Annotated in this window: 91 protein-coding genes, 1 tRNA gene and 1 pseudogene (1 of these 93 running past the window's edge); 45 read left to right on the forward strand and 48 right to left on the reverse strand. The window is 53.2% G+C overall.

All coding sequences use genetic code 11. The features are described 5' to 3' along the window. Positions 1 to 101: pseudogene (locus H6G13_RS09475) on the forward strand (IS1 family transposase); the annotation flags it as partial. Beyond that, complete coding sequence (locus tag H6G13_RS09480; protein WP_190482971.1) at positions 82 to 783, forward strand: SDR family oxidoreductase; 702 nt, start codon at positions 82 to 84, stop codon at positions 781 to 783. The pseudogene H6G13_RS09475 and the gene H6G13_RS09480, both read left to right, overlap by 20 nt. Position 784: 1 nt before the next feature. On the opposite strand, the gene H6G13_RS09485 is transcribed toward H6G13_RS09480, so the two are convergent. From H6G13_RS09485 to H6G13_RS09500, 4 genes are all read right to left on the reverse strand, one after another. Then, on the reverse strand, positions 785 to 1420 hold the full coding sequence (locus H6G13_RS09485) for a LysE family translocator (protein WP_190482972.1): 636 nt from the start codon (positions 1418 to 1420) through the stop codon (positions 785 to 787). A gap of 138 nt (positions 1421 to 1558) precedes the next feature. Beyond that, complete coding sequence (locus tag H6G13_RS09490; protein ID WP_190482973.1) at positions 1559 to 2065, reverse strand: AAA family ATPase; 507 nt, start codon at positions 2063 to 2065, stop codon at positions 1559 to 1561. Between the two features lie 194 nt (positions 2066 to 2259). Then, the gene (locus tag H6G13_RS09495) at positions 2260 to 2688 is read right to left on the reverse strand and encodes a DUF6220 domain-containing protein (protein ID WP_190482974.1); all 429 of its coding nucleotides are present in this window, start codon (positions 2686 to 2688) and stop codon (positions 2260 to 2262) included. Between the two features lies 1 nt (position 2689). Beyond that, the gene (locus tag H6G13_RS09500) at positions 2690 to 3364 is read right to left on the reverse strand and encodes a DJ-1/PfpI family protein (protein WP_190482975.1); all 675 of its coding nucleotides are present in this window, start codon (positions 3362 to 3364) and stop codon (positions 2690 to 2692) included. Positions 3365 to 3463: 99 nt separating this feature from the next. Here H6G13_RS09500 and H6G13_RS09505 point away from each other — a divergent pair, with 99 nt between their 5' ends. Both H6G13_RS09505 and H6G13_RS09510 read left to right on the forward strand, forming a co-directional pair. Further along, on the forward strand, positions 3464 to 4168 hold the full coding sequence (locus H6G13_RS09505; RefSeq protein WP_190482976.1) for a LuxR C-terminal-related transcriptional regulator: 705 nt from the start codon (positions 3464 to 3466) through the stop codon (positions 4166 to 4168). Between the two features lie 300 nt (positions 4169 to 4468). Beyond that, the gene (locus H6G13_RS09510; RefSeq protein ID WP_190483247.1) at positions 4469 to 4714 is read left to right on the forward strand and encodes a hypothetical protein; all 246 of its coding nucleotides are present in this window, start codon (positions 4469 to 4471) and stop codon (positions 4712 to 4714) included. Between the two features lie 74 nt (positions 4715 to 4788). On the opposite strand, the gene H6G13_RS09515 is transcribed toward H6G13_RS09510, so the two are convergent. From H6G13_RS09515 to H6G13_RS09525, 3 genes are all read right to left on the reverse strand, one after another. Beyond that, entirely contained in the window at positions 4789 to 5802 is a 1014-nt protein-coding gene (locus H6G13_RS09515; RefSeq protein ID WP_190482977.1) for a DnaJ C-terminal domain-containing protein, read from the reverse strand. Positions 5803 to 6092: 290 nt separating this feature from the next. Further along, on the reverse strand, positions 6093 to 6518 hold the full coding sequence (locus H6G13_RS09520; protein WP_190482978.1) for a metal-sensitive transcriptional regulator: 426 nt from the start codon (positions 6516 to 6518) through the stop codon (positions 6093 to 6095). 24 nt (positions 6519 to 6542) lie between these two features. Next, positions 6543 to 6986 carry a hypothetical protein gene (locus H6G13_RS09525; protein WP_190482979.1) on the reverse strand — a complete coding sequence of 148 codons (444 nt, stop codon included), beginning with the start codon at positions 6984 to 6986 and terminating at the stop codon, positions 6543 to 6545. Between the two features lie 356 nt (positions 6987 to 7342). Between H6G13_RS09525 and H6G13_RS09530 the strand changes: the two genes are divergently transcribed. The 5 genes from H6G13_RS09530 (at position 7343) to H6G13_RS09550 (ending at position 15800) form a co-directional block, all read left to right on the forward strand. After that, entirely contained in the window at positions 7343 to 8440 is a 1098-nt protein-coding gene (locus H6G13_RS09530; RefSeq protein ID WP_190483222.1) for an HhoA/HhoB/HtrA family serine endopeptidase, read from the forward strand. A gap of 57 nt (positions 8441 to 8497) precedes the next feature. Then, complete coding sequence (locus tag H6G13_RS09535) at positions 8498 to 8842, forward strand: DUF4870 domain-containing protein (RefSeq protein ID WP_190482980.1); 345 nt, start codon at positions 8498 to 8500, stop codon at positions 8840 to 8842. Positions 8843 to 9142: 300 nt separating this feature from the next. Continuing rightward, positions 9143 to 11947 (forward strand): ATP-binding protein, encoded by a 2805-nt coding sequence (locus tag H6G13_RS09540; RefSeq protein WP_190482981.1) that lies wholly within the window; start codon positions 9143 to 9145, stop codon positions 11945 to 11947. Between the two features lie 308 nt (positions 11948 to 12255). Next, positions 12256 to 14124: an NAD(P)H-quinone oxidoreductase subunit F gene (locus H6G13_RS09545; RefSeq protein ID WP_190482982.1), complete on the forward strand. Its 1869-nt coding sequence runs from the start codon at positions 12256 to 12258 to the stop codon at positions 14122 to 14124. 95 nt (positions 14125 to 14219) lie between these two features. Beyond that, positions 14220 to 15800 (forward strand): NADH-quinone oxidoreductase subunit M, encoded by a 1581-nt coding sequence (locus tag H6G13_RS09550; RefSeq protein ID WP_190482983.1) that lies wholly within the window; start codon positions 14220 to 14222, stop codon positions 15798 to 15800. Here H6G13_RS09550 and H6G13_RS09555 read toward each other — a convergent pair. Continuing rightward, complete coding sequence (locus H6G13_RS09555; protein ID WP_190482984.1) at positions 15724 to 16149, reverse strand: NUDIX domain-containing protein; 426 nt, start codon at positions 16147 to 16149, stop codon at positions 15724 to 15726. The genes H6G13_RS09550 and H6G13_RS09555 overlap by 77 nt on opposite strands. Positions 16150 to 16271: 122 nt before the next feature. Here H6G13_RS09555 and H6G13_RS09560 point away from each other — a divergent pair, with 122 nt between their 5' ends. Then, on the forward strand, positions 16272 to 17573 hold the full coding sequence (locus H6G13_RS09560; RefSeq protein WP_190482985.1) for a CO2 hydration protein: 1302 nt from the start codon (positions 16272 to 16274) through the stop codon (positions 17571 to 17573). 117 nt (positions 17574 to 17690) lie between these two features. After that, positions 17691 to 18092 carry a fasciclin domain-containing protein gene (locus H6G13_RS09565; protein ID WP_190482986.1) on the forward strand — a complete coding sequence of 134 codons (402 nt, stop codon included), beginning with the start codon at positions 17691 to 17693 and terminating at the stop codon, positions 18090 to 18092. Between the two features lie 252 nt (positions 18093 to 18344). Here H6G13_RS09565 and H6G13_RS09570 read toward each other — a convergent pair whose 3' ends face one another. Together H6G13_RS09570 and H6G13_RS09575 are read right to left on the reverse strand one after the other, a co-directional pair. Next, positions 18345 to 18587: a nucleotidyltransferase domain-containing protein gene (locus H6G13_RS09570; protein ID WP_190482987.1), complete on the reverse strand. Its 243-nt coding sequence runs from the start codon at positions 18585 to 18587 to the stop codon at positions 18345 to 18347. A 109-nt stretch (positions 18588 to 18696) separates the two neighbouring features. Beyond that, positions 18697 to 18984: a hypothetical protein gene (locus H6G13_RS09575; protein WP_190482988.1), complete on the reverse strand. Its 288-nt coding sequence runs from the start codon at positions 18982 to 18984 to the stop codon at positions 18697 to 18699. 106 nt (positions 18985 to 19090) lie between these two features. Here H6G13_RS09575 and H6G13_RS09580 point away from each other — a divergent pair, with 106 nt between their 5' ends. Further along, complete coding sequence (locus tag H6G13_RS09580; RefSeq protein ID WP_190482989.1) at positions 19091 to 19327, forward strand: helix-turn-helix transcriptional regulator; 237 nt, start codon at positions 19091 to 19093, stop codon at positions 19325 to 19327. Between the two features lie 263 nt (positions 19328 to 19590). Here H6G13_RS09580 and H6G13_RS09585 read toward each other — a convergent pair whose 3' ends face one another. The 3 genes from H6G13_RS09585 to H6G13_RS09595 all read right to left on the reverse strand — a co-directional run bounded on the left by H6G13_RS09585 (position 19591) and on the right by H6G13_RS09595 (position 22055). After that, entirely contained in the window at positions 19591 to 20553 is a 963-nt protein-coding gene (locus tag H6G13_RS09585; protein ID WP_199305832.1) for a DUF3644 domain-containing protein, read from the reverse strand. A 28-nt stretch (positions 20554 to 20581) separates the two neighbouring features. Then, positions 20582 to 21541 (reverse strand): HNH endonuclease, encoded by a 960-nt coding sequence (locus H6G13_RS09590; protein WP_190482990.1) that lies wholly within the window; start codon positions 21539 to 21541, stop codon positions 20582 to 20584. Between the two features lie 214 nt (positions 21542 to 21755). Next, positions 21756 to 22055, reverse strand: a complete 300-nt coding sequence (locus H6G13_RS09595) for a hypothetical protein (RefSeq protein WP_190482991.1) — start codon at positions 22053 to 22055, stop codon at positions 21756 to 21758. Positions 22056 to 22548: 493 nt separating this feature from the next. Here H6G13_RS09595 and H6G13_RS09600 point away from each other — a divergent pair, with 493 nt between their 5' ends. Together H6G13_RS09600 and H6G13_RS09605 are read left to right on the forward strand one after the other, a co-directional pair. After that, positions 22549 to 22962, forward strand: coding sequence for a hypothetical protein (locus H6G13_RS09600; protein ID WP_190482992.1), 414 nt, complete (start codon positions 22549 to 22551; stop codon positions 22960 to 22962). A 571-nt stretch (positions 22963 to 23533) separates the two neighbouring features. Then, positions 23534 to 24232, forward strand: a complete 699-nt coding sequence (locus H6G13_RS09605) for a hypothetical protein (protein ID WP_190482993.1) — start codon at positions 23534 to 23536, stop codon at positions 24230 to 24232. A 597-nt stretch (positions 24233 to 24829) separates the two neighbouring features. Here H6G13_RS09605 and H6G13_RS09610 read toward each other — a convergent pair. The 4 genes from H6G13_RS09610 to H6G13_RS09625 form a co-directional block, all read right to left on the reverse strand. Next, positions 24830 to 25453 carry an acetoacetate decarboxylase family protein gene (locus tag H6G13_RS09610; protein ID WP_190482994.1) on the reverse strand — a complete coding sequence of 208 codons (624 nt, stop codon included), beginning with the start codon at positions 25451 to 25453 and terminating at the stop codon, positions 24830 to 24832. An 86-nt stretch (positions 25454 to 25539) separates the two neighbouring features. After that, the gene (locus H6G13_RS09615; protein ID WP_190482995.1) at positions 25540 to 26415 is read right to left on the reverse strand and encodes an MBL fold metallo-hydrolase; all 876 of its coding nucleotides are present in this window, start codon (positions 26413 to 26415) and stop codon (positions 25540 to 25542) included. Between the two features lie 115 nt (positions 26416 to 26530). Continuing rightward, positions 26531 to 28000 (reverse strand): glycosyltransferase, encoded by a 1470-nt coding sequence (locus H6G13_RS09620; RefSeq protein WP_190483223.1) that lies wholly within the window; start codon positions 27998 to 28000, stop codon positions 26531 to 26533. A gap of 123 nt (positions 28001 to 28123) precedes the next feature. Beyond that, the gene (locus tag H6G13_RS09625) at positions 28124 to 28285 is read right to left on the reverse strand and encodes a hypothetical protein (protein ID WP_190482996.1); all 162 of its coding nucleotides are present in this window, start codon (positions 28283 to 28285) and stop codon (positions 28124 to 28126) included. Positions 28286 to 28579: 294 nt separating this feature from the next. Here H6G13_RS09625 and H6G13_RS09630 point away from each other — a divergent pair, with 294 nt between their 5' ends. After that, complete coding sequence (locus H6G13_RS09630; protein ID WP_190482997.1) at positions 28580 to 28852, forward strand: hypothetical protein; 273 nt, start codon at positions 28580 to 28582, stop codon at positions 28850 to 28852. Positions 28853 to 28856: 4 nt separating this feature from the next. Here the strand turns inward: H6G13_RS09630 and H6G13_RS09635 are convergent, their stop codons facing one another. From H6G13_RS09635 to H6G13_RS09645, 3 genes are all read right to left on the reverse strand, one after another. Further along, entirely contained in the window at positions 28857 to 29483 is a 627-nt protein-coding gene (locus H6G13_RS09635) for a ribonuclease D (protein WP_190482998.1), read from the reverse strand. Between the two features lie 82 nt (positions 29484 to 29565). Then, the gene (gene trpB / locus H6G13_RS09640) at positions 29566 to 30825 is read right to left on the reverse strand and encodes a tryptophan synthase subunit beta (RefSeq protein WP_190482999.1); all 1260 of its coding nucleotides are present in this window, start codon (positions 30823 to 30825) and stop codon (positions 29566 to 29568) included. Positions 30826 to 30921: 96 nt separating this feature from the next. After that, complete coding sequence (locus H6G13_RS09645) at positions 30922 to 32175, reverse strand: adenylate/guanylate cyclase domain-containing protein (protein ID WP_190483000.1); 1254 nt, start codon at positions 32173 to 32175, stop codon at positions 30922 to 30924. 120 nt (positions 32176 to 32295) lie between these two features. On the opposite strand from H6G13_RS09645, the gene H6G13_RS09650 reads away from it, so the two are divergent. After that, a complete protein-coding gene (locus tag H6G13_RS09650) occupies positions 32296 to 32907 on the forward strand; it encodes a GNAT family N-acetyltransferase (RefSeq protein ID WP_190483001.1) in 612 nt (203 codons plus the stop codon). 199 nt (positions 32908 to 33106) lie between these two features. On the opposite strand, the gene H6G13_RS09655 is transcribed toward H6G13_RS09650, so the two are convergent. Then, positions 33107 to 33343, reverse strand: coding sequence for a hypothetical protein (locus H6G13_RS09655; protein ID WP_190483002.1), 237 nt, complete (start codon positions 33341 to 33343; stop codon positions 33107 to 33109). Between the two features lie 1022 nt (positions 33344 to 34365). Between H6G13_RS09655 and H6G13_RS09665 the strand changes: the two genes are divergently transcribed. Both H6G13_RS09665 and H6G13_RS09670 read left to right on the forward strand, forming a co-directional pair. Then, on the forward strand, positions 34366 to 34587 hold the full coding sequence (locus tag H6G13_RS09665) for a DUF2945 domain-containing protein (RefSeq protein ID WP_190483003.1): 222 nt from the start codon (positions 34366 to 34368) through the stop codon (positions 34585 to 34587). Between the two features lie 191 nt (positions 34588 to 34778). Then, entirely contained in the window at positions 34779 to 34961 is a 183-nt protein-coding gene (locus H6G13_RS09670; protein WP_190483224.1) for a CsbD family protein, read from the forward strand. 336 nt (positions 34962 to 35297) lie between these two features. Here H6G13_RS09670 and H6G13_RS09675 read toward each other — a convergent pair whose 3' ends face one another. Next, positions 35298 to 36194, reverse strand: a complete 897-nt coding sequence (locus tag H6G13_RS09675) for a YhjD/YihY/BrkB family envelope integrity protein (RefSeq protein ID WP_190483004.1) — start codon at positions 36192 to 36194, stop codon at positions 35298 to 35300. Positions 36195 to 36445: 251 nt separating this feature from the next. Here H6G13_RS09675 and H6G13_RS09680 point away from each other — a divergent pair, with 251 nt between their 5' ends. The 5 genes from H6G13_RS09680 (at position 36446) to H6G13_RS09700 (ending at position 41104) form a co-directional block, all read left to right on the forward strand. Beyond that, the gene (locus H6G13_RS09680; protein ID WP_190483005.1) at positions 36446 to 37957 is read left to right on the forward strand and encodes a UbiD family decarboxylase; all 1512 of its coding nucleotides are present in this window, start codon (positions 36446 to 36448) and stop codon (positions 37955 to 37957) included. A 189-nt stretch (positions 37958 to 38146) separates the two neighbouring features. Next, the gene (locus H6G13_RS09685; RefSeq protein WP_190483006.1) at positions 38147 to 38419 is read left to right on the forward strand and encodes a GlsB/YeaQ/YmgE family stress response membrane protein; all 273 of its coding nucleotides are present in this window, start codon (positions 38147 to 38149) and stop codon (positions 38417 to 38419) included. Positions 38420 to 38647: 228 nt separating this feature from the next. After that, entirely contained in the window at positions 38648 to 39283 is a 636-nt protein-coding gene (locus H6G13_RS09690; RefSeq protein ID WP_190483007.1) for a hypothetical protein, read from the forward strand. A 76-nt stretch (positions 39284 to 39359) separates the two neighbouring features. Continuing rightward, positions 39360 to 40976 carry a glycosyltransferase family 39 protein gene (locus tag H6G13_RS09695; RefSeq protein ID WP_190483008.1) on the forward strand — a complete coding sequence of 539 codons (1617 nt, stop codon included), beginning with the start codon at positions 39360 to 39362 and terminating at the stop codon, positions 40974 to 40976. Positions 40977 to 41030: 54 nt separating this feature from the next. Next, positions 41031 to 41104, forward strand: a tRNA-Arg gene (locus H6G13_RS09700). Positions 41105 to 41569: 465 nt separating this feature from the next. Here the strand turns inward: H6G13_RS09700 and H6G13_RS09705 are convergent. From H6G13_RS09705 to H6G13_RS09715, 3 genes are all read right to left on the reverse strand, one after another. Continuing rightward, on the reverse strand, positions 41570 to 41761 hold the full coding sequence (locus H6G13_RS09705) for a hypothetical protein (protein ID WP_190483009.1): 192 nt from the start codon (positions 41759 to 41761) through the stop codon (positions 41570 to 41572). A gap of 568 nt (positions 41762 to 42329) precedes the next feature. After that, on the reverse strand, positions 42330 to 44936 hold the full coding sequence (locus H6G13_RS09710) for a right-handed parallel beta-helix repeat-containing protein (protein ID WP_190483010.1): 2607 nt from the start codon (positions 44934 to 44936) through the stop codon (positions 42330 to 42332). A gap of 69 nt (positions 44937 to 45005) precedes the next feature. Next, positions 45006 to 59531 (reverse strand): Ig-like domain-containing protein, encoded by a 14526-nt coding sequence (locus tag H6G13_RS09715; protein WP_190483011.1) that lies wholly within the window; start codon positions 59529 to 59531, stop codon positions 45006 to 45008. A 644-nt stretch (positions 59532 to 60175) separates the two neighbouring features. Between H6G13_RS09715 and H6G13_RS09720 the strand changes: the two genes are divergently transcribed. Next, positions 60176 to 62005, forward strand: a complete 1830-nt coding sequence (locus H6G13_RS09720) for an SLC13 family permease (protein ID WP_347277456.1) — start codon at positions 60176 to 60178, stop codon at positions 62003 to 62005. A gap of 118 nt (positions 62006 to 62123) precedes the next feature. On the opposite strand, the gene H6G13_RS09725 is transcribed toward H6G13_RS09720, so the two are convergent. From H6G13_RS09725 to gvpA, 5 genes are all read right to left on the reverse strand, one after another. Further along, positions 62124 to 63341, reverse strand: coding sequence for a metallophosphoesterase (locus H6G13_RS09725; protein ID WP_190483013.1), 1218 nt, complete (start codon positions 63339 to 63341; stop codon positions 62124 to 62126). Between the two features lie 241 nt (positions 63342 to 63582). Next, a complete protein-coding gene (locus H6G13_RS09730) occupies positions 63583 to 63924 on the reverse strand; it encodes a gas vesicle protein (protein ID WP_190483014.1) in 342 nt (113 codons plus the stop codon). Then, the gene (gvpN, locus tag H6G13_RS09735) at positions 63921 to 65246 is read right to left on the reverse strand and encodes a gas vesicle protein GvpN (protein WP_190483015.1); all 1326 of its coding nucleotides are present in this window, start codon (positions 65244 to 65246) and stop codon (positions 63921 to 63923) included. The genes H6G13_RS09730 and gvpN overlap by 4 nt, the downstream gene beginning before the upstream one ends. Next, positions 65243 to 66277 (reverse strand): hypothetical protein, encoded by a 1035-nt coding sequence (locus H6G13_RS09740; protein WP_190483016.1) that lies wholly within the window; start codon positions 66275 to 66277, stop codon positions 65243 to 65245. Before H6G13_RS09740 ends, gvpN begins: the two co-directional genes overlap by 4 nt. A 243-nt stretch (positions 66278 to 66520) precedes the next feature. Continuing rightward, the gene (gene gvpA / locus H6G13_RS09745) at positions 66521 to 66739 is read right to left on the reverse strand and encodes a gas vesicle structural protein GvpA (RefSeq protein ID WP_190483017.1); all 219 of its coding nucleotides are present in this window, start codon (positions 66737 to 66739) and stop codon (positions 66521 to 66523) included. A gap of 435 nt (positions 66740 to 67174) precedes the next feature. On the opposite strand from gvpA, the gene H6G13_RS09750 reads away from it, so the two are divergent. From H6G13_RS09750 to ctpC, 3 genes are all read left to right on the forward strand, one after another. Beyond that, positions 67175 to 67645 (forward strand): tetratricopeptide repeat protein, encoded by a 471-nt coding sequence (locus H6G13_RS09750; protein WP_190483018.1) that lies wholly within the window; start codon positions 67175 to 67177, stop codon positions 67643 to 67645. A gap of 120 nt (positions 67646 to 67765) precedes the next feature. Beyond that, a complete protein-coding gene (gene ispG / locus H6G13_RS09755) occupies positions 67766 to 68995 on the forward strand; it encodes a (E)-4-hydroxy-3-methylbut-2-enyl-diphosphate synthase (RefSeq protein ID WP_190483019.1) in 1230 nt (409 codons plus the stop codon). 163 nt (positions 68996 to 69158) lie between these two features. Beyond that, positions 69159 to 70466 carry a carboxyl-terminal processing protease CtpC gene (gene ctpC, locus H6G13_RS09760; RefSeq protein ID WP_190483020.1) on the forward strand — a complete coding sequence of 436 codons (1308 nt, stop codon included), beginning with the start codon at positions 69159 to 69161 and terminating at the stop codon, positions 70464 to 70466. A 140-nt stretch (positions 70467 to 70606) separates the two neighbouring features. On the opposite strand, the gene H6G13_RS09765 is transcribed toward ctpC, so the two are convergent. Together H6G13_RS09765 and H6G13_RS09770 are read right to left on the reverse strand one after the other, a co-directional pair. Then, positions 70607 to 70795, reverse strand: a complete 189-nt coding sequence (locus H6G13_RS09765; protein WP_190483021.1) for a DDE transposase family protein — start codon at positions 70793 to 70795, stop codon at positions 70607 to 70609. A 77-nt stretch (positions 70796 to 70872) separates the two neighbouring features. Further along, the gene (locus H6G13_RS09770; protein ID WP_190483022.1) at positions 70873 to 71433 is read right to left on the reverse strand and encodes a GspH/FimT family pseudopilin; all 561 of its coding nucleotides are present in this window, start codon (positions 71431 to 71433) and stop codon (positions 70873 to 70875) included. A gap of 311 nt (positions 71434 to 71744) precedes the next feature. Here H6G13_RS09770 and H6G13_RS09775 point away from each other — a divergent pair, with 311 nt between their 5' ends. Both H6G13_RS09775 and fghA read left to right on the forward strand, forming a co-directional pair. Next, positions 71745 to 72854: an S-(hydroxymethyl)glutathione dehydrogenase/class III alcohol dehydrogenase gene (locus H6G13_RS09775; protein ID WP_190483023.1), complete on the forward strand. Its 1110-nt coding sequence runs from the start codon at positions 71745 to 71747 to the stop codon at positions 72852 to 72854. A 50-nt stretch (positions 72855 to 72904) separates the two neighbouring features. Then, positions 72905 to 73753: an S-formylglutathione hydrolase gene (gene fghA, locus H6G13_RS09780; protein ID WP_190483024.1), complete on the forward strand. Its 849-nt coding sequence runs from the start codon at positions 72905 to 72907 to the stop codon at positions 73751 to 73753. Positions 73754 to 74175: 422 nt separating this feature from the next. Here the strand turns inward: fghA and H6G13_RS09785 are convergent, their stop codons facing one another. Together H6G13_RS09785 and H6G13_RS09790 are read right to left on the reverse strand one after the other, a co-directional pair. Then, positions 74176 to 74766: a TIGR04376 family protein gene (locus H6G13_RS09785; RefSeq protein ID WP_190483025.1), complete on the reverse strand. Its 591-nt coding sequence runs from the start codon at positions 74764 to 74766 to the stop codon at positions 74176 to 74178. Positions 74767 to 74818: 52 nt separating this feature from the next. Next, positions 74819 to 75799, reverse strand: a complete 981-nt coding sequence (locus H6G13_RS09790) for a hypothetical protein (protein ID WP_190483026.1) — start codon at positions 75797 to 75799, stop codon at positions 74819 to 74821. A gap of 413 nt (positions 75800 to 76212) precedes the next feature. Between H6G13_RS09790 and H6G13_RS09795 the strand changes: the two genes are divergently transcribed. Continuing rightward, complete coding sequence (locus H6G13_RS09795; RefSeq protein ID WP_347277457.1) at positions 76213 to 77202, forward strand: YihY/virulence factor BrkB family protein; 990 nt, start codon at positions 76213 to 76215, stop codon at positions 77200 to 77202. A 15-nt stretch (positions 77203 to 77217) separates the two neighbouring features. Here H6G13_RS09795 and H6G13_RS09800 read toward each other — a convergent pair whose 3' ends face one another. Then, entirely contained in the window at positions 77218 to 81525 is a 4308-nt protein-coding gene (locus H6G13_RS09800; RefSeq protein WP_190483027.1) for a PAS domain S-box protein, read from the reverse strand. Between the two features lie 334 nt (positions 81526 to 81859). Between H6G13_RS09800 and pap the strand changes: the two genes are divergently transcribed. Beyond that, positions 81860 to 83329 (forward strand): polyphosphate:AMP phosphotransferase, encoded by a 1470-nt coding sequence (gene pap / locus H6G13_RS09805; protein WP_190483028.1) that lies wholly within the window; start codon positions 81860 to 81862, stop codon positions 83327 to 83329. 51 nt (positions 83330 to 83380) lie between these two features. Here pap and H6G13_RS09810 read toward each other — a convergent pair whose 3' ends face one another. The 6 genes from H6G13_RS09810 to holA all read right to left on the reverse strand — a co-directional run bounded on the left by H6G13_RS09810 (position 83381) and on the right by holA (position 90015). Then, on the reverse strand, positions 83381 to 84136 hold the full coding sequence (locus tag H6G13_RS09810; RefSeq protein ID WP_190483029.1) for a response regulator transcription factor: 756 nt from the start codon (positions 84134 to 84136) through the stop codon (positions 83381 to 83383). Between the two features lie 206 nt (positions 84137 to 84342). Further along, positions 84343 to 85839 (reverse strand): GAF domain-containing sensor histidine kinase, encoded by a 1497-nt coding sequence (locus H6G13_RS09815; protein WP_190483030.1) that lies wholly within the window; start codon positions 85837 to 85839, stop codon positions 84343 to 84345. 360 nt (positions 85840 to 86199) lie between these two features. Beyond that, complete coding sequence (locus tag H6G13_RS09820; protein ID WP_190483031.1) at positions 86200 to 87309, reverse strand: metallophosphoesterase; 1110 nt, start codon at positions 87307 to 87309, stop codon at positions 86200 to 86202. A 30-nt stretch (positions 87310 to 87339) separates the two neighbouring features. Then, on the reverse strand, positions 87340 to 88365 hold the full coding sequence (gene obgE / locus H6G13_RS09825; protein ID WP_190483032.1) for a GTPase ObgE: 1026 nt from the start codon (positions 88363 to 88365) through the stop codon (positions 87340 to 87342). 9 nt (positions 88366 to 88374) lie between these two features. Next, positions 88375 to 88923 carry a DUF4168 domain-containing protein gene (locus H6G13_RS09830; RefSeq protein WP_190483033.1) on the reverse strand — a complete coding sequence of 183 codons (549 nt, stop codon included), beginning with the start codon at positions 88921 to 88923 and terminating at the stop codon, positions 88375 to 88377. A 111-nt stretch (positions 88924 to 89034) separates the two neighbouring features. Further along, entirely contained in the window at positions 89035 to 90015 is a 981-nt protein-coding gene (gene holA / locus H6G13_RS09835; RefSeq protein ID WP_190483034.1) for a DNA polymerase III subunit delta, read from the reverse strand. 56 nt (positions 90016 to 90071) lie between these two features. Here holA and H6G13_RS09840 point away from each other — a divergent pair, with 56 nt between their 5' ends. Continuing rightward, a complete protein-coding gene (locus H6G13_RS09840) occupies positions 90072 to 90686 on the forward strand; it encodes a precorrin-8X methylmutase (protein ID WP_190483035.1) in 615 nt (204 codons plus the stop codon). Between the two features lie 5 nt (positions 90687 to 90691). Beyond that, positions 90692 to 91969 carry a precorrin-6y C5,15-methyltransferase (decarboxylating) subunit CbiE gene (gene cbiE / locus H6G13_RS09845; protein WP_190483036.1) on the forward strand — a complete coding sequence of 426 codons (1278 nt, stop codon included), beginning with the start codon at positions 90692 to 90694 and terminating at the stop codon, positions 91967 to 91969. On the opposite strand, the gene H6G13_RS09850 is transcribed toward cbiE, so the two are convergent. From H6G13_RS09850 to acs, 3 genes are all read right to left on the reverse strand, one after another. Beyond that, positions 91966 to 92775, reverse strand: a complete 810-nt coding sequence (locus H6G13_RS09850) for a CPBP family intramembrane glutamic endopeptidase (protein WP_190483037.1) — start codon at positions 92773 to 92775, stop codon at positions 91966 to 91968. The genes cbiE and H6G13_RS09850 overlap by 4 nt on opposite strands. A gap of 181 nt (positions 92776 to 92956) precedes the next feature. After that, positions 92957 to 93346 carry an AbrB family transcriptional regulator gene (locus tag H6G13_RS09855; protein ID WP_190483038.1) on the reverse strand — a complete coding sequence of 130 codons (390 nt, stop codon included), beginning with the start codon at positions 93344 to 93346 and terminating at the stop codon, positions 92957 to 92959. 716 nt (positions 93347 to 94062) lie between these two features. Next, positions 94063 to 96033: an acetate--CoA ligase gene (gene acs / locus H6G13_RS09860; protein WP_190483039.1), complete on the reverse strand. Its 1971-nt coding sequence runs from the start codon at positions 96031 to 96033 to the stop codon at positions 94063 to 94065. 223 nt (positions 96034 to 96256) lie between these two features. Between acs and H6G13_RS09865 the strand changes: the two genes are divergently transcribed. The 7 genes from H6G13_RS09865 (at position 96257) to H6G13_RS09895 (ending at position 104914) form a co-directional block, all read left to right on the forward strand. Continuing rightward, a complete protein-coding gene (locus H6G13_RS09865) occupies positions 96257 to 97861 on the forward strand; it encodes an adenylate/guanylate cyclase domain-containing protein (RefSeq protein ID WP_242028245.1) in 1605 nt (534 codons plus the stop codon). A 50-nt stretch (positions 97862 to 97911) separates the two neighbouring features. Further along, positions 97912 to 98460, forward strand: a complete 549-nt coding sequence (locus H6G13_RS09870; protein ID WP_190483040.1) for a PadR family transcriptional regulator — start codon at positions 97912 to 97914, stop codon at positions 98458 to 98460. Positions 98461 to 98629: 169 nt separating this feature from the next. Then, on the forward strand, positions 98630 to 99421 hold the full coding sequence (locus H6G13_RS09875; RefSeq protein ID WP_190483041.1) for an E3 ubiquitin ligase family protein: 792 nt from the start codon (positions 98630 to 98632) through the stop codon (positions 99419 to 99421). Positions 99422 to 99493: 72 nt separating this feature from the next. After that, complete coding sequence (locus tag H6G13_RS09880; protein WP_199305834.1) at positions 99494 to 99895, forward strand: hypothetical protein; 402 nt, start codon at positions 99494 to 99496, stop codon at positions 99893 to 99895. Positions 99896 to 100037: 142 nt separating this feature from the next. Continuing rightward, a complete protein-coding gene (locus H6G13_RS09885) occupies positions 100038 to 101510 on the forward strand; it encodes a glutamine synthetase family protein (protein WP_190483228.1) in 1473 nt (490 codons plus the stop codon). 88 nt (positions 101511 to 101598) lie between these two features. Beyond that, positions 101599 to 103797 (forward strand): histidine kinase dimerization/phosphoacceptor domain -containing protein, encoded by a 2199-nt coding sequence (locus H6G13_RS09890; protein ID WP_190483042.1) that lies wholly within the window; start codon positions 101599 to 101601, stop codon positions 103795 to 103797. 1 nt (position 103798) lies between these two features. Then, positions 103799 to 104914: an ATP-binding protein gene (locus tag H6G13_RS09895; protein ID WP_190483043.1), complete on the forward strand. Its 1116-nt coding sequence runs from the start codon at positions 103799 to 103801 to the stop codon at positions 104912 to 104914. Between the two features lie 45 nt (positions 104915 to 104959). Here the strand turns inward: H6G13_RS09895 and H6G13_RS09900 are convergent, their stop codons facing one another. Continuing rightward, positions 104960 to 105724, reverse strand: a complete 765-nt coding sequence (locus H6G13_RS09900) for a LemA family protein (RefSeq protein WP_190483044.1) — start codon at positions 105722 to 105724, stop codon at positions 104960 to 104962. Positions 105725 to 105833: 109 nt separating this feature from the next. Between H6G13_RS09900 and H6G13_RS09905 the strand changes: the two genes are divergently transcribed. Continuing rightward, positions 105834 to 107237 carry a TPM domain-containing protein gene (locus tag H6G13_RS09905; protein WP_190483045.1) on the forward strand — a complete coding sequence of 468 codons (1404 nt, stop codon included), beginning with the start codon at positions 105834 to 105836 and terminating at the stop codon, positions 107235 to 107237. 59 nt (positions 107238 to 107296) lie between these two features. Here the strand turns inward: H6G13_RS09905 and H6G13_RS09910 are convergent, their stop codons facing one another. The 3 genes from H6G13_RS09910 to H6G13_RS09920 form a co-directional block, all read right to left on the reverse strand. Next, a complete protein-coding gene (locus H6G13_RS09910) occupies positions 107297 to 108601 on the reverse strand; it encodes an FAD-binding oxidoreductase (protein ID WP_190483046.1) in 1305 nt (434 codons plus the stop codon). A 166-nt stretch (positions 108602 to 108767) separates the two neighbouring features. Beyond that, on the reverse strand, positions 108768 to 109571 hold the full coding sequence (locus H6G13_RS09915; protein ID WP_190483047.1) for a glutathione S-transferase family protein: 804 nt from the start codon (positions 109569 to 109571) through the stop codon (positions 108768 to 108770). A 19-nt stretch (positions 109572 to 109590) separates the two neighbouring features. Next, the gene (locus H6G13_RS09920; RefSeq protein WP_190483048.1) at positions 109591 to 110400 is read right to left on the reverse strand and encodes a DUF4230 domain-containing protein; all 810 of its coding nucleotides are present in this window, start codon (positions 110398 to 110400) and stop codon (positions 109591 to 109593) included. Between the two features lie 692 nt (positions 110401 to 111092). Here H6G13_RS09920 and H6G13_RS09925 point away from each other — a divergent pair. From H6G13_RS09925 to H6G13_RS09940, 4 genes are all read left to right on the forward strand, one after another. After that, positions 111093 to 112163, forward strand: coding sequence for an amino acid ABC transporter substrate-binding protein (locus H6G13_RS09925; RefSeq protein WP_190483049.1), 1071 nt, complete (start codon positions 111093 to 111095; stop codon positions 112161 to 112163). Between the two features lie 153 nt (positions 112164 to 112316). Then, positions 112317 to 113486, forward strand: coding sequence for an ABC transporter permease subunit (locus tag H6G13_RS09930; protein ID WP_190483050.1), 1170 nt, complete (start codon positions 112317 to 112319; stop codon positions 113484 to 113486). 47 nt (positions 113487 to 113533) lie between these two features. Then, positions 113534 to 114742, forward strand: coding sequence for an amino acid ABC transporter permease (locus H6G13_RS09935; protein WP_190483051.1), 1209 nt, complete (start codon positions 113534 to 113536; stop codon positions 114740 to 114742). A gap of 157 nt (positions 114743 to 114899) precedes the next feature. Further along, positions 114900 to 115343, forward strand: the 5' portion of a protein-coding gene (locus H6G13_RS09940; protein WP_190483052.1) for an amino acid ABC transporter ATP-binding protein. The gene runs 336 nt beyond the window's last position; the window shows 444 of its 780 coding nt (coding positions 1–444); it begins with the start codon at positions 114900 to 114902; its stop codon lies off the right edge, out of view.

A 115343-nucleotide genomic window follows, 5' to 3' on the forward strand; every position in this document is an offset into this window, starting at 1 on the left:
GCTTAGTTCGTAAGACCTTGTCGTTCTCCAAAAAGTTGAGTAACCACGTTGGTGCAATTTGGTATTTTGTGCATCATTACAATGCCTCTTTGCGTTCTTAACCATTACTATTCCTTACTACCAAATTCTGAAAAACTCGAGGCGACAGCATCCTATTTAAAGCAGTTTGGTGATGTGCAAACGTGGCAGGCAGATGTTTGCGATCGCAAAGATACAGCCCGATTGGTTGAACGCATCGCTTCTGAGTTGCCTGATATACATTACCTTGTCAATTCTGCTGGCGTTTTTCTACCGAAGACATTTCTTGATCACTCTGAGACGGACTACGCTCGCTACCTCGATATCAACTACGGAACCTTCTTTGCTACCCAGCGGGCTGTCCGTAATATGGTTGAGCATGGGCAAGGCGGCGCAATAGTTAACATTGGCTCAATGTGGGCACATCAAGCTATTCTAGCTACACCTTCGTCTGCTTACTCAATGGCAAAAGCAGGTTTGCACTCTTTCACGCAGCATTTAGCGATGGAACTTGCTCAGCATCAAATTCGCGTTAATGCCGTCGCCCCCGCAGTGGTAGAAGCTCCTATCTATGGAGCTTTTATCGAACCAGAAGAAATTCACACAACGCTACAGGGTTTTAACAACTTTCACCCAATCGGGCGCATTGGACAACCAATGAATATTGCAGAAGCGATAACTTTTCTACTCTCTGAACGAGCATCTTGGGTAACTAGAGCCATCTGGAACATAGATGGCGGAGTAATGGCTGGGCGTAATGCTTAGATTACGGGTTTTCAGCAGATGCAACGAGCTTAAACCCTAAAGCAATCATGACTCCTCCCGCTGCTCGATCAAGCCAAGCCTTATAGCGCAAGTAAGCTTGACGAGGGATATTTGAGGAAAGAACAAGAGCAACCCAGGTATACCATACCGTCTCGATTGCAAAAATAAGACCTGCAACACTGAGATTGAATACAGGTGACGACTCAGTAGGTAGAAAAGCCGCAAAAACACTCGCATACACGACAGCAGTTTTAGGATTACTAAGTTGAGTCGTCAACCCCAAAATAAAAGCTCGAATAGTTGTTGTAGCAGCTGAAATTGGTTCGATTTCACTGCTAATTAATGGCTTCTTTGCGTTCAGCCAAATCTGTAGACCTAAATATGCAAGATATAGACCTCCGACCACCTTAAGTACCCAGTAAAGTGACGGAATCGCTAAGAGAAGCCCATGCAACCCGAGCAAAGCAGCCGTTGCAAAAACCAGCCCACCGACACCCATTCCAAGAGCAGCACAGATGCCCTCAACTCTCGACGCAGCAATAGCTGTGCGAGCCACCATGACAAAGCTTGGACCCGGACTTGCAGCGCCAACAGCGAGCGCTGTACCAATGCTAAGTAATGCTGTCATTTCTTGCATCGCACAAAATCCTCATAAATTGAAAGACTCAGTGTATTTTACAAACAAAGCTTCTACTCACACACCACCAGAGCTTTTCACACCAATGGTTGCCCTTATACGGGCGGCATGCAACAGAGTGGTTAGGTTTTTGCCATCTCAACGAACCCTTTGATCGGGATCGTATTTGATGATGTTAAAACCTTCGTCTGCCGTCGGTGGCTTGAAGTATGAGGTGATGTAGTCAAATTCTGCCTCAGACATAACCATCGAACCTTCAGGCTGTTCAGCGTTTCGTTTCCGCAATTGCTCTTTGCATAAGGGATCGGACGCAACAATGTAATGAAGCGCATGATTCACTCCCGCTGCTTCAAATATTGAACGAAACCATTGTCGCTGAGAAGGAACATTCCCTGGAAAATCCAAAACAACAGATATTCCCTGTGCAAAAATATCTTGTACGTGCTGAAAGACTATAGATTTTAAGCGTGACGAATATTTCAAATAATCATCGAAGGTACTAATTTCTTCTGGGTACAACTTCGACAACCAGATATCTTCACTGATAAGAATGGCGTTATGCTCTGAGGCTAGCTTCTTTGATAACGTTGTCTTTCCTGATGCCATTTTTCCGCAGAAAAAGTGCAGAACGGGATCGGTTTTCACTATTCACCACCGTTGCATTTCTCAAGTTAACTGAATCAAGACTACCAAGCAGGCTCTTCAATCTCAAATGCTCCAAAACATCCTCTTACAGGTAGCCACAAATAAGGGATGCTGTGAGCGAGGTAGAAATTAGGAGCATCGCTGCTGCGGACGCCCAAATTCTAGAGATAATTGTGATGCGAAACAAGTTTCTCCTAAGATTTGGCTACAGCATCTGACTTATTAAACACCTCACGCGATACACGATGCACAAGGCTTGAAGAAACATAGAATAGCGTGAATCCAATCAAAGGATGAAGCACCTCTAGGTGAAGAGGCGTCTTAAGGTGAATGCTGCAAAACTGGAGCCCAAGCAACACGGGCAAACTAATAGTAAGCGCTCGAATTGCGCCCGAGAATGGAGCAAGCAACGCCCCTGCCAGCAATATTAGCGATACTCCACTAAACCCTCGCACGAGCCACACATGAACATTCCACCAGGCAGGATCTGTGAAGTAGGCAATGCCAACTGTTAATACTTGAGCAATTAAGCAAACATTAAAAACGACTGAAGTCGCGTAAAAACCACGTTTTATCCAGCTTATGGCGGCAATATTGAGATCTGCTTCCAAATTTGTAGTCATGTCAGCTTACTTGTTGTGCGAGTTCTAAACTTGATATCCTCTGCATAAATAACATTGCTTTATCGACCAATTCAGTTCCCGCTTTTTCGGGTGAACCGGCATCAAAGGGTGGGGCGGGATTGTACTCTATCAATAGTTGAATAATTTTTGCGATCTCTTCACCACACAAGATGCTGGCGATCGTCAGACCAAAATCAATTCCTGCTGTCACACCTCCACCCGTAATGCGATTGCGATCGACGACTACGCGCTCGATTCCAACCTTAACACCTAGCTTTACAAGGTGGTCGCGCATCGCCCAATGCGTCGCGGCTCGGTAGCCCTGTAATAAATCAGCTTTCGCCAAAAACTCTGATCCGCCGCACACAGAAGTAATAAACTTTGCCGTGCTACCTTGCTTCCGCAAAAATTCAAGCACCTCTAGATCATCTACGACTGCCATTTGTTCTAAGCCGCCACCGATACAGATAACGTCCAAGAGCGGGCAATCTTTGAAGGTGGTGTCAGGCAAAAGCACCATTCCATCATCGGTTTTGATCGGGTCTAGCGTTTTCCAAATACGATGAAGTTCGACACCGGGAAGCGCACTAAAAACCTGCTGTGGTCCTACTATATCAAGTGCCGTCATGCCAGGATAAAAAACCAAACCAATGATGTGCTTTTGTGAGTCAGTCATGGATTCATCTCCTTGTGGCGGTTGCGATTAAATCTATCCCTATACTAGGAATGGCAACCCACCGCGCATAGTCCTCGATCGAGTACTCTTTTTGCCACCATGCCAACTTCCTTGAAGCTTTTATTTGAAGAAATTCATCAGGCACAGGATGAAGACGGCTTGCGATCGCACCTCGCTCCAAAAATTGGTGAGCACTTTGCCGCCAAGCGATCAGGGGTCTTTTTCTTTGACCAGCTTTTAACCGACCAAAAGCTTCAAAACGTTCTGACTATTGCCCTCTCCCTTGAACACAATCCTGTAGCGCGCTACCTTGCAGAACACCATACCCCCATCCATGAGGGCTTGGTGACAACGCCCAAAGCCTGGAAATTAATCTGTCCACGTCCCGATCACTGGCATGTGATGGCAGGGCCGATCGTCGATCGCGGTCAACTAGTTGGCGCAGTGGGCTGTACCCGCGAAAAATCAATGCCTGCCTTTGACACCCAAGATTTAGCGGATCTGAGTGCCATCTGTTTGCACCTATCTGTTTGGACTGCAACTGTGCGATTCGCGCAAATCGCAACTCCAAAGCCTCAGCATCAACTGTCTAGCACTAAGCAATTAACTCCACGTGAGCTGCAGATTGCCAACTTAGTTGCCCTAGGACGAACCAATGCAGAAATCGGCAATGAACTCTGGATTACCGAAAATTCTGTCAAGCAGGCTTTAAAGCGAATGTTTCGTAAGCTTGGGGTTTCGTCACGGACGGAGATGGTGGCACAACTCTCCACGACACAACTTCACTTTTCCAGTCCCAAGTAAACCCCGACTCCAGCACAAAACAAAATTCTCCAATACGGTTGACTCATGCTTAGGGCACACCGTATTCTCAGTCATTAAGCTGTCGTGCGCGGCAGCCTAGACACAGAACTCATCGACTTAGCGCCGCCTGCAAGTGTTAGCTGCACAAGCAGGCGACTGTTCCCCCGAAGCTGATCAGAGCAGTTCGGAGGCTTGGAGGTCAGTTTACCTCCCCTGCCGCCCCGATTGCACACAACCACGGGGCTGCTAGGAAAGTGAGTTCTGGTTTCCTAGTTCACACTACATAGGGACCAGAACCACATGTTTCAATCAAACGATTTGGGTGCTCAGCCGCCCACAGTTCCACCTGCCCAATCAACCAAGCGCAAGCCCAAACGCGAGAAGATTACCAACGTGCTTTACGGCAGTTTGGAGGTGCTTGACCGCACCATCAAGCACCTGCACACCCTCCACTACGCAGACCCCGACGACTGGAGCGACCCCATTCCCAGCGGCAAAGACAGCCAGTGGATGGCAGTTCTCATTAAGCACCTGCTGATTGAGTAAATTCTCCCAAAAAAGTTGCGCCCAGGATTTAATCGCCTGAGCGCAACTTGATTAGAAGAACTATTGCACAACGCCTACAGGCGAATGCTAGTAAGACCGCCACGGGGATTTTCGCTGCGCTGGGCCTGGATCTGCTCGTAGAGCTGCTTTTCCTCGGCCGTGAGCTGCTTGGGCGGCGTAATCACCACCCGCACCAACTGATCGCCACGCTCGCCTTTGGGGCTAGGCCAGCCTTTGCCTCGCAGCCGTAGTGTTTGGCCCGACTTAATACCCGCAGGCAGATTCATCGTCACCCCACCATCAGGCGTAGGCACCTCTAGCTTGCCGCCCAGCACCGCTTCATCCGGTGCGATCGGGACTTCACAAACCAGATTGTCCCCCTCAAACTTAAAGAAGTTGTGGGTCTGGAGATTGACCACTAAGTACACATCTCCCCGCTGCTGGTTGTAAGGATTTAGCTGCCCCTTACCCTTAAGCCGCACCTTGCTGCCCTGCTTAGCCCCCGGCGGAATTCGCACCTCCACCTCTTCAGAGCCAATCCGCAGCCGCTTAGTCACCCCATGAAAAGCCTCACTAAGGCTCAGATTCAGGCTGGCCTCCTGATCAAAAGAAGTCGAGGCTGCAGTTCCAGCGTTGCCGCCAAAGCCTGTGCCAAACCCCGGCGATCCCGGCGAGGTGCGATAGGAGTAAGACCGTCCTGCCGTACCCGCTCCAGGGCTACCAAAGCCCCCATTGCCAAAGCGCCCTAGCAGCTCATTAATAAATTCATCAAAACTGCCGTAGGAGCTAAAGTCAAACCCGCCATAGTCCCCCGGAGTACCCGCATAGCCGCCACCACCGCCAGCCCGACTAGCCTGCTGCCAATAGCGGCCAAACTGGTCATACTTCTGACGCTTATCCGTATCAGAGAGAACTTCGTAGGCCTCGTTGATTTCCTTAAATCGAGCCTCGGCGGTCTTGTCCCCAGGGTTCACATCGGGGTGATACTGACGGGCCAGCTTACGAAAAGCTTTCTTAATTTCGTCAGCACTGGCAGACCGACTGACCCCTAGTAATGCGTAATAGTCTTTGAAGTCAGTGGCAGCCATTCCATTCCCTCCTGCTACGTGCTAACTAAACATGACTCAGACAAGAAGCTGAGAAAATCAAAGGCTTTAGCCCCTGTATAAGCTGCCTATTAAACAGCTCAGCCAGCCCGGCGACCTCCTGACTCAGCACCCTTCGAAATAATTAATTCCAGACTATCAGAGGAAACTGGTCGGGCGGGTTCGGTTCTTTCACCGCAGCTAGTGAAATTGGCGAACCTTTTACCGATTCCCCACATAGGCTCTGGCACTGCTCCCTAGGTCACTGTTAACCCAGGCGATCAATACCGGGCCTAGGGCAAAAACCGATCCAGTGCAGCTTTGAGTTGTTTGATCTCATCCTCAATATTGCCTTCTTCTGCGGCTCGACTAATGCACTCCGTCAGATGCTCGTCCAAAATAATGCGGGCCACCCGATCAAGCGCCCCACGAACAGCAGCAATTTGCACCAGCACATCCGGGCAAGGACGACTCTCCTGCACCATTGTTTTAATACCGCGAATGTGACCTTCAATCCGGGCTAGCCGGTTGATAATTCGGCGCAACGACTCGGGATCGTGCACATGGGGATGAACCCCGTGGGCATATCCGACCGTACCCGGCAGGCTTTCCAAAAGGCCGTGCTCATTGCCAGTACGAGGATAAGGCTCCGTCTCAGCTGCATGTTTGGAGTTGGGCACAGTATCTTCTGGGAGAGAGGGGCGTTTGGATAGGGTCATAGGAAAGGAGGTTTACGATGAGCCCTAGGGGGACTGGGTTGATTGAAAATCTGAAAGCTCAGCCAGCTCTTCTAAAGAACGGGTGCCAGAATAAAGCTCTCCGTCGATTTCCCAAGTAGGGTAGCCCGGAATTCCTTTTTCCTGGCAAAGCTGGGGTTGTGGATCTTGGCCGCTGGGATCGCACTCCACATAGGGAACTTGCTCAACTGCTCCGGCAAACATCTCCTTTTGTTCAGCGCAGTGGGGGCACCAGTAAGCTCCATACATAGTAGCGCCAGTTTCTTTGAGGTGATTGGCGAGCTGAGCTTCGTAAGATTGCTGGTTAGCCTCTCGGGTAGCTTGGGGAGCACAGCCGAAGACCACTGCAGCCGTGAGCAAAGCAGCCCCCATACTCAGATGGCGGCCTGTCTGAGCCCAACGGTTAGCCGGGTTTGATTGCAAAAGAGAACGAATGAAAGACTGACTCATCGCCTTGAGTATGACAATAATCGGTACGACAAATGGCGGTATAACAAGCGGGTACGACGGAAATTAGTTTCTAATCCGGTAACTACTGTACGGGAAATACACCACTTTCCCTTAGGAGATTTCACCCCCTGTCACCAGTTCAATCGTGACACAATTCCCTATAGTTGGCAGTTTTCACCCCAGCTCTTGGGTTTGGATAGCTAAATTTACGCCTGACGTAGGCTTGGATCCTGAAACTCTACGAGCTGCTAGCTGCCTTTGAACCTGTTGTGAGTTAGATGTAAGGGGCTTGCAAGGTGTTAAACCGTGTCTGGAAGCAAGTAGGTCGTCTGTTGGCCTTTGGCCTGGCCTGTCTGATGGTTGTCTCTACGGCCTTTTCTCTCCCTGCGGCTGCCCAGTCAGCGGCCGAGGCGGCCATTGCCAATGAGAGCTTTGTCGCTGCCGCAGTTCGCAAAGTTGGTGCTGCAGTGGTGCGGATCGATACCGAAAAGACTGTAGTCCGAAACGTGCCGGATATGTTCTATGACGATCCGTTTTTTCGGGGCTTTTTTGGCTCTGAGGGATTTCAGCGTATTCCCCAGGAGGAGCGGCTGCGGGGACAAGGCTCAGGCTTTATCATTGACGGCGTTGGAGATATCTTGACCAATGCCCACGTGGTAAACGGGGCTGATCGGGTCGTAGTTACCTTAAAAGATGGCCGCAGCTTTGAAGGAACAGTTGAAGGGGTCGATGAAGTCACTGACCTAGCTGTGGTCAAAATTGAGTCTAATGACGAAGACCTACCTATTGCGAGTCTAGGGAACTCCGACAGCGTAGAAGTGGGCGACTGGGCTATTGCTGTAGGCAACCCTCTCGGCCTAGACAACACTGTTACCTTGGGCATCATCAGCACCTTGAAGCGGTCTAGTGCCTCGGTCGGCATTCCCGGCAAGCGGCTGGAGTTCATTCAAACCGATGCTGCAATTAATCCCGGCAACTCTGGCGGCCCCTTGGTCAACCAGTATGGAGAAGTAATCGGCATCAACACAGCGATTCGAGCTGATGCAATGGGGATTGGCTTTGCTATTCCCATCAATAAGGCCAAAGATCTCAAAGACCGGCTGGTGCGGGGCGAATCGATTGCTCACCCCTACCTGGGTGTACAGATTGCCACACTGAACGCCGAAATTGCCAAGCGCAATAATGAAGATATCAATTCGGGAATGGTGCTGCCCGAGGTTGAAGGAGTACTCATTGTGCGAGTGATGCCAGATACTCCTGCGGCAGATGCAGGGCTGCGTCGAGGAGATGTAATTTTGGAGATTGACGGGGAAGCTATCAAGAGCGCCGATCAGCTTCAAAACAAAGTGGATAACAGCCGGATTGGTGAAGCTTTGCGCGTCAAGGTGCAGCGCGGCAGACAAACTCAAATAATTTCGGTGCGCACTGCTGAGCTACAGCCTCAAGGCGGTTAATAGCCTGCTTTTGAACAGGGGGCACCACTGTTGCCCCGTACTTTATGGGAGGTCAAAATGAACTCTATCTATGACAACGACAAGCGCAAGCTCTTATCTGCGCTCAGCCACGGCTCTATCTTTTTCTCGGCTCTGATATTGTCAGCAGGACTGCCCCTGGCTATCTTTCTGGTATCAGAGGATCCTATCGTTAAGGATAATGCTCGGGAAGCGTTGAACTTCCACTTTAATGTCTGGCTCTACGGCATTATTTTTGGGGTCCTCACCTTTTTTCTAATTGGCATACCGCTGCTAGCAATCCTGTTTGTGGTGCAGATTATTCTGCCGATTTGGGCTATTTGGCAGTCTCTGCAAGTCCCTAGCAAGGTCTTTCAGTACCCGTTTATTTTCCGGATTCTATAAGCGGTTTTTTGACCGACAAGACCAGCGGAGGCAAGACTGCCTCCGCTTTTTTGTGGCAATTGGAGCAGGGGAGTGGATCAGGGTGGAGAGCTAGGGAGATGAGGGGCTAGGGAGATGGGGTAATAGGGATGATGGAGAAGGTGGGGGAGATGGGAAAGTAGTATGCTCCCCTGCCCCTCCGCTCCTCACTCTTAACAACACCAAAATTTCACATTGCAGCTTTGTGTAATAACCAATGGTGGAGCGGGTGGTAGGGTTTATGATTAGCGTTCATCTATAAGACCATTGTCCAGACAAGCCATGCCGGGAAAAGGGCTGCAGTCCAGAGTTGGCGAATTGCCGGGAAAAGTTTCGCTGCGTTCGGTGCTGGTTATTCCGTTTGTGCTGCAGATTTTTGTAGCTGTGGGGCTGACGGGCTACGTTTCTTTGCTCAATGGGCAGCGGGCAGTGAACGAGGTGGCTTCCCAACTGCGACGGGAGGTGTCTGAGCGGATTCGAGAGCGGTTGGCTGACCACTCAAACATTCCCCACCTGATCAACCAGATTAATGCTGATGCGGTGCGGCGCGGCGATCTAAGGACGCAGGACGCGGCTAGCGAACAGTATCTCTGGCAGCAGATCCAGTACTTAGACGACTTCACCTGGATCTACTTTGGGGATGCGACAAGTGGCTCTTTTATTGGCATCACACAAACCCCAGAAGACCACTCGCAGGTGGTGGTCAATGATCCGTCTACCGACTTTTTGGGTTATTACTATAGCCTCAATACTCAGGGCAAACGGCTCAATCTAGATCGGGTTAGTAAAACCATCTACGATGCGCGATCGCGACCTTGGTATCGGGGCGCTGCCAGCAAAAAAGGGGCGATGTGGAGCGATATCTATCCGGCCATTGGGGTGCCGCAGCTGATTTTGAGTGCGGTTTTGCCGGTATATGACCAGGCGGGCAACCTGCTAGGGGTGACGGGCGTAGATTTTTCTCTCGATGACATCGGCCAGTTTTTAGAGAGCCTTGAAATCGGCAAGTCGGGCCAAGCTTTTATTATGGACACGTCCGGTCGGCTGGTGGCAACTTCGACTGGAGAAAAGCCCTACCGGGTGATGGGCAATGAACGTCTAGAGCGAATCACGGCAACAGAAAGTGCCCACCCACTGACTCAGGGGACAGCAGAGTTTATTGCCCAGTCGGTTAGCTTGAGGGATCTAACGGATCACACTCAACTGGATTTTAAGTTTGAGGGTCGGCGGCAGTTTGTGCAGGTGGCTAACTTTGCCGATCAGCGGGGCATTGAGTGGCTGATTGTGGTGGTGGTGCCCGAGGCTGACTTTATGGAGCAGATCGCGGCCAATACTCGAACTACGATTTTGCTTTGTGGGGGGGCGCTTGCGATCGCAACCCTTGTCGGCATTTTCACCTCCCAGCGCATCACCCGGCCCATTTTGCAGCTCAGTGAGGTGAGCCAGACCATGGTCGAGCGCGCCCGTAATCGTCAGGGCAGCACTGACCTAGATCTGCGGGTGCAGACGCGCGGCATTCAAGAAATTGAGGCTCTGGTGCAGTCTTTTACCCAGATGGGCAACCAGCTGCGCCAATCCTTCAGGGCGCTAGAAAAGAGTAATGAGGACTTGGAGCACCGGGTACAGCAGCGCACCGCCGCCCTGCAGGAGGCCAAAGAAACCGCTGACGCCGCCAACCGGGCCAAGAGCGAATTTTTGGCCAATATGAGCCATGAACTGCGCACGCCGCTCAACGCCATTATTGGCTTTGCCCAACTGCTGCTGCGCGATACCGGACTCAACCACGAGCACCGTACTAACCTCAAAATCGTCAACCGCAGCGGCGAACATCTGCTGGCGCTGATCAACGACGTGCTGGAGATGTCAAAGATCGAAGCCGGTCGGGTCATGCTCAACGAGCAAACGCTGGATCTGTACGGGTTTTTGTCGGCTTTGGAAGATATGTTTAAGCTGCGGGCCGAGTCGAAGGGCCTGCAGTTGGTGTTTGAGCGCGCCCCTGAGGTGCCCCAGTATGTGCGAGCAGACGAGGGCAAGCTGCGTCAGGTCTTGATTAACCTGCTAGGCAATGCGCTCAAATTTACCCAGCAGGGCCGTGTTTCTTTGCGAGTCAGCCCTGGAGCAGTGCCAGCAGACGCCCACGATACCGCTGCCGATCCGGCCCGGTTTCCCCTCCAGTTTGAGGTTGAAGACACCGGCAGCGGCATCCCCTCAACAGATCTAGAAACGATTTTTGATGCCTTTATCCAATCTAGAAACATTGACCACAGCAAAGGCGGCACCGGCTTGGGGCTAGCTATCAGCCGTCAGTTTATCCAGCTCATGGGCGGCAATATTGAGGTCAAGAGCCTGCTAGGAGAGGGCACCTGCTTTCAGTTTTGCATTCAGGTAGGGTTGGCCCGGCAGCCTGAACAGCAGATCACGCCTGTTCGCAAAGTGGTGGCGCTGCTGCCTCATCAGCCCAGCTACCGGATCTTGGTAGTAGACGACCACCCCGACAACCGCCGGGTAATCAGCTCTCTACTGCTGCAGGTAGGCTTCGAGGTCAGAGAAGCGGTGGACGGCGAAGATGCGATCGCACTCACCGCTGCCTGGTCTCCCCACTTCATCTGGATGGATATGCGTATGCCCGTGATGGACGGCTACGAGGCCACTCGCCGGATCAAGGCCATGCCCCATCCTCCGGTGATTGTTGCCCTAACCGCCAGCGTTTTCGAGGACAAGCGAGAGGCGGTGCTGGCCGCAGGCTGTGATGCCTTTGTCCACAAGCCCTTCTACGAGCACGACATTTTTGATAAACTAGCCGAATACCTGGGTGTTGAATATTGCTACGAAAACTCGCCCAGCCTTGCCACACCCACCCTTAGCGACAGCCAGAAAGCGCAGATCACCCCTGCCCTTTTAGCACAGCTCGATTCAGACTGGCTGACCCGCCTATACCAGGCCGCGATTCAAGCCGATGCCGATGTCTTGAACCAGCAGATTCAGCAGATTCCAGAAGACTATGCCGCCTTAGCTGAAGACCTGAAAAAGCGAGTAGCAGCCTTTGACTACGACAGCATTATCGAGATGGCCGAAACTCAGGCCTAAGCACAGCCGCTCATTTTCATAATTGATTATTGGCCCTAATCAATCATAAGCAGAATTCTTATTGTATTTAGTCAATCAATACCCTAGATCTCTGGTTAATATCCCGCTATACTCCTACAAAGATAGACCTAAATCTATCTCAAAGAGTTTTAGATATACCTAGCTAAATCTTATAAATCTTGGCCGTTGCTGGAGAGGCAGGCTGAGCGGTAGCGTTTGCGATCGCGCTGGCGCTGACTAGCTAGTTCGCACTAGTTGCCCGAGTTTACCTATTTCCACTGTGTTGTTCGAGCTGAGAGAAGCCGCCCATGACACCATCACTAGCTCAGTCGAGTTGGCTAATACCGCTCTACCCTCTAGTTGGCACACTGCTGACTATCCCCTGGTCGCCTGCCTTCATCCGTCGCACTGGCCCCCGGCCTTCGGGCTACGTCAACATCCTGGCCACCTTTGTGGCCTTTGTTCACAGCGTCTTAGCCCTTAGAGAAGTGTGGGGGCAGCTACCGCAGTACCTGGAGATTCCCTGGCTGAGCGTGGCCGGTTTAGAGCTGACAATTCCCCTAGAGTTTTCGGCTATGACCTTGGGGGCGCTGGTGCTAGTGACCGGGCTAAACCTGCTGGCGCAAATCTATGCTGTGGCCTACCTGGAAATGGACTGGGGCTGGGCCAGATTTTATGCGCTGATGGCCTTGTTTGAGGGAGGGTTGTGTGCGCTGGTGCTGTGCGACTCGCTCTTCTTCGCCTACATGATTCTAGAGATTTTGACGCTGGGCACTTACCTGCTGGTGGGCTTTTGGTACAACCAATCCCTGGTAGTCACGGGTGCTAGAGATGCCTTTCTGACCAAGCGGGTAGGCGACTTGGTGCTGTTGATGGGTGTGCTGGCGCTTTACCCGCTGGCGGGCACCTGGAACTTTAAAGAACTGGCTCAGTGGGCTCAAACAGCTCAGATCGATCCCACCCTGGCTACCCTACTGGGCATTGGCCTAGTGGCTGGCCCTATGAGTAAGTGCGCCCAGTTTCCTTTACACCTGTGGCTAGATGAAGCGATGGAAGGGGCGCTGCCCAGCACCATCCTGCGAAACTCAGTCGTAGTTGCGACTGGGGCCTGGGTGCTGGTCAAGCTGGAGCCAGTGCTGGCCCTTTCACCGACCGCCTGTGCCTTCACCATTGCTATTGGAGCCATCACTGCGCTGGGCGGCAGCCTGATTTCCATCGCTCAGATTGATATTAAGCGGGTGCTCTCTTATCTCAGTAGCGCCTACATGGGCCTGGTCTTTGTTGCTGTGGGAGCCCACCAAACCCATGCGGCCCTGCTGCTAGTGCTGGTCTATGCCCTGGCAATGGCCGCTCTGCTGATGGGAGCTGGCTCGATCATCTCTAATATCATTACGCAAGATTTAACCCAAATGGGCGGCCTCTGGAGCCGTCGTCCGGTTACTGGGCTCTCTTTCTTAGCGGGGGCTGCAGGTATGGTTGCTCTGCCGCCGCTGGGCGGATTTTGGGCTTTGCTGCAGCTAACTGATGGGCTTTGGAGCAACAATCAGGCAGTCCTGGTGGGCATTGTTTTGACCGTTAACTGGCTGAGCGCCTTCAGTTTGGCTAGGGTCTTTGGTCTGATATTTGCCGGCTCCAAGCAGCAAATGACGGTGCGCGCGCCTGAGCCCCTGTGGCTGCTGGTGCTACCGATGACGCTCTGCGCAGGCTTTACCCTGCACCTGCCAATGGTGCTTCAGGCCCTTGATATGCTGCCTGCCTGGGATTTGCTCAACAAAGACATGGCCCTGCTATTGACCTGGTCTAGTGTGTTGGGGGCTGCCCTCGGATCGGTGCTTTATGTCGGTCGTATGGTAAAAGACCCGACCAAGCTGGTGCAGAGCCGAGTGCAAAATCTGCTGGCCTACGACTTCTATACGCCCAGAATTTACCGCAACACAATTGTCTTGGGAGTTGCTACGCTCTCTCGCCTGACCGACTGGCTTGATCGCTATCTGGTGGATGGTTTGGTGAATTTTGTAGGGCTGGCCTCTCTGTTTGGCGGCGAAACCCTTAAGTACGGTAACTCTGGCCGCTTCTCGTTCTACGGGCTGACAATCTTGAGTGGAGTGGTGCTGATTGGACTATTCATGAGCTGGCACTACCTGCCCCTGATCATGCGGACCTTTGTCACCTTTTAATTGCGCTTGAGGCTATGAAAGCTCCCTGCCCTACCTCGACCTCAACCTACCTGTCTCCCCTCCCTGACCTAACTGTTGCTTCGCGGTAAGAACCCATGCTAAGTACGCTTTTTTGCCTACCGCTACTAGGCGCTTTAATCCTTGGTCTGGCCCCAATTAAGATGACGGGGCAGCAGGCTCGCTCAGGGGCCTTGACCGTAGCGGGTGTTGCTCTGCTCTGGACAATCTGGCTGTTTACTCAGTTTGAGCTAGGGGCGCTGGGCTTTCAGTTTCATGAGTTTATACCTTGGCTGCCGGTGCTGGGCCTCAACTACGAACTCAGTTTGGATGGTCTATCGCTGCTGATGGTGGGGCTAAATAGCTTCATTACGTTTATTGCCCTCTGGAGCAGCCACCCCAACATTGAGCGGCCTCGCCTGTTTTATGCGCTGATGCTGGTGGTCAGTGGTGGGGTAGCCGGAGCTTTTATGGCCCAGAACCTGCTGCTGTTCTTCCTGCTATATGAGATTGAGCTGGTGCCGCTCTATCTGCTGATTGCAATTTGGGGCGGCGGCAACAAGATCTATGCGGCCACCAAGTTTTTGCTCTATACCGCACTGTCGGGGGCGCTGATGCTGGCGGCTTTCTTAGGCACAATCTGGCTGAGCGGCAGCAGCGACTTTACCTATGCCCCGTTGATGGGCGCTGGCCTGTCGATGACGGCTCAACTGGTGCTGCTGGGCTTTTTGCTGGTGGCCTTTGGCATTAAGATTCCGCTGGTGCCCTTTCATACCTGGCTGCCTGATACCTACGTGGCAGCTTCGGCTCCGGTGGCGATGATGCTGGGCGGAGTGTTGGCTAAGCTGGGCACTTACGGCATCTTTCGCTTTGGTCTGGGCATGTTTCCCGATGCGTGGGCGACGCTGGCTCCCTACCTGGCGGTTTGGGCAGCGATCAGCGTGCTCTATGGGGCGGTAACTGCGATCGCACAAAAAGACATCAAGCGCATGGTGGCCTACAGCTCCATCGGCCACATGGGCTACGTGCTGCTGGGCGGCGCGGCCCTGACCGACCTAGCTCTGACCGGCGCAGTGTCCCAGATGGTTTCCCACGGCATTATCCTGGCGATTTTGTTTCATCTAGTCGGCGTAGTCGAAACCAAGGTGGGCACCCGCGAACTAGACGTGCTCAATGGTTTGATGAACCCGGTTCGGGGCTTGCCAATGACCAGCGCCCTGCTTGTGCTGGGCGGCATGGCCAGCGCCGGAATTCCCGGTTTGGTAGGCTTTATCACTGAGTTTCTGGTATTCCAGGGCAGCTACGCAGTGTATCCGGTGCAAACGCTGCTGTGCGTCATCGGCACTGGCCTCACTGCCGTTTACTTCGTGATTTTGCTCAACCGCACCTGTTTTGGCCGCCTCGACAACGACATTGCCTACTTTCCTAAAGTCGAGTTTTCCGAGCGCTTCCCTGCCTTAGTGCTGGCTGCTTTGATTCTCTTCTTAGGCGTTCAGCCCAACTGGCTGGTGCAGTGGAGTGAAGGCACTGCCTCAGCCATGGTCACTGCCGTCTCGCGCGCGGTACCAGCGACTCTGGCCGAGAGCTTTAACCAAGTTGACCTCAAAGCAATGCTGCAAGGCCCTCAGGCACCAGCTGCCGCCCTGGCCCTGTCATCTCCGCTAGAGATTTCCAAGTAGCAGTGAAGCGCCGATCGCCTTCCTGCACCGCCAGCTGTTCTTGGTCGTACAGGGAGGCATCGACAAAGCGAGCATCGTAAACAAAAACGATTTCGTGCCCCGGCTCACCCAGGTAGAGAAAAATCGACTCCAGCACTCCCAAAAGCTGAACCTCGCTAATCTCTGCCCCCAGCTCCTCCCGGACCTCTCGCACAATCGCATCCCGACTCGTTTCGCAAAAGTCTATTCCCCCACCCAGAGGCCGAAAAAACGTTTCCTGCTTGACTGAGTCAAAACCCTCATTCACCAAAATTCGTCCCTGGTGCCGGAACAGACAAATTGCGATCGCACGCATCCGCTTCTTCTTCACCAAATATCCTCCTAAAACACGCTTCCAACCCCTACAAATCCCAACCCCCGCATTCCGCCCCAACACCCAATCAAAGGCAAGACACACCCTCCCACCCATCCACCCCGTCACCCAACAGAACCATGACCTCAACCCTTCTCTCCCCTCCCCCCTCCCTCATCCCCCCCTCCAACCATCCCCACGCCGACATCATCCATCGCCTCGAAGCTGGCGGCTCCATGCTGCCCGACACCCCCGAAAACCTGATGCAGATCATCGGCATCTACAAAGCCTATGCCGTGCCGATGGACTTTTACTGGCGCGATCTGCTCTACATTGCCGAGCGGGTATTTCTCAACCCCATCCCAGCCTTTAAGTACTTCCTGCCCCAAGAGTATCTAGACCTGCCCAACCACTACGCAGGCGACACCGCCGACCTAAAAATCTGGCGAGGCGAGGCCAGCGCTCACCCAGAACTGCTGGAATTCATGGCCAAAGGCGAGGTCAAGCAGAACTGGCCCAAACTGTTCCACCACCTGTGGCACGATCGGGTCAACATGGAGTTTGCCGAAGAGTGCATGCGGGCCATGCTGTGGCACCAAGACATGGGCGGCCGCTTCAATGATTTTCTCTACACAGACGAATATAAGACGAATTGCGATCGCGCCATCGCCGCCTACTTCAAAGGCAATCCGGCCATGCTGGGACTGCACAAGCTGTTCCCCGAAATGTTCTACGAAAAGTGCCGTGAACTCTCCTACTACGCCAACCTCGGCCTGTTTTGGGAAGTCATGGCCCCCGTCTTCTTCGAGATGTCAGACATTTACGACGAAGGCGGCTTCAAAGGCGTCCCCGACGCCATGAATTTCCTAGTCAACGGCATCTTCGCTGTAGCAGGTCGCCCCATCTACCACCATGTCTATATCGGCGATGAGTGCTACGAGCTAGTTCCCAAGTCCAAAGCCTTCACCTGGCTCTACGAAGCCGCCCTACCCTACGTCGAAGCCGTCTTTTACCGCACCTCCCCCTTCCGAGGCACCAAATCTTACAACGCCCAGGCCAAGCAGGTGCCCGATGATCAAAACGACTTCCACTACGGCATTCTCTACGCCGATGTGTTCCCTGTCGGCAGTGCTGGCATCCCCCCCACCCTGCTGATGCAGGACATGCTCCACTTCCTGCCCCAGTATCTGCTCGACTACTACCAAGACTACTGCCGAGGCGAAGACGACATGCTGATTCAGCTCGGCATCACCTTCCAGCGCTCCATGTACAACGTCACCTCAGCCGTTATCCAAGCCCTGCGCGCCGCCCTACTCTACCCCCTAGACGATCCCAACCCTCGCCATCTTCAGGCCAACCGCCAATTCTTCGAAGCCCAAATGGATCGTTTCCTTCGCCCTGAAGCTCGCCTGCGGGCCATTCAGCAGCAGGAATATCGGTAGAGGGGTAGATGAGTGGATGGGTAGATGGGTATCTAAGGAAAAACTCCCTATTTCTCTCACCCTTCCACTCATTCACCCTCCCACTCATCCACTCACCCACCCATCCACCCAAACCCCATGCCTACCATCGTCGACATCGCAGTCAACACCGAAGGCTTCTCTACCCTAGTTGCCGCTGTTCAGGCCGCTAATCTGGTCGAAGCTCTGCAAAGCCCTGGTCCTTTCACGGTATTTGCGCCTAACGATGCGGCTTTTGCTAAGCTGCCGCCGGGAACGGTGCAAACCCTGGTGCAAAATCCGCCCCAGCTAGCCCGAATTTTGACCTTTCATGTTGCAGCTGGAAAATACACTCAAGCAGATCTAATCCGCATGGGCAAGGTAGATTCCCTAGAGGGCGCACCCATTCCCATTGACGGCACCGAAGGCTTTGAGGTGAAAAACGCCGCCGTTATCGCCGCTGACATCGAAGCAGATAACGGCATTATTCACGTTTTAGACAACGTCATTCTGATGGGATAGGGAACTGACTGATAGGTCTGCTGGCTTCTTCTAAAAATGTCGTGAGTATCGTGGGTTAACAGGAGCGCAGTGTTTTAGCCTAGACATACTCGATGTGGATCGGGGTAGAGATAAGCACTGAGCGTTACAAACCTCCTACCAGCCGACTGTTGACCTACAGCGATTTGACCTCAATTTCCATAAACAGTAATTCGGGTGGAGATGATTGCTTCTAAGAAGTAGGGATTTTTAACAGTTTTCAACTTTATTAAGTCAAATAGTGCGCCCGAAAACTGTTGCTAATCCTTGCTTTAATCCAAAGAAGCGATCAGCGGCTCCTTTGGGGGTGTCCACTGCAAACTCGACAAGGAAGTCTAGGTCGCTGGTGGGTGGGTCGAAGCGATCGCAAGTGGCTGACCCAAAAAGTTCTAGCCTAGCAACTTGGTTTTGCTGGCATAGTGCGGCGATTTCGGCTTTTTTGGTAAGCACCAGGCTGAGGCCGGAGACTGGAGACATAAACAACTGATGACGGGTGGGCTAGGGCTTTGAGAAGGAGCAACTTGCCCTCAAATTTCACATCCCCCTACCCACCCATCTATCCTCTAATCATCCACCCCCTCCCTCCTCAGCCTCGACAATACTTCACTAACGCCTTCATCACCTCCCCTGGGCGAGTCTGGAGAGGTCGCTCTGGGGTAGGGGCTGGGAGGTAGTCGGTCCACTCGAAGACTTCAGCAAAGCGGTGATAGTGAAGGGTATGGATGATGGAGTTGATGGCTTCTTTGGAGCCGATAACGAGGATTTTGACGGGTTCGCGGTCGGGTTTAGGGTAGGTGTAGAGCTTAAGCGAGATTTCGACGCCTACGGTTTCGGATGTAGCGGGTGATTGGGCTATGAAAGCTTGAGTTTGCATGAGAGTGTCAACCTTTAGGACGATTCGAGGATACTAAACTACCTAAAGGTAGACTGTCAACCAGTAGGCTGTTTTCAGCATGGCGGTTCTCTGACACGATGAGCGCATGGGGAAAGCAGGACAAGCGCTCAAGCAGGTTTTAGAGGATTACAGCATTAGCCAGTTTGCCTTGGCAGTGGCTATGGATGTAGAACGCAATAATGTTTACCGCTGGGTCAATGAGAAGCGTGACCCAACAGCTGAAACAGTAGTTGAAATTGTTAGGGCTCTGAAAAAGCTTAGCCCTGAGGCTTCTAGAGCCTTTGTGGAATTGTATTTAGTAGATGAAATTTCGGATTCTTAATTAGCTACTTACTATCACGAAATTTCCGATTTTAGAAAGGACACCCACTTTTCAGTATAAAGATAGCCATCGAATCCGAGCACCCAACCAGCATACTCCCCACGAAACTTCGGATCATTGTTGCAAGGACGAGCATCATATTTCTTCCACGCATTAGTATGAGCCGCTACGTTAAAGCACAAACCCGTACCTTGGATTTTTTCTACCACCTGCTTTGGCCTATACTTATATGGGCTGTCAAGCCGCTTTATGAAAGCAATTCCTTACTGATAATTTTCAAGCTCTTCTTCTGAAAGATCATCCATGTTTACAAATTCGATAGCCATGCCTGCTGAGCGTGCATGATTGCCAAGTTTTGGAATAAGAAAAACAGACAATCTGTATTTTTGATTCGAAAGCAAATCATCTTCCAGATTATTCTGGAAATCCTGCATATACTTCCTGACGAGGCTATAATTTTCCGTTTGCAATTGCTTGAGTGCACTCACTTGGGCGTCCTGCGATGTACGAGTTAACTGCAATGCAATAGCCAAATTTCCGGTTAACGTATACGTATTGCCAAACTCATTAACAAGCAATTCCTCAAAGTTGCTTAGGCATGATTGGCAATGGCCAGATACGGCTGGGTCAAGTTCTGGCAGGCTTCTGTACTCTATTTTGTTTCTTAGTCCAATTAGAAAATCTAAGTTGACTCTTTCTGGAGGTTTTTTATCACCCCAGTAAGATTTGCAGCAAGCACTTAATTCAGAAGCCTTTTCCTCATCATCAATTATCTTGACTTCTCCATTCTTATCTCTGTAAAAATAATCCTTCTTATCCCTTTCAAAGATTGCGTGAAACAAGGCAGTCCACGCAATGACCATGTGAACTATAAAACCATGAGTTTTATAAGCAGTGAAGGGATTGTTATAAGTAGATGTTGCTAGTAGAGCAAACTCTTTCGACTTCTGAATTAGTCTTCCAAGACTAGAGTTATCTTTTATGTGTTGTAACTTTTGACTATGAACAGTGCGAAATTCATCAAGACTGAGTGTTCGTATACCAGTTGGTGTATATTCGTCTCCATTCCTCTCTAAATATTGATGCCAACGTTTAGTAGGGTAGGATTTACAAGAAGAGCTTGCCCAACCAGTAGCTTCGGCAAGCTCTTCTAGGGTGAAAGAATCTTCTAGTTGTTCTTTCTCTATAAGAAATCTATAAGCTTTGTCAACTTTGTCGTACCGCATGAATTTGGATTCCATTCAAAATTAAGCATCAAACAATATCCCACCTTTTTCGATGCCACTTTAAAGCCTCAAGGTTTGGATGAAACTTCTCCTCTCTAGGCAATTCAATTGATTCGCCCATAAAATAGGACATTGCCCTACTGCCCACAGCTGATTCTTCTATAAAACGATTTTGAGGAATTAATACCTTAAAGTTGTCATCAATTCCAAACCAACCATGGTCGAAGGCCCAATGATGATTCTTACAAAGGGCTAATCCATTCACAAAGCGATCATCTCTAAATTCTGAAAATGGTTTAATGTGTGCCCCATCTACAATATTTTGCCCATCAGCACTGACAATCCTTAGTTTGCAAAACGCGCAGCGCTGTTCATAAAGCGATACCACAATTTTTCGAAACGCACCATTTCTAACAACAATGTTCTCCTCGTCATTCAAGTCCTCAACGCTGTAGGTTGTACCGCCTTCCCTAAGGAGTTGCCGCTTCACAGACTCAAACTCATCAATCAGCGCCAGTTGTTCAATCTGAGAACCTTGTCCTGAAAACCAGCTATCGATCAAAACTCTCAAAAGAGTTATCCGTTGCCCTGGGTTTTTCAAAATATCAAACAACTCCGCATCTAAAGAGGCGTACTGGAGCATCCGCCTCACTGCCGCGACTCCTTTACGGCCCAACCCTGTCGCTGTTATGGCTTCACTATCAGGGTGAAAGGTTAGATGCCAAAATTTATCCCCCGTTAAATGCACAAAAGGAAGCGAAATATCAGAGCGATGGTCTGTTCTTACCAAACCACGCCAGTATTTCAAAAAAGTTGAAATTAGTTCTGGCGATAGGGGTATTTGATTACGATGAATCTTGCCTTGCTCAATCATCTCAATCAGCGAAATCAGGAGAACGGGCTTATGTGGTGCATTGCCTCGCTCCCTATTGCGATTAACATTGAGTTTCGCAAACTTCCTTGCGTAATATTGCAAGTCTTTAAGCATAATCTAGTTTTCGAGCTACGTCCTACGCATTCCTTAGCTTGCCTCTATACATAGCGCAGGCTTCTAAAAAACGCTGAGGCAAAAATTACACCCTATCCCCCACTCATGGGGGGAATAACACCGCATCCCTGGACTGCAATGGCTATCAGGCACAATATATTGCAGATTGACCCCAAACCGAGTGGTTGATCGCAACTTCTCCAACTCTGGATGCTCAGCCAGAATGCGATCGCAGCACTGTCCCAAGATCACCGCTTCTCGCTGCTGCAAGCCCTTCCCACTCGTCTGAATGTCCTCCGCCAATAGCTGCGGCAAGGCCACTGGGCGCATTGCCCCCAGCTCGAACAAATACCGTCAGACCCCTCGCCACAGAAGCTATCGACGAGCTAGAAAAGTACCCCACTGTGCGGTCATACACAACAGCACGCTCCAGGCAGGGGAGGTATAAGCCCTCGACGATATCACAGATATCACTGCGGTACTCGTCCTGAATCTTTAAGTCCTTCAGGCTCACGCAGACCTCTTGCGCTAAATCAATTCGCTCAAAAGTCTAGCGAGCCCTCCTTTCTACGCATGTGATCTGCAGCCAATCCAGAAAAGTTCTTTACAGCCTGATCGGTCAATCAACTAAACCAGCACTCCAGTTCAGCCATCCACTTTTGAGTCTTCAACCAATCAAACTCTTCTAAAAAAGACATTGCTTCCTACTTCAAAGCAATAGGTTAATACGCTATCCACACCCATCAATTTATCAAAATCTATCCGAGAGTGGAGACAAATACACTTTCATTCTTTCTACCAACTCACGAATCGCATTCCTTCTAGGCAACTGCCTTAAAACCCTTCTCTCAGGCTATCTCTACAGACTTACTGCAGACCTCGATTTACGCCTTTAGTTCTATAACTCCGGCCTAACTTCCACGCTAGACTTTGCGAACGCGAAAAATTAAAGTTCGTCGACTGCTTCTACTTCAATATCTCAGGTTCAACACCTTAAGGAGAAACATATGAAACTTAACCAGACTCTCAAACTCGCTGTCGGTAGTCTGACTCTACTAGGCATGGCTGCAATTCTGCCCGCCCAATCTCTAGCTCAAAGCAACCCAGCAGGCAGTGGCAGCAGCGGCGGCAGCGTAGGCGATGTTTATCGCGACGACGTACGTCCTGAAGAGAGCAACACTCCTAACACCAATCCTAACAGCGCTCCTAACAACACTCCCAACACCATTCAGCGCATTGATGGCAGCGGCAGCGGCAACACCTTAAACAATGGTGGTATGAATCGACCCGGTAGTACTACCAATCAAACTGGCTTCCCTGACAGAATGGATACTGCCGAGGCAGGTGACGTCGGTGACGTTTACAACAGCAACATGGGTCCTGAGCGTTCTAATGTAATGCGTCTACAAAGAGGCTACTAATTCCCCTCGAAGAAGACAATAAAGTAAGGCCATGTTGGCCCCCAGAGAACTTGATTTCTGGGGGCCTTTGCTTTGGAAACCCTAGCGAGGTATTAGATTAGTTCCTTCAGAGCCTGAAGGGCTTCCCTTTTCGAGCTACATTTTCAGCCAGCCCAACAAAATACTTTGCGGTCTGGTCGATTAAACAGTTCAATAGCCCCTCAGCTCGGCCAGTTATTTCTGGGCAGTTAAACACTTAAGCTTATTCGTAAGAAGCATTATTCCCTTTTTCAGAACAATAGTTTTATAATTATTTCACTTTATTTAGCTATCAATATCTTCCCAAAAGAAGGCATGATCACATTTCCGCTCCCCCCACTAGTTTATGACTCCTATTCCTTCTGGAGGAAAGCCTCAAATCTTCTCCATTAGGCTACTTCCAACGGCTAACTAGAGGCATTTATTTCATCCTTTAGTTCCACTGACTTAAACATATCTACAGCATTAGACTGTATCAAGCGAAACAAAAGAGAAAAGCAGATGCGGTCACGCGATGATCGCTTGCACTCAAGACCTTTTAGGAGAAAGCCACATGAAATTTAACCGAGCACTATCAATTGCTGCTGGTACTCTAACCCTAGCTAGCCTGGCAGCTGTACTGCCAGCTCAAGCTGACAGCATTTTCCAATACCGCAGCCCCGAAAGCAACTCTAGAGAGCAAACCCAGCCCGATTCAGACGTTCAGGCCCAGGGCAACGTTGGTGACGCCATCATCGACGAAGTAAATCCTGAGCGGGGCAATACCCCTACCACCATCGAAAGCATCGATGGCAGAACTGATGGCCGCATACAAAGCCCAATGGGCGGTCAGATGGAAATGGACGGTCGCAACAACATCTATACCCCAAGCCCGTTGACCACCCCCGGTCAAGTTCAAAATCTGAATCAGCCTGGTGCTCAGAACCAGAGCCGTCCTGGTGAAGTTGGCGATGCCATCGTTGATGAAGTAAATCCTGAGCGCGGTGCTACCCCCACCACCTCCGAAACCATCCAACGAATCCGCACTGACGGACAAGGACAGGGTACTGGCTTCGGCGGCGGCTACGGCAGCGACCCCAATCGTTTTGGAACTCGTTCCTCAGAGAACGCCGACATGGGTATCAACGAAACCTTCCGCAACTTTAACTACGGTCGTGGTGGGGCCAACAACTTCCCTCAAGCCGTTGGTGACACCTATCTAGATAAAGTAAGCCCCGAGATAAGCAACATCGATCGGCTGCAGCAGCAGTAGAAGCAGTATCTAGCCAGTAGGGGTAAGCAGCTGAGACTGTCCCTGCTTAAGGCTGATTGATACTCTTTAGTGGGAGGGAGAGGAAGAAAGGGTTGGAACTGCCCTGGTCTTCCTCTCCCTCCCGCAGGTTTAAACCTATCTCTGGCAAAGGTTCAGCCTCTTGACCCCTCTTAATGAAGCAGCTGCCAAACCCGCTAAGAAGTCTACATTTGCTGGGCTAGATGGTACTTCTGTAGAGTGATTGTTGCCTTGAGTAGTTTCACCGATTATGCGATCGCACCCACCCATCCAATCCTCTTTAGATTGCGTAGTTCCCTCGACGCTATTTAGCCAGCCTCAGATGACAATAGATTCAATTCTGAAGAACGCAAAGCGGATATCCCAGGCGGCCTGCTAAAGGGGGCATTGGTTGAATGGGGCTTCTGCAAGAAAAGCGTCCTTACAGGTAATTATGTCTGACCCCAGGGGGCTTTTAGGGGTCAGACATTTTTTTTGCTTTTTTGTCAGATCAGGTGTCGCTTCCCCTCTTGTTTAAAGGGAGCACAAGCAGATTAAGGCTAAGAGTCGCACTAAAAGCTTGCCTTCGCAGATCAGCTTTTAGACAGGGGACTGGATCTTAACCTTCAGATCCGTAGCCGATACCGATAAGAAGGGCTGAGACAAATCCAGCGCTTTGAACGGGCTGCTGGCAGGAACCGTCAGATGCCCGCTGATCACGGCAGGCTGAGTCTGAAACTGAGCATCAAACCAGGTCAGAGCCGAGCCGACTTGCGTAAAAACCAGCCCCATCAAACTAGGCTGAAGTTCTGCCGGAAGCTGCATCCAGGTAGATTGAAACGATAGAGAGCAAAGGTCGCGTCCCTCCTGATAAACCTTCACTGCCGCGTCCGACCAGGTAAATTCGGCTAGCTGTTTGGGCAGTCCCCAAATTTCGCGCCCACCCTCCACAGAATCGGCATTATCTACATAGATGTGAGAGATCCAAGGACCCACCTTGCCCTTATAGGTCAACAGGGCAGGCAGCACGATCAGCTCATTGTATTCAAGCACCGAACCTCGCGTGTAGGTCGAGAAGTAAACAATCCCCAACGTTTTGCCGGGAAAGACCGACACAATAGACAACTCTGCCGGAATCAGAGGCCGCACCCGCTCTACATCCACCAAGTGAAAAGTGGCCAGAGCAGACCCATTGAGATTCCAGGGAGCCGGAGGATACGTCATGCTAGTTAGCCTCAAATACTGGGACAGTAGCAGATAGGCTTTGAGCTAAACCTCCTTCTTTAGAGGCACGCACCTCAACAGTTCACTTAAGCCACTGTCTCCATCCAGGCAATACATTGAATCAGCGACTCATGCATCGTCACCGCATCGGCGTGGTAGCGCCTGCCGTGACCGGGCAGCACCCACTCAAAAGAGTAGTCGAGCAGCTTTTTCATAGACTCAATTAGAGTCGGCCAAGAATACCAACAGGCCCGACGAAAAGCGTGGAGATGGCCTAGAGCAGGCGACCAGGCCAGATGATCGCCGGTAAAGAGAACGCTGTTGCGATAGAGCAAAACAGTATGGCCCTTCGTATGCCCCGGGACCGGAATAATCTGTAGATCAGGGGCCAACAAAAAGGAATCGGTACCCTTCAGCTGGATCTCAACATCCTCAGTGCTGCGGGAAATCTCATCGACATGCAAAATCCGCTGACAGCCAAAGTGTTCCTGAAACTTGCGGTGGTCGGCAACATCATCTCGGTGAGTCAAGTACAGATAACGAATGCCGCCCAAGGCCTCTAACCGTTTGACCAGCGGCGCAGTAAAGCGGGGCGAATCCACCAGAACATTGCCGTCGGGTCGTTCAATCAGGTAGCTAGCGGCCCCGTAAGAATCTTCTGAGTGATAGCCACAGTGGTAGATACCGTCGGTAATCTCAATCGGAAAACTTTGCTGCGCCGCTTTGATATCTTTTGGCGGCGCAACCGTACCGATCGAAGCAGTAGGGCAAGATAACAGCGCCTGCAGCGCTAGCTGACGTTCTTCGGAGGTTTCGGGCTGGTGATAGACCGCAGACTGGTCGCCTACGGATTTAAAGACAGTGGGAGCCATCCAGCGACAGGTGTCGCAGTCAATACAGGTAGTATCGACATAGAGATCGCCTGCTGCGTTTTGAGAGTGGCGTTGGGCGAGGTGTGCCATGAGAAATTTAGAAGTGGGGGTTGGGTAATCGCTGACAGCTGCCAGTTGAGGAGTTGGCTTTGCGTCTGCCCTCCTACTCTAGCGATTTCCATTACCCTCTGACTTCTGCCCCAGCTCAAGTAAACTTCAGTTTACGCGAGGCATAGAGGCACATCTTTAGCAGCACTATGCCTTCCTTGACGTGGGCAATATTCGACTGGCCGTAGGTACGGGGCTGATAGCGGATCGGCACCTCGACAATGTGCAGATTAAGCTTCGCTGCGCCAAACAGTAGGTCAAAGTCGCCAAAGGGGTCAAAGTCACCAAAGTAGCGCCTGCCTTCAGCAATTCGGAGATAGTCGCTGCGACGTAGGACTTTGGTACCGCACAGCGTATCTTTGAGCGGCTGCTCCAGTAAAAACGAAAACATCTGGGCAAAGAACTTGTTAGCCAGAGTGTTGAGCCAGGGCATGGCATGGTGAGAGCGGGGATAGACTAGGCGCGAGCCATTGACAAACTCGCCGCGCCCAGCGGCAATCACCTCAACAAAGTGAGGCAGATCTTCCGGCGGCACCGTCAAATCAGCATCGAGAATCATCAAAATGTCGCCGCTGGCTTCGGCAAAGCCCAGCCGCACTGCATCAGCCTTGCCTTTGCCGCTCTGCTGGTAGGCTTTGAGGGTAAAAGGGCCGCTATAGGTATTGATCAGCGACTGAATTTCAGCCCAGGTATTGTCGCTAGAGTGGCCTTCAACAAAGATAATTTCTGTGTGAGAGCCAAGCTGGGGCAGCCGAGCCACCGCATTTCGAATGTTGCCCGCCTCGTTTCGAGCCGGAATAACGACAGAGCAAGTCGGGGCGGGAGCAGGCTCAAATAGGGCCGGATCGGGCCGGGCCACAACAAAGCAGGTCAGGCACAGGTGCTTAATCAGCGGTAGCGGCCCGAGGTAACGGTTGACGAGGTACGACAGCCCCGGTATCTGCTTAGGCATGAGGAATCGTGTGCCTCGCTTTAGCGGCACATACCCTGTAATGGAAAGCAGATTTACCGCATCATCCATCGACAGCCAGTTTTGAGGCGGCTGGGGACGACGCTGGCCAATTGCCTCGGCAGCGCTCAAGGCGGGTTCCCATAGGTAGTTGTGAAAGCTCAAGATCAGCCGGGTCTGGGCATGGCAAAAGGGCTGAAGCCGCTGCAGCACTGCCTGAATGTCGCTCAGGTAACCCAGCACTCCCGAAAGCACGATGTAGTCAAAGCTGCGGTGCTCAGGCGCAAATGCTTCTGGGGTAATGCGCTCAGCTTCTAGCCGATAGAAGTTGAGCGCAGGATATTTTTTCTGGGCTAGGTCAACGGCGGACTGGGCAAAGTCAATGCCAACGCCCACCGCTGGAGCCACCCCCTGCAAGAGATCTCCAGTTCCGCAGCCGATCTCCAGCACCCGACTATTGGGAGGAATGAGAAACTGATGCAGACGCTCAATATCACGGTAGTAGTAGCGGTTGCGATCGCGCCAGCTATCCAACTCCGGGGCAATTCCCTCAAAGTACTCCTTCAAAGTCTCATTGAGCACCTGCTTATGAGGAGCCAGAGTCAGGCTTGAGGGCATTGATTGAGCCATGCAGAGGAATTCCGGAATGAGCAACCCGTATTTTATCCCGGAGCGAGGCGAGCGTAAACGCAACCCCCTACCCTTTGCCCTCTACCTTCTTCTTCTGCCTCCACCTTTCTCCTACGAATACCGCCTCACCAAAATCTGCAGATGACCAATAATCCGATTAGCCCGCTCTAGGCGCTTCTTCAGGGTATAGTTTTCTCGCTGCAGGCGGTTGTTTTCGTGGCGAAGGGTTTCAATTTCCTGCTGCAGGTCTTGTTCAAAACTCAGAGTATGCATAGTTTTAACCTGACTCAAAATTAGCCCTGTAAGAAGGGAGCAGTCCGCCTGGTATGCGTTGAGTAGGTGGACTAAAGGCTAATAACGTGTTTCCTAATTCCTATTGTGGCTCAGCAATTAGCCTTAGAGGGATGGGGAAGCCCGTAGGTGGGCAGGAAAAGATTTGTGAAGTCTCTTCAAAGCTGCCCTGAGAGGCTTTCAACCAGAGGGAAAACCTTACCAGGTTAAAGGTAGGGGCATCTTCCTATCGTTGAAACAGCCTGACTATCCACCTCTGCTCTAAGCATCTTGATTATGTCTAAAGCGTTTTTAGATTCCATCGGGTTGACTGCTTCAAATGAAGATCCAGCAGAATTTGAGACTATTCCTGAATCCGGTCGGGAAAAAGTTCGCATTATCGTCATCGGCTCACCCCAGGCAAGTAGCCGGGTGATTCATGAAATAAACCATTTGGGGTTCGCCGAGGCTATTGAATGGAGCAAGCCGATTCCTACGGCAAAACCGCAGGAGTCTATGCGAATTCTGACCCGCTATGTCCTCTGGGGCAAGCCGGGCAGTCACGAGTAAGCGCTTAATGCTCGAAAATACTACTGTACTGCAGCAAATCTAGGCTGACGAAGGTCGGTAGGCAGTGGAAACACTGTTGGGCTAGCTCCCACCGACCTTCTCGCTGCAGCATGGTCGTTAGCTTTTGCTGGGCGGCATGGAGATAGCGCACGTCGTTAGCGGCGTAGCGCAACTGCTCCTCTGAGAGATTCATGGCGTTGCCCCAGTCGGAGCTTTGGGCGCTTTTATCGAGTTCGACGCCTTCTAGCTCTTTGATCAAATCTTTTAGACCGTGTCTAGGGCTGTAGGTACGGCTGAGCTTGCTGGCGATCTTGGTGCAGAAGATGGGAGCTGTCTCAATATCTAGGTGATAGCGCAGGGTGGCTACGTCAAAGCGGGCAAAATGAAAGATCTTGAGGCTGTGGGAGGCTTCCAGCAGGCGCTTGAGGTTAGGGGCCTGTCGTTGACCCAGCTCGATTCGCACGGCCGACACATACCCTTCTGAATCGGCCAACTGCACCAGACACAGACGATCGCGCTGGGGAATTAAGCCCATTGTCTCGGTGTCGCAAGCGATCGCATCGGCCTCAAGGTAGCGGGCTAGCAATTCGTCGGGGAGGTCGCGATCGCAAATCTGAAAATCATCCGCCATGATCAAACCCTTGCTTATCTCACTCACCCAAAAACGGGGCGCACGACTCTGCGCCCCGGCAAAACTGACCGTAGAGTTGGCCCTAGAGCTGATCGCCCAGAGCTTTGGCCACAGTCTGCACGTCCTTGTCGCCTCGGCCCGAGCAGTTGATCACAATGCGGGGGCTGTCGCTTAGCTGCGGGCAAAGCGTTTCTAAGAAAGCAAAGGCGTGGGCTGTTTCCAACGCCGGGATAATGCCCTCTAGCCGCGACACCCGCTTAAACGCATCTAGAGCTTCCTGATCAGTGACACTGTAGTATTCGGCCCGACCAATGTCTTTGAGGTAGCTGTGTTCCGGCCCAACGCCAGGGTAGTCTAGCCCAGCACTGATGGAGTGGGCCTCGATCACTTGACCGTCATCGTCCTGCAGCAGGTAGCTCATCGCTCCATGGAGCACGCCAATCCGACCTTCAGTCAGAGTCGCAGCGTGTTTGCCGCTCTCGACGCTGGTGCCTGCCGCCTCAACCCCAATCAGCCGCACCGAAGTTTCCTGCACAAACTCATGAAACAGGCCCATTGCATTGGAGCCGCCGCCCACGCAGGCCAGCAGGATATCGGGCAGACCGTCAAATTTTTCTTGGCACTGGGCGCGGGTCTCGGTGCCGATCATGGCATGGAAGTCTCGGACCAGCATAGGGTAGGGATGAGGCCCAGCCACCGAACCAAGGATGTAATGGGTGGTTTCAACGTTGGTGACCCAGTCGCGGATAGCCTCGGAGGTGGCATCCTTTAGGGTACCGGTACCTGCTGTCACAGGCCGCACTTCGGCTCCCATCAACCGCATCCGAAACACGTTGAGCGCCTGCCGATCCATGTCGTGCACGCCCATGTAGATCACACACTGCAGGCCAAAGCGAGCACAGACCGTAGCTGTGGCTACACCGTGCTGGCCCGCCCCAGTTTCGGCAATCACCCGCTGCTTGCCCATGCGCTTAGCCAGCAGCACCTGCCCCAAAGCATTGTTGATCTTGTGTGCCCCGGTATGGTTTAAATCTTCCCGCTTCAGGTAAATTTGGGGGCCGCTGCCGTCGGGGCGAGCATACTGAGCCGTCAGCCGTTCGGCAAAGTAGAGAGGGCTGGGCCGCCCGACGTAGTCTCGCAGCAGGCCATCAAGTTCGGCCTGAAAATCGGCCTCGTCACGGTACTGGTAATAAGCTTGCTCTAGCTCGCTGAGGGCGGGCATCAGCGTTTCGGGCACGTACTTACCGCCAAAGCGACCAAAGCGGCCGAGGCCATCGGGCCGGACAGTGAGATCGGTGGGAGAAGTGGCGCTAGCGGGGGGAGAAAGGGGTGTCTGAGTCACAGGGATTTGGGTGTGGATGGCGAACGGGTCGCCCTCATTATAAGAAAGTGGGGCTACTCCCTGCTACCGCATTAGCAGGCTCTCAAGGGAGAACTTTTAGTGCAGGGTAAAGATTTCCAACGGCTCTTCTCGGCCACGCAGCAGCAGGGGGCCGAGCGATCGCAACTCCCCCTGCGACACCCGACTCAGCTGCTGCTGCGTGGTCTGACTGAGCAGCAGCGGCTGGTCAACCGACTTAGTTAATCCTTCAATGCGAGCAGCAACGTTGACTGTGTCGCCGATCACCGTAAATTCGAGATGGCTGCCACTGCCCATACAACCCGCCACGACCTCACCCGAATGTAGCCCAATACCTATCGGCAAAGGGCAAAAATCTTCTACCTTACGCAAAATGGCCAGAGCCGCCTCAAAAGCTGCCTCAGCAGCATTATCAAGCCTTTCCGGTGCACCAAATACCGCCAACATGCCATCGCCCATAAACTTATCTACCCAGCCCCCGTGCTGCACTACGATTTGCGACTGCACCTCCTGCCAGCGATTCAAAAAGGCCAGCACAGCCACCGGCTCTAGCTTTTCGGCGTAACGAGTGAAGTCCCGCAGGTCCGTTACCAGCACCGTCACCACACAGCTTTGAGGCGTTCGCAGTAGCTCCAGCGGTGCTTCAAAAGCAGACTCCACAACGGTTTTAGGCAAAAACCACTCAACCACCAGGCGGCCTGCCTCACTCTTAACCTGCCGCTGCACAATAGTCGCCATCCACATGCCCAAAAAACCCGTCCCCAAAATCGTGATGCTGGCGAACAAGGCAATTCCTGGCTCTAGCCGAAACAAGACTGCTGCATAGGCAAAGTTGGCCAGCGCCAGTCCAGTCGTCAGCACTGAGGCCCGACGGTACAGCCGCATACCCCCTGAAACCGCCAGCAGAGAGCAAAAGGCAGTAATGTTAGTCAAAATTTGAGGATGGGACTCGCCCATCACCCGAGCAATATTGGTGATGAAGAGAGCCACCAGCAGCCCATCAAAGATAGGCACCGCCACCGGCAATGCTCTCAGCCCAGTTTGGCGGCCCTTCAGCCAGGCCCAAATTGTCAGCGATAGACTTGTCGCCAAGAGGCCAATCAGGGCAATTGTGGGCGGCACCGATGGCTGCCCAATCAAAGCCTGGGGGAAGAAAAAAACCAGAATATCTAAGCTGGTCGAAACTATCAGCAACAGCCCCCTGACGTAAGCCAGCTTTAGCTCATTGCTGAGAGACTCGCGCAGCAAAACCTGATCGACAGTGGCAGCAATTTCACGAGCCGCTGCAGTCGATTCAGAGGTTGAAGAAGGGGAAGTCACAGGTCGAGTCATACAGCTCGATCCCTAAAACCGGAGTTGGGAAAAGCCAAGCTACCCTGCATAGCTGCCCTTATCATAAAGTCCGATGCAGTCATAAAATGCAAACTGGCTACAAGCCTCAAAAGAAGCTTTATGGATCTACAAACTGAGCGACTCAAAATCCGCAACTGGCTACCAGATCAAGACACTGCAGCCGCCTTTGGCATCTATGGTGACGAGCGGGTAATGCAGTGGATTGGCGATCGCACTGTTGACCCCACTCCAGCAGCAACCCAGGTTCGGCTAGAGCGGTACCGGCAGCGCACAGCAGCGGACAAGCCCCCCGGCATGGGTTGCTGGGCAGTCGAGGAACTGAGGACGGGGCAGCTTATTGGCAATCTGCTGCTAGTACCCTTACCCAATGTCGAGCGGCAGCCCTCCGGCCATATTGAAATCGGTTGGCACTTTAATCCCGCCTACTGGGGCCAGGGCTTTGCTACTGAGGCAGCCCAGGCCGTTCTCAAATATGGTTTTGAGACGCTCCAATTGGCAGAGATCTACGTCGTCACCCTGCCTAACAACGAACGCTCTAAAGCAGTTGCCCAACGCCTAGGCATGGCAGCTCTGGGCACAACCCATCAATATCATGGCGGCACCGAGCTTAGCCTGTTTAAGCTCACGGCAGAGAATTGGCAAATACTTATAGCAGAGCCAAGAACTGTCCCTGCAAAAATGCACAAAGATTCTGTTTACAGCGATTTCTAATATTTTGAGGTGCGGGTTTGTAGCTTTCCCTGCCCCCTTTAAGTGAAAAAATTCTAAGGAGGTGTCATTCAAAGATTGGGGAGATCTTACCAGAAGAAATTTAGACTTCATCAGGCCGAGAAACGCTGTTGTGAACCAGCATTTTTCTACAAGACCTGGGTTTTCTTTGTGCGAAAAGTGACTAAAAAACGGTCTAATCTCAGGTCAGCAAAATCTCTTTGACGACCCGGTCTTTTTCCACAACACCCAGGTTCTGACCGTTCTCCTTAGCCTCTTGGGCAATGCCGTAAAGCGCCAGCCCGGCTCTCAAGACATCAGCCATATTTTTATCGGTTGACTCCGCTAAGCCCAGAAGCAGATTATAGGCATCTTGAGAAAGTTCTAAAGTCAACCGCTTTCTGTTGCTCTTAGCGGTTTTTGAAATATTTTTGCTCATAGCGTAAATCGGTAACTCTCTAATGGCTCCAGAACAGGATGTCTATAGCAGGGTTACGTTAACGTATTCCCAACAGAACTGAATTGTACCTTCGATACATATTTCTTATGCAAGTATTTTTGCTAATTTCACAGAAATAAAACATCTTGCATACTCAAATTTTACCCGCAGGAATTGCTGTCTAACACGGTCGAAAAAACCGAACAGTCTTCTAAAGCACCAAAATTTGCAGCCTAAGTTAAGAGCTCAACTTGATTACCCAAATCGATTGCCCAAGTCGGTTAGTAAAGGTAGACACAAAGTTAGGGGAACGTGAAGACGCAGGAACAATGGCTAGCTGACTTGTCAGCATTTCTTCCGGCCCCAATAGCGAGGGAAAATGACAAATGGTGGATATATATGCTCTCCCTATCTAGGGCAAGAACTCACGAGACAGCCAACCTGCTCAGCCAAGCTAGAAATTAGCTGCTAAAGATTGAAGACTTGCTTCATAGCAAAAGAGTCGTGAACAATACACGTATTTTATGCTGATATAATGCTGTTTGAGTACAGCAAAAATATTTGGCTAGCGTAACCTGACGAAAGCTAAAGGGCATCGGCAATCAGGCTGAAATTAACGGCCTGAATTAGTACACTGCAAAATCTATTCAAGTGACTGGCTAGGCAATCAAGTAGCTCAAGAGAGAGCAAAAGGCCAGAGGGTGGAACCACCCTTCTAAGCAAGACTGCAGAGGCAGTAACTTTTCAGGTCGAAACTTATCGGGACAAGACATTCAAGGAGTAGACCTTACCGAGGCTAATCTCACCCCAGCTAACCTGTCTGAGGCTAATTTGTATGGCAGCTTTCCAGAAACCGCACGTTTCAATAATGCCGATCTCGCCCATGCTCTGCTAGAGGCTGCGAATTTCAAAGGGACTAAGTAAGGCAAAGCGGGATTCTGCCGATTGATAGAGCAAAGCGGCAAAAACAGTTCTTTAGACTAAACAGGGAATCAAACCTTCAGTCAAAGGAAAATCGCAGCATGTCCGAGTCATTCAAGAAAGGCGACTCTGTAGAGTGGAAAACTTCTCAGGGAAAGACAACTGGCAAGGTTGAAAAGAAGTTAACCTCACCCACCGATATTAAAGGGCATCATGTAGCGGCTTCTCAGGACAATCCAGAGTATTTGGTAAAAAGTGACAAGAGCGGCAAAGAAGCAGCTCATAAGCCTGATTCTCTGAAGCCAATTAAGGAGAAGAAGTAATATAGCGGCTCCTGGCTGAATGAATTAGCAAGTGTTCTCGTCTTCTAAGAACATCTTGCTAATTTATCCTTGCCTTCTAGAACACTTGTCCAAATTAGGATGTGGAACCGACCTCTGCCGTCAGACAGAGGATGATGTTACTGTCTTTTGTTACCTTGATAATGTCACTGATCATAAAAGCAGAAAATATTATGTCTATTGAAGAAAGAGCACGGGCAACCGCTAAAAATATAGAAGGCAAGCTTCAAGAAGCTGCTGGTGAAGTCACAGGCGATCCTAAAGATAAAGCCGAGGGCAAAGCAAAGCAGGTTGAAGCTCAGGCAAGACATACAAAAGAAGACATCAAAGACAACGTGAAGCGTAAGCTTGACTAGTCTTCCTTCATTCTCAAATCTCTTCAGATGAATCCTCAGCAGGTGGCGAAAGTCACCTGTTTTTATGTTTGCCTTTTTTATCCCATAAAGACGTAGAGGCCACTCTTGAATGGCCTCCGAATTTCAAGCGTAAGCAGGTAGGACAAACCTAACAAACCCAATAAGCCTCTCTACTGTTGGGGCTCACTTTGTTCAACCTGACCTAAAAATTAGTTTAGTTGTGGCCTGATCGGTATGAATGAAGCCTATTTAAAAACAGACTTTACATTTTCAGCAATTCCTATTCACTAAATATCTGAGCATTCGAGCGTGTTCAGGTCAACACACTCGAATGCATCACTTAGATGAGCTTACTACAGCGTTCTTATCTGGCACGATTTGACTACCAAACCGTCGAGCATAAACCTGAGTAAACTCCGCCCCGAAGAAAAGAATTTGAGCAGAATAGTAGATCCAGGCCAATAGCGCGATCAAAGAACCTGCGGCTCCATAGGTAGAGCCGACGCTGGCATTGCCCAGGTATAGCCCCAACAGGTATTTACCCAGGGTAAATAGCAGCGTAGTGATAAACGCGCCAATAATGACATCTTTCCAGACGATATGAGCATCGGGCAGGTACTTAAAGATGGCGGCAAACAGAAACGTAATCAGGCCAAGGGAAATAACGGTGTTCAAAATCCAGCCAACGCCTTCAATCCACTGGGACAGGTACCCACTAAATGCCGCTAGGGCTGTACTGAGAACCAGAGACACCAGCAGCAAAAAGCCAATGACCAAAATCATTGAGAAAGATAAAAGACGCTTTTGGACAAAGGATCCCACGCCTTGGCCAGGTTTGGGCTCTATGTTCCAAATGGTGTTGAGAGAGTTTTGCAGCTCTATAAAGACACCAGAGGCTCCAAACATCAAAACGGCGATGCTGATAGCTGAGGCGATCGCACCTTGATTGGCCCCTGGTTCATTGGCATTTTCTAGGGCATCCGTAATCACATCAGCCCCGCTCGACCCCACTAGCGCCTGAATTTGAGTAACCAACTGATCTCTAGCAGTGTCAGTGCCAAAGACCGAGCCTGCGATCGCAATCACCAGAACCAACAGAGGAGCCAGAGAAAACACCGTGTAATAGGCTAGAGCTGCTGCTAGGCGAGACGCCTTATCCTGCTGCCACTCCTGAAAGGCTTCCTTAAGTAACCGCCAAGTTTGCTTTGGACTTAATAGTCTTGCCTTGCTCACTGCTTTTCCCTGCTGACGTGTGCTCGCTTGAGTTCTACACCTAGAGCCCTGGTTTTGGTCAGACTCTAGATCCAATGGCCTATGCCACTATCTGGATGCTAGGGCTTGCCCGCCCAATTTTTGACTACCCCAAGAAAGAAGGGGGCTCCCTCCAAAAGTAAGGTTCTGGGAAATCAGAACCTGCGTCTGTCCTCCCCAGGCAGATCCCATCTCCGCCATAATGAGAAGGAAAAGCTTCACACTTGTTAACGATGCCAAGAGACCTGCGCGGATTTCTCAAGCTGCTTGAAGAGCGCGGCCAGCTGAGACGAATCAGCGCCCCAGTAGACCCCGATCTAGAGGTAGCCGAAATTGCCAATCGGCTCCTGCTAGCAGGCGGACCCGCCCTGCTGTTTGAAAATGTCAAAGGCTCAGATATGCCCCTAGCTATCAACGTGATGGGCACCGTCGAACGGGTTTGTTGGGCAATGAACATGAACCAGCCCGCCGAACTCGAAACCCTGGGGCAAAAGCTGGCGCTGCTGTATCAACCCCGTCCGCCCAAGAAGTTTTCTCAGGCCGTAGACCTGGGCAAGGCTCTATTCGACGTCATTAAGGCCAAACCTCTGCGGGACTTTCTGCCCCCCTGTCATCAGGTAGTGCTCAAAGATGAGGCGGTTGACTTCACGCGCTTGCCCCTGCTCAGGGTGTATTCCGGAGATGCCGGTAAGGTCTTGACTCTGGGCCTGATGATCACCAAAGACCCAGAAAACGGTATTCCCAACATTGGGGTTTACCGGCTGCAGCTGCAGTCTAAAAACACCATGACCGTACAGTGGCTCTCAGTCAGAGGCTGCAGCCGTCACCTGCGAAAAGCCGCTGAGCGGGGTCAAAAGCTAGAGGTTGCCATTGCTCTGGGTGTCGATCCACTGCTGATTATGGCCGCAGCTACGCCCCTGCCTGTAGACATGTCTGAGTGGCTGTTTGCCGGTCTTTATGGTGGCCAGGGCATCCGTCTAGCCAAGTGCAAAACGGTGGATTTAGAAGTTCCGGCAGACTCAGAGATCGTGCTAGAAGGCACCATTACGCCGGGTGAGACTGCTGTAGATGGCCCAGCAGGCGATCACATCGGTTATTACGGTGGGGTCAACGAACAGGCCCCCCTGATTCGCTTCCACTGCCTAACCCACCGCAAAGACCCCATCTATATGACTACCTTCAGCGGTCGGCCTCCTAAAGAAGACGCCATGATGGCAATTGCCCTCAACCGTGTTTACACCCCGATTCTGCGGCAGCAGGTGCCTGAAATTCAGGATTTTTTCCTGCCAATGGAGGGGTTGAGCTACAAAGCTGCTGTTTTGTCTATCGAAAAAGCCTATCCGGGGCAGGCTAAGCGCGCGGCTCTAGCCTTTTGGTCAGCGCTGCCTCAGTTTAACTACACCAAGTTTGTGATTGTAGTAGACAAGGAGATCAACATCCGCGACCCACGTCAGGTAATGTGGGCGGTCACATCCAAAGTGGATCCGGTGCGGGATGTGTTTATCCTGCCAAACAATCCCTTTGACCGGCTAGATTTCGCCACCGAAAAACCCGGACTGGGCAGCCGTATGGGAATTGATGCAACAACCAAGGTCTTTCCGGAAACCGATCGTCCTTGGAGTGAGGAGTTAAAGCCCGATCCAGATACGGCCAATCGGGTGAATCAACGCTGGGCTGAGTATGGGCTGGCAGATCTAAAGCTAGGGGATGTCGACGCTAACCTATTTGGCTACGATATTCGCTAAAACCAGTCAATATAAAGCCAGTAAACAAGCCAGTAAACACAGCGGGATGACCGGTTTTCAAACTAAATACTACGGGAGAGATAGAGCTGTTCTCTCTATTGGTAGTCATAGAATGCAGAAGCCGTCCGTTACAGTTAATTTATCGAATCGCACTTCTCAAGTGTTTCGCAAGTAACGGAGACCTACTTCATGAATATTCTGGCTTGGATCGTTTTAGGTTTGATTGCTGGTGCTATTGCTAAAGCTATTTACCCCGGTCGTCAGGGTGGTGGCATTCTAGGCACCCTGATTCTGGGTATCATCGGTGCTTTTGTGGGAGGCTCGCTGTACAGCCTGTTGACCACAGGAACGTTTGCTCTAACTGCAACTGGTTTGAGCATCGGCGGTATCGTCGTAGCTATTTTGGGTGCTATTGTAGCCCTGTTCATTTACTATGCTGTGACCAGCCGCAGTGCTGCTTAAAACACTTTGTCCCCTTGCGCCAATTAACTTGTGCAATGGTGATAGATAGAATAGGCTTTGTGATTTCAAAGCCTTCTTCAAAAAAAGAAACAGCAAGAGCTGCCTTTACCAAACGAGTAAGGCAGCTTTTTGTTTGCCGGCGGTTTATCTCCATCTATCATCCCGGCAGTTTCTATTAGCTAAAATGCAGGGAAACCCTGACAATATTGCAGTTCTTCCCAAAACGCCATGGCAGTCAAGCCCATTCAATACGAAATGCTCTTGTCTTTCTGCACCGAACATCAGGGTGCGCTGGAGCTGTTGCGGCAGTATCGCCCTTACCTAGAAGCCATTCCCAGTATGCGGCGGCCCCAAGACAGTATTGTGACCCTGCCATTGCCGAATGTCCGGGTGCGAGAAGCGGCGTACCTGCAGGAGACAGCGATGCCGGTAACTGCCGGGGCGGCTGTGACGCTGCCCTGTGACGTGGCGTTCTTGATGTGCGACCCGGAGTGGAAGGTCAAAACTGGGGTTGAGATATTTGTTTTTATTCACCGGCCCAACGAAGACTTTGCTGATCTGCTAATGCGCTGGCGCAAAACCCAGATTCTTCTCGATGGGGGGCACGAGTGGCTACTGCCCCAGCGATACCAGCATTTGCTCAGTGATGGGGCCGAATCTGCTCACCCGCTGTTTGTGGTCTTCCCGCAGACCCCAAAGCGGATTGTCCAGGGACTGCGGGGCGCAGCGCTGCCGGTGGTAGTTCACCCCTTAGATGAGGCGGCTGAGGCTTTAGAAACATCGGATCCAGACTTAGAGCTGGATCTCATCTCGGGTCTTGAAGATATTGATGCCAGCGGCCTGGAGATTCCCGACAGCGAGTAGGGCCTAGATAAGGAGGCACTCGACTCTTCAATAATTTGTCCTTTAATGGACAGAGTGCTTTTGAACCAACGTACCTATGCCCCTGCTGAAATCTGGGTCTTTGCTAAAATCTGGCGTGTTGCGCTGGGGTCTGCCGTTTTTGGGGGTTTTGCTGCTGCTGCGGTTGATCTTTTGGGGCAGCACCTTTCCCAACCCCGATGAGGCTTACTACTGGCTGTGGGGCCAGCACCCAGGTTTTTCGTACTACGACCATCCGCCTTTTCATGCCTGGGTGCAGGGGTTGTTTGCAGCTGTTTTGGGGCGCTCTCGACTAGCGCTGCGGCTGCCCAACCTGGTCAGCAACGGGCTATTGCTGGGCACCTACTTTCAGATCTGCCGCTACCTGTATCGCGACAGGGCAGTGAATGTATTTTGGGTCGTCGTGCTGCTGCTGGCCTCATCGCCGCTATTTTTTCTATTTCTGGCATTGGCCTGGCATGACCATTGGCTAGTCACTTTTTCTGTAATTAGTAGCTTTGCCTTTGTACGCTTCGTTGATGGCTATTTGGCTGATGGTCGGGGAGAGGGGCGTTGGCTCTATGGGGCAGCTCTGTTTTTAGGGCTGGCGGGGCTATGTAAGTACAATGCGATTTTTGTTGGGCTGGGTTTCTTGGTTGTGATTGCCCTTGATCGGCGGTTGCGATCGCTCCTACTTGACCCGCGTCTCTATGGGTCGGTTGCGATCGCACTCTTCACCCTCTCGCCTATCTTGATCTGGAACTGGCAAAACGATTTTTTCTCTTTTCGCTTTTATGCTGACCGCACAGCAGGTCAGGGCGATCTGCAAATCAATTTGCTGCAGCCACTGGTCTTTTTGCTGCTGTGCGGGCTCATTTTGGGGCCAGTTCACGCCTGGAGCTTGGGGCGGTGGGTGCAGCGGCGGTTGACGGTCAGGGAAAAGACCCCAGTGGCAGAGTCTGTATACAGTTCAGTGGCGCTGGCGATTTTTCTAGTCTCTACAGGGGCTTTTACTGCCCTCTCGCTGGTTTCAGTGGCTTACTACTACTGGAATATTCTGGCCTACCCGCTGCTGTTTCCTCTAGCTGCCGGTCATTTTTTGCCTGGGGCAACAGATCCTCCAACGCCCACACCCCTACGGCAAAAACGCCTGCTTCTGAGCGCTCAACTGATCGGCATTACCGTAGCCGGGACACTGATCTTTCACTACACCGTGGTGCCGCTGACGGCACTGATCAGTGGCGTGGTCGATCCTGACAGTGCGGCGCTGTATAGCTGGGATGCGATCGCAACTCAAGTCAAAACCCAAGCCGAGCCCCTAGACAATCCGCTGCTGCTGACCACCGACTATCGCTCTGCGGGTGCCCTGGCTTATCAGCTCAACGACCCTACGGTGATGGCGATCTCAGGGCGGCTTGATCAGTTTGATTTCTGGTACGACCGCGACACCATGCAGGGCCGAGATGCGGTGCTGCTGGGGGAAGATTGGCACCCGATCTGCCCGATTCATCTAGCCATGTTTGAGCGCACCGATCCGCCCGAAAAGCTTGAGGTCAAGCGGCTGGGCGTGACTCTGCAAACCTACACGCTGATGAGGGGGTACGGCTTTCAGGCAGGGCCAACTGATACCTATCCACTACAGCCAGACTATCCCCTCGCGTTTACCAGTGATGGAGAAATTTGCGCCTCCAATTGACGAACAGACCTATCGCGCTATGCGATGAGAAGTGTTATGATAGGCAAGCTAGTTGGGTATGTAGCTCAGTTGGATAGAGCACCAGGTTCCGGTCCTGGGTGTCGGGGGTTCGAGTCCCTCCATACTCGTTTTCACAAATATCTTCGACAGGTAGGGTATTTGGAGGAGCAGTGGTTCAAACGGCTGCTCGACCGTTAACGCTGCAAGACTTTCTGCAAAGACCAAAAACTGAGCTTGCCAGCGAATTCACAACGGTCAAGCTATTCAAAAGCCCATGTCTCAAGGCGAACACAGTACATTACAAAGCGAACTGGTCAACGCCATTAATGTAGTAGGTAACGGGCGCAGATAGCCTATGCTTTTCCTGAATTGCGCTACGTCTTTGGCGGCGCAGCGATTGTGCCAGATTTAGTATTTTGCTGGCCACAGATTTCTCGAACACCTTCAGGGCGTGTAGCAAATCGGTTTGAAGCGCACCTTGACTAGGCGATTGAGATTCTGTCTCCAGAGTAATCTCAGACCACTGTGTTAGCTAAGCTGTTGCACTGCATAGAGCACAGCACTGAGTTAGTGTGGTTGCTCGATCCAAGTGTCTAAACAATCGCCACAATCTGCTTTAGAACATCGGGTGGGGCTTGCATAATGAACGTCTCTACCAGCTTGCCAATCAGGGCTGATTCTTCTCCTTTGGCCTGCTCCCGTAGCCCAATTAGTCTTTCAAAGTTGGCTACTGTAAGCCCAGTGTGGTCATTAACTAGCGTTATCGCTTCCCTCATATAATTCATTTGAGAAACCTCTATGAATAACATTAAAATTAAAGAATCCAGGTCAGCTTTGCTTTTTATTCCGCCATCTTTACAGCTTATTCTAATTACTGAAAACCTGTTGTGTGCGTAAATAGCTGTAACAAATTGATGTACATGAGCTGAATCGCAGAATCTAAAACAAATATATACTCACTTGCATTAGTAGAGTATAAAAAGATGCAACCAATGCTCAGTATTCTAGGTTCATATTAGCAGCACTTCTCTTAATCAATACGCTCATGAACTCGTCAGTCGTGTTTATCAGTCGTGGTTGAGCCCTAAAAGTCTTGCCAGCATATTTCAAAGTGGCAAATAGATTTTGTGTAGCAATGATGCTCCATAGTTAATTTGCCCTACCCCCATTTCTTAAAGGGAATTATCAAAGAAGCCATACTTCACAAACCCAGGAACCTTATGATGAGCATCTTTCGCCTCTCGAACTAAGAGGCGGGGTAATAAGAGGAACCCCTCCTAACCATAATTCGTCAATTCGTTTAGTCACTTCCTGGCATTGTTGCTGTTAATACATTTTTTCTACTGCGTTTCCTCAAAGGCAGGTGCGGGAACTAATCTCGGTAAAGGTTGCTGGTGAGGGGGTTAAGGTCACTGCTGCCCCGCCGTTATCAAAAGACAAAGTGCTCAAGTTACTGATTTGGTAGACCAGGCTAGAGTTGTTGTTAAACTCCAGCACGGTAGCCCCAGTGTTGTTGAAAACAACGGCGCAGGTACGGGCCGAATTGTTAGAGCTGACCTGCAAATCCGGGCTACCGCTCGCATTGTTACCAAAGGTATTTTGGCTGGCTTCAAGCAAGAGCACATCGGCATTAGTGCTGCTGACTACAATGCCAGGGCCACCATTTCCTGTGATGATGTTACTGCCAATACCTTGAGAATCAATCTCCGGCTTGGCGACAAACTCTTGAATAGAAGAGTTGCGCGAAACGCTATCGATGCCAGCACCGCCATTGTTGATAATCTGGTTGCCGTCGATATTAAATTCCTGCTCAGCGGTTTCGTTGGCTTCGATGCGAATGCCTGCGCCAGTGTTGTTTGCGATCGCACTCTCTCGAATCTGCACCTCCTGAAACGCGGTCAGGCCTCCTCCTGGTGTGCCGCTGACGATCTCCAGGCCCGCTGCCCCGTTGCTGCTGATAGCTGCACCCTCGATTGCCACTTCCTGGCTGCCCAACGTATTGGCCTGAATTAAGATGCCCTGCTCACGATTGCCGCTAGCACTATTGTTGACGGCGATCCCGCCACTGGTGCCAATGCTGGTGTTAACCGGGCTACTGGGGCCAATAGCAATGACCTGGTTTGGCACTTCCGCTGGAAACAGGTTGCCTGCTGCCGTTAGTTCAATGCCGACCCGGTTGTTGTCAGCCCGGTAGCCCGCAATGGTAACCTCGTTGCTGTTGAGGGTCGTTGTATTGCGAATCAAGATACCCTGACCGGAACCAGGGCTCGTTCCGGCAGCCCCAGTCACCGTATTGTCAAACAGCACCACACTGCCGCCCACGTCGTTCAAAAAAATGCCGCGTTCAGCCGGATTGGTGAGGGTATTGTTTCGCAGCTCCACATTGCGAATATTGCTGCCGGTGATGGCGTTGCCAGCGGCATTTTCTACCCGAAAGCCCGCGAGCACTGTGCGGTTGCCCAAGGTCACCCCATTTTCAATGCGGGGAAAGTTGCCGTCTCCCGAAAAGGGCAGCTCCACCACAATGCCATCTGTGTAGTTAGCGGTGGGTGAAAAGGGCAGTCGGGCAGTGGCCGGAGCAAAGCTGGGAAAAGGCAATGCGGCCAGAAACTGTCGGGGGCCTTGAGAGAGCACCTGCACCCGCTCAGGAATGGTGAAAGCAGGGATGGTAATGTCGCTATCGCCGTTGATGTAGACTACATCGTTGCCGTCTTGCCGGGTGGTGTTGAGAGCTGACTGGACTGCGCCAAAGGGATTTTCAAAGGTGCCATCGCCACCGCCGGTTCCCAGCGTGACGTGCTGGAACCAGTAGGGCTGGTCCTCCTCCGGGTTCATCAGCGGTTGGGAAGTCTGTTCACTCGTGAAGAAAGAGTCTTCTTGGTATGCGATCGCAATTTCTGGCAGCCGTACCGTCGGTTCTCCTAAGCGAGCCCGCACAGTATCCGCTTCAGCAATAGGGCCTTGGGGCCGGATACCGGGAAAAGTCGCGCCAATGGAGAACACCAAGCGGGTGCCAAACAGGCCGTCCTCTTGAAGCGCTACCCCAGCATTAAAGTTAGGCGTAATGTTTGAGGCCAGCCGCAGCCGCCAGCCTAGATAGCTGGGAAACCCTGGAGCCCCGAGCAGATAAACACCGCCGAAGCCGCGCAGGTCGCCTTCGTCCCAATGAGCCAGCCGGTAGCCAGCCTCGGCATCAAACCCACCCAGGGCCGTTTCTGTCTGCAAAAGCCGCTGCTGCTGCCGCTGAGTTTCTAGCAGCAGCAGGTTACCCTGAAAGCGAGTAGAGGTCTGTACCCCCGTATCGACATTGATATCGTTAATCACTCGCTGCGAGTTACCCAGAGGCAAGTAGGCATTAAAGCGAAAGTCCCAGGTCTCTCCCAAACTCTCGTAGCCAGTGCCAACCTCAAAATAGTCGTTAAAGCGAGTGCCGCGACCATCAACTGCCAGATATCCACCCCGCACCCGGTTGGCGTCGGCATTGTAGCCCCGGTAGCCTAGCAGCAAACTTCCCCCTAGATTCTCATCAGCATTAACAGCCAGCCGCCCCTCCAAAAAGCCTAAGCGCTCACCGGGTTCCTGCCACAGCGGCACAAACGCCTCGAATCGGCCCAAGGCCGGAAAACTGCCCCCAGAGGTGGTGTATCCAGCGCCCACTCTAAGCCCAACACGAAGAAACTCTAGATCACCCTCGACAGGCTCAGCCTGAGCCAGCTCCGGGGGAAAGGCCACCCGTAGAGAGGCCGGTCGCCCCGCGGTCATTGGGCTAACAACACTGTCCTCCAGCAGCTGCAGGGAAAAGGGCTGAAAGCTGACAACGGGTTCAGCAGTGGGGGCAGCTTCAGGACGGATTGGGCTTTCTGGCAGTTGAGCGGCAGCAGGCTGCTCCTGAAGAGCCGCCAGCACCAGCGCCAGAAATAGGGGAGCCCTAAAGGCCTTAAAGAGGTGGGAGTAATTCATGGTAGTGCCCCTTTGCCGGTAGATCTGTAAAAGGTGGGTAGATGGGTTGAGATTCAAAAAACTGCAAATTTATAGAGCTGTTCTGCCTTCCTGATAGCCGAACTGGATATAGTGGCGAGTAGCCGCTTCAAGATCGTTGCCCAGAGTCACCTGCAGATCCGGGTAGCGGCTGAGGTAGGCTTTTTCATCAAATGAATCTGCTGCTCGTCCTTCTCCTGCACCTAGCGTGATGTAATGCTGGGTAGCTGCTGCCAAGTTATAGCCATAGGTTTTGATCAAATCACTATAGGAAGCCAGGTAGTCGTCTGCCTGGAATGTGACCGTGCGCCCTTCGCTGTAGCCGTTTTGCAGATAGTGCTGACGACCCGCGACCGGATTGTACCCAAAGGTTGTGATTAAATCTCTGTGAGAGGCAATGTAAGCAGCCGCGTCAAAGCCCAGCAGCGGATCTCGACCCTCGGTATAGCCATGCTCGATGTAGTGCCGGGTCGCGGCAGCGGTATCCGTACCAAAGGCCGCTTTGAGATCGGAGTAGGCATTGAGGTAAAGCTGGGGCTTAAACAGGTTGGTTGCACGTCCCTCTGAGTACCCATGCTCAATGTAGTGCCGGGTCGCAGCTTCCAGACCGTAACCAAATGCCTCCATAAGATCGCCATTGGAAGCCAGATAGATATCTTCAGAGAAGGTGTCTATTGAGCGCCCTTCTCGCCAACCCGTCTGCTCATAGTGCTGCTTAGCGGCTGTCAGGTTGTAGCCAAAAGCGGCGATGAGATCGGGGTGAGAAGCTAGGTAATCGTCGTATTTATCAACAGGCAGGGTAGGGTTCGGCGTAGACGTTCCCACCGCAGAGGCATTGGTGGAGCTCAATAGATTGCCTGAACTCAAGGAATTGCTGCTAGGGGGAGAGGTGTAGATAGGCGTAAAGAGAAAGTGCCGGGCTCCCAACGTGTTGGCATTGACATCTCGCAGCAAGGCCAGGGGTTGGGGGCCGCCTATGTTGACCAGAACCTGAGTATCTCGCCCTACCTGCTGAAGCTGAATGGCGCTGCTGAAGCTGCCAGCACGGTTAAACAGAGCACTGACGTCGATGCGATCAAACAAAATTTCAAAGTCAACAATCGTATCGCCCAGATCGCCTGGACCCTGGTATTTGAAGACGTCTGCTCCCTGCCCCCCAATCAGGATATCTGCGCCAGCTCCGCCAATAAGGATGTCGTTGCCGCGCCCGCCGTTTAGGGTGTCGTTGCCTTCGCCGCCAATCAGCCAGTCGTCGCCAGAGCCGCCCATCAGCACATCATTGCCGGAGCCGCCGTCAAGAAAGTCGTTGCCGCTGCCGCCGCTGATCACATCACTACCAGCGCCACCTCGAATCAAGTCCGGGCCACTGCCGCCGTTCAACATATCGTTGCCGTCGCCGCCGTCAATCAAGTCAATGTCGCTACCGCCATTGATGATGTCGTTGCCGCCGTAGCCATAGAACGCATCGGGGTCGCTCAAGCCGCTGATGCCGCCATTAGGGTCTACTCCCGTGACAATGTCGTCGCCAGGGGTGCCGCTCCCCGTATTGGCGATGCTGCTCTGGAGGTAGTCAGGGATGCCGTCGCCATTGCTGTCTTTGGGACTCGGAATCGCTATACCGCCGCTGCCGAAGCTGGTATCGTTGCCATCGATTGAGTCTTTCAGCCCATCGCGATCGCGATCTGTTCCATCTACCCGGCCGTCGTTGTTAGTGTCAATGGCCTGGGGATTGCCGCTCTCTTTTAAGTCACTGGTGCCATCGTTGTCACTATCGAGATCGCGGTAGTTGGGAGTGCTGTCGCGGTCAGTGTCAAGCACCGGCAAGGGGGAGCCGCCGTTGTTGCCGTCTACGCTGTCGGCTAAGCCGTCGCGGTCAGTGTCGATGAAGTTATCTACTAAGGCATCGCCATCGGCATCGCGGCCGCCTGCCTCCACCAAATCGGAAATGCCATCATCATCGCTGTCTAGATCCTGAAAGTTGGGCACCCCGTCGCTATCTGTGTCCAGCAAGGCATAGCGGATAGTACCTGAATCGGGGCTAGTTTCAACTCGGTCGGGAATACCGTTGCTGCCGACTGGCCCATCAACCCGGCCATCACCATCAGCATCTGGCGCACCATGTCCTGCCTCTACATAGTCGGGAATACCGTCATTATCGGTGTCTAGATCAACGTAGTCAGGAATACCGTCGCCATCGGTATCGGTGGGGCTAGTCAGCGGGTCGTTGTCGCCATCAAGGTTCTTATCCTCGTCGCGATCTAGAATGCCATCGTTGTCATCATCAAGGTCATTGCTGTCAATAATGCCATCGTTGTCGCTGTCCCATTGCACTCTGGTAGTAGCTGGGATGCTATCGGCCTTACCATCATTGACAACAATTTGAATGTTGCGATCGCGCCGATCAGGAGCCTGAGCCGTGTTGTCGTAGCCAATCGCTGCCAGCGCCGCCTGATATGCCGAGAGCGATGCACTTCCAGTTAAAACCAGCTGACCGGTTGCAGAGTCGTAGGCGCTTGCAGTAATCCCAGACGGCAAGGCTCCCAGCAACACCAGCTTGTCAGCCGAGCCATTAAAGCGATCGACCAGTGTCAGCGTCACCTTTTGCAAAAGAGTATTGTCTACATCGCTGATTTGAGCCGCTCCTGGAGCTAGGGCAACCGCTCCAGCCAAGGGAGAGTACCGAGCGACATAGTCGCTACCAGCGTCACCCCCATTGAGATCTAGAACCGGGGCATCATTTCTGCCATTGATGGTGATAGCAAGGCTGGCTGTATGAGTGCCGCCCTGGCCATCGTTCAATGTGTAGGTAAAGGTGTCTAGAAGGGTTTGACCATCATTGAGGGCCTGCACTGCTGGACTGGCGTTATTCAGCGTGTAGGTGTAGGTACCGTCGGTGTTCCAGCTCAAGCTGCCGTAGCTGCCTATGACAGACTGGGCCGGATCAGTGACGGCATTAGCCCCGTGGCTAATGCCGCTAATGCTAAGCACGTCGCCGTCTGGGTCACTGTCTACGTCGCTGCCGTCGTTATCAGTAATTAGGTTGCCGCTGCGAGTAAGCGCGACGTCTTCATCGACGCTGCCAGTATTGTTAGTTGCAATCGGGACAGGGTTTGTAACACTCCAGGTAAAGGTTTGAGTCGCCTGCTCTCCACTGTTATCGGTAGCGGTGACGGCTATTGTGTAGACACCATTGCTGCCAGGGCCTCCTTGAGAAGCATTGCGGTCGATAGTGCCGCTAATAATGCCTGTAGTCGGATCCAGGTCTAAACCCAGAGGCAGCCCTGTAGCACTAAATGTGAGGGCATCAGTCGTATCGACATCGCTGAAGTTGCCCGATACATCAAAGTTGACTACGCCTTGGTCAACGCTGCTTTGATTGCTCAGTGCAGTTGATAGCGGAGCATCGTTTTTGCCGTTGACGGTGATGACCAGTGTTGCAGTGCTGGTGCCACCCTGACCATCGCTCAGTGTATAGGTAAAAGTGTCAGTCAGAATCTCATTCTCATTGAGGCTCTGCACTGCTGAGTTGGCATTGCTCAGCACATAGGTGTAGGTGCCATCGCTGTTCCAGTTCAGGCCACCGTAATTGCCTATGACATCTTGATTGGGGTCTGTAACCGTGGTGGTGCCATGGGTGATAGCGCTGATGATGAGAGGGTCGCCATCAGGGTCACTGTCCACACCGCTACCGTCGTTGTCGGTAATGAGGTTGCCGTTGCGGGTTAGGGTGCCGTCTTCACCCACACTGCCAACGTTTTTAGTAGCTGTGGGAGCTGGGTTCGCAACCGCCCAAGTGAAGGATTGAGAGGTGGTTGCACCATTGTTGTCTGTTGCAGTGACAGCCACAGTGTAGAGGCCGTTGTTGCCACCCTGAGAAGCGCTGCGGTCAATCGTGCCACTGATAATGCCTGTAATTGGGTCGAGAGTTAATCCTGTAGGCAAACCTGTGGCGCTGTAGGTGAGGGTACCAGCGGTATCAGGGTCACTAAAATTGCCCGATAAATTGAGATTAACTACACCCTGGTCAACACTACTTTGATTGCTCAATACTGTTGACAGTGGGGCATCGTTGCTGCCTTTAACGGTAATAGTCAGCGTTGCGCTGTTAATGCCGCCTTGGCCATCGCTCACACTGTAGGTGAATGTGTCTGTCAGAGTTTCGTTTTCATCAAGGGCCTGCACCGCCGAATTAGCATTGTCTAGCGTGTAGGTGTAGGTGCCGTCACTATTCCAGCTCAGGCTGCCGTATCTACCTGATACAGGTTGGGTCGGGTCGGTAACTGTGGCTCTCTCGGTTTGAATAGCGGTGACAATCAGTGGATCGCCATCAGGATCGTTGTCTATACCAGAACCTTCGTTGGCACTGATCAAGTTGCCACTGCGTATCAAAGTGCCATCTTCAACTACGCTGCCAGCATTGTTGGTAGCCGTAGGCGCAGGATTCGTTACAGCCCAAGTGAAAGATTGGGTGGTTTGTTCTCCGTTATCGTCAGTTGCGGTAACAGCAATGGTGTAGACGCCGTTGCTGCCACCCTGAGAAGCGCTGCGGTCGATCGTGCCGCTGATAATGCCTGTGGCTGGGTCAATAGCCAAGCCCGTTGGTAGGCCTGTAGCGCTGAAGATGAGATTGTCGGTAGCGTCGGGGTCGCTGAAGTTACCTGATAGGTCAAGATTAACTACGCCTCGGTCAACGCTGCTTTGAGCAATTAACAGTGTTGACAGCGGAGCATCATTCTTCCCGTTGACGGTAATAGTTAGCGTTGCGGTGCTAATACCACCTTGGCCATCGTTCACGGTGTAGGTGAACGTATCAGTCAGAATCTCATTCTCATCCAGAGATTGCACTGCTGGATTAGTATTGTCCAGCGTGTAGGTGTAGGTGCCGTCGCTGTTCCAGGTCAGGCTACCGTAGCTACCAGCAACAGGTTGGGCTGGGTCATTGACTGTGGTGGTGCTGTGGGTGATGGCGCTGACGCTGAGCGGGTCGCCATCAGGGTCACTGTCTACGCCGCTGCTATCGTTGTCAGTGATGAGGTTGCCGCTACGGATTAGGGTGTCGCCGCCGTCCTCACTCACGCTGGCAGCATTGTTGGTAGCCGTAGGAGCCGGGTTCGTGACAACCCAGGCGAAAGATTGAGAGGTGGTTGCACCATTGTTGTCTGTTGCAGTGACGACCACGGTGTAGATACCGTTGTTGCCGCCCTGGGAAGCGCTGCGGTCAATCGTGCCACTGATGATGCCTGTAGCGGGGTCAATAGCCAATCCCGCTGGTAGGCCTGTAGCGCTGAAGATGAGTTTGTCGGTAGCGTCGGGATCCTTGAAGTTGCCCGCTAGGTCAAGATTAACTACGCCTTGGTCAAGGCTGCTTTGACTGCTCAGTGCAGTTGATAGCGGAGCATCGTTTTTGCCATTGACGGTGATAGCCAGTGTTGCGGTATTAGTGCCACCCTGGCCATCATTCACAGTGTAGGTGAACGTATCGGTCAGGCTCTTATTCTCATCAAGGGCCTGCACTGCTAGGTTAGCGTTGTCTAGTGTGTAGGTGTAGGTGCCATTGGTATTCCAGGTCAGACTACCGTAGCTACCAGCAACAGGTTGGGCTGGGTCATTGACCGTGGTGGTGCCGTGGGTAATAGCGCTGACGCTGAGCGGGTCGCCATCAGGGTCACTGTCTACGCCGCTGCCATCGTTGTCAGTGATGAGGTTACCGCTGCGGATTAGGGTATCGCCGTCCTCACTAACATTGGCAAAGTTGTTGGTAGCCGTAGGAACCGGGTTCGCAACTGTCCAGGCGAAAGATCGAGTTGTGGTTGCACCATTGTTGTCTGTTGCAGTGACAGCCACAGTGTAGAGGCCGTTGTTGCCGCCCTGGGAAGCGCTACGGTCAACCGTGCCACTGATAATTCCTGTAGTAGGGTCGAGGATTAACCCTGGGGGCAGACCTGTAGCACTGAAGATGAGCTTGCCAGCGGTATCAGGGTCACTGAAGTTGCTCGATAGGTTGAGATTGACTACGCCTTGGTCAACGCTGCTTTGATCAATTAATGGTGTTGAGAGCGGAGCATCATTCTTCCCGTTGATGGTGATGGTTAGCGTTGCGGTGCTAGTGCCGCCCTGGCCATCACTTACGGTGTAGGTGAACGTATCGGTTAGAGTTTCATTGTCATCGAGGGCCTGTACCGCTGAATTAGTATTGTTCAGCGTGTAGGTATAGGTACCGTTGCTGTTCCAATTCAGGCTACCGTAGCTACCTGCGACATCCTGATTGGGGTCAGTGATTGTGGTGGTGCCGTGGGTGATGGCGCTAATGCTGAGCGGGTCGCCATCAGGGTCACTGTCCACGCCGCTACTGTCGTTGTCGGTAATGAGGTTGCCGTTGCGGGTTAGGGTGCCGTCTTCACCTACGTTGCCTGCGTTGTTGGTAGCGGTAGGAGCTGGGTTCGCGATTGTCCAGGTGAAGGATTGAGAGGTGGTTGCACCATTGTTATCTGTTGCAGTGATAGCCACGGTGTAGAGGCCGTTGCTGCCGCCTTGGGAAGCGCTGCGGTCAATCGTGCCGCTGATAATTCCTGTAGTAGGGTCGAGGGTTAACCCTGGGGGCAGACCCGTAGCACTGAAGATGAGCTTGCCAGCGGTATCAGGGTCGCTGAAGTTGCCCGATAGGTTGAGATTGACTACGTCTTGGTCAACGCTGCTTTGACTGCTCAGTGCAGTTGACACCGGAACATCATTTTTGCCATTGACGGTAATAGCCAGTGTTGCGGTGTTAGTGCCACCCTGGCCATCGTTCACAGTGTAGGTGAACGTATCGATTAGGGTTTCATTCTCATCCAGAGCCTGCACTGCTGAATTAGTATTGTCCAGCGTGTAGGTATAGGTGCCGTCGCTGTTCCAATTCAAGCTACCGTAGCTACCTGCGACATCCTGATTGGGGTCAGTGACTGTAGTGTTGCCGCGGGTGATGGCGCTGACGCTGAGCGGGTCGCCATCAGGGTCGCTGTCTACGCCGCTGCCATCGTTGTCGGTAATGAGGTTGCCGCTGCGGGTTAGGGTGCCGTCTTCACCTACGTTGCCTGCGTTGTTGGTAGCGGTGGGAGCTGGGTTCGCGATTGTCCAGGTGAAGGATTGAGAGGTGGTTGCACCATTGTTGTCTGTTGCGGTGACAGCCACAGTGTAAATGCCATTAACCCCGCCTTGGGAAGCACTGCGGTCAATTGTGCCGCTGATAATGCCTGTAGCTGGAGCAATAGTTAAGCCCGCTGGCAGACCTGTAGCGCTGTAAGTGAGCTTGTCAGTGGTATCGGGGTCGCTGAAGCTGCTTGATAGGTCGAGACTGACTATGCCTTGGTCAACACTGCTTTGACTATTTAACGCTATTGACAACGGGGTATCGTTTCTGCCGTTGATGGTGATAGCCAGTGTTGCATTGCTGGTGCCACCCTGGCCATCGCTCACGGTGTAGGTGAACGTATCGGTTAGGGTTTCATTGTCATCGAGGGCCTGCACTGCTGGGCTGACGTTATTCAGCGTGTAAGTGTAGGTGCCGTTGCTATTCCAGGCCAAGCTACCGTAGCTGCCGGTAACAGGTTGACCGGGGTTGGTAGCGGTCGTTGCCCCTTTTTGAATAGCTATGATGCTGAGTGAGTCACCATCGGGGTCGCTGTCTACACCGCTGCCATCGTTGTCGGTAATGAGGTTGCCGCTGCGGATTAAAGTCCCGTCTTCGCCCACGCTGCTAGCGTTGTTGGTAGCGGTGGGAGCCGGATTTGCGATTGTCCAGGTGAAGAATTGGGTCGCTTTTTCCCCGTTATTGTCAGTTGCGGTAACGGCCACAGTGTAGATGCCGTTACTGCCAGGACCGCTCTGGGAAGCACTGCGATCAATCGTGCCGCTGATAATGCCTGTTATCGGGTCGAGGATTAACCCTGCGGGTAAACCTGTGGCGCTGTAGGTGAGGATGTCAGTGGTATCGGGGTCACTGAAGCTGCCTTTGATATTGAGGTTGACGATGCCTTTATCGAGGCTGCTTTGGTTGGCTAATACTGTGGCAACAGGCGCATCATTTTTACCGTTGATTGTGATGGTCAGGGATGCAGTGTTAGTGCCGCCCCGACCGTCGCTGATGGTGTAGGTGAAGCTGTCGGTTAGGGTCTCATTTTCATCAAGGGCCTGCACTGCTGGGCTGGCGTTGTTCAGGGTATAGGCGTAGGTGCCGTCGCTGTTCCAATTAAGGCTGCCATAGGTACCGGCAATGTCTTGATTGGGGTCGGTGACGGTGGTGGTGCCTTTGCTAAACTGGGTGACGACCAGTGCTCCGGGGTTGTCGAGGTCGGTGTCGTTAGTAAGAACGTTGCCGCTGGAGGGTGCGATCGCATCCTCCACCACGCTATTGCTGTCATTAACCGCGATTGGAGTATCGTTGACCGGAGTGACTACTAGGATTTTGGTCGCGATCAGGCTATTGAGTGCGCCATCGTTAACCCTAAAGGAGATTGTGCGGTTGGCGTTGCTGGGGGTGTCGCTAGTATTGGTGTAGGTGATCGCCCGCAGTGCCGCCTGCCACTGAGATAGGGTCGCCGTTGCCCCAATAGAGATGAAGCTGAGCTGTCCTGTCTCAACGTTGTAGCTGCCGCTGATGTTGCCGTAGAGGGCAGGGCTGGTGTTGGTAAAGGCTAAAACATCTTTATCTGCCTCAAACCCACCCGTAATAGCAACCGTGGCAGACGCTAGCGTGAGGTTATCGACATCTCCTACGGTTAGAGCTGCATCGATGACCACGGGAGTTGAGGCAATGTTGTTGCCCTCAGTAAAGGAGGCGGTGCCGCTGCTGGTGACTACTACAGGAGCATCGTTGACAGCCTGCACTGTGACGATGCTGGTGACGGTGTTGGACAGGTTGTTGGCTGCTTGGCCGTCGTTGACCTGAAAGGTAATCGTGCGTGAGGTTTTGGAGTTGTTGTAGTCGGTGGGGTTTTCGTTGATTGAGGAGTAGGTAGCCGACTGCAAGACTGCCTGCATGTTGGTCAGAGTGCCGCCACTGAGGTTGTAGGCTCCGCTGCCCTGGTTGGTGACCGTGATGCCAGTACCGCTTGTCGCAAAGGTAAGCTGATCGCCGCTAAAGAAGTTGGTGATTCTAACCGTTGCCGTAACTTGGTCGGTTACCTCGGTGCGGCCAATCTCCACGTCGCTAACGCCAGTGATGCCGCTACCAACGGCACTACCGCTGCTGTTCTCAACGTAGGTGGAGGTAATGTCACTGCCGCTGATGACTGGATTGTCGTTAACTGCGTTAACGGTAGTCATCAGAGTAGTGATGTTGGTTGACCAGCCGCTGGTGCCGCCGACGCTGCCCAGGTTGACCGCGCTGCCTGCCGTAAAGCCGTTGCCGTCAGAGAAGCGCACTGTCAGTTTGCCAGGTTCGCCGTTATAGTTAGCAGCGGGCAAAAAACGCAGTGAAGCTGTGGCTGCCAGCACCAAAGCGCTGGCGTCGCTCAATCCTGCAGTCGGAATATTGGTCCATGTGCCGGTGCTGCCGTTTCTGTACTGCCAGGTGCCCTGTATTAGGCTGTCGGCTGCGTTGCCGGTAATAGCAATGCCTGCAAAGGTCGTGGCGCTGCTGGCACCACCAGTCACAATGTTCCGGTTATCTAAAGCATCGCTGTATTTGCTACCAAAGAGCGATGAAATTGTAGCTCCAACCGGATTAGTAGCGTCTTCGTTGATGCTAACAAGGGCAGCTGCGGTACCAGGAGTGCTAATGGTGGGGGCATCGTTAACAGCGGTAACTCCCCCTGTGCCGATGAGAATCGAAGTGGTGGACCAGGCACCTGTAGAACCGGTACCGCCATTGCTGCTGAGATCTTTTCTCTGGCCCAGGCTGGCAGCCGTACTGGCGGTAATAGCCGCACTGGCGTCGGCCAGATACACAGCTAAGGTGCCGGGAGTGCCGTGAAAATTAGTAGCTGGAACAAAGCGGATCTCCCGGTTACTGGGAAAGACCAGTGCTGCGGTCAGCGAAAGCCCGCTGTTGGGAATGTCGATCCAGCCAGTGCCGCCGTCGCTCACCTGCCAGATTCCCTGACCTCCGGTGTAGCTGTTGCTGCCGATGATGGCAATGTAGCTGAGGCCGGTAGCCGTATTACCGCCACCATTGCCGGCCTGGTTATCAGTGAGGTCGCTGTAGCTGGGACCTAGTAGCGTAGAGAGCAGTGTACCGGAGGGGGTGGTGTCTTCTGCGATCGCACCCACACTCACGTTGCCGCTGGCCGTCGGCTGGTCGTTGACTGGATTGACGATAAGAGCGATGGTTTTGCTGTCGGTCTGTTCACCGCCCGCGCCCGTATTGCCCCGGTCATTAACCTCAAGAGTGATGTTGGCAGTGCCGTGGTAGTTGACAACGGGCGTGAAAATCAGGCCGTCGAGGGCGGCGTTGATTTGGGCTTTGGTGCCTTCTAGCGTCAGGATGCCGGTGCCGGTGCCGCTTACGGTAGTGCCGTCGGCTCCTACCAGCGACAGGGTGCCCTTGGTGGCTGTGATGGTCGCCCTGAGGTTGTTGGCTCCAAAATCGTCGGCGTCGGTAAAACTGAATAGGTTGCCTGCTCCGGTCAGGGTGATCGAGCTGTCTTCGCTGACGTTCAGGCTATTAGTTGGAGCGGCAACAATCGGTGCGTCATTGCTGCTAGAAACATTGACATTGATCGTCTTGCTGACGGTTGGGCTGCCGCCCACGCTGCCGGTGCCTTCGGCTCCATTGTTGCCGTCGTCTACCGTAACCGTTAGCTGCACGCTGGCATCGATATTGGTGATGGCTGGGAGATAGCTCAGCAGGCCAAGGGTGGCATTGACATCGGCCCGCGTTCCTTGAATAGTGATCGTGCTGCCACCCAGGGTGACATTGGCACTGCCACTCGGGACGGCAAGCAGCGTGCCAAACAGGCTGTTGCTAGTGGCCAACGTGGCCTTGACCGTTACCTTAAAGAAATCAGCTGCACCTTGGGAGAGGTCCTTGGCGTCGTCGATTGCGATCGCGCCTGTCAGAAAGGTTAGAGGGCTGCCGCTAGCAATTACCTGAACCGCTGTTGGTACCTGTAGCGTGGGCGAATCGTTGATCGGGTTAACGGTAATACCGACCGTTTGAGTTGCAGTCTTGGCGGGTCCTGGCCCAGTATTACCGTTGTCGTTGACCGTTACGGTTAGCGTTGCGGGTCCGTTGTAGTCAGCCGTAGGGGTATAAACCAGGCTGGCCAGTGCAGCGTTGATCTGAGCCTTGGTGCCTGTGAGAGTCAGTGCTGCCGTTCCGCTGCCGGTAGCTCCTGGCAGTGACAGAATGCCTTTGCCCGTGTCGACCGCAACGGTGGCTGTCAGGGCTGCCCCAAAATCATCGGCATCGCCAACCGTAATCAGACCCGCTGCTGCCGCGCTAAAAGCCAGCGCCAGATCCTCATTCACTGCTGCCGTAAGCGGCGTGGTGAGGGTAGGGACATCGTTGTCGTTGCTAGCGTTGATTTGAATCGTCTTAGTGACAATCGTGCTGTAGCCGGGGGGCAGCGGGTTGGGGTCGCGGCCGCCGTTGTTGAGATCGTTTACCGTTACGACCAGGTCGAAGGTTTTGTCGAGATCGTTAATGACGATCACCTGAAGACCTTCTAGTGCTGCATCAACAGCCTGCTTTGTGCCTTGAAAGGTGATTTTGGACTGTCCGTTTACGGTTCCACTGAGGAAGGTCAGGCCCATAATGGAGGGTAGGCTGAGCGTTCCCTCCAGAGTAGTTGCACCGGCATAGCGCAGGTCCAGCGTGACTTGCAGGATGTCGACTTCGCCGATGTCTACTGAAAGCAGATCGGGATCCGTTATGGTGATCGCGTTGCCCTTGGCAGTGCTAAAAACAAAGGGGGCGACTGTATTAAAGGTCTGCGCCGCAGTGGGCACGGTAAGAGTGGGAGCATCGTTTACCGTGGGATTGACGCTGATAGCGTAGCTGCCAGGAACTATGCCGCCGCCCCCGTCGCGCACCTCAAACCTAAACAGGTCGCTAAAGTTTTCTGAATCGTCGTGCTGATACTCAATCAGTCCATCATCGAGATCCTTCTGGGTGAAGACGCTGCCCACTCCCAGAACCGCGCCGCCCCTCAGGAGCTTCCCAAAAGCAACCTTTTGGGTAATGCGGTACTGCCGCTGAAGGGTGTTGTTGTCGGGATCGGCGTAGACCAAATGGGCCTCGCCAGGCGCGTGGATTGATCCTTTGATGGTGCCTTTTTCCCCTTCAGCTACCTTCAAGCTGATGGCAGAGGAAAAGGCCGGATTATCATTGAGCTTGGCGATGTTGATGTTAACAGTTCTAGCAGAACTCAGAGGATTGGCCGCACCGGAGTTGTCGTCTGCTTGAACTTGAAAGCTGTCGGCAAAGTTTTCGCTGCCATCGTGTAGGTAACGCAGCCTGCCGTTATCGAGCTGGGCCTTGGTGATTACGGTCGCAGCGGTCACGGCGACAAAGCCAGCGCCCTGATCAACTTGCAGGATGCCATAATCGGGCAGGTCTAACACCTTGAACGTCAGGCTGTTGGGGGCGGCAAAGCCAATGCCAACCTTATCCCCGCTGCCGTCTACATCGCTGAGGGCAATGTGGGTGTTGTTGAGGACAACGGTGCCCCCTTCTACTACAAAGGGAGAGCCTTGGGTTGCGATCTCAGGCGCATCATTTTGAGGCGTTACATCAATCGCAAAGACGAAGGGAACCCCGCCGTTAGAGACTACGTTGCTGCCGTCACTCAGCGTAAAGTTGAAGCCATCAATAAAGACCTCATTACCGTCGTGAATAAAGGTCAGTAGACCGTCATTAATATCTTTTTGAGTAAAGCTTTGATAAGCGTTGAGCTGATTGCCGTTCAGCAGCAGCTTGCCGCCAGTCGGTATCGACATCAGGCGAAAGATAATCTGCTCTGGCGGGCTGTCGCTATCAATAACTGTTAACTTGACAGCATCAATTGTAATGGTGGCCCCTTCGTTGAGCTGGCCTCCAGTGTTGACGACATTGGCTCCAGTATTAATGTCTACGGCGGGGGGTAGGCTGGTGGGTCTTTCGGGAAAACTGCCAGCGTCAGCGCCAGCGCCTGTCAGGTTTCTAACACTGAAATTAAAGGTTAGCTCTGACAGCGGCGTAGTCTGGCCCGCGTCGGGGTAAATGCCGCCCTCACGCAAGCTGGGCCAAACTCTCAGTTCCCCATCCCGCACGGTGAATCTAAAACTGTCGGTAACTGCTGTGCTGCCGGCGCTGTTGAGAAAGTAGTAAGAGATCTTGCCGCTATTGAGATCGCTCTGGGTAAACGAAGCGCCTACCCCCATACGGCGCAGGGTGCCGTTGTCGGCATAGAGGACGAGGCCCTGATTAGGTAGGGCCGTTACGGTGTAGGTAAGCTGCTGATTGCTAGAGTCGGGGTCGGCGACCTGAAGCATGGCACTGGTCAGCTGCACCTGCCGCACGCCGTCCAAGCTGGCCCCAGTATTTCTGACAAGCACCGGGTCATCGTTGTCGGCAATGATATTGAGGCGAATAGTGGCCGTTACAGTAGCAGGCGTTGCTGTGCCACCGCCATCGTCTGTAACCCGCACGTTGAAGCCGTCGTTGGGGGGAAAGCCGCCGTTCTGATCGTTGCCATTGTGGCTGTAGGTAAGATTGGCCAGGTCACTGGCCGTTAGAATCTGCCCGGTCACAACTGCTGTGCCGTTTGCCTTGAGCACTCCATCGCTGGGCAGGCTCAAAATTTGCAGGCTAAAGGGCTGGCTTTGGTCAGGATCACTCAAGGTAATGGTGACCGGATGATCCTGCTCACCTTCAAAGACAGTGTTTTGACCCGTGACAGCTGTTGGTTGGTTGACGGGTGTAACTATAATCGGCAGAGTTGTCGGCGGCACCAATCCGCCAGCGCCATCCTCCACCGTTACTTGAAAGCCATCCAGGGTGCCGCTAGCGCCTAGCGCTTGGCTGCCGTCGTGGTGGTACACCAGTTGGGCAATTTGGTCGGAGGAGAAGGTTGAACCCACTACCACCGGAGCCCCGCCGTGGGTTAGGTAGCCTCGGGTGGGCAGGCTGTGAATTTTGACGATCAGCTGAACCGGCTGGTTATCTGCATCAATCAGCCCTAAATTGGTCGCTGCAAAGGAAACCGTGCCGCCCTCGCCAACCGTGACAGCGCCAGGAGATAGGGCTGGTTCATCATTAACGGCAGTGACATTGAGATTGATGGTTTTGCTAGCCGTCTGGTCACCATCGTTGACACCCAGGGTAAGCACCGCTGGGCCATAGTAGTTAGCAGCAGGGTTAAAGACCAGGCCGGCCAGCGCCACATTAATATCAACCAGCGACCCAGAAAAGCTGAGGCTACTTGTGTTTAAGCCAATCAGCCCAGTTAAACCAGTTGTGGTGCCTAGACCTAAAGTGCCGTTAGTTACTGTTAGCGTAACGGTCTGGTTTTCTCCATCTAGATCGGCAATGGTAAGACCCGTCAAGCTGAAGGGAGTGTCTTCGGGAGTGGTTCGGAGGATGGTTACAGTGTCGGTAATGGTAGGTACGTGGGTCATGGCACTCTCTTCAAACAGAAAAGTAAACACAAAAAATAGGCACCGAAAACAGAATTCCCGGCAGGCGAGCAGGAGGTAGACAAGGCTCTTCAGGGAGTTGAGTGGAGCTTCCTTGAAGTAGACTCAGTCGCTTATAGTTGCCATCTCACAGCCTGAAATCACCTGGACAGCTGAGAGAAATAAAGTTGGTGGACAGAAACGTTGTAAAACCTTTGGCGGGGGAGACAGTCTTTTCTATTAGGAACAGTTACTTAGTTTTGATAGCCACCTTGATGGAAAATCCGCTAGGCGTGCTCCTCATTGACTGGGTTGAAAATAGAGTTCCCAGCTACTGTTAAATTTTCTCTAGCGATTAAGTCCTGTACGCCAACAAATTTTGTCTAGAAGCTTTTCAGGGAGTATTTTGAAAGAGGGAACAGTGAATCTGGTGGGTGTGGAATTGCGATCGCACAGTCCCCGAACCCCCGAAGAACAGATGGTCCTAAGATCAAATCGGTGAGCGCCTAATGCAAAATACACCCAATGCAAAATATAGAGTTGGGGCTTCTTGACTAGACGCGTGGATTTCTAACCTAGAAAGGGCTCTGGCCGTGGTAGATTATTCCTTCTGCTGCCCAACCGAAAGCACCTGTTGAATGATCACTTTGGTCAATCCCATCTTTCTGACGCTGCTAGTCGTCGTGCTAGCCCTCGTAGCCTTTGTGGTTGAGTGGTTTCCCATCGACATCACGGCTCTGATGGTAGCAATTGTGCTGATTCTGCTGGGTCTGGTGACTCCTGAAGAGGGCATTTCTGGCTTTGGTAACTCGGCCACTATCACCGTCATGTGCATGTTCATCCTGAGTTCGGGCATTGCCCGAACAGGGCTTCTTCAGGTAGCGCGAAACTTTTTGGTTCAATGGGGCGGCAAAAACCCTAGCCGGCAAATTCTAGTCATGGGGGCTCTTGTTGGCCCAATGACAGCATTTATCAACAACACGGCGGTTGTAGCGGTATTTTTGCCGATTGTGGAGGATTGGTGCAAAAAACAGCGGATTTCGCCGTCCAAATTGTTGATCCCCCTTTCCTATGCCACGGTGCTGGGCGGCATGATTACGGTCATTGGCACATCTACCAACGTTTTGGCGAGCGGTATTTCCCAACAGCTTGGGTATGGCGAGTTTAGTCTGTTTCAGTTCACAACGCTGGGCATCATCACATTTCTAGTGGGGTTGACGTATCTTTCTCTGGTTGCTCCCCGACTGCTGCCCAATCGCAGGCCGCCAGCCAGCCAGTCTCTAAGCCAAGACTATGGTCTAGATGATTACGTGACAGAGCTGGTGATCACGCCCGACTCTAACCTGATTGGTCAAACTTTACGGGCCAGTGAACTGCAGCGCCGCTATGACATCGATGTGCTAGAGCTGTTTCGGCAGGGGTCTCACTTTCCGCCGCCTTTGGCAGACAAGGTACTGACAGCAGGCGATATTTTGCTGGTGCGGGGCACACGAGAGGATTTGATCCAGATCCGCAGTCAGAGGGGGTTGGACCTGGTTTCTGACCGTCACCTGCAGGCTGATGCTCTAGATGAGGCCAGAGATGAGGTTATAGATCCAGATCTCAGCTCCAGCGAGGAAAAAATTGCAGAAGTGATGATCCTGTCGAACTCTCGGCTAAGTGGCTCCACCCTTAAAGAACTGCGGTTTCGACAGCGCTACAACGCAACAGTGCTGGCTATTCGTCGAGGGCAAGAACTGATTCGGGAGCGGATGGGACGAGTGCCGCTGCGCTTTGGCGACCTACTGCTGGTGCAAGGCCCCAAAGACAGCATTCTAGGATTGCAAACTACACGAGAACTGTTGGTCCTAGATCAGCGCGATGCTGAAACCATGAGGCCGGATAAGGCCTGGATTGCCTTAGCGATCATGCTAGGCGTCATTGCTGCTGCAGCCTTTAGCTGGATGCCGATTTTGGTGTCTGCCCTGGTTGGCGTCGTGCTCATGATCTTGACCGGGTGCTTGCGACCAGGAGAAATTTACGGTGCAGTGCGTTGGGACATTATCTTTCTGCTAGCAGGGCTGATTCCGCTAGGGGTCGCGATGCAGAAGTCGGGGGCGACTGATTGGCTGGCAACCCAGCTAGTCGCAGCAGGAGGGCAGCTCTCGGACTACTGGATTTTGCTGTTTTTCTATGTGGTTACGCTGCTGCTGACAGAAATTTTGTCGAATAATGCAACAGTCGTGCTGATGCTGCCGGTGGCAGTGGAGGTGGCTAATAAACTGAACCTCAATCCCTTTGCTTTTATGTTTGCGGTTACGTTTGCTGCCTCTAACAGCTATATGACTCCGATTGGTTACCAGACCAATACAATGGTCTATGGTCCTGGCGGCTACCGGTTTTTCGACTTTACTCGGGTAGGGCTGCCGCTTAGCGTAATTCAAGCCATCATGACACCGCTGCTGATCATTTTGCTCTACGGGCTGCAGCCAGTTTAGGGAAGCACTATTCTACGCTGCACTAGCCTGGTTTAGAATTAGCGATCGCACCTCCCCAAGCCCCATAGCAATATTTAAAGCGCAGGTAGCTCGCTATAGTGTAGACAGGGTAGAAATCCTAAGCCCGACATAAGTCAGCACTCAAGCGGCTTTCACAGGCGGATAGTTCCGAGGCCGTCAAGTCTTCTGCATCAACATCGCGGCGCAACACTCTACCGTTGTGGCCTGTAATCTGCCGGGGCAGCTGCTCCAGCTCAATCAGCTGAAGCGTTTGCATGTCGTAGGTGGTGTAGGTCGTCAGATCGGGGGAGGCAAAGCTGATATCCATCACGGTCAAGGCTTTTTGGGGCGGCAGTTGACTGTCAATAAATGGACGTGGCCCAGAGCCTAAAATGCCTGTGTGTAAAAGCTGTAGCTGACCTTTGTGAGCAGGGTAGTAGGCGTGCTGGTGACCACTGATGTAGGTGTGAACCTGATGTCGCTCCAACATTTCCTGCAGTGAGTCGGCATTGGCTAGAACTTCACCCGGCTTGTCGCGCCCCACAGCAATACCGTAGAGGGGCAAGTGTCCTAGCAAAATCTTGAGTTTGGCCGACTGGGCTGCGGGGCTCTCTAGCGCCTGCTCAACCCAATCGAGTTTGTCTTGAGGTAGCAAGTGAGATGAACCATCCCAAGCCAGAAAGAAAAGGTCGTCTAACTTGAAGGTGTAATAGAACGGAAACTCGTAGCGATCGACGAACTCAACGCCAGGATCATGGCCTGGATCGATCCAGTAGTCCGTCGCCACCTGCCGCTCGCGCTCAAACAAAAAACTGCCCGACGCACTCTGAGCGCTTGATGCATCATGATTGCCAACGGTAAATCCAAAGGGCAGCTTTGCTTGCCGCAAAGGGGCTGTAACGTGTTCGTCAAAAGCTGCCCACATAGCCTTGAGCTGATCTTCAGAGAGGGTTGGGTTTTGTCCAGCCACCATGTCGCCGCTGCATACCACGAGATCGGGCTGCCAGAAGGGCAGCAGCGTCATGGCTTTATCCACTTCAGGATCGTAATCGGTCGAGCCGTAGGCACTGTTTAAGTCGCTGATGACGACTAGGCGCACGTCACCTCGGGGCGGGTTGTAGAGGCCGTTTGGCTCTGCACTGGCAACGATAGCCTCTGTTGCAGGGGGCAGCGGCATTTCTTTGGGGACGGGAACTGCTGCCTGGGAAGTGTCCACGGTGGGGGAACTAGTGACTGGAGGCGTTTGCTCAGAGAGGCAAGCCTGGAGCGCCACGACCAGAAAAAACCCTACCAAGATGCCGAGGAAAATTCGCAATAGCGATCGCCAAAACCGCATAAGTAATCGTGCTCAGCGTGAACTATGGGCAACTGAACCCCCTATAAATAACGCACAAAAAAGAGATACTTACAACCCGCTACCCAACTCACCTATAGCTATGCCCTGCAAGAGGTGAAGTTGCCGCTACAGAAATAGCGGTAGGTGAGTGCGATCGCAACGAGAGACCAAGTTTCTTCAAGAAACCCGGTCTCTCGCTGTATCTCTTTTTGCACCATCGCTCGAAAATTAAGCTGATAGCTTACTCCTGAGCAGCCTTTAGGGCTCTCAGTTCAGCTTCTAAAGTTTCCAGACGACTCTGGAGCTGCTGATTGGTTGCCAGCAGTTCCTGATTGCGGCTACTCAAGTAGGGATCGTTTTCCCACCAGTTGATGCCGATTTCACGGGCTTTGTCCACCGACGAGATCAGCAGACGAATGCGGATACTCAGCAGTTCGGTAGACCCAACCGAAATCGAGATATCTCCGGCGATGACCACACCTTTGTCTAGCACCCGTTCTAAGACGTCTGCAAGGGACGAACCCTGGGTAGAGGTTGTGATAGCGCGGTTGGGTTGGGGGCGAGAGAGAGGAGTTGCAGTCATGCCTGATGCTCTAGCTCAGAATAGGGGCGGTAGACCGAGGGTTGGCTGACCTGCTCATGCTTCATCAGCAGGCCCTGGTCCAGCATAGATTTCAAAGCATTGACCACTTGAAAGCGGTTCAACTGTAGGGACTCCTCAATGTCGGATAGCTTAGCTTCGCCCTGTTCCAGAATGAAGCTATGGATGCGAGCTTCATGAGGATTTTCCTCAGCTGGAATGGAGCCATCCTCAGCTTTGGTTGCCAGGGAGGTTTCTTGAGCCAAGGAGGTTTCTTGAGGTAGAGAGGCTTCTTGAGGAATGAGTTCAGTCTGCAGAATGGACTGCTCAACCCATTCGGTGGACGCTTGCTCTGATTTTGGTTGCTCCCCGTGCAGACGGGCGGTACTAGGTTCGCTTTGCAGTTTTTCAGCTACCAGAATTTCCGTTTCCGCTTCCTGTGCTCCAACTAGAGAGTTGAAGACCTCCCAGAGGTGACGGGTGGCATCGGGCAGAGCTTCTTTAGATCGAGAAAGCAGCACGTCACTGCACACATCACGAAACTCTGGGTCTTCGGCCAGGGTGGGGATCTGGTGCTGCTGGCAAATCGTGGCGATCATAAGGCTGGGCCGCAGGCTAGAAACCATATCGGGGGCCATGTTAGCGTGGAAGTTTCGCACAACTCTAACCACAGTTAGGGCCGAGGCGGCCTCTAGTCCCACCTTTTGCACTAAAATTTGCTGCTGAGTTAGCTCGTCTGGTTCTGGCATATCAATGGTGATTAGCCGGTCTAGCAAAGCATCCTGGGTACCGTGAACGCCGCAGTATTCTTCTGGGTTTGAGGTGAAAATTCCCCGGAAATGGGGGCTCACCCGAATATACTCAGAGCGATTGTTGTTGGGCGGCAGCACCAGCAACTTCTCTTCCAGGGCCGAGAGCAGGACGTTGTTAACCTCAGGACGAGAGCGGTTAAATTCGTCGTAGACCAGAGTAAACCCCTCGCGACAGGCCAGCGTCAGACGAGAATCAACCCAGTTCTGGCGCAGTTCGTCCTCGACTTTAACAACGCTGTGAATGTAGTTGTCTACGACTTTTTTGCGGGTATAGCCCGTCTGATTACCAATCAAGTCTGAGGTCTTAAATTCATCGTCTCCAAAGAGAAGCATGATGGGTCGACCGAGCAGATCAGCTAGGTGTAGGCCCAGCGTGGTTTTTCCGGTGCCTGCCGGACCTTTCAGGTGAATAGAGTAACCCGACTGAAGGTAGCGCAAGGCGCGGCGGGCAATTCGCTCGGTTGTGGGCGTGCTAACAAAGTGGCGGGGGCGGGCTTGGAGCACAGTGTTCACAGGACAGCTTCCTCTTGGACGTGATAAATCCGGTCTTCCTGAACAATTAGTTCTTTCTGAATCAGCGATCGCAATGCATCAACTGCCTGAAAGCGACTAATTCCCAGCTCTGATTCAATCTCGGTCAACCGCGCTCCATGACTTTTGTGGAGGTAGTTGTAGATCAACTCTTCAACGTGATCGCTTTTAGGCTCAGCGACTTCTGGTGCCGGTGCGGGCAAGGGGACAGCGACAGCCATCGGCGTAGGTAGGATGGGTGGAACTGCCGGAACCACAGGCTGAGTCGTTAGGGCCGCAGTGGGGAGTGCTACCACCTCTCGGTGACGGTGAGCCTGGGCTTGAGCCTGAGGCTGTGATTGGACTACCGCAGGCTGGAGTAAGGGAGTACCTGTGACGCTTTGGCCCCAAACTTGAGCTGTTAGCTCAGCTCGAAAGTTGCGTAGGCCCTGACGAAAATCCGCTAGATCGTGGAATAAAGCTTCTACTTCTTCTGCCAAAGCCTGGCGCTGCTGCTGCCGTTGTTCTTGGCGTGGGGCTGCAGCAGCGTGACGGGCAATCGTGAGGGCGTTCAGGGCTGCCGCCACTTCTGTTTTCAGTTCAGTGACGTAAGCTTCTAGCTCAGGAAGGAGTTGCGATCGCAGCATTGCCTGCGCCTGCCGATGCCCTGCTCGTAGGCTCGCTGTTTCCTGGCGCAGGTTGGCTACTCGGCGCTGCAGACGTTGTAAATCTTGGGCAATCTCCAGGCGCAGGTCACTCACAACGGCCTCGAGTTCCTGCTGATCGGCGGCCAATTTTTGTCTTAGGACCTGGGCCTGAGTTAATCGATGCTGCCGGGCCTGAGCCAACCAAAGAGCGGTCTCATCCTGCAAGTTTATATGCAGCTGGTTCAGGGCCTGGCGTAGCTGGGCAGCGTTAGCAAAGCGTTCCTGCTGCCAACCGTCGAGAGCAGCATAGACCTGCTGCCGCCGTTGAGCAACGATTTCCTGGCGTAGTTGCCTTGCTGCCTGCCACTGATCATTAAATGCAGCCACAGGAATGCTCTCCTTGTGCAAAGAACGGGTAGCTAAAGAACGTAAAGATCAATCTCAGAAGTGATTGACTGAGCTAACCAGATCTCTCCCGCCTGTTTTAGAATAGGGACAGCCTTGAAGTACAGGCAGGAGCCGGATCAGGTTAGACATCACCCTTAGAGATAGAGCGTTAGGAAGCTGTGGTCGAGGCAGGATTCCTAATGCCATAGTCTGTCAGGAAGTAATTTAGATGATGCAGTCGGCCTAAACGGCAGGAACAGCAGCCTGAGCGGTCAGACCAACGGCTTCTGCGTACTTCAGGTAGGTTTCTACCGAAGCGATTACGACTCGGGCTTCCACAGCTAGCAGTTCGATACCGACTAGGGAGACGCGGACCCAAGCATCAATTACGATGCCCTTGTCCAGAATGCGGTCAACTACTTCTGCCAAGCTGGAAGATGAGTTTACTTTTTCAACAGCCATAGTCTTTAAACCCCAAAACGTCAAGAGTTAACTTATGTAGTCGGGAAAATTCCCGGTGAGAGTCTCCAATGCCGATAGATGTAAGACCTATCGAAATGGTTGGTGTGCAAAGGTTTTATGGATGCACACTTGGTAGTTTGCCCAGATTCGGTGAGCGATCGCAGCGGGAACTAAAAAAGTTACCTCTAGGTCTAGCAGCAGGTTTTCACCAAAACTGGGGATCCAGAGCAGAAAATACGAATGAGCTGTCTTGGGTACTCTCTGCCACTGTTTGACGTAGAAAAGCACCGTCAGAAGCGCTAATACGCAATTCCTTACTGAGCCAAACTTAAAGTTCCCGGTTGAGTCTTAGAGATTCACATTCCGGTAGAGACTGCAATACTTGTTAAAAATCCCTTAAGGTAATTTATAGAAGCCCCCTCTCGCCCTGCTTTGATGGAAAACACTCCGATCTCCGATTTGCTTGATGCTTTAAAGCATCCTGATGAAGCGATTCGGCAAGAGGCCACCGATGAGCTCTGGCGTCTCTGGTTTCAGCAGAAGGGCATCTACGCCACCCAACAGCTGATGAAAAGCCAGACGCTACTCGAAACAGGTCAGTTTGAGGCAGCAGCAGACTTGCTCTCTGGCATCATTCAGGGGCAGCCCGATTTTGCCGAAGCCTGGAACCGGCGAGCAGTGCTGTATTTTACCCAGAAGCGTTATTGGGATGCGATCGCAGACTGTGAGCAGGTGATCAAGCTCATTCCCTATCACTTCGGGGCACTCCACGGACTGGGCCTCTGCCATGCAGCGCTGGGAAATTATGGAGCTGCTATCCAAGCCTTTCGCAAAGCTCTAGAGGTACAGCCGTTTTCTCTCATTAATCAGCGGTTAATTTTGGAGTGTACGGCGAAGCTGAGCTAGAGAGGCAATGTCGTCTCTACCGCATCTAAATCGCCCCGATCTGTGGCAACCTGAGTATTGAACTGTGAAACGTCATTGAAATTAGGACGGCACAGCAACTTTAAAGATTGAGTAGATCCTATGCAGACGCTACCATCTCCCCCGACCTCGTCCTCTGCGATCGCATCCAACCCTGGGTTTGACACCACTATCCATCGACGCAAGACCCGACCTGTCAAGGTGGGCGACGTCATCATCGGTGGAGGTTACCCGGTAGTTGTCCAGTCGATGATTAATGAAGACACCCTGGACATTGACGGGTCTGTAGCCGCCATTCAGCGACTGCACGAGATCGGCTGCGAAATTGTCCGGGTCACTGTGCCTAGCATGGCCCATGCCAAAGCCCTAGCTGACATCCGCAAAAAGCTAGAAGCCACCTACCGACCTGTGCCCTTAGTGGCAGACGTTCACCATAACGGCATGAAAATTGCCCTAGAAGTGGCTAAGCACGTTGACAAAGTGCGGATCAACCCCGGCCTCTATGTCTTTGAAAAGCCCCAGGCAGAGCGCACCGGCTATACCCAGCAAGAGTTTGAAGATATCGGTCAGAAAATCCGGGAAACTCTAGAGCCCCTAGTGATTTCTCTGCGAGACCAGGGCAAAGCCATGCGTATTGGGGTCAACCACGGCTCCTTGGCAGAACGCATGCTCTTTACTTACGGCGATACGCCAGAAGGCATGGTGGAATCGGCCTTAGAGTTTATCCGTATTTGCGAGTCTTTGGACTTCCGGAATTTAGTTATCTCCCTCAAGGCTTCGCGGGTGCCGGTCATGGTCGCCGCTTACCGGCTAATGGCCCAACGCATGGACGAACTGGGCATGGACTATCCCCTACACCTAGGCGTCACTGAGGCAGGCGACGGCGAGTATGGCCGGATCAAGTCCACAGCAGGGATCGCCCCTTTGCTAGCCGACGGCATCGGTGACACTATCCGGGTTTCTTTGACCGAAGCCCCTGAAAAAGAAATTCCGGTGTGCTACAGCATCCTGCAAGCTCTAGGGCTGCGTAAGACGATGGTGGAGTACGTGGCCTGCCCGTCCTGTGGACGCACGCTGTTCAACCTGGAAGACGTGCTGCACGAGGTGCGAGAGGCCACTAAGCACCTCACGGGGTTGGACATCGCTGTCATGGGCTGTATTGTCAATGGCCCTGGGGAAATGGCAGATGCAGACTATGGGTACGTGGGTAAAACCCCTGGCTATATCTCCCTCTATCGGGGCCGGGAAGAGATTAAGAAAGTGCCTGAGGACCAGGGAGTCGCAGAGCTGATTAACCTAATCAAGGCCGATGATCGCTGGGTTGATCCTTAGCGCAGATGCCCGCAGGCAAGCACGCTAAGCTCTGACAACAATTAACAAGTATGAAGATTCCAGGGACTTCCTATCAGTAGAGGGGGTCTCGGTATCTTCTACCACTCTCCCCAGAGAGGCTTGTGCTAGATTGAGCGTAATTGGCCCGATCACAAGATTTTCTATGGCGATTCCAAAGCGCGGACTAGTCCTGGGGGCGACAGCGGTAGCAGTAGCTGCAACCATTGTCACAGGGGCAGGCATTCATCTTTCCCAAAGCAAGGCCTTCTTTCAAGAGAGCCCGAAAGAGCTGGTTGATGAAGTCTGGCAACTCATTGACCGTAACTATGTCGATGCCACCTTCAATCAGGTGGATTGGGAGTCTGTTCGAACTGACTATTTAGGACGTTCCTACTCCAACCAGGAAGAAGCCTACGTGGCTGTCCGGGAGATGCTGGAGAAGCTAAACGATCCCTACACCCGGTTCATGGATCCCCAAGAATTCCGCAATATGCAGATCGATACCTCGGGCGAACTGACCGGGGTCGGGATTCAAATTTCTCAGGAGGAAGAGACTGAGGAGATCGTAGTAGTCTCTCCCATCGAAGACACGCCTGCCTTTGAAGCGGGTATCCGCCCGAAGGACGTGATCTTAGAGATTGACGGGGAATCTACTACAGGGATGGACCTGAATGCAGCGGTCAACCGGATTCGAGGCACAGAAGGATCGCAGGTGCAGCTCAAGATCCGTCGAGGCAGCGAGGAAATCGAGTATGAGCTGACCCGAGCCCGGATTGAGATTCATCCAGTTCGCTATAGCTACCAGGAGGGGCCAGAAGGGCCAATTGGCTATATTCGGTTGACTCAGTTCAGCGCCAATGCGGCAGCGGAAATGCGCGAAGCCATTCAGGCCCTAGAGGGGCGGGATGTTACTGGATATGTCCTTGATCTGCGATCCAATCCAGGAGGGTTACTGTACTCCAGCATTGACATCGCCCGCATGTGGATTGACTCTGGAACGATTGTGTCCACCGTGAATCGACAGGGTGTAACCGACGAGGAAGCTGCCAACAGTCGGGCTTTGACTAACAAACCCCTAGTGGTTCTAGTCGATGGCGGTTCTGCTAGCGCCAGCGAAATCCTCTCTGGAGCCCTGCAGGACAACGATCGGGCTACGCTAGTGGGCACTCGCACCTTTGGTAAGGGCTTGGTGCAGTCGGTTCGCAGTCTAGCTGATGGCTCCGGCGTTGCTGTGACGGTTGCCAAGTATCTGACCCCGAGTGGCCGAGATATCAACAAGCACGGCATTGATCCAGATGTGCAGGTTGACCTAAGCGACACCGATCGAGAGGCTCTAGCGGACAACCGCGATCTCATCGGCACTCCTGAAGATCCTCAATACGCACGAGGTCTAGAGGTGCTGACAGATGCCATTCGGGCAGCCCGAGGTACGAATGTAGGAACAACCTCAATCCCGACTCCCACCAACTAAAGGATCTAGCCAAAGGTTCGAGCTACCCGTAGCAGAGGAGTGTTGCGATGGTCCAAGTGGCTATTGCAACACTCCTTCTTTATCTAAAGAAAGCGCCTTACTCCAGCACAGAACAGCTTGATTCTGTCATTAAGATGAGGCTATACGGGTTTGCACTTGCCCGAGCGAATCAGGCCTACCCGCCGAGCGACGGCTTCTGCCTCAGAAACGAAGGGACCCCACTGCTTAGCAGCTGTAGGGTCTGACTGGGGGATCTGGTCCGCTGTCATGATGGAACAGTGCCCAGCCTCAGTTTGCACGATGTACCAAGCTTTTGCAGTCTCGCTCATAGGGATTCTCAAAATAGTAGGCCGGTAATAGAGAACAAAGGGCTCAAACTAATCACGCCCTGCCCCCTTATTTCATCCTAGTAGCAGTACCGTCCGTTGCTGTCAGGGGTAGGTTGCTCTCGTCCATCCCGCAGGGCTCCAATCAGCGTAGAAACGATTACACAGCGCTTTGCCCTGCCGCCATTTCTACTCATTAAAGTAACTCGACCCAACCGGGCGCTCACATCTCCCTGATAACCAAACTGGGTATAGTAAACGTCTTGCTTTTTCAGCAGGGTTGTATTGCTGATATCGAAGGTGACTGACTTCTCCAGCGGCTTCCAGACTTTGACTTGAGCCGGATCAATAGCTTGATCATGCTTAGCCCATTCCAGATGGTCTCCATTCTCCCGAATGCTGAACTGCCCCTCGCGCTTCTTCTGAATAGCCTCGCTCTGGACATGTCGCATGGCCTGATGAATTTCACGCTGGGCCGCCGTCAAGCAGTAGGCATCGTACCAGGCGAGGTAGACCGGTAAGGCAATGGCAGCCAGGATAGCTAATATTGACAGGCCAGCTAGACTCTCTAGCAGCGTAAATCCAGACTGCCCAGACCAATTGAGGGCTGGCTTTGGCCAGTCCGATGAGGTGTATTTCATAGTTGGGATACCCCTGAATCAGTGTGTCTTGGTGAAGAGCCCTCCGGCAACAGCTGAGAACCGTGCTCATCACGCTCCTTAGCTGTTGCCGGAGGGCCAGTATTGGCCTGTGCCAACTAATGCTTTAGTCCCCACAGCAGCATTCATTGGAGGACTTATTTGAGATTTCCCACGAGCAGAGGTAAAGGAAGCAAGGTTCAGCCTAATTAGCTAGAGCCCAACGATTCAGCTTTAACCAAATTTTTCTAGTTTCCAGGTCGCCTCGGCGGTTAAGCTAGCATCACGCAGGTTGTTATGCAGGAGACGTAGCTATGGATGTCAAGGCTGCCGTTGCTTTTGAGGCCGGAAAACCCCTCAGTATTGAGACTGTTCAGCTAGAAGGCCCGAAAGAGGGAGAAGTTCTGGTTGAAATCAAAGCAACCGGCATCTGTCATACCGATGCCTACACTCTCTCCGGCAAAGATCCAGAGGGCCTGTTTCCGACCATTTTGGGCCATGAAGGGGCGGGTGTTGTGGCTGAGGTGGGGTCGGGTGTCAAAAGTCTCAAGCCGGGCGACCACGTGATTCCGCTCTATACGCCTGAATGTCGCCAGTGCAAATTCTGTCTCAGCCGCAAGACAAACCTCTGTCAGGCGATTCGCACGACTCAGGGTCAGGGCTTGATGCCGGATGGTACTAGCCGCTTCTCTTTAAATGGAAAGCCGCTGTATCACTATATGGGTACCTCGACTTTTGCCAACTACACGGTGTTGCCTGAGATCGCCTTAGCCAAGATTCGAGAAGATGCTCCTTTTGACAAGGTCTGCTACATCGGCTGTGGAGTCACAACCGGGGTTGGGGCGGTCATCTTTACGGCCAAGGTTGAAGCGGGGGCCAACGTTGTCGTGTTTGGTTTGGGCGGCATTGGGCTGAATGTGATCCAGGGTTGCCGCATGGTGGGCGCAGATAAGATCATTGGGGTAGACCTGAATGAGGGCAAACGTGCGATCGCAGAAAAGTTTGGCATGACCCACTTTGTTAACCCCAAGGAAGTTTCAGGGGACTTGGTGGCGCATCTGGTGGAGTTAACTGGGGGCGGGGCTGACTATTCTTTTGAGTGCATCGGCAATGTCAATGTGATGCGACAGGCTCTCGAGTGCTGCCACAAAGGCTGGGGCGTCTGCACCATTATTGGGGTTGCCGCAGCGGGACAAGAGATTAGCACTCGCCCCTTTCAACTGGTGACGGGTCGGGTTTGGCAGGGCAGTGCCTTTGGCGGGGCCAGAGGCCGTACTGACGTACCTAAGATTGTGGACTGGTATATGGACAATAAAATCAACATCGACGACCTGATTACCCACGTCTTGCCCCTAGATCAGATCAACCACGCCTTCGACCTGATGCATGAGGGTGAGAGCATCCGCAGTGTCGTTGCATTTTGATCACTCTGTTTAATTTGATTCAGAGTATTTGACCACAAAATTGGGCATCTATGACATCACTGACATTAGTTAAACAGTTTGCCTGCTTTGGGGGTCTGGTGGCTTACTACAGCCATTCCTCTCGCGAATGCGGGTGCCCCATGCAGTTTGCCGTGTTTGTACCGCCGCAGGCTCAAGAGGGGCCGGTGCCAGTGCTCTACTACCTGTCAGGGCTGACCTGCACTGAGGACAACTTTACGGCTAAAGCCGGGGCTCAGCGGTATGCTGCTGAGCATGGGCTGATGTTGGTTGCCCCCGACACTAGCCCCCGAGGGCTAGGTATTCCGGGGGAGGAGGATGACTGGGACTTTGGCACTGGGGCCGGATTTTATGTGGATGCAACCCAGAAACCCTGGAGCCAGCACTACCGGATGTACAGCTACGTAGTGCAGGAGTTGCCTGAGCTAATTGCCGCAAACTTCCGAATTCAGCCCGATCGCCAGGGCATTTTCGGTCATTCCATGGGCGGTCATGGAGCCTTAGTGTGTGGCTTGCGGAACCCGGATGTCTTTAAGACGATCTCTGCCTTTGCCCCAATATGTGCGCCGATGCAGAGCCCTTGGGGGATAAAGGCATTTAGCCGTTATCTAGGGGCAGATCTGACGGCTTGGCGACAGTACGATGCCAGCGAACTGGTAAAGCACCACGCTGACTCGAACCGCCTGATTTTGATCGACCAGGGTGAGGCTGACTCATTTCTCGATAACCAGCTGATGCCCCAGGTGCTTGAGCTGGCCTGCCAGGAGGCCAAGCAACCGCTGACTCTGCGGCTTCAAGAAGGCTACGATCACAGCTACTTTTTCATTTCTACCTTTATGGCTGACCATATCCGCCACCATGCGCTAGGGTTATGCCAGTAAAATGGCTGTGGTTCCCTGAAATGGGGCTTAAGTAGGTATGAAGCTCTGGTTGGTATGCTTTTTTCTTCTGTTCTTTGTCGCAGAGGGGCTGCAGTGGATTGGGCAGATACCCTGGGCAGGTGGGGTAGAGTTGCCTTGGCCTACCACTATTGTGGGAGGGCTGGTGCTTGCGATCGCATCCAACACCCAATTAGGTCAATTAGGAAAACCCCAGCCCCCGTCCCCAATACAAGAAGCAGAGACAAAACCATTGCCCGCTCCAGCTTCCCCTGCAGAAGCTGCTTCTGCGATCCCCAATCAGCCCCTTACAAACTCGCCACAGTCGATTTCATTTGAAATTCAAAAACCAAAAAGCCAAGCATCTTCGGCCCATCCTCCGCAGCAAAGGTAAGCAGATCCCCCATCGGAGGTTGTCTAGATCCCTACTTACCCATCTGACGCTTGAGATTGTCCAGCTCTTCCTGGGTTTCCCACCGCTGAAAAGTTTCCTCTAGAGGGTCAAGGGGCTGGGTAAAAGTTTTGTAAGGGCTTTGGTTCCACCCAGTTTCCCAACTGGAGGTAGAACTCTGAGGGGTAGTGCGCTGAGCAGCTTGCTCGGCTTGAGCTTGGGCAATTTTAGTTTTGAGCTCGCGGCGGCGGTCGTGGATACGGCGCTGGAGTTCACGGGCTTGCTCAGCACGCTCTTTGACGCCTTTCATCTGACCCCAGAGATGATTGCCCTGCCGCAAAAGAGCTGCTTCCCGCTCTTCGGCCGCCTGCACAAGTTCCAGGCGGTTAGAGGCCCTAGCCTTCTCAATCCGGGCATGCCACCGCTGAATGTCCTGCGCGGTCGACAAAATACCGTCCTCCAGCTGCTTTTCTCGGCGTTTGAGATCCCCAAGCAGGTTGATGGCGTCTTCCTCCTGGCCCCGTAGCTGATCCTCTAAGGCCATCAGCTCCAGCTGGGGATTTGCCCGCAAAAATTCATCTAGCCGAGTTTCTAAGAACCGGCTGAGATCTTCAAATAAACCCATATCGGCTGCTCCCCTGAGCTAACGCTACCTGCATCCAGTGTAGTCGGATGCACTAAAATTTTTGGCCGATAAAGACGGAGCGAACCTCTCCATTACGACGGATAACGGCCTCTTCGTTGGAGACTGAGACTAGACTCCAACCGCTGCTGCCAACCCGTTCTCCGATATAAATCCGTTGGGGCACCCCGCTGACCTCAAACAGGGCTGCTGAGCGAGAGCCCAGCTCTAGTACGCCCACTAGCGTGTGCACAGCAGCGACTCCGGCAGCTACATTAGCAGGCTGGCCCGCTGCTGGAGCCGTTGGAGCAGTCGGAGCTGCTGCCGTTGGAGGCACCGTCGCCGGAGCGGTGGCCGACTGATAGGGAATGTAGACCCGCTCAATGACGTTGACTGGGCCTTGGGCCCCTGAAATCGCAGGTGCACCTACAGGGGCGGGGGGGACTACCATCGACGAACCTGGCAAAACCGCTACGGTAGGCATATCTACACTCGCCGAGCTACCGCTGGAGCCGCTCCGGTTAGCAATGACTTCTAGAGAGCGCTGGAGATAGTTGAGAAATTCTGGGTTGGACTGCACTGGCTGGGCTACAGCGGAGCTGGCCCCTGCAGCAACTGGAGTAGCCTGACTCAGGCGCTGCTGGTTAATTGCCCACAACACGCCTAGACCGACCGCTGAGCAAAGTGCCCCCAACAGCAGCACGTACTCGAGAGAAGGCTTGAGCCAGCGCCGTTTTACGGGATGAGGTGGTGGTGGTGTAGTGACGACTGCAGTAGAGCCTTCTAAAGTCTGCAAGGCGACTTCGGGGCTATCTTGCACAGAGAGCACATTGTCGGTGCTGTCTGTCATTACTGTAACTAACTGCCCTGAGCCCACGGGAGCAACCTCTTCGCTGCCATCTAATAACCTGTCTACATCTTCAAACAGGTTATCCATCAGATGCTCGGCATAGGAATCTACCAAAGTTGCCGCATCTAGTTCAGAAGTTTCATTGGCAGACAGAGTGAGGGTATCGACCTCGGAGGATTGACTCATGGAACACGTCCCGAAACGTTAACAAACACGTCCGCTAGATTGCCTAGACGTTAGCAAAATATTGATAGAACCGCACAGGCGACAAGGGATTGTTAAGTAAATTATCAATTTCTCGTAGCACCTGCAAATAAAATTTGCTCAAAAGAGCATTTCTATTTTTCGCAGAGAGCGGATCTGCAGAAACTTAAATGGAAAATGGAAGAGTAGACTCTTCTTAATTATCCAGCCAGCAGAATCTCGGTTATCCATCCTTGGCTATTTGTACTTCAACTGCTGCAAAATGGCGAGTATTTTGTGACTGCTTTCGCGTTTTTTGGGTAGACGATGGTCTTTTCTGAGGCTCTAGCTCAGAATCAGGGTGAAATGATTCAATCAGGAATAGCGTTTGGGGCGATCGAACATACAGGTGAGCTGTGGTTAAGTTCAGTCAAAATCGAGTGATGCGATCTGCCTGGGTCAAGCTCCTAGGCCACACGATTCTGAAATGGCAGCGGGATGACTGTCTAGAAATGGGGGCGGCTTTGGCCTACTACTCACTGTTTTCCCTGTTTCCAATTATTTTGGTGATTTTGAGCGTAGTGGGGTTTGTGATTGGCCCCAATACAATGGCGTATAACCAGATCGTGCGGTTTGCTCAGGAGGCGCTGCCATCCGATGCCTTTCGAGTCGTGCAGGACGCGCTGCTGCAGCTGCACACGGGTAGCACCAGCGCTAGCATCATTGGTTTTGGCATTTTGCTATTTACCGCTAGCGGCTTTTTTGGGGCGCTGAGCCGTGCCTTTGACAAGATCTGGCACGTCAAACCCCGGGCTGAGGACGGCGGCGGGGTCACTGCGATCGCGCTTAATTTTCTCTGGAAGCGGATTTTTGCCTTCCTAATGGTGATTGGCTCCGCTGGGCTGATTTTGGTTTCCCTGCTGTCCAACATCGCCATTGATGCCTTGATGCGGATTTTGGGGGAGTTTAGTGAACGGGTCGATCTGGTCACCATCAATCAGGTGAATCTGTTGCCTTGGTTTCAGGCGGGCATTTCCTTCCTGTCGCTGGCCCTAGTGGTTATGGTGCTGTTCAACGTGCTGCCTTCTACCCGCGTAGCCTGGGGAGATGTCTGGCTGGGAGGTCTGCTAACGGCCCTGCTATGGGTCTTGCTGCAGCAGCTCATCAGTAACAGCGTGATTAGCCTTGGCAGTCGCTTTCGCTCCTATGGCGTGGTCGGTGGGGTCATGGTGCTGATGCTGTGGATCTACCTTACCAGCCAGATTTTTTTCCTGGGCGGGGAGTTTACCTACGTCTATGCCCACATGTTTGGCAGCCGCAAACAGGGCAAGCTAGGGCCGCGTAAACCCCTAGAGACTGCCCCAAAAAACCTTCAGAAAAACCCGAAGGCAAAACCTGAGGCTTAGCTGCCGCTAGCTGAACTACCCTCGCTGCACCCGGACAGCATATCGCTGCAGCACCTCCAGCACACCGTCGCGCCGGATTGGCTTACTGAGGTAGTCATCCATGCCTGCGGTCAGACAGCGCTCCCGATCGCCAGCCATTGCATGGGCCGTCATGGCAATAATGTAGGGTTGGGGCAGGGCAGTCTGCCGAATGCGCCGGGTCGCCTCTAGTCCGTCCATCTCTGGCATCTGCACGTCCATAAAGACCACATCGTAAGGCTGGCGGCACACCGAATCTAGCGCTTCTATACCATTGCTGGCCAGGCTGATACTGGCATATCCCAGGCGCTGCAACATATGCTGAGCTACCCGCTGATTGACCGGCACATCATCGACCACCAAAATCCGCAAGGGGTGGGGCTGAAGCGGCAGAATGTTTGCCGGTAGTTGAGCGGTGGCACGGCTGACAACGGCAACTGGCTGGTGGGGCTGACTGTCAGCCTCGGCCCAAACTTCAGCCTGAATGGTGAAGTAAAAGGTAGACCCGTGTCCCACGTCGCTCTCTACCCAAATGCGGCCTCCCATCATTTCACAGAGGCGCTTGCTAATAACCAGCCCCAGACCGGTACCGCCAAAGCGCCGGGTGGTGGAGGTATCAGCCTGACTAAAGGGCTGAAATAGGTGGTTTAACTTATCTGGAGGAATGCCAATACCGGTATCGCGAACTGCAAACAGAAGTTCATAGAGAGCGCAGTCGCGCCCCGCCGCTGGCAGCTGATCGCTGCTGACGCTGACTACGACATCCCCTTGGGCAGTAAATTTCAGGGCATTGCCCACCAGGTTAACCAGCACCTGCCGCAGGCGGTTAACGTCTCCCTGCAAATGAATTGGCGTATCGGGCGCAATGGAGTAAGCCAGACTGAGGCTTTTGCGGGCAATCTGGGGGGTCAACAAATCCAATGTGTCCTCAATGCAGGCTCTCAGGTTGTAGCGAGAGATCTCTAGTGCCAGCTTGTTTGACTCAATCTTTGAGAAGTCCAGAATGTCGTTGATGATGGTGAGCAAAGACTCGCTGCTGCTGCGGACAGTCTCGACATACTCTAGCTGACGTGGGCTCAGGTCGGTCTCCCGCAGTAGGTCGGTCATGCCGATGACGGCATTCATAGGGGTGCGAATTTCGTGGCTCATAATCGCTAAGAACTCGCTCTTTGCCTGGCTAGCTTTGTCGGCCCCCTCCTTGGCCTGCTGCAGTTCCAGAGACTGCTGCTGCAGCCGGAAGAACAGCTCAGCCTGCTGAATGGCGACTGCTAGCTGGGCGCTAATTTGCACTAAGATGCCTGTCTCTGTGTCTATCCAGGCGCGGGGATTGCTGTTTTGGTAGGCAGCCAGCAGCCCCCAAAGCTGATCTCCCTGCACGATGGGGGCAATCACATAGGCTTTGGCCTGCAGCTGCTCTAGCCATTCGACACGGCGGGGATGTAAGCTGGCTCCGTAGATGTTGTCAACCTGTAAGGGACGCATGCCGGTGCCTAGCAGGTCGATTGAAACTGCCTGCAGCAGGAGACTTGCGATCGCAACTTGCGCGGGTGCTACCGGCTCAACGACTGGGTGAGCTTCCAGCGTGCCTAACGGTTTACGGGGCAGCAGCGCCAGCCACCCCTCGCCAACTGATTCAGCCACGACCTGACCAGTGTCGTCGGGATGGAACCGATAGATGAGGCTGCGATCGCACCCCAGTACCCGCCGCAGCTCATCCACCGTAGCCTCAAAAATAGTCGCCAGATCGAGGGTCTGGCGCATCCGCTCAACCATGCGGGCCACGGTCTGCTCGCGCTCCAGACTTTGCCGGAGCTGGCTCTCTGAGCGCTTGCGCTCGGTAATGTCCTGCACTGTGCCAAAGAGGCGCACTGTCTTACCGGTAACCGCATCCTGCACGGCCTGCCCTTTGCCCAAAACGTAGCGCCACGTCCCATCGGGATGTACGATTCGGCACTCCAGCTCGTAGGTGCCCCCAAACTGAATCAGCCGTTGCACCTCAGCTTCAAGCCAAGGTCGATCCTCGGGCAATGTATGCTGCAGCGTTTGCTGATAGTCAAGCGCGGGTTGACTCGGATCGAGGCCGTAGATGTGAAACACTTCCTCAGACCAGACCACCTCACCCGACTCCGGGTCAAACGACCAGTTGCCCAATTGAGCAATGCGTTGAGCCACTGCCAGAGCATGCTGGCTTTCCCTCAGGGCGATTTCAGCGCGCTTACGTTCGGTAATGTCGCGGACGATGCAAAGAACCTCATCGGGGCCACTAACTGTCACCCGAACCTCTTCGTACTGTTGTCTGCCGTTGATCTCAGATTCCTGCTCAAATACCTGCGTCTCACCGGTTTTCAAGGCCTGTTTGATATAGTGCTGCTGCCGTTCTACTATTGAGGGCGGCAGAAACTCGGCTTGGGAGCGCCCTATCGGATCAAAACCTTCAGGCAGCAAATCAATAACTTGATTAGTGCGAACATAGCCTAGGTAAGTACCATCTGCCCGCAGCCGATACATCAGGTCAGGGATGGCATTGAGAATGGCTGCCTTTTCTGCCTCACTTTGACGCAGGGCGGCTTCGGCTTGTTTACGGCTGATCTCGCTGCGTTTGCGGGCGCTAACGTCGCGCACGATAATCAAAGCGCGATTTTCGCCGCAGGAGGTGATCCGCACCTCTTCGTACCAAAGTTCCTGATCAACCTGAAAGGTTTGTTCAAAGACTTGAGTTTGCCCAGTTACAATGGCCCTCTCAATCCCTTGGGCATGATTGACTGCTATCTCCGTAGGCAGCACCTCAAAGATACTTTTACCGATAGTATCGACCGATGTCGGCACCAAATCAGCAAAGCCCTGAGAGACGAACCGATAGATGAAGCGTCCATCTCGGCTGACCAGCGCCATTAGATCAGGGATGGCATTGAGAATGGCCTGGTTGTGCTCCTGGCTATCTTTTAGTGCCTGTTCGGCCCGTTTGCGATCGCTAATATCCTGCACTTGGCTGACAAAGTACAGTGGCTGACCCTGCTCATCGCGCAGCAATGAAACGTTGAGAATGCCCCAAACCATCTGCCCGTTTTGGTGGAGGTAGCGCTTTTCTAGCCGGACAAAAGATTGCTCACCCCGTAGCAGCAGCTGAATCTGCTCTGCTTCTTGATCGAGATCCTCCAGGCAAGTAATTTCTGAGACTCGCCGCCCTGGCAATGCCGCCTGCGCGTAACCCACCATGTCAGATAGCGCGTGGTTAACCTGAAGCAGATAGCCATTCAAGTCAACAATCGCCATGCCGACAGCAGAATCTTCAAACACCCGACGAAACCGTTCCTCGCTCTCCTGCAGAGAAATTTCGGCCTGTTTGCGATCGCTAATCTCTCGGCTAATGCCCAGCACATAAGTCTGATCGCCTAGCTCGATCAGGTCACAAGACAGCAAAGACGTAATCACGGTGCCGTCAAAGCCGCGCCAGTGAAATTCAAAGTTCCGCACCCAGCCCTGGGCCTGAAGCTGAGCCGCAATAGCTTCGACCTCGGCAAGATTGGCAGACAGATTGAGAGATTGGGCCGTCTGCCCTACCACCGCTTCACGGGGGTAGCCTGTGATCCGCAGGAAGCTGTCGTTGACCTCGACAAAACAGCCGTCGAGCGTCGAAATCGAAATTGGATCGGGGCTGCTGCGAAAAATGTGGGCAAATCGACCTTCAGAGGACTGCAGCGCTGCCTGAGCCATCAGGTGCAGATCGTCCACGGGCAAAGCCAGTGACAGCGTTTTTCCTAAATCATCGGCAGCGATAGCCTGGGAGCCGCGGCTCAGGCGTTTGAGCCAAAGCCTAAAGGACTGCGCCAGCGCCAGCCCTAGTAGTGCCGCTAGGCCCCCCGCCACCGCACTTACCCCCGGTACCCAGCGCCCATTGCGCAAAATAGCCCCCATCATCTCGCTGGGAGAAGCCGCTGTAACAATCTGCCTATCCCGACCCTTCACAGCCGGGTAAAGGCCCAGCACTAGCCAATAGGTTTTCTTCCCCGGCTTAAATAGCAGCCCGATCTTAGGCGGTAAGGTTGAAGCAGATAGGGGCTGTAGGGAAGACCTCTGCTGCCTTCTCTCCGCTACCTGATCGGCTGTAGCATCCCATAAACCAAGACTGGCTTCACTTTGGGCAGAGGTTGACTGCGTTAGTTGGCCGATCAGTTCTGCTGCTTGTTGACTACTGCAGTAGGACAGGTCGCCAACCGTTCCTACTGTTCCCAGAGACGGCAGAACAACCGTTAAGGTCAGCAGCCACCTTAACGGAATTTTCTGAACACAAACAACCCAGGACAAGAGAAAAGTCAACAACGGAAATGTCCAGTCTATCTGGAGTTACAAATCATACTATCGGCACTGAAGCTGGGCCGATAAAGCCAAATTGCGCAATTTTTTGACAAGGTTAAACTCTTTGCTCATTTCTCCAAGTGGGGTAGAACTAGCAGGTGAGGAAGCAGACTTTTGACCTTAGTCCTGGGGCAACAAGCCAGAGTTAGATAAACTTAGCCGCTGCCCTTGGACAAAGCCTTCAAACAGACCTCAGGGAGTTGCGAAATATTGCCGTCTCCCATCAGCAACCACATCCTCCCTTACCGTTAAAGCCTGAGCAGCAGGATCGAGGAGGCCACGTTTGTTTGAAGCGGTTGAACTGGGTCAGAAACTCTCTAAAGACAACTATAAACAAGTTGTTCCACAGTTGCGGGTTGATTTAGTCAATGCCCAGTACGAACTGCGGCAGGCTAACTTCCCGGTCATCATCCTGATTCTTGGAGATGACCGCCACGCCTGCAACGCGGTTCTCAACAGCTTGATGGAGTGGATGGATGCCCGCTACATCGAAGCTTTCTACTTTGGCAGGCCCAGTCAGGAAGAGCAGCAGCGGCCCCGTTTTTGGCGCTATTGGTACGTTCTGCCGCCTCAGGGAAAGATCGGCGTTTTCATGGGGGCTTGGGCCGCTAGCGCTCTGGCTGAACGGGTTCGAGAAGAGATTGATAATGCTGAGTTTGAGCAGCGCTGCCAGCACATTTGCCGCTTTGAGCAGGCGCTAGCCGACGACGGCGCGCTGATCCTTAAATTTTGGCTGCACCTACCCAAAGCCATTCATGAACAGCGTCGCAAGAAAAACTCCCGCAACGGGTGGACAGACGATCGCACCTGGGCCGTTTATGAAAGTTATGACGACGCCATTCGGGTAGGCGAGCAGCTAGTGCGGCTGACCAGCACAGCAATGGCTCCCTGGATTTTGGTGGATAGCAGCAATTCTCGCTACCGAATTGTCACGGTCGCCCAGGCAATTCTCAGCGCTCTGGCAGCGCGATCGCAAAATGGCCCCGCCCAGGAACGGCCCGTCGCCTTACCCGCCACCGTCACCCTGCCCAACTACCAGCAAACAGTACTGAGCACCGTGGATCTGAGCGCCAGCATTGTCTGGGAAGACTATCGGCCCCAGCTCGATCAGTACCAGGCAAAACTCCATAAACTTACCCGTAAAGCCTTTCAAGCAGGACTCTCTACCGTCTTGGTATTCGAGGGCTGGGACGCAGCAGGCAAAGGCGGCGTGATCCGGCGCTTGACTCAGGCCATGGACGCCGAAGTCTACAAAGTCATTCCCATTGGAGCCCCCACCGACGAGGAAAAGGCCCACCACTACCTCTGGCGCTTCTGGCGGCACCTGCACCGTGCCGGTAAAGTGCTAATCTTCGATCGCAGCTGGTACGGTCGGGTGCTGGTAGAACGAGTAGAAAACTTCGCCAGCGAACCCGAATGGCAGCGATCCTACAGCGAAATTAACGACTTCGAAGAACAGCTCACCGGCCACGGCATTATTTTGCTTAAGTTTTGGCTGCACATCGATGCCGACGAACAGTTGCGCCGCTTTCAGCAGCGAGAAAATACCCCCTACAAAAAATACAAAATCACCGAAGAAGACTATCGCAACCGAGAAAGGTGGCACGACTACGAAGTCGCTGTTTCTGACATGGTCACCAACACCAGTACCGAATTTGCCCGCTGGCAACTCATTCCCGCCACCGACAAGCGCTACGCTCGCGTGCAAGTCATTCAAACCCTCTGCCAAGCCCTAAAGCAGCATTTAACCTAGCCCGCCCCTGCTTGAGCAAAAACCTCCTCTTGCCCTTCTACCCCCTACCGTTCACCCAAACCGATACCCGAACCCCCGCAAAGTAATCACATATTGAGGCCGCCCCGGGTCAGGCTCGATCTTCTCCCGCAGCCAGCGGATATGAACATCGACGGTTTTGCGATCGCCCACAAAGTTAGATCCCCAGACCTCCTGGATCAGTTCCTCGCGCGACCAGACCCGGTTGGGGTGAGTCAAAAATAGCTCTAAAATCCGAAATTCCTTGGGTGAAAGGTTAATCTCTTGCCCCCGCACCACTACCCGAAATTCGTTCAGATAAAGCGTAATCTCCCCATAGGCCAAAACTGAGGCCGTTTGCACCTGCTTTGCCCAGTGATGACGGCGCAAGAGAGCCCGACAGCGCGCCACCAGTTCCCTGATGCCAAAGGGCTTGGCTAGGTAGTCGTCGGCCCCCACTTCCAGCCCCACCACTCGATCTGTTTCACTAGCCTTGGCGCTCAAAATCAAAATCGGCAGATCCAGGTTCTGGTGCCGCATGAAGCGACAGAGATCTAGCCCCCCTACTCCTGGCAGCATCAGGTCGAGGATGGCTAAATCAATTGGCGGTACAGTTGGCAAGTTGCGATCGGTAGGACACAACAAATCCATTGCCTGAGAGCCACTACTGGCCGTCACAACCTGATAGCCTTCATCGATCAACGCCAAAGCCACCGTTTCTCGGATCAGATCCTCGTCGTCTACCACGAGAATGCAGTCTCCCTTGACAGTAAAAGCAGCCGGCTTGAGTCCCTTTTCCTGAAATCGCATGGCATGACCTGACAACGGCAGCAGATTGAATCAGGAGGGACATTGCCTCCTGCGCTAGCTTACCTGTCAGCCCTAAACTCACCTTTTCTAGCAGGGATGGCAGAGCACCAGAATGTATGATCTGAGCCACAGATTAAGAGAAGAGCAGCTCAAGGTTAAGCTTTTGCAAAGACTATCCTATTCCCTGCAACCGTAGCGCCTGCAGATCAGCTGCTAAACTCCACCAGCCTTGAAGCTGAAACCAAAGAAGGAAGACTGACCACAAACCGATGCCCAGACTCAGCGGTGCCCTGCACAGCAATTGTCCCGCCATGAAGCTCCGTCAAGTGGCGGCTCAATAAAAGGCCCAACAGCTCCCGAGAATATTGAGGCAAATCGGTGCCCTGATCAGGCAGCTCAGCGTCTATAAAAAACGCTTCTTCTCCTCTATTAGCTAGATAGTTCAAAGTCTCCAACCCAGTCAGCGGATTGTGAGATTGACCTAAAAAAAGATTGCCCAAGTTTACCAGAGGCTGAGGCAGTCCCTCTCCCAACCAAGGATTAGACAGCCAAACCGCCAGATTCAGCCGCTCTCCCCGACGAGAGGCATGTAGTCTAACAATGCTGCTCTCCCCCGACATCTGAATCACGCTAAACATCAGGTGATAGAGCAGTTGCTTGACCTTGCTCTTATCCAACGCCCACACCCTAGGACCTGGTTCAATAGTCAAACTGAGCCGCTGCTGCCGCTTCTCAGTAATTTGCTCCAGGGTTTTTAGCACCTGTTGGCCCAGCATCTCAATATCAACCGAGGTGGGCACTAGCTGCTGGTAGTTCTCATCAAAGGCTCCCAGCTCTACAATTTCATCGACCAGGGCCATCAGCCTCTGACTGCTGCTGCAAACTATTTGAGTGTACTCTCGCTGCTTATCGGTGAGAGGGCCATAGATCTCTCGGCTCAACATGCTGGCCATGCCAACAACAGAGGTCAGGGGACTGCGTAGTTCCTGAGCTAGTTGAGTGATCAGGTTAAGCCGCACCGAGTCAATCAAAACGCGGAGACCCGGTTCGCCAGGGTTTGATGGGCTGGGGGCAGGTGGTTGGGAATTGGCCACCACCGGCAACTGGGTTTGCCAATAGGTGCGTTCATACTCACTAATTGCCCAGCGAGCTGTTAGCTCTAGAAAAGCAATGTCTTTTTGGGTAAAAGCGTGGGGCTGGCAATCCATGACCGCCAAAATTCCAATACAGCACCCTTGAGAGGTGACTAAAGGAACTCCAGCATAGGCCCGCACACCATAGTTTTGCACCAGCTGATAGTCGGTAAAGGCCACATGCTCTGCCGCGTTGGGCAGCACGCAGGGCTGTTCGCTGTCCAACACGTTGACACCGAAAGACTCCGCTAGGCTTAGCTGGCGGGATTTGGCCAGAGGATTCATCATGCCTAGCTGGGAGAGCCCTACCGCCGCCTTAAACAGTTCTGCAGATTCGGTAGCAACACTCAAGGTACAAATCGACAGGTTGAGAAAGCGAGCTGCCATCTGGGCTGCTTCTTCAAATACTGGAATGTTGCCTGGCTCAAGCAAGCCTAATGTCTTAAGCGCCTGCAGTCGAAGGGTAATGCGTTCGGCTGGGGCAGCCCCTTCTAAATGACAATAGAGGCGAATTTCAGAATATTTATCAGCGGCATCAAGAGAGGTGCTGTAAGAAGATAAAGGATCCATTACTTTGGCCGAACGTCCCACTCGTATAGGTTTAGAATTCCCGCCTACATTTTGATATCAACGAAGCTCAGCAAAAAAATATGAAGAATGGGGCCGTTTAGGCAGGAAGTTCTAGTTAGAAATACGGAAGTCAAAGATACTGCAACGAGCCCACTGAATCAACCGTTTGAGCCAAAAGTTAGTCCTCTGTAACGACAGGAATCGCTATTTCTCTAGAAATGCGCCTTGAAAAGCCCTTTTTGGGACAATACTAATTTTACAAACGATCTAGAACATTGATCCCAGATTTTGGAGCCTATTAATAACAGCTATAGGTAACAGCTATAGGTAGGTCAATAACGATATGAAAGCTTGTTTAGCCTAGCGCAGGCTGGGAACATAGAGCTGACGTTTTTCAGCTTCTGTTAGATCGTTCCAGGACAAATCTGAGCGAATTAGACGACCATTGGGTCCCACAATCTGGCGAGGCAGCCTAGACAGATCGATTGGGGCCAGCGTACCCATGTTGTAGGTCGTGTAAACAGTGTGGGGAGGCTGGTTAGGCTCAAAAAAGAGGTCTAGCAGCGTGAGGGTCTGGATCGCAGCATCAGTTCGACCTAACCAAGTGCGGGGGCCACTGCCCAAAGCCCCGCAGTTGAGAAACTCCAGCTGACCTGCTCTAGCTGGGTAGTAGGCGTGGTGATGACCGCAGACATAGAGCTGTACTCGGTGCCGCTCCATCAGCGTCTGTAGAGCTGGAGCATTGGCTAAAATCTCTCCGGCCCGGTCCCGTCCTTGGGAAACGGCATATAGAGGCAGGTGGCCCAGGACAACTCGCAGGGCAGCCGTTTGAGCGGTAGGGCTAGCGAGAGCTTGGTCTGCCCAGGTCTGTTGCGCAGCAGGAATGGTGGCTGAAGACGCATCCCAAACCAGATAAAAAATATTGCGGTGCAGAAAGCTGTAGTAGAAGGGAAAGTCAGCCGCGTCGACCATCTCTAAACCCAAAGCAGCACGGCGGGGACCCCAATAAGCTTCTGCCTGCTGCCGATCAGCAGCAAATACATACTCGCCTGCCGACTGGAGGCTAGAGGCATCGTGATTGCCCAGGGTAAAGGCAAAGGGCAACCCCTGACTTTGCAATGGGGAGAAAATCTGGCGATCGAACCCCTGCCACATTGCCTGAATTTGCCCAACGCTGAGGGAGCGGCTCTGGCCCGCGATCATGTCTCCAGCGCAGAGCACCAGGTCAGGCTGCCACTGGGAGGCTAGCCGGATGCCGGTTACCACTTCAGAACGGTAGTCTGTGGAGCCATAACTGCTATTGATATCGCTGAAGACGAGCAGCCGCACATCCCCGCGAGGGGGCGCGAATAGACCAGAGGGAGCAGGATGAGTGCTGTCGCGACGGGCCTGGCCGGGCAGGCTAGCTGCGCCTAGAAGCAGGCCCAAGGTAGTGCCGCCTAGGAGAAACTGCCGCCGTTTAAGCCCCATAACTCTTCTACTGTTTCTTTCTACTGGTTTCTATTCAATCCCTGGTTCTACAGGTTCGTCAGCGGGCTGCTGCTCTAAGGTGGACCAGACCTGATGCATAAGAGCCTCAAGCCCAACTCCGGCAACTGCTGAGATCTTATGAACAGGCTGCTGACTGGCTGACTGGAGTTGGGCTGCGATCGCATCTACCTCCTCATCTAGCAGCGCATCGGTCTTATTTAACGCCAAGATTTGAGGTCGCTCCGGTAAGCCTCGGCCATAAGCATGCAGCTCTTGCTGAATCGTCTCGTAATGGGCTAGGGGATCGGCCGCTGTCACATCCACAAGGTGGAGCAGCAGGCGAGTACGCTCAATGTGTCGCAGGAAGTCGTGGCCCAGTCCCAACCCCTCATGAGCGCCCTCAATCAGTCCTGGAATATCAGCAAAAACGGTGCCATCGCCCGTGGGCTTGCGCACCACGCCCAGGTTGGGTATCAAGGTGGTGAAGGGATAGTCAGCAATTTTAGGTCGAGCGGCAGATAGAGCTGAGATCAGCGTAGATTTTCCGGCGTTGGGTAGGCCAATGATGCCCACCTCAGCCAGCAGCTTCAGCTCCAGACGGATATCTCGAACTTCTCCCGGCAGACCTGGCAACGCCCTTTCAGGGGCTCGGTTGCGGTTGCTAAGAAAGTGGGCATTGCCCAGTCCGCCCTTGCCACCCTTAGCGACACACAGCGACTGCTGAGGCTCAATCAGATCGCCTAGCAGTTCATCGGTTGCCACGTCATAGACTGCCGTACCGCAGGGCACCTCTATGTAAAGATCCTCTCCAGAGGCTCCAGTGCGGTTGCTAGGTCCACCACGCTGACCGTTCTTGGCCTTGAACTGACGAGCGTAGCGAAAATCAAGGAGGGTTTGCAGATTTTCTACGGCCATCAGATAAACTGATCCACCCCGACCCCCATTGCCCCCAGCCGGTCCTCCAGCTGGAACATACTTTTCTCGCCGGAAGGCAACCAGTCCGTCGCCTCCGTCTCCGGCCTGAATCCCGATTTCTGCCTGGTCAATAAATTGCATTAAATTGCATTACCGTCTGGATTGCTGCTGCTGCAGCTGTACTAAAACAGTTCGAATGCGCTCGGCCAGCCCTGGATCGCTCTGGTGAGCTTCCGTAATGAGATTAAAGCGGCGAACGGTCAGCCCATTGCTTTCGACAATGGTGCGGGCTTGATTACAGTAGTTCACGACGATCCCTCGCACTTCACTGCGGACCGGACGGGGCAGCTGATTTAAGTTGCGAGTGTTAGGGCAGGTCATATCAACCTGAGAAATGTCAAAGTTAACCCCCGACAGCAGGGACCTGATCTGGTTGAGAGCATCATTGCGAGGGCCATCCATCTGCAGAATGGAGTTAGCATAGCCTGTAACTTCTTCTGCCGAGAGCTCTATTCCCTGGGCCGAAGCCTGGGAGATAGCCACAGTAGGAACTGAGCCAGCAGACCGGATCACTACACCTGAACCATTGGCTAAAAGAGCCACCATGCCTGCCAATATCAGCTGACCAAAGCGTCCTTTGAGGCGATGAGACAAATGCGGACAGTGACGCTTGAAAATGACCATACTAAAAATGACCATACTAAATTATGTTCAGTGATACTCGTCTAAACAGTTACGTGTAATATCCTGGATTTATTCTAGGCGGGGTTAGTTCCTTAAAATAGGGGGAACTTATTGTTATCAGCCGTTTTACTGAAAGAGTTGGCCAATTTGAATGACTGTTGTCTGTAAAGCTGACTGCTCTTCTCCTCCCTGCTTAAGGCCAAACTCTAACTCTAGCAGCAGGGGCAGCACCTGCTGCAGCCGCCGTAGAGAGACTCCTCTAACCTCCTTTTGGAGGAAAAAAATTCGTTTAGGATTGCCAATTTCTGCTGCTTTGGCAATGGTCTGCTCATTGCGTTCCCCTGATTCTTGCATCAGCTTGACCCACAGCCACAGCCGAAACTGACTCACGAGCGCCGCAACGATCCGCAGAGCCGGTTCATTGCGGCTCAGCAGATCGACGACCAGGCCCAAGGCTTCCTCAGTTTTGCCGTCGCGTAGAGCGGTCGCTAGCTTCAGGCTGCTCTGGGTGCTCACGGTCACTAAGTCGTTGACCACCGAGGGCGGCAGGGGGCGATCTGGCGCATTCCAATAGAGCGCCAGTTTAGCTAGTTCGTTGTAGATCTGACGAGTGTTGTTGCCCAAGGATTCTGCCAGCAGGTCGGCTGTTTCGGGAGCCAGCTTGAGACCCAACTCCTTGGCTATATCCTGCACCTGCCGCACCAGCTGATCGCTTTTCCACGGTGGAATAGTGGCAAACTCTCGAATTTCGCCGTGCTTTTGCAGCAGTTTAGTGAATTTAGAGCGGCCATCGGGCTTGCTGCCGCTAGTTAACAGCAGCACAGTGGTCTCAGGGATTTGAGGCAGGGTGCGCTCTAGCTCTTGCAGCAGATTGTCTGGGCAGCGCTGACCTAGGGGGGTTTCCTGTAACCAAACTAGCCGCTGACCTAAGCCCAGGGGAGCTGTCATCGCTTGATTGAGCGCCTGAAAAATGCCATCGGGCTGTTCGCCAGAAATGCGGTCATAGTTGAAGCTAGCCCAGTCAGCCTCTAGTGTGCGATCGCGCAGGACTGCAACCGCCTGATTAAGCCGAAACTCGTCGTCGCCCCAGTAGTAGTAGATACCCATCCGCCTAAAATCTTAGAGTTACCTTAAACTGTCTATCCGAGCATTTAGGAACTCCCATGCCTTCTCTGGCCCAGCATCCTATTTTAGAGCAGAGTTTTGCCGTGATTGACCGGGAAATGGGCGCTCACTCTCTGAGCGCCGATGCCTATGCGGTAGTGCGGCGGGTGATCCACAGTACAGCTGATTTTGAGTTTAAGCAGCTAGTACGATTTAGCGAGGGGGCCATTGAGCAGGGTATTGAGGCGCTGCAGCAGGGATGTCCGTTAATTGTAGACGTGGGCATGGTGCGACAGGGCATCCAGGGCATGGTGCAGCGCACTTTGAGAAATCCTATTTTGACAGCGGTAGAGGCGGCAGAGGCGGCAGAACCAGGGCGAACGCTGACCGAAACGGGTATGTTGCGGTGCTGGCAGCAGGCTCCGGCAGGCATTTTTGTGGTGGGAAATGCACCGACAGCGCTGCTGGGATTGTGCGATCGCATCGTCTCTAGCGATCAAAAACCGGCACTGGTGATCGGGGCTCCGGTCGGGTTCATCGCCGTGGAAGAGTCTAAGGCACAGCTAGCAGCTCTGCCGATACCTCAGATCCGGGTGGAGGGCCGCAAAGGGGGATCTGGCGTGGCAGCTGCCATTGTCAATGCCCTGCTGGTCCTGGCCTGGGAGCGGCTGTGACCAGGATGGCCAGAACAGATATACAGGTGATTGGAATTGGTCTAGACGGGGCGGCAGGACTGTCAGCAGCGACCCTAGCCCTGATCGAGCAGGCGGATCTACTGGTGGGCAGCGCTCGACATGTGGCCTATTTTCCGGGTTTTGCGGGAGAGATTTGGCCCATTTCAAGTTTTCAGACGGCTCTAGATCAGCTCAAGCAACGTATAGCCAGCGGCGATTCTGCTGCCATTGTGGTATTGACTTCGGGAGACCCGCTGTTTTTTGGTTTGGGCAGACTGCTGTTGGCAGAACTGCCGCCCGAGCAAATTACCTTCCATCCCCATGTCAGCTCTATGCAGCTGGCGTTTAGCCGCCTCAAACTGCCCTGGCAAAACGCCACTTTGGTCAGCGCCCACGGCCGCTCTGCCGATACCTTAAGGACCGCGCTGCGACGGGGAGATGAGCTCATTGCAGTGCTCACGGACGGCAACCACACGCCAAATGCGCTGGCCAGTCTGCTGCAAGCGCTAGATTTACCCCTCTCGTACCGGCTCTGGGTCTGCGAGAATCTGGGCGGGGCCGATGAGCAGATTCAGCAGTTGACGCCCCAGGCAGCGGCAGCAAAGACCTTCGCGCCGCTGAACGTCGTGATTTTTCAGCGGCAGACTACTGCTCTAGAGGCCGATCCATCTGCCCTGCCCTTGCTGGGCTTACCTGATTCAGCCCTGGCCAGCTTTGCCGATCGACCGGGATTGATGACAAAACGGGAGGTGCGCCTGCTGGTGCTGGGAGAACTGGGGCTGCAGGCGGGGCAGGTGATCTGGGATATCGGGGCAGGTACGGGATCAGTCAGCGTGGAAATGGCCCGCCTACTGCCCGACGCCAAAGTTTTTGCGATTGAGAAAACAGCAATCGGCATTTCGCTGATCGAGCAAAACCGGCAGCGCTTTGGGCTGCAGAATCTAGTGGCAGTTCAGGGTTCTGCCCCGGCAGCAACGCAAGATTTGCCCGCACCCGACCGGGTCTTTGTAGGCGGCAGTGGCGGGCAGCTTCAGCCCATCTTAGACTGCTGCCAGCAGCAGCTACAGCCGGGGGGCCGAATCGTGCTGGCCCTAGCTACCCTGGAGCACTTGAACCAGGTAATGCAGTGGCTACAGAAGACTAGCGCAGCCGTATCTGAACCGGCCTCTGCCTGGCAGGCTCGCTATCTTCAGGCTCAGCTTTCCCGGTCAGTTGACATTGCGGCGCTCACCCGCTGGCAACCCTTGAACCCGGTGACGCTGGTAACGCTGACTCGGCTCTAGCCTCCTACAGAACCAAAGCTCCACAGGAGGGCGGCTGTGACCAGCAATAGAGCAATATCGAGCAGGCCCGTCAGCGGCTGATCGGATCGTCCGGCTAGCCAGCGGGGACTGGCCGGAGCCGGGGCAACCAGTTTGAGCGTATCCACTAGGGCCAGCGTGAAGATCCAGCCTGCATGCAGCCCGGTCGGTAAACCTAACTGTCCACCATCGACCCAGCGGGCCAGAATGAGAACGGCCCCCATTAGCCACAGTCCTGGCTGTTGAGGCAGACCAGCAGGGCCATCCCAGACTAGGTGAAGCACGGCAAAGAGAGCACTTGCGATCGCAACCACAGCTACCCAGCCGTAGGCCACTGCCAACTGGCTCACCACAAAGCCCCGAAAAACAGCCTCCTCAATCCCACTAATAACCAGGGCTAGCACTGCAATCGGCAGCCCCAGCTTGAGCAGGGTTAAGAAGAGAGAGAAATTTTCTTTAGCCGTATCCCCCTCCGCAGCAGCAGCCTCGTGGGGCGCTATTCCCTGCCAATCGACCCAGCCAAGAATTCGCTTGAGGCCCAGCAAAAGACCAATTCCGCCAAGCCCCAAGCCAAACCCCAAGGCAGTTTGAGTTAGGAAATGTGTGTTCCAAACCAAACCATAGGCAGCTAGTGAAGCGGGGTCACCGTAGCGCACAGAGAGCCAAAGCAGCAGCGGCACCAAAGCATAAAGGGACAGCAGCAAAGGAATTTTCTGCTCCGATGCTACTGGCAACCGCAGTTTCCAGTTCAGCAGACGCACTAGGCCCACTGCAATGGGTAGCCACAAGAGAACCCAGACTAAAAAAAAAGAACCACCCTTAGCAGAGGCGAGAGCGCCAGAGGAGTGGTTGTCGCTGATTCAATACCGAAATAGTTCACGGGCAACACCGATTCGGTTTATCCAAGGCAGTTGATTTTAGAACAGCCTACAGAGCGATTAACCCTTGCTACCAATTAGCAAGGAGGCTCTACTCTTCGCCATCCTCTTCTTGATCACCACTCAGCTTAACCAGCTGAATATGCTTGTAGCCCAGCTTGATCTCAAACTCATCTCCTGGCTTCAAACCCATTTCCTGGGTATAGGTTGCGCCAATGACAATCTGCCCATTCTTATGAACGCTCACACGATAGGTCGGCTCCCGACCACGGCCATCCTTACCGCTGTCTGGGCTCAGGCTGATGCCACGGGCAGACAGCAAAGCATCATAGAAATCGGTTAAGTTAACGCGAGCCTGACCATCTTTTGTGACGTTGTAATAGCCGCATTCTTTAGCAGTTTCACGCTTTGTCAGATGGGCTAGGTCTTTAACCTTCTGCAGTAGAGCCTTACCAGTAAGGGGGGTCACTTTTTCTGCCATTTCGGGGGGAAATCCTCTAAACACACTGCCGATAAGGGTTAGCAATTCTGCTAAATCTACTTGTCAAATACAGCTCTGACTATCAGACCGCTAGCAGCGGCTAATAAGAACTAACAATCACACGAGATTCAACAGCACTTGAATTTGCACAACTAATTATAGTCATGTTGTGAATTTCTGTCACCAAAAAAATCTCATGACTTCAAAGATCGGTTAGTGCATAAATAATCAATGGTTTACCTTCTAAAAAATTAGAAAGTGTAATTTGTATTTTGGCAGTAAACGGGTAGAGGTGAATCATATCATGACGCAATTTCCCACTGTCAATCTAAAGCGGCTTCTAGTTGAACATGCGGGGAAACTCTTCAAATCCACCTCGCCTTATTTGGGGCCAACTCCAGAACTGGGGATCCAATTAGTCAAGTGTTGAACCCAGAAGTATTTAGGTTCAAAAGTTCTCAGTTGGGTAGGAGGCGCTGGTCACAAACTCCTCCCAAGCGAGAAAAGCACTGCAGATATTCTTTGCTAACGTAGGAAAAACGGCCCTTTTAACAATACTCAAGCCCTACCCAAGATGAACCCTTAGGACGGCTAACAGCAGCCTATTTTAGGCACAGCCAGTCTATTTAGGCTGACCCCTTCTGGTCGGACATGGGCAATTGCCCAAACAAAGAGCGGTTGAACCGCTCTTTGTAAGTCTTTAGATGCGAATGGCTCTAGGCCCCTTCTCGGAGCTTTTCCAACACGCTTTGGTCTTCCATCGTGGAGGCATCCCCTGCAACCTCTTCACCACTGGCCAAGTTGCGGAGGAAGCGGCGAATGATTTTGCCAGAGCGGGTTTTGGGCAGGGCATCGGCAAAGCGGATTTCGCCGGGACGTGCGATCGCACCAATCTCCTTCACCACGTGCCGCTTCAGCTCCTCTTTCAGCTCATCGCTGGGTTTGCAGTTGCCCTCCAGAGTGACAAAGGCAAACACGTCCTCGCCCTTGAGATCATCCTTGCGGCCCACTACGGCAGCTTCGGCCACAGCAGGGTGAGACACCAGGGCTGACTCAATTTCCATCGTGCCTAGACGGTGCCCAGACACGTTGATCACATCGTCCACCCGGCCCATCACCCAAAAATAGCCATCCTCATCCCGCCGAGCTCCGTCGCCAGCAAAGTAGACATACTGCCCATCCTTCGGCGGAATGTGCTCCCAGTAAGTGCGGCGGTAGCGCTCATCGTTGCCGTATACGGTTCGCATCATGCTGGGCCAGGGATGTTTCACCACCAAATAGCCGCCCTCGTTGTCGGCCACCGGGTTGCCCTCTAAATCCACCACATCCGCCAAAATGCCGGGAAAAGGCCGCGTGGCCGAGCCTGGCTTGGTGGAAATGGCCCCCGGCAGCGGCGTGATCATAAAGCCGCCGGTCTCGGTTTGCCACCAGGTATCCACGATGGGGCAGCGGCCGCCGCCGATCACCCGGTGATACCACATCCAGGCTTCCGGGTTAATGGGCTCACCGACTGTGCCCAGCAGCCGCAGCGAAGACAAGTCGCGGGCATTGGGCAGTTCCTCACCCATTTTGATGAAAGCTCGAATTGCGGTGGGAGCTGTGTAGAAGATGTTAACGCCGTATTTCTGCACCACATCCCAGAAGCAGCCGGGGTTAGAGGGCCGAGGAACGCCCTCGTACATGAGGCTAGTTGCCCCGTTAGACAGTGGCCCGTAGACAATATAGCTATGACCGGTAATCCAGCCTACGTCGGCAGTACACCAGTAGACATCGGTGTCTTTAATGTCAAAAGTCCACTGAAAAGTGATGTGGGTATAGAGATTGTAGCCCCCGGTAGTGTGAACGACCCCCTTAGGCTTGCCCGTGGTGCCGCTGGTATAGAGGATAAACAGCATGTCCTCGGAGTCCATCTCTTCAGCAGGGCAGTCAGCTGAGGCTTCGGCCTGCCGCTCGTGCCACCAATGATCTCGGCCCGGCTCCATCAAAACGTCTTCTTTAGTGCGCTGCACCACCAGCACGTTTTCCACGCTGGGCACGCCGTTGTTTGCCAGCGCCTGATCCACGGCAGGCTTGAGCGGCACCACCTTGTCTTTACGGAAGCCACCATCAGCTGTAATCACGACCTTGGCTTCAGCATCTAGCAGGCGGTCCTTGAGGGCTTCGGCACTAAAGCCGCCAAAGATCACCGTATGGGGGGCACCGATTCGGGCACACGCCAGCATGGCAATGGCGGCTTCAGGCACCATCGGCATATAAATACCAACGCGATCGCCTTTTTTCACCCCCAAGTTCTTGAGCACGTTGGCGATTTGGCAAACTTCTCGGTGCAGCTGAGCATAGGTGAGGGTGCGAGACTCCCCCGATTCTCCTTCCCAAATCAGAGCCGCTTTGTTGCGCCGCCAGGTAGTTAGGTGACGATCAAGGCAGTTGTAGGAGATATTGGTCTTGCCGCCAACAAACCATTTGGCAAAGGGCGGCTGCCAGTCCAGCACCGTATCCCATTTCTTAAACCAGTGCAGCTCTTTTTCGGCCAGTTCAGCCCAAAAAGCTGCCGGGTCGGCAGCCGCTTGCTGATAGAGCGCCTCGTAGTCTTCTGAGCTCTTAAACCGAGATTGCTGAGCGAATTCTGGGGACGGAGCAAACAGCCGTTTCTCGTTCAGAATAGATTCAATGTTGGGTTCAGCCATAGCTTTGGGTCAAACACAGGGTGCGAAAAGACTTTTGTAGTGAGAGCTACTTCCTTTGAAACCATACTTTTTTTTGGAGCCGCTTTGAGCACGAAATCTGCTTCTCTTAATGTTTGTAGCTGCCCAGAAATTCTCCCAATCAGTCTCAAAAAATGGCACCTTAGGGTAGGTCAAGCAGCAATGCGGCCCTTTAGCGAGTGTTCTCCCACATCGGTTTTTAATCATGCCACCCCAGGCTTCTTTTCGCTCCCTTAAATCGGGTACGTATTGGCTGGCCGTGGCAACTATAGCCGTAGGCTACCTGTTACTCGTCAAGCTAAGTTTCAAAATTCCTGGAATGGGCATGAATACGGGCACAGGACATATCGTGCCGCTGCCCATTTGGCCGCCTGCTGGCTACCTTCAAGGGCTGGTGCTCATTCTGGGAGCACGGTTCTGGCCTGGCTTTGCTTTGGGAGACATGCTGGTCACTTTAGCCACAGAGGAAAAGTCTTTCTGGTTGGAGGGCCTCTTTTCCGCTCTGAACAACACCCTCCAGCCGCTGTTGGGGCTGTGGCTGCTACAGCGCAGTCGCTTTGATTGGGCTCTAGAAGGGTTGAGTGCAGTAGGAGCTTTTGTGGCTCTCGGCGCAGTGGTACCCGCGATCTTCAGCGCGACCTTTGGGGTTATTTACTGCTGCATGTTTGCCGATATGTCCTGGATGGACTTTGGCACAGCCTGGTTTAGATGGTGGATTAGCAACGTTACAGGGGTGCTCTTTCTAGTGCCGCTGATGCTGACTTGGCGGCGGGGCATCCGTCGATTCAAGGCGTTTTATTTTCTTCCGTTTATCCTGCTTTGGCTGGCGCTGCTGCTGCTGCTGAGCTGGTTTATTCTAAGCTCTTCAATCCGCATGGAGATTGCTCCTTATCCTCTGGAGTACCTGCTGTTTCCCTTAGTGATCTGGGGCGCTCTAAGATTAGGGCCAGCTGGCGCAGCGATCGCAACTGCCGTGGTGATCAGCATCGCGACTTGGGGCATTACTCAAAATCGGGGACCTTTTATCGCGGGGGCTGTTAATGCCAATCAGGCAGTCCTAGCGCTGCAGGCATATATCTGTGTCTTGGCCTTTACCGGGCTGACTTTGGCAGCGGTGGTGGCTGAACGGGAAAAGGCCCGAGCAGACCTCTTAGAAGAAAAGGAAAAATCTGAGCTGCTACTGCTCAACATCTTGCCCCATCCGATTGCCACTCGCTTAAAGAACGATCAAGCCACCATTGCCGACCACTTTGCTGAGGTGACTGTCTTATTTGCCGACATTGTGGACTTTTCCCGGCTCTCGGCTGAACTCACCCCCCAAGAGCTAGTAGCGCTGCTGAATGATGTGTTTTCCCGATTTGATGAGCTAGCCGATCGGCATCAGCTAGAAAAGATCAAGACCATTGGCGATGCCTACATGGCAGTCGGCGGCTTGCCAGACTACCGGGCTGACCATGCATCTGCGATCGCAGACTTTGCTCTCGACCTACAAATTACCGTAGCTGAATTTAGCCGTCGTACCCAGCACCCCTTTCAGCTTCGAATCGGCATTAATACAGGGCCAGTGGTGGCAGGCGTAATTGGCACCAAAAAATTCATCTACGACCTCTGGGGTGATACGGTCAACACTGCCAGCCGCATGGAGTCTTTTGGCCTTGCTGAGCACATTCAAGTGACGGAGACGACCTACCAGGTGCTCAAGGAAAACTATGATTTTGAAGCCCGAGGAGAGATCTCTATCAAGGGTAAAGGCAGCCTACACACCTACTTGCTCAAGGGAAAGCGGCGCATCCCGATTGAGAGCAAATAGAGTACTATGCTCTTTAGTGCATATAGACTAATTCCCTATCCTCGGTCAAAATGGCCCTCGCTCATGCAATTCTCGTGTCTCTGCTTGACTGTCCCTGTAGTGGCTACGACTTAGCTAAGCGCTTTGATCGCTCTGTGGGCTTTTTTTGGGATGCCAGCCACCAGCAAATTTACCGGGAATTAGCCAAACTGGAGGCCGAGGGCTATCTAGTGGCAGAAAAGATTGACCAGGAAGGTCGCCCCAACAAAAAAGTCTACGAAGTGACTCCCTATGGCAGACAGCTCCTGCAGGAGTGGATTGCCCAACCCGCCGAGATCAGTCCAGTGAAAGACGATCTACTGGTCAAGCTGTTTGGCGGTCATTTGGTGCCCAAAGAAATTATTTTAAAGGAGCTAGAGCAGCACCGCCAGCAGCACCTAGCGCGGCTGGCTGAGTATCACTCTATTCAGGCGACCTTTCAAGAACAGCCCGTACGCCTGCCGTTAGAGGCCGAGTACCAGTATCTGACGCTGCTCAACGGTTTGAAATACGAAGAGAGCTGGCTGGCCTGGTGCGAAGAAGCGATCGCACGGCTCACCCGCTCTCGACCCGCCAGTTAACTTTGGTTGCATTTGGCCTTTTGGGGCTAGTTTACGGCCCACTTTGGCAACACTAACCTTGAGCTAGCCATCTCTAGAAAGCAAGCCCTATTACCCTAGTGGGCTCCTTCGCCCCCGGCAACGCTCCTAAAGTCACACTGCGCTAAATCGGGCGTTCTCAAGTATGTTCATGTTTGGCATTATTCTGCTGACGGTTGGGGTCGTTTTGTATTTCGTCAAGCGCAGGCAGCAAAACCGGGCGATGAGCCTCAAGAGTGCCCGCAAAGTATCTGCTGCTGAGCTGCAGTCTACAGCTCGGGCCGTTGCCGACGAGATCGGCGGCGGCGATTGGCGCGACTACGTTAAGCTTTGGGGCGAAATTTCGGTAGAGAAGCCCCTGCTGTCTGACCTGAAACAGCAGCCCTGTGTCTACTACGAATTCACGGTGCAGCGAGAATATGAAGAAACCGTGCGCCAAAAAAATGCCGATGGCGAAATGGAAACTCGCACCCAGCGAGGCACAGAAGTTCTCAGCAGCCACAGCCAGTCTATTCCCTTCTACCTGCACGACGGTTCTGGCAAAGTCTGGGTGGAACCGGAAGAGGCAGATATTGAAACTGTGGAAGTGGTCAATGAGTTTCAGCCCGGAGAACCCGGTGGTGGCCTGCTCTCCTATGGTCGGTTCAAGCGCACCCTGAGTGTAGGCTTTGGCACCAGCGACCGCCGCACTCTGGGCTATCGCTATCGGGAGTCGGTTTTGCCCGTAGGCCGCTCAGTCTTGGTAGTCGGATCGGCAGGTGATCAGCGAAACGAGATTGCGATCGCAAAACCCCTAACCGCTACCCAGCATTTCATCATCTCTCTCAAACCAGACGAAGCCCTCACTCAAGCTGCCGAGCGCAACAGCAAATGGGCCTCTTGGAGCATGATTGGCTGCCTGTCCAGTGGACTGCTGCTAACCCTAATCGGCCTGCTAGTCTAGCCCCTCAAAAGGCAGGACACAAACATCACCCTTACATTCCCCCTTGCTCCCACCCCACCAGCGACCCAACCTATGTCCACTGCCGTAGAAACGCAATCCTCCAACAAACCTGGCCCAAATAAGATTTTGGATGAGATCTTGGGCGTTGCCGTCTTCGACATTAATGGTCTACCCCGAGAGTATTTTGTAACGCCAGATAACCAAAGCACCAGCTGGGTACAAATTGTCTTTCAGGCATTGGGGCTAAAATCTCTGCTGATGTCCTCTCTCAAGCTAGACAGCTTTCAGCACATCTCCATTCACCTAGACGAGCAAACAGCCGTGGTGATACGGACTAAGAGTGCCTATGTCGCCCTTCTGATCAAAGGTCCGCGCCACTTCCCCAGTGACACTGCTGCAGATCGCTTTGGTCAATGGGTTCGCCAGTTTGAGCAAAATACCCTGCGGCACCACCCTCGCTTCAAAGCGGCTTAAGCCATTCAGTCGACCCGACTTATTGAAATCCTCCGGGCCGTATCTCTGAATACAGAGATGTTATAACAACCCCGGTTTACTACAGAAAAGTAAACCGGCGAGGGGATAAGCTGTGACTGGAACTCTTCTTAGAACCGATGCCCTGACTCCTCTAGAAGCCTGTGTACAGCAAGAGGGGCGTGCCGAACTGGTTCAGCAAGTGCGAGCCAAAATCAATGAGCTGGGCATTCAATACATCTACTACCAGTTCATCTCAGTCACCGGGCGCATTGTGGGCAAAGGAGTGCCCGCCGACCACTGGGAAACCATTGCCGAGCGAGGCATTCAGCTAGTCTACGGAGCAACGGCCAATCTTTTCCTCGATCGCCACAGCAACTACATCGGCTATGGCCCCGAAGCGTCTGAACTAGTCGCCATTCCCGACCCCGAAACCTTCTGCCAGCTGCCCTGGGACAAGCGCGTGGCGCGGGTCTTCTGCACCTGCTTCCGCAACCGGGAAGAACCCGAAGCCCCTGGCGGCTACCTCACCTCCGACTGCCGAGGCAACCTAAAGCGCATCCACGCCCAGTTCCAGGCCGACCACAACGGGCTACACCTACGCCACGGCACCGAACCCGAAATGATGTGGCTCAAAAAAGGCCCCGATGGCAAACCCGCAGGCGGTGTGACCAAGCCCAACTGCTACCACATTGACCAGTTTGAGGAGCTGCGCCCAGTTTTCCTGCGGGTGATCGACTACTGCAAAGCAATGGGCTTGGACATGATTCAGGGCGACCACGAAGATGCCCCGGGCCAGCTTGAGCTGAACTTCATGTACGATGATGCCCTCAGAACTGCTGACCGCCTCACCACTTACCGCCAGATTTGCTCTCAGGTGGCCCGCGAGTTCAACCTGATCGCCTGCTTCATGACCAAGCCCTTTATGGGCCTCTCAGCCAACGGCTGTCACCACAACCTATCGCTTTGGTATGGCGGCGAAGACCAAGTCAGCGACTTTGGCTACGAGTCTCTGCCGGGGATGAGCGGCAGCTTCAGCTACCGCAAAGGCGGCGACAACACCTTCCTGCCCCTACCCGAAAACCATCCAACGCTGCCGGGGCCAACCGGCCTCAATGCCATTGGCGGCATTATCGATCACCTAGGGGCGCTAACCGCCATCGGCTGCTCCACCGTCAACTCCTATCGTCGCCTCTGGGATACTGGCCTGTGGGCTCCTGTATATGCCGACTGGGGCTATCAGAACCGCACCTGTGGCCTGCGGGTCTCGGCCCCTGGGCGGTTTGAATACCGGGCCGTAGACTCAATGGTCAACCCCTACCTAATGGCCTCAGCCATTCTCAAAGCTTTTGACGACGGCATTAAGCGCAACCTCGACCCCGGTGAACCCGAAACCCGCAATCTCTATGAGGCGATGGAAGCCGGTAAGCAGGTGAAAAAGCTGCCCATGTCCCTAGGAGAGGCCCTAGAACGGCTAGCGCAAGATGACGTCATAAAATCGGCCATGCCCGGCGATATGTACTCGGTCTACACCTGGTACAAGCGTGACGAGTGGGAAAAGTTTCTCGCCACCTCGACGGATTGGGATGTGGAGATGTATATGGACTGTTTGCCTTAAGCAAAGCTCGCTGCAAGCAAAGATTTACGCTCAATCGGCTAGCCTGGGACAATCAGGGGCACAATACGAATAGTGCTGTCTGAGGGATATGACACAGCCAGGATCTCCTTCTATCCTATCTAGGTTGGAGCCAGCCATTGATCGTCGCCCGTTGACAGTTGAGCCGTCGCTGTCGTTGGCTGATGCGATCGCAATTATGGCCAAGGCTCAGAGTAGCTGCACTGCCCCCAGCCTGAATCTGCCGCTTGAGATTGCCCTGAAAAACCAGGCCCGAGCCAGTGTGGTGTGGGTGGTTGAAGGGTCGCAGCTAGTGGGTCAGTTTACTGAGCAAGAAGCTTTGGCTGCCATTGCCTCCGGCCGGGATTTGTCCGGGATGGCGCTGGCTGACGGCATGGGGGAGATTGCCCTGGCGGTCAACCCGGCAGACTTGCCAGACAGTTTTGCCGTTTTGGCCCTGCTGCGTCAGCAGCAGCTGCGTCACCTACCCATGGTGGACGAGCAGGGGCACTTTTCAGGCATGGCAACAATTGAAACGCTGCGGGCGGCGCTGCAGCTCGACCATTTGCTCAAGGCGCTGCCCTTAGCCGATGCTATGTTGGCTCCTGGTTTGCAGGCCCCGGCTACGGCTGCGATCGCAGCCGTAGCCCAGCAGATGGTGGCCACCGGGCAGGACAGCGTCATGCTTTGGGGTGAAGCAGAGGCAAACCCTCAATGGGTCGGACTGCTGCTGGCCCAAGATGTACTTCAGCTCGAAATGCTGGGTCTGGATCTGAACCGAACTCAGGCTCAAGCAGTGATGCGGCCTACCCTGCCCAACTTTGCGCCCGAAGAAAAGGTGCTGGTTGCCTACTGGCACATGCAGCAGCAGCAGGCACAGCGCTGCCTGGTTATGCAGGCAGCAGGAGACCTGGCCGGTCAGGTGACCTTTACCAGTTTTCTAACAACCCTTGATCTGGACTTGCTGCGTGGGGTTGAACTTGAGCTGCAAGAGTCCATCCAAACCTTTGCCAACCGCCCTAGCCCAAAGGCATCAGATCCACTTTCAGGAGCTACAGCCAGCCCAGACGGCATTGAAGGACTGCGCGAACAGCTAGAGTCTAGCCAGCTGCTGGCAGCGATGGCTATGCACATCCGAGAGTCGCTGCAGATTAGCGAAATTCTTCAAACGGCAGTCGATGAGGTGCGCCAGTTCCTACAAACCGAGCGGGTGCTAATTTACCGGTTCAACCCCGACATGAGCGGTACGGTAGTCGTAGAGTCCGTGGCCGATGGCTGGCAGCCCGCCCTCAACAGCACAGTACGCGATGCCTGCTTTGGCAAAAACTATGCCCATGCCTACAAGGAGGGCCGCACTCAGGTCGTCGATGACATTTACACCGCCGGATTGACCCAATGCCACATCGACATTTTGGTGATTTATGATGTCAGGGCTAGTTTGGTCGTGCCGATTTTGCAGGGCGATCATCTGTGGGGTTTGCTGTGCGCCTACCACTGCTCTGCGCCTAAGCACTGGCGAACATTTGAGGTGGAGTTGCTGAAACAGCTGGCGACTCACATTGCGATCGCTATTCAGCAGTCTGAACTCTATGAGCAAATCCAGAGCGAACTGGCCGAACGTAAACGAGCCGAGGAACAGCTCAAATCCTCTTTGCGAGAAAAAGAAGCTCTCATCAAGGAGATCCATCATCGCGTCAAAAACAACTTGCAGATTATTTCTAGCGTGCTCAGGTTGCAGTCTGACTTCGTGCGCGATAAGAAGGTCATGGCCCTGTTTAACGACAGCCAGAACCGCATTCGCTCAATGGCCCTAATCCATGAAAAGCTTTACCAGTCCCGCGATCTGCTGCGGATTAGCATGGCTGAGTACGTGCAGGACCTAGCCCACAACCTGCTATCGTCCTACGTGGCTAGCTCACAGAGAATCCAACTTCAGATTCAAGCAGAGTCTATCTGGTTGAACATAGATACCGCCATTCCCTGTGGTTTAATCATCAACGAACTCGTTTCTAACGCGTTAAAACATGCCTTTCCCGATCCCCATCGCTCAGATAATCATGTCTGGGTAACGATGAGGCAGAGAAAGGAGGGGGACTTTACCCTTATAGTTAGGGATAACGGCATTGGGTTGCCTACAGGGTTAGACTTCAAAAATACAGAGTCTTTGGGTTTAGAGTTGGTTTGTATTTTTACCGAGCAACTAGAAGGCAGTATTGAACTGGCTGACAGCGAGGGAACCCAGTTTGTAGTCACCTTTAATGAGATAGGAGACTTGGCAAGGGATACCTAATATGGCTGGAGAAAAAATTCTAGTCGTAGAAGATGAGCGCGTTGTCGCTAGAGACATTGAAAAGCGCCTCAAAAACCTTGGCTATCAAGTCCCTGCCTCTGTCGCATCAGGTGAAGCAGCACTGATAAAAGTAGCAGAGCTACAGCCCGATTTGGTGCTGATGGATATTCAGCTTAGAGGGGCTCTAGACGGCATCGCAACGGCCGAGCAAATTCGCGCCGATTTTGATATACCTGTTATCTATCTCACAGCCTTTGCCGACGAGGACACGCTGCAGCGCGCCAAAGCCAGCGAACCCTTTGGTTACATTGTCAAACCCTTTGACGAAAAAGACCTGCACGTCACGATCGAAGTTGCTTTTCGGCGGCGTCTGGCTGAAGCCGCCATTCGAGTAGCTCTGGAAAAAGAAAAAGAGCTCAGTGAATTGAAGTCCCGCTTCTGGTCAATGATCATTCACGAGTTCCGCAACCCTTTGACCTCAATTTTGTCCTCAGCTCAACTGCTAGAACTTCACGGGCACCGCCTATCCGACGACCGCAAGCAGGAGTACCTCGGCCTCATTCAAAATTCGGTTAGGGCAATCAACCAGCTAATGAATGACACGCTGACGATTGTTCAGACTGAAAAGAGCGATCTTGAATTTAATCCGGCTTCCCTTGATCTAGAAGCGTTTTGCAGAGATTTAGTCGAAGAAATTCAGTTCAATGTTCAGTCGAACCACCGCATTATATTTACCCTTCGAGGTAACTGTGATGACTACTGCCTCGACCGAAAACTCCTATGGCATATTTTGACCAACCTGCTTTCTAATGCCGTCAAATATTCTCCTTTAGGAGGAGAGATTTACCTGAATCTAATTTGTACTGAGCAAGAGGTTGTTTTCCAGGTCAGAGATAAAGGCATTGGCATTCCTTCAGAGACTCAGACCCACTTGTTTGAGCCCTTCCACCGGGCTACCAACGTTGGCAACATTCCTGGCACCGGGCTAGGGCTGACGCTGGTACGAAAGTGCCTAGACCTACACAGTGGTCATATTGAGGTGGAGAGTGAAGTAGGCCAAGGCTCAACCTTTACTGTGCGGTTTTATTCTGCCTGCGCCATCAGCCAGCGGCACTGAAGGGCCTTTCTTGGAATTGAGAGGAGCGAGTTTAGAAGCGCAAGCCTAAGGATTGACGACTGGAACCTCTCGGCTGGTGGCTTCAAACAGAGGTTTGGATTCAAAGCCCAGCGGACCTGAAACCAAAGACGTGGGAAAGGTTTCAACCTGGTGATTGTATTGAGAGACGGCCTGGTTGTAGCGCATTCGCTCGGTGGCAATGCGGTTTTCGGTGCCAGCCAATTCGTCCTGCAGCCCGATATAGAGCTGGCTAGACTGAAACTGGGGAGAAGACAGCACCGTGGTCTGAAACTGGGTAAGTGCCTGGTTCACCTGTTCGGCAGCGGCAAGTTTTTCGGGTTGGCCGACAGCGTTTTCATACTCCTGGCGGGCTTGGGTTAGCTGGGTTACGAGAGCCTGTTCCTGCTGAGCAGCGCTGCGGGTAACGTTGACTAGATTGGGAATCAGATCAGCCCGGCGTTGAAACTGGTTCTCTACTTGAGCCCAGGCGAGGTCAACGGTTTGAGCAGAGGCAGACAGGCTGTTGTAGGTCAGGGCTCCCCAGCCCAGCAGGGCAGCCCCAAGGGCTAACCCGCCTAGGGTCAAGAATTTCTGGTGCTGCCTGGCCCGCTCTTTAAGCTCGCGGGTCTCTTCCTCGCGGGCCTGCAGCTGATTTAGGGCTTTTTGAATGAATTCTGGGGGAATACTGGCATCAGATCCCGCCTGCACTAGCTCTTCAACGGTATAACTCTGATTTTGCCGGGCATAGAGCCGAGCTGCAAGTTCAAAGACTTCTGAAGCCTTGTCTTCGGGAATACGAAGGTCTGCCATAGTAGACGCGGGTGGGAATAATGATGGCTAAGGATGGAGTGCCCAATCATACTTTTATCAAGGCTGCTTTAAGGGCTGTCAGGGCTCAGAACGCAGATTCTTATAGTTTATGGGTAAACAATTACTAAGAGCTTTTTGCCTGGTTATCTGTGCTGTTTTTTTAGTACAGCCAGCGTGGGCCGTCTCAGTGGATCAGGTGCCCAATCCCCGGCAGGTTAATGGCGGTTGGGTGACAGACCTGGCTGATTTGCTCAGTTCTCAGGCTGAAGGCGAGATTAATCGAATGATTTCTAACCTACAAGCAACCAACGGCAGCGAAGTAGCGGTGGTCACGCTGGAGTTGGTACCTGCAGATACCACGCCCAAAGCGTTTGCCACTGAGCTCTTTAACCAGTGGGGCATTGGGGCGGCTGGGCAGGACAATGGCGTTCTGTTTTTGGTTTCCCTGGGGGACCGCCGCTTTGAGATCGAGACAGGCTATGGGGCAGAAGCCTACTTGCCCGACGCTCGGGTAGGCCGTATTCGCGATCAGACAATTTTGCCCTATTTTCGCCAGGAGAATTACGAGCAAGGCATCTTGGCGGGCACAGAGGAGATTGTCAATACGCTGGCGACTGCCTCCTTTGACCCAGCCTCTGCTGCCCCTGAACCAGTAATACCTTGGGCTATGAATGGTCTAGCTGCTTTAGTTGGCGGGGGCGGCTCACTGCTGAGCTTTGCGCGGCTAAAGTCACGGGCAAACCGCACTGAATTTGTTGCCCCCGAGGGCTATACGCGGCTCAACGACCTGCAGTTTGATGGCAGCGTGCTGGGATTGAGTTGGGCCACAGCTTTTATGGTGATGTTTGCGATCGCAGCTCTAGCCGTACCTGTTTTCACCACCGCTTCAGTGTTCAGCCTATTTTCTCTAGTTCCGGCTGTTTTTATTAGCTTGGTGGGGGCTGTGGTCCTAGGCCCTATCTTGACAGCGGCGGCCCGAGGGGGAAAGCGGTCAAGTCAGCATCGTCCGTTGTCCTGTGCCGTTTCTCGCAACCCTATGCAGCCGGTGGCGGCTGACGTGTTAGAGCAGCGGCTGACCCATCCTGAGCTGGTGGCCCAGTCTTTGGGCAGTGTGCGGTTTGAGGGCTGGATCTGTCCGGTGTGCCATCCCGATGGCCCTCAGCCCCACTCTCCTAACTCAGATCGCACGGCTGACCTGCATATCTTTGGCTATGAGCAGCCCAGCCGCTACAGCCTATGCCCTCAGTGCCAGGAAAAGACAGTGTCAAGCCAAACGCACAAAATCCGCAGAGCAACGACGCATCGAACCGGCCTAGAGCGCACCGATTATGCTTGTCAGGCCTGTGATTATAAGGATTCTAAGGAGCGGGTCCTTCCCCGGCTGCCGCCGCCTGTAGTCGTTAGCGGTGGGCCTCCCAGCGGCGGTGGCGGCTTTGGCGGTGGCGGCAGCTCAGGCGGAGGTAGCTTCGGCGGCGGCAGTTCAGGCGGAGGTGGTGCAGGCGGGAGTTGGTAACCTATCCCACTTCTAGTCATGCGACAATCAGCCTTAACCTAAGGCCAGAGACTGTCGCTCTAAATACCTCCAACAAAGCGTCCTGGGCTGAGCAGCCGTTCTGGGTCAAACTGCTGCTTTAGGCCGCGCATCAGGTCCAGTGCATTGCCAGGATAGCCCCATACGTCCACCGCCTGCTTCAGGGCCATCGGTGCTGTCAACACGGTTAGGTAGCCAGCGGCGGCTTCACAATGCGATCGCAACTTCAGCACCCTCTCGGGGACAGCAGCCTCCCCCTCCAACCGAATCTGGCCAACCCCACTGCTGGCATGAATGCGGCCTAAACTACCCGCTTCACCTTGAAGCTGCTCCAGCAGGCTGACGGCAGCTTCGGGCAGAACGCCGACTTTTACAATCACGACCGGGTTTTCGGTCTGTTCGGCAAAGACCTGAGCTCCACTCTGCTGCCAGAACCGAGCATCAGCCTCGCCGGTCAATACCTGTCCCACCAGATTCTGGGCCTGGCCCAGCGCCAGCAGCCGCTGCACCTGCTCCTCCACCCCCGCCGTAATTGACTGAAACCGAGCCGCCAGACCAAAGTCCTGCTGACCTAGTGCCGCCATAAGAGCCGGAGAGAGCACATCTAAAGCGACAGGAGTGAGGGCCGAAAGCCGTAGGGTTTGGCTAAGCTGGTTAACCGCCGTTGCCGAGCCAGAGAAAACGACAGTTTGAGAAGCTTCTTGAACCGGGTAAGTGCGAAAGGTGACCTGAAAAAGAATACCGAGGGTGCCGTAGGAGCCGGTCATAAGCTTCATCAGATCGTATCCGGCCACATTCTTGACCACGCGCCCACCGGCCTTAGCAATCTGGCCGTCATGGCGAACCCAAGAAAGCCCAATCAGCAGATCCCGAATGCCGCCGTAACGCTGTCGCAGAGATCCAGCATCGCCTGTGGCGATCAGTCCGGCCAGGGTGGCTTGCTGGGGGTAAGCCGGATCAAGAGGAAGCATCTGGTTAGCCGCTGCCAGAGTCTGCTGCAGTTCGGCCAGGGTTAGCCCCGCCTCTGCGGTCACGGTCAAATCTCCCACCGCATGATCAATGATGCGGTTTAGGCGGCGAGTGCTGACGACCAGATCAATGCTCTCGGCCAGACCGCCCCAGCCCAGCTTGCTGCCGCTACCGCAAGGCAGCACCCGCCAGCGGTTTTGATAGGCGCAGGCCATCACGTCCGCAAGCTGGGCCTGGGTCGTGGGGCAAACCAGTGCCTGAGGCGGAGCTTGGGAACCTAACGCGGCCTGGATGGGAGCCTGTTGTTCCGGCGCTATAGCATCCCAGGGAGTGACATCTGTTCCCAGGGCTTTGAGGGAGGTAATAAGGTCAGACATTGAGGGCAAGCGAAGGAGCTAATCTCATTCAATAATTCAATGGCTCTCGGCACAACGTCGAGAGCCACTAAAACTGGGCAGCTAGTTTTAAGCTCAAGCTAGAAGGTCGGCAGGCAAAGCTTAAAACGCAAGCCGTCAGAAGCTTTACCTAACCCGCCATTTCCTGCTAGTCAATGCTAATTGAGGTGGGACCGCTGCCGCTGGATCGGTTGCTGGCAGGAGTCGCTTCTTGAATTTTGCGGTAGTCAGCATAGAGACGATCGCGCCATTCAAAAAAGGGCCGAAAGGCGGGGTCATCGACCAGGCCAGGGACGCCCTTATCGCAGATACCTGGAGGCAAGTCCACGTAGCGACTGGGCGGAAACTTGATATACATGGTCAGACCTGCGACGGCAAAGTCAGCCAGGGTCGGATAGTCTGACACTAGATAGGGCCTGGTTTGCAGAATCAGGCAGAGAGCTTCTAAGTTCTGCTTGAGGGCATCGGTAGCCGACTTTACAGCATCAGCCCCAAAGCCAATGCCGGTGCTCAGCAGGTTGAGCACATCCCCCGGCACCGAACTTACCAAATTGCGAAGCAGGTCGGGGGCGGAGCTAGGCAGAATCGCGGTGCGAAAGTTAGGGTGCTGGTTAAACGCCCCAATCATGGCCTTACGCGCATTAAGACCAATAGACTCGTCGGCCCACTCCTCCATCAGCAGGCACAGGCCCTTACCTAGAGGATCGACTGGCAAAATGGGACGCTCGGGATAGTTGCTTTCGAGGTAGTTTGCGATCGCAGTTGAGTCAGCTACCACCGAATCGCCGTCTTTCAATACGGGCACTAAGCGCTGGCCTGATAGGCGGAATAGATCGATTTGCCCAACGCCAGGGGTAACTTCAATCTTGCGATAGGGCAGCTGTTTGTAGTCCAGAATTAGGCGAACTTTTTCGCAGTAATGAGAGGCTTCAAACTGATACAGCTCTAGCATAGAGAGTCCTCAGGCACGCCTAGTTAACTGTATCGCCAATTGCCGAATTAGCACACAGAGCGTCGGCGGTAGGTGGGCTGACTACCTCTACAGCGTTAAAGCCTGCCGTAGAGAGCAGTTGGCGCACGGTTAGCTCAGCTCGGGTAGTAGCCTCCTGCAAAATATCTTCGGTGCAGGCTGCTTCAACAATCTTGCCCAGAGCCTCTTGCTGGGCCAGTTCCTGCAGCTGGGGTGCACTATCGGGCCCTAGGCCCAAGAACCCCCGGTCATAATCAAAGACGTTGGAGCGGCTTAGGTCTAGCTTAGTATCCAGAATACGGGCGGGCGGCAGGGTGATGCGAATGCTGGAGGTAGATTCATCTACAACAACGTTTTCAGCCGTGATTTCGCTCAAGTCAACCCCAGCTCGGACTTCGCCATAGGCCACATAAAGCAGTTTGGTCGAGCCAATGACATATCCAGCTAAGGTGCGATCGCTCGCCGTCGGCACCACGGCCTCCATCGCAAAGATAGCCGTTGTAAGCTCACTAGCGCCTCGAATCTGCTGCACCACAACCGACCGCACATCAACCCTAGGAGCAGGCGGCTCAGTTGGCCCCATCATTAATCGAAGCCCCTCAAAGAAGCGATCGCCCGAGCGCCAAATCCCTACACCGGCTAGCAGCCCTAGAATTACTGCACCACCCACCACCATGTTCGACAAGCTGTGAACAACGCTAAACGGTTGGGGCCGACGGTGGCGAGGCTCGTAGTCGTCTTCTAAATCCAGATTATGCTCATCATTAGGAGGACGCTGCGGGCGTTTCTTGCAGGGAGGTGCGGTGCGCATGGCGAGACAGCCTTACCAGACATTCTTTAAGACACTAGCAAATTCAGCCGGATGAAAGGGTGAATTGGGGCCAAATAACCACAAAGTCTACCAAATTGTTCCCAGGTGGGCTTCGAGCTACCCAGCCAAGCTGGCTCTTGGAGCTGTCCTCAGGCTGCCAATGCAAAGTTCACTAGCACAACATTAGCTGCTGAGAAAGACCTTTGACCTTAACCCAAACGATTAACGTCTCTCAAAAACAACGACTGAGTTGAATATAGAAAGCTACTATAACCAGCTTCTAAAACCCTTGCTCAAGCTGCCCTAAAGTATCTCTGCCACCGCTAGAGCCAGCCCTACGTAATTAGGGAAACCATTCTTTAAGTTGAGATGACTCAGGCTGTTAATAGGAGCAACAGGTTTCTCCTGCTGCATGGGAGGTAGCAAAGCATGTTTTAGGCCATTTTTAACGCTGTCTTTGCTAAGCTCCAAACGCGACTTAAACCCAAACTCAAATACCTTAATGACGCAGCTGGCTTAAGTCGCAAAACTTAATACAGCTAGCTTACTCAATTCGGCCCTAGACCGTCAAACTGTTAAATTGGATGCAAAATTAAATCGCAAAGCATTGGAATGTTTAACAATCTCAACATTGCAATGCTTGTTATTAAGCGACTGCAGTCTGATTGGAAAGTGAATTGAGGTGTGATGTTATGCGTAAGTGGGGCCTTTTGGCAGCAGCCTTATCGGTGACCTTAGCCGCTTGTGGAAGCGGTACCACCACTACAGGCAGCACTGCCACGACCGACGGAGAGGGCGGCACGACAGCTGCTGCTGGCAGCCGTCTAGGTGCCGTTCAGCAGCGTGGTGAGCTGATCTGCGGCGTTGAAGGAACTATTCCTGGATTTAGCTCTGTGGGTTCCGATGGTGCCTACACCGGGCTAGATGTAGATGTTTGTCGGGCTGTCGCAGCAGCCGTTTTGGGCGATGCCGAGGCAGTTGAGTTCCGTAACCTTGACTCAACAGAGCGTTTCACCGCACTGCGGGGCGGTGAGGTAGATATGCTGTCTCGAAACACTACGTGGACCTTGAGCCGAGATGCGGCTGGCGGCAACGCGATGGAATTTGCCCCAACCACCTTCTTCGATGCTCAAGGCATGATGGTACGGGCCGACAGTGGGGTGGAAACCCTGGAGGATATGGAAGGGCAGTCTATCTGTGTGGAAACCGGCACCACAACTGAACTGAACCTGACTTCTCGAATGAGTGAACTGGGCGTGGCCTATACCGACGTCAAGTTCCAAGACGGCAACGAGACGGCTCAAGCCTACTTAGAAGGTCGCTGCGACGGGTTTACCTCAGATAAATCTCAGCTCAATGCTCGCCGAACCAAGTTCTCCAACCCCGATGAGCACGTCATTCTAGATGTGTCGATGTCGAAGGAGCCGCTAGGCCCAGTGACCATGAACAACGACTCTGCCTGGTATGACGTCGTTAAGTGGGTCATTTACGGTTTGGTTCAGGCCGAAGAGTTTGAAATTACCCAAGCTAATGTGGATCAAATCGCCAGCTCTACCCAAAACCAGGACATCAAGCTGCTGCTGGGCGTTGAAGGCGATCTGGGCGCTCAGCTAGGCCTAGAGCCAGACTTCATGGTCCAAGCTATCAAAGCTGTGGGCAACTACGGAGAGATTTACGATCGCAACATCGGCGACGACATTCCCCGGGGCCTAAACCAGCTTTGGAGCGATGGAGGTCTAATGTACTCGCCGCCGTTCCGTTAAGTTGTCTATCGCCAAAGGCTGGGTCTGCTGAGTTTGCGGCTAATATCAGCAGACCTTTCTTTTGATCTTGACTCTTTTCAATTGTTTGCCTGAATTGCCCATAGCCGGCTCTCCAAAGCAGGGTATGGGCCTGACCTTAACCTTTAAGTCGGCATGACCAGCCCATCCGAAATTCGTGTGCCCCTTTGGCGTGACGATCGATTCTGGAAGATTGTTTTTCAGGTTGTGGTCGCCGCTGTAGTAATTGGATTGCTAGGCATTTTCATCAGCAATCTCAATCAGAACATGAGGCGTCAAGGGCTTGTGTTCTCATTTTCTTTCTTAAGAAATACTGCTAGCTTTGGCATTGGCGAAAGCCTTATTCCCTACTCCCCCAACAACAGCTACATTCGTGCCATTTTAGTAGGTGTCATCAACGCACTCCGGGTCATTCTGGTAGGGTTTGTGCTGACTACGCTGCTAGGGGTTCTAGCGGGTGTCGCCAGCTTCTCAAATAACTGGCTGGTGCGAAAACTAAGCCAGGTATATGTCGAGATTGTCCGTAACACGCCGCTGCTGCTACAGCTAATTTTTTGGTATTTTCCGGTCTTTTTGAGGCTGCCATCGCCGCAAAACCGGCTGCAGCTACCAGGGCCAATTTATGCCAGCAAGACGGGTATCTACCTGCCTTGGCCTGCTCAGGGGCCGATGTTTTGGGTGTGGCTAGCGGTGCTGGTAGGGCTTGCGATCGCAGCCTGGCTGGTGCTACAGCAGCGCACCCGTGCCATGGTTGAGCGGGCTGCCACCGGCAAGCCTCAGCTCATGGTGCTAATCGGCATTGGGGTGGTCGCACTGCTGGTTTTGACCATCGCCATGAATTGGCAGATCCCTCAATCTGCGGAAGGCAGCCCCCAAATAACAGGCGGGCTAAGGCTCTCCTTAGAATACGCCACCATTCTAGTGGGCCTAGTGGTATATACCGGCGCATTTATTGCTGAGATTGTGCGAGGCGGCATTGAGTCAGTGTCTAAGGGGCAGTGGGAGGCCGCTCGTTCGTTGGGGCTCAAGCCCGGTCAGGCAATGCAGCTAGTGGTCTTTCCCCAGGCCATGCGGGTGATCATTCCGCCCCTCAACAGCCAGTACATGAACCTGGCAAAAAACTCCAGCCTGGGATTGGTGATTGGCTATCCCGAAATCTTTTCAGTCTCCAGCACGACCTTCAACCAGACCGGGCGGCCAGTGGAAGTGTTCATCCTTTTGATGGGCATCTACCTGCTGATTAACCTAGTTATTTCGGTCGTTATGAACACCCTGAACCGAAGCGTTCAGTTTAAGGAACGCTAGCGACTGTGCTTTTGTTGTCAACACTGCTGTGCTTGCCCTGCTGACTCATGACTGCTACTTCACCGTCAACCGCCCCACCATTAGGCAACCAATCCACCCCGATCGTCTGGCTGCAAAAAAACCTGTTCAACAGCTGGTTCAACTCCATTTTGACCCTAGTGCTGGGGGGGATTCTGGCTTGGGCCCTGTTTAATTTAGTCTCCTGGGCATTTACTGAAGCCCTGTGGGAGGTGATTCCGGCCAACCTGCCGCTCTATTTTGCCGGACGCTACCCAGCTAGTGAGTACTGGCGGCTCTGGCTTATTCTGGGCCTAATTAGCGCATTGGCTGGTCTCAGCTGGGGCGTCTTAGCTCGCAATGTTTCCTTTTTGTTCACTCGAGGATCTTTGATTGTTCTCGGGGTTTTGGCAGTAATTGGGGTGCTAACGCCGACGCCGCCTGTCTATCGGCTGCTGATTGTGGGCCTAATCGTGATTTGCGCTGGCACTGCCTGGCTTGGTCGGGAACTGGCGCGGCGATTGCCCAACATGGCGCAATGGGTTTCCCTAGCCTGGGCACTTTCCTTTTTCGTGGTGCTCTGGCTGCTTGCAGGTGGGCTGGGTCTAGACCAGGTTTCTGCTAACAACTGGGGCGGTCTGTTGCTGACCCTGATATTGTCGGTGGTCAGCATTGTGCTGTCGTTTCCGCTGGGGGTCATTCTGGCTCTAGGACGGCAAAGCAGTCTGCCCGTCGTTCGCTGGCTTTCAACGATTTACATTGAGCTGGTTCGAGGCGTGCCGCTGATCGCCATCTTGTTCATGGGGCAGGTCATGATTCCGCTGTTTCTGCCGGAAGGGGCTCGCCCAGATCGGGTGCTGCGGGCCATCGTGGGCCTAACGCTGTTTACCGCTGCGTATCTGGCAGAAAGCGTGCGCGGGGGACTGCAGGCTATTCCCAGAGGCCAGGTAGAAGCTGCCCGTTCCCTAGGGCTGAATGCACCTCTGACGATGGGCTTTATCGTGTTGCCCCAGGCGCTCAAAATTGCCATTCCAGCGATTGTGGGTCAGTTTATCAGCCTATTTCAAGACACGACTCTGGTGTCGATTGTGGGCCTGCTAGAACTGTTGGGAATTAGCCGTTCTATTATCTCAAACCCTGAGTTTCTGGGTCGCCACGTCGAGGTTTACCTATTTATCGGAGTGATATATTGGGTTCTCTGCTACGCCATGTCGATCGGCAGCCGCAAGATTGAAGAGAAGCTGCATACAGGACATTAATTGTCTCTCCGTGTAACAGTTGACAGACCTACCTTCCAGGAACGCCGTATGGTAGGTCAAAATATCTATAACTTGAAGAATTCACAGCAGTTTGTAGTTGTTTGTCAGCGCATTAGGTTTAGCAATGGGCGCGACTGAGAGGGAGAAAATAGAGGCAATGACCCAGTTTCAAACGGAACCTAGCTCCACCAGAGTTAAAAGCTCTGAGCCGGTAATCGTAGCCACCGATGTGGAGAAGTGGTATGACAACGGCTTTCACGTCCTCAAAGGGGTTAGCTTGACGGTGTTTCGGGGCGAAGTGGTCGTTGTGATGGGGCCATCAGGTTCCGGTAAATCCACCTTCATCCGCACCTTCAACGCACTTGAAGAGTATCAGAAGGGCAGCATTGAGGTAGACGGCATCAAAATCTCCCACGACCTCAAGAATATTGAGGCGATTCGCCGGGAAGTGGGTATGGTGTTTCAGCAGTTCAACCTATTTCCCCACCTGAGCGTGCTGCAAAATATCACCCTGTCTCCTATCTGGGTGCGTCGCTGGCCCAAGAAAAAGGCGCAGGACGTAGCCATGCAGCTTCTAGAACGGGTCGGCATTTCAGAGCAG

The organism is Pseudanabaena sp. FACHB-2040, from assembly GCF_014696715.1.
GTDB lineage: Bacteria > Cyanobacteriota > Cyanobacteriia > Phormidesmidales > Phormidesmidaceae > JACVSF01.

Bases quoted from the DNA above. Each gene is read 5' to 3' on its own strand.
- H6G13_RS09480 (WP_190482971.1), top strand. From the start codon at position 82: ATGCCTCTTTGCGTTCTTAACCATTACTATTCCTTACTACCAAATTCT.
- H6G13_RS09485 (WP_190482972.1), bottom strand. From the start codon at position 1,420: ATGCAAGAAATGACAGCATTACTTAGCATTGGTACAGCGCTCGCTGTT.
- H6G13_RS09495 (WP_190482974.1), bottom strand. From the start codon at position 2,688: ATGACTACAAATTTGGAAGCAGATCTCAATATTGCCGCCATAAGCTGG.
- H6G13_RS09500 (WP_190482975.1), bottom strand. From the start codon at position 3,364: ATGACTGACTCACAAAAGCACATCATTGGTTTGGTTTTTTATCCTGGC.
- H6G13_RS09505 (WP_190482976.1), top strand. From the start codon at position 3,464: ATGCCAACTTCCTTGAAGCTTTTATTTGAAGAAATTCATCAGGCACAG.
- H6G13_RS09510 (WP_190483247.1), top strand. From the start codon at position 4,469: ATGTTTCAATCAAACGATTTGGGTGCTCAGCCGCCCACAGTTCCACCT.
- H6G13_RS09515 (WP_190482977.1), bottom strand. From the start codon at position 5,802: ATGGCTGCCACTGACTTCAAAGACTATTACGCATTACTAGGGGTCAGT.
- H6G13_RS09520 (WP_190482978.1), bottom strand. From the start codon at position 6,518: ATGACCCTATCCAAACGCCCCTCTCTCCCAGAAGATACTGTGCCCAAC.
- H6G13_RS09525 (WP_190482979.1), bottom strand. From the start codon at position 6,986: ATGAGTCAGTCTTTCATTCGTTCTCTTTTGCAATCAAACCCGGCTAAC.
- H6G13_RS09530 (WP_190483222.1), top strand. From the start codon at position 7,343: ATGGTTGTCTCTACGGCCTTTTCTCTCCCTGCGGCTGCCCAGTCAGCG.
- H6G13_RS09535 (WP_190482980.1), top strand. From the start codon at position 8,498: ATGAACTCTATCTATGACAACGACAAGCGCAAGCTCTTATCTGCGCTC.
- H6G13_RS09540 (WP_190482981.1), top strand. From the start codon at position 9,143: ATGCCGGGAAAAGGGCTGCAGTCCAGAGTTGGCGAATTGCCGGGAAAA.
- H6G13_RS09545 (WP_190482982.1), top strand. From the start codon at position 12,256: ATGACACCATCACTAGCTCAGTCGAGTTGGCTAATACCGCTCTACCCT.
- H6G13_RS09550 (WP_190482983.1), top strand. From the start codon at position 14,220: ATGCTAAGTACGCTTTTTTGCCTACCGCTACTAGGCGCTTTAATCCTT.
- H6G13_RS09560 (WP_190482985.1), top strand. From the start codon at position 16,272: ATGACCTCAACCCTTCTCTCCCCTCCCCCCTCCCTCATCCCCCCCTCC.
- H6G13_RS09565 (WP_190482986.1), top strand. From the start codon at position 17,691: ATGCCTACCATCGTCGACATCGCAGTCAACACCGAAGGCTTCTCTACC.
- H6G13_RS09570 (WP_190482987.1), bottom strand. From the start codon at position 18,587: ATGTCTCCAGTCTCCGGCCTCAGCCTGGTGCTTACCAAAAAAGCCGAA.
- H6G13_RS09575 (WP_190482988.1), bottom strand. From the start codon at position 18,984: ATGCAAACTCAAGCTTTCATAGCCCAATCACCCGCTACATCCGAAACC.
- H6G13_RS09580 (WP_190482989.1), top strand. From the start codon at position 19,091: ATGGGGAAAGCAGGACAAGCGCTCAAGCAGGTTTTAGAGGATTACAGC.
- H6G13_RS09585 (WP_199305832.1), bottom strand. From the start codon at position 20,553: ATGCGGTACGACAAAGTTGACAAAGCTTATAGATTTCTTATAGAGAAA.
- H6G13_RS09590 (WP_190482990.1), bottom strand. From the start codon at position 21,541: ATGCTTAAAGACTTGCAATATTACGCAAGGAAGTTTGCGAAACTCAAT.
- H6G13_RS09600 (WP_190482992.1), top strand. From the start codon at position 22,549: ATGAAACTTAACCAGACTCTCAAACTCGCTGTCGGTAGTCTGACTCTA.
- H6G13_RS09605 (WP_190482993.1), top strand. From the start codon at position 23,534: ATGAAATTTAACCGAGCACTATCAATTGCTGCTGGTACTCTAACCCTA.
- H6G13_RS09610 (WP_190482994.1), bottom strand. From the start codon at position 25,453: ATGACGTATCCTCCGGCTCCCTGGAATCTCAATGGGTCTGCTCTGGCC.
- H6G13_RS09615 (WP_190482995.1), bottom strand. From the start codon at position 26,415: ATGGCACACCTCGCCCAACGCCACTCTCAAAACGCAGCAGGCGATCTC.
- H6G13_RS09620 (WP_190483223.1), bottom strand. From the start codon at position 28,000: ATGCCCTCAAGCCTGACTCTGGCTCCTCATAAGCAGGTGCTCAATGAG.
- H6G13_RS09625 (WP_190482996.1), bottom strand. From the start codon at position 28,285: ATGCATACTCTGAGTTTTGAACAAGACCTGCAGCAGGAAATTGAAACC.
- H6G13_RS09630 (WP_190482997.1), top strand. From the start codon at position 28,580: ATGTCTAAAGCGTTTTTAGATTCCATCGGGTTGACTGCTTCAAATGAA.
- H6G13_RS09635 (WP_190482998.1), bottom strand. From the start codon at position 29,483: ATGGCGGATGATTTTCAGATTTGCGATCGCGACCTCCCCGACGAATTG.
- H6G13_RS09645 (WP_190483000.1), bottom strand. From the start codon at position 32,175: ATGACTCGACCTGTGACTTCCCCTTCTTCAACCTCTGAATCGACTGCA.
- H6G13_RS09650 (WP_190483001.1), top strand. From the start codon at position 32,296: ATGGATCTACAAACTGAGCGACTCAAAATCCGCAACTGGCTACCAGAT.
- H6G13_RS09655 (WP_190483002.1), bottom strand. From the start codon at position 33,343: ATGAGCAAAAATATTTCAAAAACCGCTAAGAGCAACAGAAAGCGGTTG.
- H6G13_RS09665 (WP_190483003.1), top strand. From the start codon at position 34,366: ATGTCCGAGTCATTCAAGAAAGGCGACTCTGTAGAGTGGAAAACTTCT.
- H6G13_RS09670 (WP_190483224.1), top strand. From the start codon at position 34,779: ATGTCTATTGAAGAAAGAGCACGGGCAACCGCTAAAAATATAGAAGGC.
- H6G13_RS09680 (WP_190483005.1), top strand. From the start codon at position 36,446: ATGCCAAGAGACCTGCGCGGATTTCTCAAGCTGCTTGAAGAGCGCGGC.
- H6G13_RS09685 (WP_190483006.1), top strand. From the start codon at position 38,147: ATGAATATTCTGGCTTGGATCGTTTTAGGTTTGATTGCTGGTGCTATT.
- H6G13_RS09690 (WP_190483007.1), top strand. From the start codon at position 38,648: ATGGCAGTCAAGCCCATTCAATACGAAATGCTCTTGTCTTTCTGCACC.
- H6G13_RS09695 (WP_190483008.1), top strand. From the start codon at position 39,360: ATGCCCCTGCTGAAATCTGGGTCTTTGCTAAAATCTGGCGTGTTGCGC.
- H6G13_RS09705 (WP_190483009.1), bottom strand. From the start codon at position 41,761: ATGAATTATATGAGGGAAGCGATAACGCTAGTTAATGACCACACTGGG.
- H6G13_RS09710 (WP_190483010.1), bottom strand. From the start codon at position 44,936: ATGAATTACTCCCACCTCTTTAAGGCCTTTAGGGCTCCCCTATTTCTG.
- H6G13_RS09715 (WP_190483011.1), bottom strand. From the start codon at position 59,531: ATGACCCACGTACCTACCATTACCGACACTGTAACCATCCTCCGAACC.
- H6G13_RS09725 (WP_190483013.1), bottom strand. From the start codon at position 63,341: ATGCGGTTTTGGCGATCGCTATTGCGAATTTTCCTCGGCATCTTGGTA.
- H6G13_RS09730 (WP_190483014.1), bottom strand. From the start codon at position 63,924: ATGACTGCAACTCCTCTCTCTCGCCCCCAACCCAACCGCGCTATCACA.
- gvpA (WP_190483017.1), bottom strand. From the start codon at position 66,739: ATGGCTGTTGAAAAAGTAAACTCATCTTCCAGCTTGGCAGAAGTAGTT.
- H6G13_RS09750 (WP_190483018.1), top strand. From the start codon at position 67,175: ATGGAAAACACTCCGATCTCCGATTTGCTTGATGCTTTAAAGCATCCT.
- ispG (WP_190483019.1), top strand. From the start codon at position 67,766: ATGCAGACGCTACCATCTCCCCCGACCTCGTCCTCTGCGATCGCATCC.
- ctpC (WP_190483020.1), top strand. From the start codon at position 69,159: ATGGCGATTCCAAAGCGCGGACTAGTCCTGGGGGCGACAGCGGTAGCA.
- H6G13_RS09765 (WP_190483021.1), bottom strand. From the start codon at position 70,795: ATGAGCGAGACTGCAAAAGCTTGGTACATCGTGCAAACTGAGGCTGGG.
- H6G13_RS09770 (WP_190483022.1), bottom strand. From the start codon at position 71,433: ATGAAATACACCTCATCGGACTGGCCAAAGCCAGCCCTCAATTGGTCT.
- H6G13_RS09775 (WP_190483023.1), top strand. From the start codon at position 71,745: ATGGATGTCAAGGCTGCCGTTGCTTTTGAGGCCGGAAAACCCCTCAGT.
- fghA (WP_190483024.1), top strand. From the start codon at position 72,905: ATGACATCACTGACATTAGTTAAACAGTTTGCCTGCTTTGGGGGTCTG.
- H6G13_RS09785 (WP_190483025.1), bottom strand. From the start codon at position 74,766: ATGGGTTTATTTGAAGATCTCAGCCGGTTCTTAGAAACTCGGCTAGAT.
- H6G13_RS09790 (WP_190483026.1), bottom strand. From the start codon at position 75,799: ATGAGTCAATCCTCCGAGGTCGATACCCTCACTCTGTCTGCCAATGAA.
- H6G13_RS09810 (WP_190483029.1), bottom strand. From the start codon at position 84,136: ATGCGATTTCAGGAAAAGGGACTCAAGCCGGCTGCTTTTACTGTCAAG.
- H6G13_RS09815 (WP_190483030.1), bottom strand. From the start codon at position 85,839: ATGGATCCTTTATCTTCTTACAGCACCTCTCTTGATGCCGCTGATAAA.
- H6G13_RS09820 (WP_190483031.1), bottom strand. From the start codon at position 87,309: ATGGGGCTTAAACGGCGGCAGTTTCTCCTAGGCGGCACTACCTTGGGC.
- obgE (WP_190483032.1), bottom strand. From the start codon at position 88,365: ATGCAATTTATTGACCAGGCAGAAATCGGGATTCAGGCCGGAGACGGA.
- H6G13_RS09830 (WP_190483033.1), bottom strand. From the start codon at position 88,923: ATGGTCATTTTTAGTATGGTCATTTTCAAGCGTCACTGTCCGCATTTG.
- holA (WP_190483034.1), bottom strand. From the start codon at position 90,015: ATGGGTATCTACTACTACTGGGGCGACGACGAGTTTCGGCTTAATCAG.
- H6G13_RS09840 (WP_190483035.1), top strand. From the start codon at position 90,072: ATGCCTTCTCTGGCCCAGCATCCTATTTTAGAGCAGAGTTTTGCCGTG.
- cbiE (WP_190483036.1), top strand. From the start codon at position 90,692: ATGGCCAGAACAGATATACAGGTGATTGGAATTGGTCTAGACGGGGCG.
- H6G13_RS09855 (WP_190483038.1), bottom strand. From the start codon at position 93,346: ATGGCAGAAAAAGTGACCCCCCTTACTGGTAAGGCTCTACTGCAGAAG.
- acs (WP_190483039.1), bottom strand. From the start codon at position 96,033: ATGGCTGAACCCAACATTGAATCTATTCTGAACGAGAAACGGCTGTTT.
- H6G13_RS09865 (WP_242028245.1), top strand. From the start codon at position 96,257: ATGCCACCCCAGGCTTCTTTTCGCTCCCTTAAATCGGGTACGTATTGG.
- H6G13_RS09870 (WP_190483040.1), top strand. From the start codon at position 97,912: ATGGCCCTCGCTCATGCAATTCTCGTGTCTCTGCTTGACTGTCCCTGT.
- H6G13_RS09875 (WP_190483041.1), top strand. From the start codon at position 98,630: ATGTTTGGCATTATTCTGCTGACGGTTGGGGTCGTTTTGTATTTCGTC.
- H6G13_RS09880 (WP_199305834.1), top strand. From the start codon at position 99,494: ATGTCCACTGCCGTAGAAACGCAATCCTCCAACAAACCTGGCCCAAAT.
- H6G13_RS09890 (WP_190483042.1), top strand. From the start codon at position 101,599: ATGACACAGCCAGGATCTCCTTCTATCCTATCTAGGTTGGAGCCAGCC.
- H6G13_RS09895 (WP_190483043.1), top strand. From the start codon at position 103,799: ATGGCTGGAGAAAAAATTCTAGTCGTAGAAGATGAGCGCGTTGTCGCT.
- H6G13_RS09900 (WP_190483044.1), bottom strand. From the start codon at position 105,724: ATGGCAGACCTTCGTATTCCCGAAGACAAGGCTTCAGAAGTCTTTGAA.
- H6G13_RS09905 (WP_190483045.1), top strand. From the start codon at position 105,834: ATGGGTAAACAATTACTAAGAGCTTTTTGCCTGGTTATCTGTGCTGTT.
- H6G13_RS09910 (WP_190483046.1), bottom strand. From the start codon at position 108,601: ATGTCTGACCTTATTACCTCCCTCAAAGCCCTGGGAACAGATGTCACT.
- H6G13_RS09915 (WP_190483047.1), bottom strand. From the start codon at position 109,571: ATGCTAGAGCTGTATCAGTTTGAAGCCTCTCATTACTGCGAAAAAGTT.
- H6G13_RS09920 (WP_190483048.1), bottom strand. From the start codon at position 110,400: ATGCGCACCGCACCTCCCTGCAAGAAACGCCCGCAGCGTCCTCCTAAT.
- H6G13_RS09925 (WP_190483049.1), top strand. From the start codon at position 111,093: ATGCGTAAGTGGGGCCTTTTGGCAGCAGCCTTATCGGTGACCTTAGCC.
- H6G13_RS09930 (WP_190483050.1), top strand. From the start codon at position 112,317: ATGACCAGCCCATCCGAAATTCGTGTGCCCCTTTGGCGTGACGATCGA.
- H6G13_RS09935 (WP_190483051.1), top strand. From the start codon at position 113,534: ATGACTGCTACTTCACCGTCAACCGCCCCACCATTAGGCAACCAATCC.